This is a genomic window from Delftia sp. WY8 (assembly GCF_018437695.1).
GTDB lineage: Bacteria > Pseudomonadota > Gammaproteobacteria > Burkholderiales > Burkholderiaceae_C > Comamonas > Comamonas tsuruhatensis.
Map to the genome: position 1 here is coordinate 3,111,932 of NZ_CP049795.1, position 113,370 is coordinate 3,225,301.

Below are 113,370 nucleotides of genomic sequence, written 5' to 3' on the forward strand. Positions count from 1 at the left end.
CAGGCCGGGGGCCCTCGCCGCCGGCCTGATCGGGCAGCGCCAGCACGCGCACGTCGCGGCCCTGGGAGAGCACGGGGCCGATGTCGGGCACCAGGCCCACGCCCAGCCCTTGGTCCACCATCATGGCCACCGCCAGCACCGAGTTCAGCTCCATGCGCTCCAGCGGCGCAATGCCCTGGGAGCGCAGATAGCGGTCGGCCAGCCGGCCACCGGCCAGGGAGCGGTCGTAGCGCACCAGGGGCCGGGTGCGCAGCAGGGCCAGCGGGTCCTGCTGCGCGTCGCGAGCACGGCACAGCACGACCAATGGCTCCTGGCGCAGCTCGGCCCAGCACACGGTCTTGGGCAGGTCGAACGAGGGTTGCAGGCAGATCAGCACGTCCAGCTCGGACTGGACCAGGGCCGTGTACAGCTCGGGCGTGAGGCCGGCGCGCACGCTGATGCGCACCTCGGCGTGGCGCGCCACGAAGGCCCGCATCACGGCGGGCACAAAGCCGTGCAGCGCCGTGTTCACGGTGCCCAGCCGCAGCTCGCCGCCGTCCGCGTCCGAGGCCACCCATTCGCGCAAGCCCTCGAAGTCCTGCAGCAGCTGGCGGCCGCGCTCGAACAGCCGCTCGCCCGCCTCGGTGGCGCGCACGCTGCGGCCATGGCGCACCAGCAGCGGCGCACCCAGCTCGCCTTCCAGTACGCGCATCTGCTGGGCAATGGCCGAGGGGCTCAGATCCAGTTGGCGAGCGGCTTCGGACATGGAGCCGGCGTCCACCACTCTCAAGAAATTGTGTATGTATCTCACGTCCATTTCACACATTTTCTTGAATCACAACGCAGATGCAACTGCTGTTTTCCCAGGCTGCGCTGCACCACACTGCGTGACAACGACTATTCCAGGAGACAGACGCATGGATTCCCGGCCCACCGCTCAAACCTCTCAAACCGCTCAAGCCTCTCAGACCTCTTTGCCGCGCCGGATGTGGCTGTCCACCGCCGCCGCCGCGCTGGCCGCCTATGCGCTGCCGGCCTGGGCCCAAAAGCGCGGCAGCCGCCTGGTGGTGCCGTTTGCGCCGGGCGGCGGCAACGATGTGTTCGCGCGGCAGATGGCGCATGGCCTCAACGAGTCCTTCGGCTACGGGATGATCGTGGAGAACAAGGCCGGCGCGGGCGGCAATCTGGGCACGGAAGCCGTGGTGCGTGCGGCCGGCGACGGCAGCACCTGGCTGCTGGGCCATACGGGCACGGTGTCCATCAATCCCTCGCTGTATCCGGGCCTCAAGTTCAATGCGGCCACCGATCTGCAGCCGGTGGCCATGTTCGCCTCGTCGGCCCTGCTGCTGGTGGTGCCGGCTTCCTCGCCCGTGCGCAGCGTGGCCGATCTGGCCGAGCAGATGCGCAAGCGCAGCGGCGAGATGAACTACGCCTCCAGCGGCTCGGGCACGGGCGGCCACCTGACGGGCGAGATGTTCGCCCACGCGCTGGGCGCCAAGGCCATCCATGTGCCGTACAAAGGCACGGCCCCGTCGCTGACCGACCTGGTGGGCGGCAATGTGGACTTCAGCTTTGGCGTGATTCCCGCGGCCATGGCCCTGGTGAAGGCCGGCAAGCTGCGCGCCCTGGCCGTGACTGGCGCCAAACGCCAGCCCCAGCTGCCCGACGTGCCCACGGTGGCCGAGTCCGGCGTGCGTGCGCTGGCCGACTTCGAGAGCTCGCTGACCTACGGCATCCTCGCGCCCAGGGGCACGCCTGCCGAGACGGTGCGCGCGCTGGGGCGCGACATCCTCAAGGTGGCGTCTGCCGAGTCCTTCCAGTCGCGCCTGGGCATCGAGGGCGCCGTGCCGCTGCTGGGCGATGGTGCGCAGTACGCGGCCCGCATCCAGGTGGAGAGCGCCAAGTGGGCCGCCGTGATCAAGGCCTCGGGCGCCACGGCCTGAGACCGGCAAGGACAGCATGTCATTGGTGAAGGACTATCTGGGCCCGGCCGACAGCGGCCAATGGTTTGCAGACGCGCGCTGGCTGGACGCGCTGCTGCGCTTCGAGAGCGCGCTGGCCCAAGCCCAGGCCGACTGCGGCCTGGTGCCGCGCCCGGCCGCCGAGGCCATAGCGCGCGCCTGCGCGCAGGCGCCGCTCACGTGCGAAGGCGTGGTGAAGCAGGCACGCGCCAGCGGCGCGCTGGGCCTGGCCGTGGTGCGGCCGCTGCAGCAGTGGCTGCAGGCCCACGCCCCCGAAGGCTTGCCCTGGCTGCACTGGGGCGCGACCACGCAGGACGCCGTGGACACGGCGCAGGCCCTGCTCACACAGCAGGCCCTGCAGGCGCTGCTGGCCGAGCTGGACGCGCTGCAGTCCGCACTGCAGGCCCTGGCCCGCACGCACGCGGCCACGCCCATGCTGGCGCGCAGCCTGCTGCAGCCCGCGCAGATCACCAGCTTCGGATTCAAGTGCGCGCAGTCGGCTGCCGCCGTGGGCCGCAGCATCGAACAGTTTGAAAGGCTTGCCACCGCTGCGCTGTGCGTGCAATTGGGCGGCGCCGTGGGCAATGGCGCGGTGCTGGGAAGCCACCGTGCCGAGGTGGAGCAGGCACTGGCCCGGCGCCTGGGCCTGTCGGCCTGCGGCCGCAGCTGGCATACGCAGCGTGACGACTGGATGCGCCTGGCCATGGAAGCGGCTGTGTGCGGCGGCAGCCTGGCCAAGCTGGCCCGGGACTGGTCGCTGATGGCGCAGTACGAGGTGGGCGAGATCGCCGAGGCGCCGCGCGGCAGCACCTCCAGCGCCATGCCGCACAAGCGCAATCCCGTGCACCTGATGCAGGCGGTGGCACAGGCCCAGGCCATCCCCCAACTCGCGGCCCTGCTGCTGGGCTGCATGGCCCAGGCCCATGAACGCGCGCTGGGCGAGTGGCAGGCCGAGGTCGCGCACTGGCCCGACCTGTGGCGCCATGTGCATGGCGCCGCCGCCGCATTGCGCCAGGCCGCGCAGTCGCTGCAGGTGCTTCCGCAGCGCATGCTGGGCCATGTGCGGGGCCTGCACGGACTGGTGTTTTCAGAGGCCTGCGTGCACGCCATGGCGCCCTGGACAGGCAAGCCCGAGGCCCTGGCCGCCGTGGAGCTGCTGGCCCCGCAGGCGCTGGAGCAGGGGCGCGAGCTGCGCCTGCTGCTGGCCGAATGGGCCGCGCCCCGGCTGGACGCAGCAGCCCTGCAAGCGCTGCAAGATGCGCTGGCCCGGGCCTGCGACCCGGCACGCGCCGTGCAGGCATCGCATGATGCGTGCCTGGCGCTGCTGGCAGCGCCGCAGACCCACGCCCACGCCAATGCCCATTCCCATGCCTGACACAGGAACCCCCGCCATGACCGAACCTTCCGCCGACGCCCTGCAGCGCGGCCTTGCCAACCGCCGCCGCGTGCTGGGTGATGAATGGGTGGACCAATCCGTGGCGCGCGCCAACGAACTGAATGTGGAGTTCCAGCGCATGATCACGGCCTATGCCTGGGACGGCATCTGGAGCCGCCCCGGCCTGGAGCGCCGCACGCGCCGCATCATGGTGCTGGCCATCACGGCCTCCATGGGCCGCTGGGAAGAGTTCGAGCTGCACATCCGCACAGGGCTGCTGGCCGACCCGGCCGATGCCGAGGCCGCGCCGCTGGACCTGGACACCATCCGCGAAGTGCTGCTGCAGACCGCCGTCTATGCCGGCGTGCCCGCAGGCAACACCGGCATGGCCATCACGCTGAAGATCCTCAAGGAGCTGGGGCGCACGCCCGCGCCGGCCAGCTTTCATCCACCCTCAGACACGGCCTGACGCGGCCTGACCGGACTCAGGCGGCCGGCGGCTGTTCCTCGGCCGCAGCGCCCGGGTAGCGCGCAAAGCGCCGGTTCTCTGCGCCATGCACCGGGTCCTGCTCGGCCCAGGGCCATCCGCCGAACTGGGTGCGCCGGTAGTCCTGCATGGCCTGCATGATTTCCTGCTGCGTGTTCATCACGAAGGGGCCGTACTGCGCCACGCTCTCGCCAATGGGGCGGCCTTGCAGCACCAGGCATTCCACGGCGTCGGCGCCGCTGTTGTGCAGCTCCCAGTCCTGCGTGGCATCCACATGCAGGGCCGCATGCTGTGCCAGCGCCGTGGGCCCGACCTGCAGTGCCTGGCCTGCAAAGAAATACAGCATGCGTTGCGTGTCCGCACCGGCTGCGCGCGGCAGCGTCCAGCGTGCGCCGGGCTCCAGGCGCAGCGTCCAGATGGCCACGTCGCCCTCGGGTTGCGAGGCCCAGGATTCGGGCGGCGGAGGCAGGGCGGCCGCCGTGCCGGGCAGGCTGCCTGCGACCACGGTGACCACGGTCCTGCGGCCTGCGGCGTCTGCGTGCTCCAGGCGCGGGATGCGCTCATTCCAGAACATGGTGAAGTGCGGCGCCACCATCTTGGAGCGCGCAGGCAGGTTCAGCCAGATCTGGAACAGCTCCAGCGGATTGGGCGCGTCGCTGTTGAGCAGCGGGAACATCTCCGAATGCTGGATTCCCTTGCCGGCCGTCAGCCACTGCACGTCGCCGCCGCCAAAGCGCGCGGCCGCGCCCAGCGAATCGGAATGGTCGATCAGGCCCTTGCGCACCAGGGTCACGGTCTCGAAGCCGCGGTGCGGGTGGCCGGGAAAGCCGGGCACGCCATCGCCGTGGTACATCGAAAACCCGTTCTTGCGGCTGAAGTCGCTGCCCATCTGGCGGCCTTCCAGGTCCACGGCCCGCACGCCCAGGCGGCCATCGCCGGGCGGATAGGCATCGTCATGGTGGGCGCAGAACAGGAAGGGGTCCATGGTGGGCCACAGCGGGCCCAGCGGCTGGCTCTGGAGGATGGGGGTGGTTGCGGTCATCGTGGCGGCTCCTGCGAGGCTTGCAGCGGCATGAGGAAAGGGGACGCTGCATTCTCGGATACATGCGGCCCGAGCGCCCGCTTTGAAAGCCACCATGGCTGGAACAGTGCGGCCCAGGAATGCAACGCCGGACCGCCTCTGCCGGCGGGCGCATGCACCCACTCAGTTCTCAGTTGCGCGGCGGCGTCACCAGGCCCTTTTGCACGGCCGGGCGCGCCACGAAGGCGGCCAGCACGCGCTGCAGCTCTGGAAAGCGCTCCCAGCCCAGCAGTTCGGCCGCGTTGTAGCCCTGCTCCACCACCATGTTGCGCACCCAGGGCCACAGGGCGATGTCGGCAATGGTGAACTGCTCGCCCATCACCCAGGCGCGGCCTGCGAGGCGGCGCTCCAGCACACCCAGCAGGCGCACGGACTCGTTCACGTAGCGGTCGCGCGGGCGCTTGTCCTCGAAGTCCTTGCCCGCGAATTTGTGGAAGAACCCCAGCTGGCCGAACATGGGGCCGACGCCACCCATCTGGAACATCAGCCACTGCAGCGTTTCATAGCGCGCGGCCGGGTCGGCGGGCAGCAGCGGGCTGCCGGACTTCTCGGCCAGGTAGACCAGGATGGCGCCCGACTCGAACAGCGCCAGCGGCTTTCCGCCCGGACCCTGCGGGTCCAGGATGGCCGGGATCTTGTTGTTGGGAAAGGTGTCCACGAACTCGGGCGAGAGCTGGTCATTGCTCTCGAAGCCCACGCGGTGCGCCTCATACGGCAGGCCCATCTCCTCCAGAGCGATCGACACCTTGACGCCGTTGGGCGTGGGCAGGGAATACAGCTGGATGCGGTCCGGCTGCGTGGCCGGCCACTTGCGCGTGACGGAAAAGGCGGAAAGCGGATTCTGTGGAGTCATGGGGCACCTTGAAGGCTGGACGGGTTCGCCAAGAAATCGATGGCCGCTGCATCGTAGCGTTCGGCGCCCAGCCATGCTTGGCACGCCAAATAATGGCGGCCCGACCCTGCCGCCGGGTCATGACCACCCACGCAGATTGCATGGCCAGTCTCCGCGCTCGCCGCCATGCACCGGCTACCGAGGCGCTCGGATGGAGGCGCACGGCTGAACCGAGCACCGCCCGCACGGCGCAGCTCTCAGCGCGGCGCGACGGGCTTCTGGACCAGGGCCACGCTCAGGCCGTCCGGCGTCACCGTGATGGCGCCGGGCTCCATGTTCAGAGAGTCCATCAGGGCCAGGTCCTTGTCCTGCAGCTGGTAGAGCACGAGCTGGCCCAGCGCCTGCTCGGCCAGGGCGCTGGCGTAGGTGGTGATCATGTCGCTCATGGCGGGGGCCAGGTCGTTGATGACCAGGCTGTTGACCTTGATCTGGTGGGCGCGCAGCGTGCGGTCCGTGGGCTCGTAGCGCAGCGCGAAGTCCAGGTTCAGATGGCCGCCATAGGCTTGCTTGAGCACGGGTCCCGACAGATCGGCCTGCAACACCGCATTGAGCGCGTTGCGCTCGGGCAGCAATCCCAGCACCGGCGAATGCAGCTTGAGCTGCAGCATGCCGGCCACGGGGAATTGCCGTGGAAAGCGCTGGGCCACCACCTCCTGCAGCCTTTGCCGCGAAATCGAGACATTTCCAGGCCCGGACTTTCCCGAACATCCGGTCGCAGCCAAGCTGCAGCCCGCGGCCAGGACCATCAACAAAAAGCGGCGATTCATCACGACAGCACAAGCCCCAGAAAGCCCGACACGAAACCCTGAAGCGCCATGCATGCCATACGCATGGCGCTATGTTTTTTGAGATCGGCATTGTCCCGCCAGGGGCTATTCCCTGTCCCTGCAGTGGGTGTTGCCCGGCACCTGCGCGAAGGCGCTTCACAGCGAGCGCCCATCAGACATAGGCAGTACCGCCACCCGTACGGAAACATCACCCAATCCTTCTGGCCGGCCCTCCCGCCCGCCCAGCTTTGCCGCGGCCTTGGGCACGGCCCTCCACCGGCGCATGAATCTATTCATATATTCATTCATTGATTTGCATAAATCATTGATTTTCAATAAATTATCCCCTATTTTTATTCATTCATGAAATGATTCCCATGGCCTTGGAAGACCTCTCCACCCAGGTACTGGCGGCACTGCGCCGCCAGGGCGGTGCGCTGGCGGCGCGCGAGCTGCAGCAGATGCTGGGCGTGAGCCAGCCCACCGTGTCGCGCGCGCTGGCGCCGCTGATCCGGTCGGGCCAGGTGCGCAAGGTGGGTGCGGCGCGCACGCAGCGCTATGTGCTGCCGCGCCAGGTGACGGGCGTGGGCGCCGAGGTGGCCATCATGCGCGTGGATACCGAAGGCCACGCATCGCCCTTCGGCCGCATGATCGCGCTGCACGGCGGCGGCTTCTGGGTGGACGAGGCCGATGGCCTCAGCGAGCAGCACGACGGCCTGCCCTGGTTCCTGGACGACATGCGGCCCCAGGGCTTCATCGGCCGCACGTTTGCGCACAGCCATCCCGAACTGCAGTTGGGCGGCGACCCGCGCCAATGGGGCGAGGACGACGTGCTGCGCGCCCTGGCCCGCTTCGGCGAGGACCTGCCGGGCAACCTCATCGTGGGCGAAGCCGCGTTCGAGCGCTTCCACACCCTGCCCGCCCGCGCGCTGCGCGCCGAGTCGCCGGCCGAGTATCCGCGCCTGGCCATGCAGGCCATGCAGGGCACGCATCCGGGCTCGTCGGCGGGCGGCGAGCAGCCCAAGTTCTGCTGCACCACGGCCGGGCGCAGCGTCATCGTCAAGTTCTCCCCGGCAGGCGACGCCCCGGCCGAGCAGCGCATACGCGACCTGCTGGTCTGCGAGCATCTGGCGCTGCAGACCCTGGCCGAAGACGGCCTGCCCGCCGCGCGCACGCGGCTGTTCATTGATGGCGGCCGGGCCTTTCTCGAATCGGAGCGCTTCGATCGCAGCCAGCCCGAGCCGGGCTGCGCACCGCCGCCGGACCGCAACCCCGGACGCATAGGCATGGTCTCCCTGCAGGTGCTCAATGCCCAGTACGTGGGCGAGGTGGACAACTGGGCCGCCACGGCCAGCCGCCTGGCGGCGCGTGGCCTCATCACCGAGACCGATGCGCGCAGCCTGCGCCTGCTCGAGGCCTACGGCCAACTCATCGCCAACACCGACCGGCACTACGGCAACATCTCCTTCGTGCTGCCGCAGCCGCAGGGCGACTGGGCGCTGTCGCCCACCTACGACATGCTGCCCATGCTCTACATGCCCATCAATGGCGAGATCGTGGAGCGCGACTTCAGCGCCCAGCCCCCGCGCCCCACGGCCGCCACGCTGGCCGAATGGCCGCGCGCCCAGGCACTGGCGCGGCGCTTCTGGCGGGCCGTGGCGCAGGATGCGCGCATCTCCGGGGAATTCCGTAGTATTGCCGAAAGCAATCTTGATGCCCTTGCCGCTTGATTTTCAAGCACCTCCAATGGAATCAATGACACCACCTGTTGATAACCAATAGAAATCCTCTTGAAAAATCTGTGCATATTGGCTGGAAAAACCTCTGCGCAAACTGTTATCCATCTGCGGAGAACCGGCCATCCACAGCCTCGGCCCGCCACCGCCTGCACAATCGAAGCTTTCCTCATCCGACCAGACACGGGCCCCCGATGACCAGCATTGCACCCTCCTCCGCCGCAGACCCCCGCATTGCCGACGTGCTCGGCTACTGGCTGGGCTCCACCCGCCCCGACAATGCAAGCGCCCTGGCCTGCAAGAACCTGTGGTTCATCAAGTCCGAGGCCACCGACAACCAGATCCGCGAGCGCTTCGGTGCCCTGGTCGAAGACGCGCTGGCCGGCCGACTCGACGCCTGGGCCGGCACGGCGCTGGGCAGGCTGGCGCTGATCGTGCTGCTGGACCAGTTCACGCGCAACCTGTTCCGGGGCACGGCGCGCAGCTTTGCGGGCGACCCGCAGGCGCTGCAGCTGGCGCTGGACGGCATCGCCCAGGGCCATGACCGGCATGCCGACCTGCCCGCCGTGGCCCGCATCTTCTGCTACCTGCCGCTGGAGCATGCCGAGGACCTGGCCCTGCAGGACCGCAGCGTGGCCGCCTTCCAGGCACTGGCCGACCAGGCCGGTGACACTGGCGGCGAGGGCGTGCGCGAGTTCCTGGCCGGCACGCTGGACTACGCCCACCGGCACCGCGACGTCATCGTGCGCTATGGCCGCTTTCCGCACCGCAATGCCATCCTGGGCCGCACCAGCACGCCCGAGGAACTGCAGTACCTGTCCCAGCCCGGCGCAGGGTTCTGAGAGCGCAGCGGATCTCCTTCACCCACAAAAAAAGGGAACGTGCCAACGTTCCCTTTTTTGCTTTCGGCGCCCTGCCGGCATTCAGGCCGGCTGCGCCTGCGGCTGGCGCTCGCCGCCCTTGCGCTCGCCATCACGCATGCGCAGCGCCCAGCGCTCGATGGTGTAGAAGGACAGCGCCGACAGCACCACCGAGATCGCCAGGCCCAGCACCACGACCACGGGCCACGAGAAGTCGGCGCGCAGATAGCGCACCACCGGGTAGTGCCAGAGATAGACGCCATAGGACAGGCGTCCCAGCTTCACCAGCATGGGCGACGACAGCATGTCGTAGACCAGGCCCGAGCCCTGGCTCACCGCCACCAGCAGCACAACGGCCGCGCACTCCACCACGGTGATGCCCCAGACCATGGCGTCCTGGTTGTCCCATTGCAGCGCCATCAACAGCGGCACGGCCAGCGGCACCCACATGGCGTGGTGCATGCGCGCCTTCAGCGCAGCGATGAAGTCCGGGCGCTCGATCATCAGCGCCGCCAGCAGCGCACCGGCGAACAGGCCCGAGGCGCGGGTGTCGAAGCGGAAGAAGATCTCATAGAAGTGCTGACCCTGGTCCACCCAGTACACGCGCCACAGCCAGCTCAGCGCCCACAGCAGGGCAATGGGGCGCCACAGGCGGCCCGGCTTGGAAAAGCGCAGCAGCAGCACCAGCAGCGGCGGCCAGATCAGGTAGAAGTGCTCCTCCACCGACAGCGACCACATGTGCAGCAGCGTGTCCGGGCTGTCGAAGAAGGCGATGCCGTAGTCGGCCAGATAGAGGATGGAGACCAGCGCATCGGAGTAGATGTCGTTCAGGTCCGGCCACAGCATGGGCGCGAAGATGCAGTACGCGGCCAGAAACAGGGCCAGCGCCGGCATCAGGCGGAAGAAGCGGCGGCGGTAAAAGCGCCAGAAGCCGATGCGGCCCTCGGAATCGTTCTCCATCAGCAGCAGCGAAGTGATCAGATAGCCGCTGAGCACGAAAAACAGGTCGACCCCGAAGAACGCGCCATCAAACAGAGGCGCATGGGAGTGCGACAAGATCACCAACAGGATCGCCACGCCCCGCAGCCCGTCAAGGGCGGGGTTGTAGCGCAGTTTGAAATCCTTGACCACCAAAACCGGACACCTTTCCAACGCCGGAGCAATGGGCCCCGAGCCATGAACAAACCCCAAGAAAATGGAGCACGCGGCCATGGCGCAGCCGGCCCCGAAGGGTGCAACGCATGGTCCAGCGCGATAAGAGAGACGGCACGTCCCAAGGTTCCCGGCGGATGCGGTGAACAGCAATCCGCGTGCCGCGGTGCGCCCTGAGGATGCGGGCCACCTCGACGGGCAGCCCTGCGTGCACGAACAAGCCCCGCTTGAGCGGGGCCAGGCCGATGAATTTCAGCGAAATCCAATTCTAGCCATCACCGCCCGGGGACGAGGTTCGATGGACATTCAGCCCGGGATCCTATGCCCCCGCCCTGCCGTCCACTCGCCTTTCTTCGCACGCCGCGAGTATGGGAGGCGCCCTGCAGCCAGAACGTAACAGGAGGTTTGTGCTGGCGCCGCTGCACCCTGGCCCATTCCACCCCGTGAAGCCGCCGGCGCACACCGGGCAGGGGCGATGGATGTGCCGTCAACAATTTGGAACAAAACGACGCCAATCCCAATGAACACAAGCATTCACCGCTATCGTTTTTATTCTTCAGGCGTACAGCGGGATGAGACGGCGTCCTGCAGACCCCGGTGCGCGGCACTGTCTGCCTGAACCGGCTGCTGGCTCTTGGCGCGCAGATAGTGCTCGGTGAACAGCGCCAGGTAGCTCTCCAGCGCGCGGCCCGCGCGCCGGTCGCCCGCATCGCCCGTCAGCTCCAGGCACAGGGCGGCCACCTCGCTGGTGCAGAAGTGGTCTTCGCGCTGGGAGCGGCGCAGGCGGTACTGCGAGACCTGATCCGGGTGCAGGCTCAGCACCGGAAAGCGGTCCAGGTAAGGGCTCTTGCGGAACATCTTGCGCGCCTCGGGCCAGGTCGCATCCAGCAGGATGAACAGCGGGCGCCGCTCCTGGCCCGGCACGACCGCGGCCTGGGGCACCGGCAGCGTGTGCACCACGCGCTGCGGCGGCTGTACGAACTCACCGGGAAACACCACATAGGGCTGCCACTGCGGATCGGCAAGCAGCGCCAGCAGGCCCGCATCGGCCTCGGTGCGCGCCCAGCCGAAGGCGTGCGTCTGCTCCACCACATCGGCGATCAGCCAGCCCGTGTTGCTGGGCTTGAGCGGCTCTGCATCGTGCATCAGCAGGCAAAAGCCTGCCCGCGTCGGCAGCATGGGCCGCAGCGCGCAGATGCAGTGCGAAGGCCGCAGCCGGCAACCCTCGCAGCGCTCGCCGCGCGGCCCGCCGCGCGACAGGAACGGCCGCGTGCTGCGCGCCAGCCGCTGCGTGCGCAGGCGCGACACCGCATGCGGCGCCACGCCCGAATCCACGCCACGCAAATAGGACAGGGGCACCGGAGACGCCGGAGCCTGGTCAGGCAGCTCCATGCTCATCCCACGCTTTCCAGCTCGAACAGCGGCAGCTCGGCGCGGCGGCTCAGCCACACGCCGCCGCCCAGTTCCTTGAAATGCTCGGCCAGCCCGCGCCGGTACAGATCGGCCCGGTGGCGGAACAGGCGCGGATCGGTCAGATCCTCATCGATCACGCCGCGTTCGTAATCCTCGCGCGCCACTGCCTCCACATACAGACCGCCTCGGCTCAACCGCCCCAGATTGGCCAGCGCGCGCTTGAGATCCGGCGGGCTCAGATAGGGCAGCACGCCCTGGCAGATCACCAGATCGAAGGGCTCTGCAGGATCATGCGCCGCATAGTCCACCACCGAGCCGCGCTCCCAACCGAAGCGTCCGCACAGGTACTCGCTGAACTCCACGCCGTGGTAGCTGGCACCGGGGAAGTGGCGCTGCACCGCCTCGCGCCACAGACCGATACCACAGCCCACATCCAGCACGCGGCGCACCGGCACCCGCACATAGTTCAGATAGGAACACACGAAAGCGCCCAGCCGGTTCACATGCTCGGTGTCGACCACGCTGGTCTTCTTGTCGAAGTAGTAGCGCTGGTAGTACGCCTCGTCGAACCACTGGTCACTTGCTGATTGCACGCATTCTCCTTGGGGGGTGAGCGCCCGGTGGGCGCGTTCGGGCGGGAGTATGGCGCAGAGGGGTTTGTATATGCCGGGATGCGGTATTCGCTCAGGCCTTCGGCGGCCGATGCAACAGACACAGCTTGTTGCCATCCAGATCCCGCACATAGGCCAAGTACAGCCGGCCACCGGGCGAAGCCTCGCGCCAGCCGGGCGGGTCCTCGCAGGTCACGCCGCCGGCTGCCACGGCGGCAGCATGGGCCGCGTCGGCCTGCTCGGGCGACTGCGTCGCAAAGCCGATGGTCGCGCCATTGCCGTGGCAGGCAGCCTCGCCGTTGATCGGTGTGGAAATGGCAAACGTGCCGCCCGCGCTGCGGTAGAAATAGCGGTTCTTGTTGGCCATGCCCGGCGCAACGCCGAGCGCGCCCAGGAATGCGTCGTAGAACTGCTTGGATTTTTCGAGGTCGTTGACCCCGACCATGACGTGGCTGAACATGCCTGTGTCTCCTTGGTTGATGCGAACCGGGATGTTAGCTGCGGCACGCCGTCCTGCTGTCACCCATGCGCGCCAGCGACCATACTGTCGCCCCCGCCACAGCCGGCGGACATTGCACCGATATCGCGATACCGAAACCATGCGCCTTCTTCACACTTCCGACTGGCACCTGGGCCAGCACTTCATGGGCAAGAGCCGCCAGGCCGAGCACGCTGCGCTCATCGACTGGCTGCTGGAGCAGGTCGATGCCCAGGCGGTGGATGCCGTGCTGATCGCAGGCGATATCTTCGACACCGGCGCGCCGCCCAGCTATGCGCGCGAGCTGTACAGCCAGCTGGTGGTGCGCCTGCATGCGGCGGGCGTGGCCCTGTTGCTGCTGGGCGGCAACCACGACTCCGTGGCCACGCTGGCAGAGAACCGCGAGCTGCTGGCCTGCCTGGACACCACCGTGGTTGCCGCCGTGGGCGAGACGGCCAGCCACGTGGTCGAGCTGCCGCTGCGGCGCCGGCCGGGGCAGCCGGCCGCGCCCGGCTGCATCGTCTGCGCCTTGCCCTTCATGCGCCCGCGCGACCTGGTGCTGAGCCAGCCCGGCCAAAGCGCCGAGCAAAAGCAGCAGGCGCTGCAGGCCGCCATCGAGTCCTGCTACCGCAGCGTGCACGACGCCGCCATGGCGCGCCGTGACGCGCTGGCCGCCGCATCCGGTCAGCGCCTGCCCATCATCGCCACGGGCCATCTCACCACCGTGGGCGCCAGCAGCAGCGAGTCCGTGCGAGAGATCTACGTGGGATCGCTGGATGCCTTCCCCACCTCGGCCTTTCCGCCCGCCGACTACGTGGCCCTGGGCCACATCCACCAGCCGCAGAAAGTGGGCGGCCTGGAGCACATCCGCTACAGCGGCTCACCCATTGCGCTGAGCTTTGACGAGGCCCGCCAGTCCAAGCAGATGCTGCTGGTGGACCTGGGCCCCGAAGGGCTGCAGGCCGTCACGCCGCTGCCCGTTCCCTGCTTTCAGCCCATGGCCTCGGTGGCAGGCAGCCTGGCCGCCTTGCCGGATCTGATGCGCGCCACCGCCCAGGCCGGCAGCCCTGCACGGCCCGTGTGGCTGGAAGTGGTGGTGGAGCAGGACGACTACCTGCCCCAGCTCAGCGACCGCGTGCAGGCCCTGGCCGATGAGCTGCCGGTGGAGCTGCTGCGCGTGCGGCGCCAGCGCGGCCGGGCGGTGGCCGGCATGGCCGCCGCCGCCGGCGAGTCGCTGCACGAGATCAGCCCCGCCGACGTCTTCGAGCGCCGCCTGGCGCTGGAAACACTGGAGCCCGGCCTGGCCCAGGCACTCACCCGGCGCTACCAGGAAGTGGTGGCCGGGCTTGATGCGCCCCAGCCAGGCGCCGGCGAACACGGCGAGGAGGCCCGCGCATGAAGATCCTTACGCTGCGGCTCAAGAACCTCAACTCGCTCAAGGGCGAATGGCGCATCGACTTCACGCAGGCGCCGTTCGCGGGCAACGGCCTGTTCGCCATCACCGGGGCCACGGGCGCGGGCAAGTCCACCCTGCTCGATGCCATCTGCCTGGCGCTGTACCACCAGACACCCAGGCTGAACAACATCTCGGCATCGGCCAACGACCTCATGACGCGCCACACGGCCGACTGTCTGGCCGAGGTCGAATTCGAGGTCAAGGGGCAGGTCTACCGCGCCTTCTGGAGCCAGCGCCGCGCACGCGACAGGCTCGATGGCGCACTGCAGGCGCCCAAGGTGGAACTGGCCCGGGGCGACGGCAGCATCCTCAGCAGCCAGACGCGCGACAAGCTGGAGCAGACCGCCGCCATCACGGGCCTGGACTTCGATCGCTTCACCAAGTCCATGCTGCTGGCCCAGGGCGGCTTTGCGGCTTTTCTGCAAGCCAATGCCAATGAGCGCGCCGGCCTGCTGGAAGAGCTGACAGGCACCGAGATCTACGGCCTCATCTCGCAGAAAGTCTTCGAACGCGCCCGCGATGCGCGCCAGCGCCTGGACCAGCTCAAGGCCCAGGCCGATGGCGTGGAGTTGCTGACGCCCGAGGCGCGCGATGCCCTGCAGGCCCAGGCCGACAGCCTGGTGACGGAGCAGGCCACGCTGCAGGCCGACTACCTGCGCACCCAGGCCCAGCACCAATGGCAGCAGCAACTGGCCCAGGCCACCCAGACACTGCAGGCCGCCCGCACCGGCTGCGCAGACGCCGCCCAGGCACTGGAGCAGGCCGCGCCCGAACTGGAAAGACTGGCCAACGACGAGCCTGCTCAAGCACTGCAGCCGCTGCACCAGGCCTGGCAGCGCAGCGCCGCCGCCTGCGATGAAAGCCGCCAGCAACTGCAGCAACTGCGGGAGCACGAACAGCAAACCCAGGCCCGGCTGCTGCTGCAGCACCGCCATGCCCAGGCCCTGTCCGCCCGCCTGGCCCAGGCCGCGCAAGACACCCTGGCCCGCCAGCAGGCCGAGCACCAAACGCTGGAACAGTTCTGCACCCACCATGCCGCCCATGCCCTGCTGGGCGAGCGACTGGGCAGCTGGCGCCAGCAGTTCAAGCTGCGCGCCAGCCAGCAACAGCAGGCTGCCCACCAGCAGCAGGCCCTGCGCAAGCTGGATGCCGAACAGGCCCGCATGGCGCAAAGCGCCGAAGCCGGCGCGGCCCAGGTCCAGGCCTCCACCGACGCCCAGGCCCGCGCCAGCGCCGCACTCCAGCACGCGCAGGACGAACAGGCGCAGCGCCTTCAAGGCAGCGGCGGCATGGCCGAGCTGCGCGCGCGCGAGCAGGCAGAGCAGGACCGCCTGCACCTGTGGCGCCAGGCAGAAACCCAGGCCGCGCAGCGCCGCGAACTTGCGCGCCAGCAAGCTGCGCTGGAGCAGGAATTGCGCGATGGAGAGGCACAGGCGCGGGCGCAGGACACATCGCTGCAAGCCCTGCGGCAGCAGTACAAGAGCGTCAAGGAACAGGTCGCGGACAAGCAGACCCTGCTCCTGCAGGAGCAGCGCATCCAAAGCCTGTCCGAGCACCGCCACGCCCTGCAGCCCGGCCAGCCCTGCCCGCTGTGCGGCGCGCACGAGCACCCGGCCGTGGCCGCCTACGAAGCGCTGGACGCCTCGGCCACCGAAGCCGCGCTGCGCCGCAAGCAGGATGAACTCGACGCCCTGCAAACCCAGGGCGAAACCGCCCGCGCCACGCTGGCCGCCACCACGGCCGCGCAGGCTGCGCGCCAGCGCCAGGCCGACGAACTGGAACAGGACATCGCACGCTGGCACGACACATGGAACGACACATGGCAGGGCCTCGCGCAACCCCTGCAACTCGCGCCAGACAGTTGGCAACAGGCCGACACCCTCGCCGCATCGGCCCAGGCCTGCGCCCGCCAGCTGGACACGCTCAAGCGCGCCGTGCAGGCCGCCGAGCAAGGCGAGCAGGCCGTGCAACAGGCCAAGGACGCCGCCCAGCACAGCCGCCAGTCACTGCAGACCGCGCAAGGCCAGCTTGCGCTGCAGCAGCAGGCCCTGGCCGACCACAGCGCACGCCGCGAAGAACTGCAGCAATCCATCGCCGGCCTGCAGGCCGAAGCCCAGGCGCTGAACGCGCAGTTGCAGGCTTCACTCGGCGAGGCCGGCCACACGGTGCCCGACGACGCCCAGCCCTGGCTTGAAGCGCGCGAAGCCGAATGGCAGCACTGGCAACAGGCGCGGCACGACCTGCAGCAACTGGCCCAATCCATGGCCTTGCAGCGCAAGGAATGCGAGGCTGCCGAGGCCGATGCGCAGCGCTGGAAAAAACAGTGGGAAACACAGTGGAAAACACAGTGGCAGGCGCAGAGAACGGCGCAGCACCATCCCGCCGATACGGCTGTGGCAGAGCCGCCTTCCCTGCCCTTGCCGCCCGTGGAACAGCTGCCGCAGGCCCTGGCCGAATGCGCCAGCGACATCGCCGCTCTCACGCGGCAGCAGGATGCCCTGCAAGGCCAGCAGCAACAGGCCCAGGCCACGCTGGCCCGCCAGCGCGAGGAAGCGGCCCAGGCCGAATCCGCATGGCAGGCCGCCCTGGCCGCCAGCCCCTTTGCCGACGAACCCACCTACCTGCAGGCCCTGCTGCCCGCACCCGAACGCCAGCGCTTGGTCGCGCTGCGCCAGCAACTGCAGGCGGCACAACAGCGCGCTGCCACCCTGCTCGAAGCCGCACAGCGCGAGCACGCGCAACTGCAGGCCCAGGCCCTGACCGAGGCGGCGCCCGAAGAAATCCAGGCCCGCCTGCAAACGCTGGAGGAACGCCGCAACGCACTCAGCGAACAACTGGGCGGCGTCCGCACCCAGCTGGCCGACGACCAGCGCCGCCGCCAGGGCCAGCAGGCCCTGTTCGAGCGCATTGCGGCCCAGGCCAGCGACAGCGAGCTGTGGCAGCACCTGGACGGCCTCATCGGCTCGGCCAAGGGGGACAAATACCGGCGCTTTGCCCAAGGCCTCACGCTGGACCACCTGCTGCACCTGGCCAACCTCCACCTGTCGCGCCTGCACGGCCGCTACCTGCTGCGCCGCAAGCCCGAGGGCGAGCTGGAACTGGACATCGTCGACAGCTGGCAGGGCGACACCCCGCGCGACACGCGCACGCTATCGGGCGGCGAGGCCTTCCTCGTCAGCCTGGCCCTGGCACTGGCCCTATCGGACCTGGTCAGCCACAAGACCTCCATCGACTCCCTGTTCCTCGACGAAGGCTTTGGCACGCTCGATGCCGACACGCTGGAGATCGCGCTTGACGCACTCGACCGGCTCAACGACAGCGGCAAGATGATCGGCATCATCAGCCACGTAGAGGCGCTCAAGGAGCGCATCGCCGTGCAGGTGCGGGTGGAGAAAGGCGGTGGCGTGGGGCATTCGAGGCTGGTGGTTTCTTCGTGATGCGGAACTGTCACCAAACTGCCGCCCAACGCCTGCACCATCCTGCGGGCGCGGCCTGCCTGGCCGCCGTTCACTCCTTTTCAAGGACCTCTCCATGCAAGTGCGCTTTCCCAATCCCTTCGGCCTGGCCCTGCCCGACGCCCAGGCGGTGCGCGAATACCAGGCCGAGCAAGGCTTCTCCGACGCCTACGCGCAGTTCCTGATCACGCAGAACGGCCTGGACTTCGACCGGCTCGAAGCGGCGCCCGACCGCGAGGACTACCTGCAGGCCGACGACGAGACCGGCGACAACCACGCCTGGCTGCGCACCCTGCACCACTTCCGCGCAGGCTCGGAGCACTGCGACGTGGAGGACCACCAGCGCGAGAACCTGTTTGCCGCGCACTTCATGGTCATTGGCCATGACCCCGGCGGCAACCCCTTCGTGGAAGTGCTGCACGGCGCCTTCAAGGGCCGCATCGGCAGCCTGGACCATGAGCTGTTTGCGGGCTGCGAGGACCTGGAGCAGTTCCTCGAAGAAATGGAACTGAGCGGCTTTTCCGCCGCCAGCGTGGACGAGCAGACCGACATGCTTTGCGACGAAGACCAGGGCCTGATCTGGTTCCACGCCAGCAGCATGGACAGCTTCTTGCAGCAATGCGTGTTCTGCGACGAGGACGGCTCGGGCTTCGTGGTGGACGAGCCGGGGCTGGACGAGGATTGAGCCACGGGGCGGGCCTTGCCCGCAACCTGGCAGACAGCCAGAAGGCGTTGAAGCAGGCCGAGGCACAAACGGCCAGCGCGCTGGAGCAGTGCGATATGGATATCAGTGGAACTTCACCGGCTGCACCCCCCGGTGCTTGGTCCTGACCACCACGGTGCCCGCAATCTTGTCGTGCCAGCCCTGCTTGCGCGGGTCAAAGGCCACCCAGATCAGCCCCAGACACAGCGGGATGATGGACACGAAATAGGCCAGGTAGCGAATGATGGCCTGCCGTGTGCTCATGTCCGCGCCGGTCTGCGCGTCCACGATCCTGGCGGCGATGAGCATCTTGCCCGGCGTGGCCTGTTTCTTGATCCAGAAGATGACGACGGCAATGGCAGGCAGCACCCAGGAGATGACGAAATCGGCCGGGCCGTGCAACAGTTTTTCGGACTCCAGGTATTCCCATCCGTAGATGGAGATCAGGGCCGGCAGCATGAGCACGAGCAGGATCACGGTGTCGATCAGCGCGGCGCCGGTGCGGGCCCAGAAGCCTACGTATTCGAGATCGTCATCCTGCATGGTGCGCCCTGGTTGGCATATGGGGCTGCCAGTGTGCCACCTCGGTGCCCCGCCAGAAATGCCGCGCAAGGCCAGGGCCCGCGCGGCAGGGTTGCGGCGGCCTGTCGGTCGAACTATCGATCAAATACCGCCTGCAGGTCCTTCTGCCCCGTCACGCCGGACTGCAGCGCCAGCATCAGCAGGATCCGCGCCTTGGGCGCGCGCAGGTCGTCGGCCATGACGGCGCCGGCCTCGAACGAGGTCTTGCCGCCGCCCTCGAAGCCGTAGCTGGGCATGACGCGGCCGTTGTGCACGCGCGTGCTGACGACCACGGGCACGTTCTCGCCGATGGCGTACTTGGCGGCATCGAGCATGGCGACGTTCATGTTGCCCATGCCCAGGGCGTCGATGACGATGCCCTTGACGCCCCGGTCCACCGCCTGGCGCACGGCCTGGCCGTTGGCGCCGCCGTACATGGGGAAGATTTCCACCTCGGGCATGGTCTGCGCCTGGATGGGCAGGTGCTGGCGGCGCGCGGGGGCGGAGGCGAAGCTGACGCGGTCCGGGTAGACCTCGCCCAGAAAGCCGAATTCACCCGAGCGGAAGGTCTCCACGTTGGCCGTGTGTGTCTTGGTAACGTAGCGCGCGGCGTTGATCTGGTTGTTCATGGCCAGCATGGCGCCCTTGTCGCGCGCCTTGGGGTCCACGGCGATGCGCACGGCGTTGAGCAGGTTGCGCGGGCCGTCGAAGTCGGACACCGAGGCATTGCGCTGCGCGCCGATGAGCACGACGGGCTTGGACGACTGCACGGTCAGGTCCAGCCAGAAGGCGGTTTCCTCCAGCGTGTCCGTGCCGTGCGAGACGATGGCGCCAGCCACCTCAGGGCGGGCCAGCGCGGCCTGTACGGCCTGGGTAAGCTGCACCCAGCGGGCCGGGTCCATGTAGTCGGAGGGCACGTTGGACAGGTTGTTGACCTGGATGCGCGCGTACTTGCCCACGTCGGGCACGGTGGCCAGCAGGTCGTCGCCCGAGATCGCGGGCACGGGCGCGTTCTTGACCGGGTCGATCTTCATGGCAATGGTGCCGCCCGTGGCAATGAACTGGACCACGGGCTTGTCCTGGGCGGCGGCGCTGGTAGCAATCATGGGCAGGGTGCAGGCAGTGAGCAGGGCGAGGGCGGTGCGGCGGAAGGCTTTCACGGGTGTTGTCTCCTTGTTGTGATGTCAAGGAGCATGCTAACCATGGCGTGCGGCCGGCCCGCGCTGCCGGCCCTGCGTGAAACCCCGATGGACAGGCGCGATCAGCGCGCATCAACGCGCATCAACGCATCAAAGCGCCAGCGCGGCCTCGATGTCCGTGGACAGCTTGGCCGGCGCATCCTGCGGCGCATAGCGGCGGATGACCTGGCCGTCGCGGCCGACGAGGAATTTGGTGAAGTTCCACTTGATGGCCTTGGTGCCCAGCACGCCCGGCGCCTCGGCCGTGAGCCAGCGGTACAGCGGGTGGGCATTGGCGCCGTTGACGTCGATCTTGCCCATGAGCGGGAAGCGCACGCCAAAGTTCAGGTCGCAGAAATTGGCGATTTCCGATTCGCTGCCCTTTTCCTGGGAACCGAACTGGTTGCACGGAAAGCCCAGCACCACCAGGCCGCGCTCGCCGTACTGCTCATGCAGCGCCTGCAGTCCCGCGTACTGCGGCGTGAAGCCGCAGGCGCTGGCGGTGTTGACGATGAGCAGCACCTTGCCACGGTAGTCCGACAGGGGAACGGCCTGGCCCGTGATAGAGGTGGCCTCGAAGTCGTAGGCCGAGCGGGGCGCGGCGGCGGTGTCATTCATGCGGGTGCTCCTGAAGTGGAGCATCCATGGTAGCGCCGGGACACCCGGGGGCGCGCTGGCCGGGCATGGGGATGCGGACTTGTCTCACAGACAGCAGGCGGCCAAAAACTTACCTTGGAAGGCAACAGGCGGGCACAGCGGCCCGCCTGGTCCCGTTTCGCTGGCAGGTGTTTACAAGCCGCATAGGCGCATGCCTGCCGTAGTTTCCGTCCCACGATGAAGAGACCACCTGTATGAACGCCAACAGCACCCCCACGAAGCAAGCCAAATCCAACCCCGGCAACGGCCACCTGGCGCTGGACCCCAAGGCCCTGGAGGCTGCCAAGCGCAGCCTGGACGATGGCGCCGTGACCCCGCATTTCGGGCCCTGGCGCGAGGACATCATCAAGCTGCTCAATGACTCGCTGGCCACCGAGCTGGTGTGCGTGATGCGCTACAAGCGCCATCACTTCACCGCCGTGGGTCTGGCCTCGCCGGCCATCGCCGACGAGTTCCTGGTCCATGCCAACGAGGAAATGGCCCACGCCGACAAGCTGGCCCAGCGCATCGTGCAGTTGGGCGGCGAGCCCGACTTCAACCCCCAGACGCTGACCCAGCGCAGCCATGCCGACTACAACGGCGAGACGGACCTGAATGCCATGATCCGCACCAACCTGATCGCCGAGCGCGTGGCCATCGAGGCCTACAGCCAGATGATCGACCTGATCGGCGACAAGGACCCCACCACGCGCCGGCTGATCGAATCCATCCTGGAGCAGGAGCAGGAGCATGCGGACGAGCTGTCCGACTGGCTGGAGAAATAAGCACTTCCCGCCAGTACACGCCAGCCCGACAATACCGGGGCTTGGCCCATAGGCAAGGCACCCCGCGCGAGCGGGGTGCCGTTTTTTTGGGCATTCTCTAGCCTTCGCGGAATGGTCCCGCCCTATCGGCCCTGATGTCCTGTCATCAGGGCCGTCTTGCAATATGCGCTTTTCTTTCAATGACTTGAAGCTGCCCGACGCTGTGCTCGCAGCCTGGCAAAGGCTGCTGGCCAGCCGCATCGGCCAGCGCGTGGCGGCCCTGCCCTGGTGGCACCGCTGGCCCACCCGGCGCGAATGGCTGCTGTTCGCCGCTGCGCTGCCGCTGCTGTTCGCGCTGTATGTGCTGGCCCTGATCCCGTTCACGCCCGGCATCCGCGACATACGCAAGGCCAAGCTGGAGCAGCCAGCCCAGATCATGAGCGCGGATGGCAAGCAGCTCGCGCAGTTCAAGCGCAGCAACCGGCAGTGGGTGAAGCTCGACGAGATGTCGCCCTCGGTGATCAAGGCGCTGATCGCCACCGAGGACCACCGCTTCTACGAGCACCACGGCATGGACTGGCGCCGCACGCTGGGCTCGGTGGTGCACACGCTGCGCGGCGATCCGCAGGGCGGCTCCACCCTCACCCAGCAGCTCGCACGCAACCTGTACCCGACCGAAATCGGCCGCGCGCCCACGCTCAACCGCAAGCTCAAGGAGGCGATCACGGCCTTCAAGATCGAGGCGCTCTACACCAAGGACGAGATCCTCGAGACCTATCTGAACACCGTGCCCTTCCTCTACAACGCCTTCGGCATAGAGATGGCGGCGCGCACCTATTTCGACAAACCGGCCGCGCGGCTGACGGTGCTGGAAAGCGCCACGCTGGTGGGCATGCTCAAGGGCACGAGCTACTACAACCCCGTGCTCAACCCCGACCGCGCGCTGTACCGCCGCAACACGGTGCTGTCGCAAATGGTCAAGCGCGGCGTGCTGCAGGAGGCCGAGTTCGCCCAGCTCAAGAAGCGTCCCATGCGCATCAACTTCGAGCGCCAGGAAGAGCCCCTGGGCATGGCGCCGCACTTCGCGCAGCATCTGCGCAAGTGGCTGATCGACTGGGCCGACCGCAACGACTACAACATCTACACCGATGGCCTGGTGGTGTACACCACCATCGACTCGCGCCTGCAGAACTGGGCCAACCAGGCCGTGGCGCGCCAGACGCGCACGCTGCAGGGCGTGGCCAATGGCGCCTGGAGCCAGCGCGACGGCTGGAATGCCGCCAACCCGCTGGTGCAGCAACTCGTGCGAGAGACCCCCGCCTGGCGTGCCGCGCGCAAACGCGCGGACAGCCAAGGCAAGGACAAGGCAACGGACAAGGCAACGGACAAGGACAGCGAGGAAGATACCCTCAAGGCCCTGCTGGCCGACAAGGCCTTCATGAAGCAGCTGCGCGAGGACAAGACCCGCGTGCAGGCAGGCTTCGTGGCGCTGAACCCGGCCACCTCCGAAGTGCTGGCATGGGTAGGCAGCCGCGACTTCACGCAGGACGCCTACGACCACGTGCAGCAGGCACGGCGCCAGCCCGGCTCCACCTTCAAGCCCTTTGTCTATGGCGCCGCGCTGCAGCAGGGCGCCACCCCCGACGACAAGCGCGTGGACAGCCCCGTGGAAATCCAGCTGGCCGGCGGCGAAGTCTGGCGCCCCACCGACGCCACGCCCCCCACGGGCCGCGAGATGACGCTGCGCGACGCCCTGGCCTACTCCAAGAACACCATCACCGCCGAAGTCATGCAGTCCGTGGGCCCCGCCCGCGTGGCACGCCTGGCCCGCGCCCTGGGCGTGCGCCAGAGCCCGCTGGACGAGGTTCCCGCCCTGGCCCTGGGCAGCAGCCCGGTGTCACTGCTGGAGATGGTCAACGCCTATGCCAGCCTGGCACACGGTGGCCGCTGGCTGCCACCCATGATGGTCACGCGCATCGAGGACGCCGACGGCAAGGTCATCGCCGAATTCAGCCCGCCCAAGCCCGAGCGCGCGCTGGACGAAGACCACGCCTACGCCCTGGTGGACATGCTGCGCGCCGTGGTGGACAAAGGCACGGCCGTGGCCGTGCGCCAGCGCTACGGCATCCACGCCGACGTGGCCGGCAAGACCGGCACCACCCAGGGCAATGCCGATGGCTGGTTCATCCTCATGCACCCGGAAATCGTCACCGGCGCCTGGGCCGGCTTCAACGACGCGCGCATCACCCTGCGCAGCGACCGCTGGGGCCAGGGCTCGCGCAGCGCCCTGCCCATGGTGGGAGACTTCATGTCCCGCGCCCTGCGCAGCCCCGTCATCGACGCCAAGGCCCGCTTCGAGCCACCCGAACAAAGCCACTGGTGGTCCGACATGGTCGGCCGCCTGCGCGAACGCATGCAGGGCTGGTGGCCCGACCAGCAGCCGCCCGCACAGCCCGGCCAACCCGCCACCCCGGAGCCGGCTCCGGCCCCTGAACCCGCACCCGAGCCCACGGAGCCACCCGGCCCGGGCCTGTCGCCCGGCGAGGAAATCATAGAAAGCACCCCCGCCCTGCCCGCCCCCAGCATCCCCCTCACCCAGGGCACGCTGGGCCCCACGGACCAGCGCGCAGTGCAGGAAGCCACCCCCACCACACCCGCCCTGCCCGGCGGCGAAGACGCCCCCGCAGGCACCGGCGTGGTGATCACGCCGATCCAGCCCTGACCCGGTTGGCTGTTGGCTGTTGGCTGTTGGCTGTTGGCTGTTGGCTGTTGGCTGTTGGCTGTCGCCAGCCTCCCCCTTCTGCCCACGCCTGCGTTGGGCGGGATGCGGGGCGGCAAGCCTGCCGAAGGACAGGCTTGCTTCGTTGTCTAGCTCGCCGTGATGTTTGAGTGAAGCGCGCAGCGCGCAACGAGTTTCACGGCGCACCCCGCATCCCGCACAACGCAGGTCGCCCGCAGCGAAGCGAAGGGTCGTGGGCAGTGGGGCGCGCTTCTTTGCCTACTTTCTTATCGCGCGATAAGAAAGTAGGTCGGCCGCCGGGCCGAAACCCGGCCTCGAAAAACAACCACTCGGCAGGGACAAATCCGGCGAAAGAATCAAAGCACAAACCAAGTCACCGCGAAGTCCGCGTATGACTCACATTGGCATCCACAGTCCCAAACACCGTCACCCCACTGGCACTGGACGCCTGGCTCCCCGCAACATCCCCAGGCACCCCGCCCGCACAACCAGCCAGCCCCACACTCAGGGCCACCAGCACCATCGCGGCCAGCTCACGCATGCCGTATTTCATCGCAATCTCCTTGAACTCCGGCGCAACCGACCGGCACAGCCCATGTTAGCCGCGCCACCCTGCCGCCCCGTGAGCGAAGGTAATCACCCTTCGAGGTAAAGCGCGGCCAGCCGCTCGCGTGCCGCACTGTCGATGCCCAGCGCATCCCGCAGATACCCTTCCATCCCCCCGAAGTCGGCCCGCACCATGTCGGTGGCGGCCGCAAGGTAGGAGGCCTGCACGCGCCACAGCACATCCATCACTTCGGCTGGCATGGGGGCGAAGGTGGTGGCGGGCCGCTGGTAGAGCTGGTTGGTCAGCAGGTAGTCCTGCATCACGGTGTCCTCGTCCACGCCCAGCGCGGTGAGCAGCAAGGCGGCAGCCCAGCCCGTGCGGTCCTTGCCGGCCGTGCAGTGGAAGACCAGCGGATCCTGGCTGTCCAGCAGCAGCTGGAACAACTGTGCAAAGCGCGGTGCGTAGGCGTGCACGAAGCTGCGGTAGGTGTCCTGCATCAGCTCCTCGGCATGGGCGGCCGTGAGGTCGTTGCCTGCGGCGATCAGGGCACTGGCGCGCTGCACCACGGTGGGCTCGACGATGAGCGCATGGCGGGCAATGCCCGGCCATTCGTAGGCCAGGTGGGCGCTTTCCATCTTGCCCCGGAAGTCCGCGCTGCGCGCGAGCTTCAGGCCCTGCAGCACGTCCAGGTCCGCTGCGCTGAGGCCGGCCAGGTGGTCGGCACGGAACAGCGTGCGCCAGCGCACGCGCCGGCCATCCAGGCCCGCGTAGCCACCGAGGTCTCGGAAGTTGGAGGCGCCGTCCAGGCGGATGGAGCGCGAGGGCGCCGGGGAGGAAACAGCGGCGGCAGCCGCTGCCGGGGTGAGCATTTCGGTATCCATGCCCGCTAGATTAGCCCAAGCATGTGTTGCCCCCATGTCAGGCCGGCGACCCGCTGGTGTAGAGTTCAAACACTGCCCTCAAAACTGGCGCGCCCCAAAGCCAGGGACACCGAAGAAGGGCCTAAGCCGGCCGCGCCGCCCCGCACCGAGGGTGTCGTCCCCCTCCCTCGCGGAGCGAGTAGAGAGGGGGAAGGCGCGTAAGCGCCTCAGGGGGTGAGATGTTTCCCCACGATGCCGGCCAGCTCGAACATGTTCACGCTGTCCTTGCCGAAGACGGGCCGCAGCTTGTCATCGGCGCGGATGACGCGCTTGTCCTTGGGGTCCTGCAGGTTCTGGGCCTTGACGTATTCCCACAGCTTCTTGACCACTTCGGTACGCGCCACCGTGCCTTCGCCGATGACGGCGGCCAGGGCCGCGCTGGGCTGCAGCGTGCCGGCCGCCGGCTTGCGCGCGGTCTTGGTGGCCGTCTTAGCCGTGGTCTTGGCCGCGGCCTTCTTGGCAGGCGCCTTCTTGGCCGGCGCGCTCTTGGCGGCCGCCGTCTTGCGCGGCGGGTATTTGCTGTCGCGCTGCTCGAACTCGAAGTTGACCTTGCCGGCCGCGCCATCCCAGACCAGGAAGGCCTTGAAGCTGCGGCGCGTGCGGTTGGAGACGAACTTGTCCAGCAGGTCGGTCTTGCCGGTCTGCAGCAGCTTTTGCATCTGCTCGCGCTCTATGGGCTGCTGCAGGATGATCTGGCCGCTCTTGAAGTCGCAGCTGGGCGTGGCCTGGGCCAGCGTGGGCACGGCCTTGGCGCAGACGTAGTTGCTGCCGTGCTCGAAGACGGGCGCGCCGCACTTGGGGCAGGGGCCCAGCGATTGCTGGCTGGCAAAGTCCACCAGCTCGCCCGTGTCTTCGGAGGCGGCGTCGTCGCCAAAGTCGAACTCGAGCTTGTAGTTGCCGCCTTCCTCATCGCGCACGATGGTGACTTCGGCCACGAAGGGCCAGCCTGCCTTGGAGCGAAAGCCGTCCAGCGGGCCCAGGCGGCGGTCGCGCAGCAGTTGCTCGGCCTCGGCCGTCTCGAAGGTGCGGCCTGCAGGCGACTTGGTGAACGAGAAGCCGCAGCCCGCGCCCTGGCCGTCGCTGCCCGTGCAGCCGTAGCGGCGGTAGTTCTCCTTGACCACGCCGCCGCAGTTGGGGCAAGGCGTGGACAGGGTGGCGTAGTCGCCGGGCACGGTGTCTCGGTCGTATTCCTTGGCCTTCTTGACCAGCTTTTCCGTCATGGCCTGGATCTGCTGCATGAAGGCATCGCGCGAGAGCTGGCCCTTTTCCATCTGCGCCAGCTTGTACTCCCATTCGCCGGTGAGGTCGGCGCGCGAGAGTTCTTCCACGCCCAGGCCGCGCAGCAGGGTCATGAGCTGGAAGGCCTTGGCCGTGGGAATCAGCTCGCGGCCTTCGCGCAGCATGTACTTTTCGGTCAGCAGGCCTTCGATGATGGCCGCGCGCGTGGCAGGCGTGCCCAGGCCCTTTTCCTGCATGGCCTCGCGCAGCTCGTCGTCCTCCACCTGCTTGCCCGCGCTTTCCATGGCGCCCAGCAGCGTGGCTTCGGAGTAGCGCGCGGGCGGCTTGGTCTTGAGGCCCTTGGGATCGACCTGGCCGGCGCGCGGCTGCTCGCCGGGCTGCACCGCGACCAGGGGCTGGCCCTTGTCGCCGTCCTTGCCGCCTTCGACCTCGTTGGCGGCCTCCTTGCCGTAGATGGCCAGCCAACCGGGCTTGACCAGGATCTTGCCTTCGGTCTTGAAGCTGTGCTGCTCGACCTTGCTGATGCGCGTGGTCACCTGGTGCTCGGCACTCGGGAAGAACACGGCCATGAAGCGGCGCACGACGAGGTCATAGAGCTTTTGCTCGGCCTCGGACAGGCCGCTGGGCGCCTGCGTGGTCGGGATGATGGCAAAGTGATCCGACACCTTGCTGTTGTCGAAGATGCGCTTGGTCGGGCGCACATAGTTCTCGTCCAGCGCCTGCTGGGCAAAGGGCGCCAGGTGGCGCATGCCGCTGCCGGCCAGCATGGCGAAGGTCTGGTGCGCCACGGGCACGTAGTCCTCGGGCAGGGCGCGCGAGTCGGTACGCGGGTAGGTCAGGGCCTTGTGGCGCTCGTACAGGCTTTGCGCCAGCGCCAGCGTGGTCTTGGCCGAGAAGCCGAACTTGCCGTTGGCCTCGCGCTGCAGGCTGGTCAGGTCGAACAGCAGCGGGCTGGCCTGGGACGTGGGCTTGGACTCCTCGGTGACCTGGGCCGGCTTGCCGCGCACGGCGTCGGCGATGGCCTGGGCGTCGCGCTGGTTCCAGATGCGGTCGGCGCGGGCTTCCGCATCCTCGCTCTTCTTCCATTGGGGATCGAACCACTTGCCCAGGTACTGGCCGGCCTGCGCGTCGAAGGCGGCATGCACTTCCCAGTAGTCGCGGCTGACGAACTTGCGGATCTTTTCCTCGCGCTCCACCACCAGGGACAGCGTGGGCGTCTGCACGCGGCCCACGGTGGTCAGGAAGAAGCCGCCGTCGCGCGAATTGAAGGCCGTCATGGCGCGCGTGCCGTTGATGCCCACCAGCCAGTCGGCCTCGGAGCGGCTGCGCGCCGCGCTGGCAAGGCCCTGCATCTGGCTGTCGCTGCGCAGGTTCTGGAAGCCGTCGCGGATGGCCTGCGGCGTCATGGACTGCAGCCACAGGCGCTTGACCGGCTTGCCCAGACCCTTGCCGTCCGGCTTGGCACCTGCAGCGTACTGCTCGATCAGGCGGAAGATCAGCTCACCCTCGCGGCCCGCGTCGCAGGCGTTGATGAGTTCGGTGACGTCCTTGCGCTTGGCCAGCTTGACCACGGCATTGAGCCGGCTCTTGGTCTTGTCCACGGGCTTGAGGTCGAAATACGGCGGGATCACCGGCAGGTTGGCAAAACTCCATTTGCCGCGCTTGACGTCGAATTCCTCGGGCGCCTGGATTTCCACCAGGTGGCCCACGGCGCTGGTCACGACGTAGTGTTCGCTCTCGAAGTATTCATCGTGCTTGTCGAATTTGCCCGCCACCGGAGTCAACGCGCGGACGATGTCCTGCGCGACCGAAGGCTTCTCAGCAATCACCAGGGTCTTTGTCATTGTGTGTACTCGTCATTCCCCGCAGGAGCTGCATGTCGCATGCCTGCGCTTCTACAATCCATGGCTCACGCGTGTACGTACGTGTACGCGCACGCGCATGTGTGCCTATTCAAGTTATCAGAGAAAACATGCCCCGCACAGCTTTGGCCCCTTCCGGCGGCCGCCGTATCCAGACCCGCCGCTCGGGTGTCCATGGCAAGGGCGTCTTCGCCGTGCAGGATCTTGCCGAAGGCGAGGTCCTTGTCGAGTACGTAGGGGAAATCGTCAGCTGGCAGGAAGCCCAGGACAGGCACCCGCACGACCCCAGCCAGCCCAACCATACCTTCTACTTCCACATCGACGAAGACCGCGTGATCGATGCCAACTACGGCGGCAATTCCTCGCGCTGGATCAACCACAGCTGCGCGCCCAACTGCTACACCGACGAGCGCGATGGCCGCATCTTCATCGTCGCACTGCGCAACATCGCCGCCGGCGAGGAGCTGAGCTACGACTACGGCCTGATCATCGACGAACCCTACACCAGGAAGCTGAAGGCCGAGTATCCCTGCTGGTGCGGTGCGGCCACCTGCCGCGGCACGCTGCTGGCGCCCAAGCGCGGCTGGCGCCCGCCCATGCCCGGCGATGCGTTGCCGGCCGGCGCAAAGCCGAAATCGGAAAAGTCTGAAAAGGCAAAGCGGCCCCAAAAACAGCAGGCCCAAGCGCCAAAGCCTTTGGGCAAACCCACCCAAAAGCCGAAGAAGAAATCCGGCACATCCTCGACAAAGGCGGGCGCATGATGGCTTCGTCCCCCATCCACTGGCCTGCGGAGTCGCTGTGGCAGGCCATCGAGCCGCAACTGCCGGGCTTTTCCGTGGAGATCGTGCCCAGCATCGGCTCGACCAATACCGAGCTGATGGCACGCGCCCGCGATGGCCGCAACGAACCCGTGCTGCTGGTGACCGAAGTGCAGACCGCCGGCCGGGGCCGGCTGGGCCGCCAGTGGACCAGCGGCGTGGGCGATTCGCTGACCTTCTCGCTGGGCATGCCGCTGGCGCCTGCCGACTGGTCCGGCCTGTCGCTGGCCGTGGGCCTGAGCGTGGCGCAAAGCCTGCAGCCGCAATTGCCCGCCCCGGGCTCGCAGCGCCCGTGCATCGGCCTCAAATGGCCCAACGACCTGTGGATCGACGGCGACCGCAAGCTCGGCGGCATCCTGATCGAGACCGCCAGCTTTGTCGGCAGCGCCGCGCATGAGCCCGGCACGCCGCGCTACGTGGTCGTGGGCATCGGCCTGAATGTGCGCCCCCGCCCCGGCGACGGCATGCGCACGCCGCCGGCCAGCCTGCTGGAACTGGACGAGCGCCTGGACGCGCCCACCGCCCTGGCCTGCGTGCTGCCGGGACTGGTGTCCGACATCCAGGCCTTTGCCGCCCAGGGCTTTGCGCCGCTGGTGGACCGCTTTGCACAGCGCGACCTGCTGCGCGGGCGCGCCGTCAATCTCAGCGACGGCGAAAGCGGCATGGCCGAAGGCGTGGGCCGCGATGGCGCGCTGCTGGTGCGCACGGCGCGCGGCCTGCAGGCCATCACCAGCTCGGAAATCAGCGTGCGGCCGGCTGCTGTAGGCTAGAGCGATTGATGCACTAGGCCCGCCGAGAAACGACATGCTGCGAATTGCCTTTCTGCTGCTGGTGCTGGCCAATGCCGGCTACTACCTCTGGAGCCACGGCCAGCTCCAGGCCCTGGGCCTGGCCCCCCCGTCCACGACCGAGCCCGAACGCCTGGCCCAGCAGGTGCGCCCCGAGGCGCTGAGCCTGCTGAGCGTGGACAACGCATCCACCACGCCCTCGCCGGCCGCCGCCGCCCCGTCCACGCCAGCGCCGGCCGCCACCCCGGCAGGCGGCGAGGAGCCCGCCCCTGCACCCAGGCCCGCCCAGGCCGCAGGCCAGCCCACCAGCTGCCTGGTGGCCACGGGCATCGAAGACCGCCATGCCGAGGCGCTGCGCCGCGGCCTCATCGCCCAGGTCGCCAGCGACCAATGGGACCTGAGCAGCACGCACCAGCCGGGCCGCTGGATGGTTTACATGGGCAAGTTCCCCGACGCCGAATTCCTGGAACGCAAGCGCGCCGAACTGCGCGCCCGCAAGATCGATTTCGACCGTGCGGGCGGCGCGCTGGAGCCGGGCCTGTCGCTGGGCCGCTTTTCCACCGAGGAAGCGGCCACGCGCGAGCTGACCAACTTCGCGCGCCAGGGCGTGCGCACGGCCCGCGTGGTGCAGGAGCGCCCCGACATCACGCTCTACACCCTGCGCCTGCCCCAGGCCACGGCCGCACTGCGCAGCCAGGTCGAGGCCATGGGCGGCAAGGCCTTCGAGGGCAAGCCGTTCAAACCCTGCTGAACCCGTTGGGCACGCCATGCGAAAAGGCCCGCGATCACAGGATCGCGGGCCTTTTTCATTTCAGCCGCCGCGGGTCAGAGCGCGCGCGGGTCGGTGGCCATGAGCTGCTCGACCAATACCTTCAGATCGGTGGTCAGGCGCAGGTAGCCGGCCTGGTCCAGTTCCAGGGTCTGCTCGTTCATGTAGAGCTTGCGGTTGATCTCGATCTGGATGCTGTGGCGGTGCTCGGCAGGCTTGCCGTAGCGGCGCACCAGCTCCACGCCCTTGTAGGGATGGTTGTAGTCCACGCTGTAGCCGCGCTCGCGCAGGAAGGCGCAGATGCGCTCGGACAGCGCGGGGCTGGCCGTGCTGCCGTCGCGGTCGCCGATGACGAAGTCGGCATGCACCAGGCCCGGGTGCAGCGTGGCATGGCTGGCGGCGACGGAAGGCATGGAATGGCAGTTGATGTGGATGCTGTAGCCATGGCGCGCATGGGCGGCGTCAATGGCGCGCTCCACGGCGGCGTGGTAGGGCTTCCAGCAGCGCTCGATGCGCTGCAGCAGCTCGGAGGCCGGCAACTGGCGGTCGTAGATGGGCACGCCCTCGTCGGTGAACTTCCAGATCAGGCCCTTGCCCAGGCGAACCTTCTGCAGCACGACCTGGTCGGTGGTGACGGGCAGCGGCCAGTCGCCTTCGATCATGGTGGTGTCGATCTCGGTGGTGTCGCGGTTGGCATCCAGGTAGATGCGCGGGAAATGCGCCTCCACCCAGCCCACGCCCATGCCTGGCGCAAAGGCATAGATCTTCTCCACATGCGTGTCCTCGGCCTGGCGCAGCGTGGCCAGCGGCAGGCAGGAGCCGAAGTCCTGCGGGTAGACCGTGCCGCTGTGCGGCGAGTCCAGCACCACGGCGCTGGTGCCGGCCACGCTGGTCACAATGGGCTGCGCGGCATCGGCCGCGCCGGAGCCTGCCGCGCCGGGCAGGGATTGCAGGAAGTTCTGACTGATCAGTCGCAGGACGGGATGCATGAGGAAGTGGTCTATCTCGGTTACGCATTGCACCGCTGCGCTGCGGCCAGCCCGCCATGAAACTGGCGCGTCCCAGGCCAGGGACGCCGAGCAAGGGCCGCCCCGCAGCGAGGGCGTCGTCCCCCTCCCGCGAAGCGAGAGAGGGGAAGGCGCGAAGCGCCTCAGGGGGAGCCTTTAATCCAGCTGGATCTGGGCCGTGGCGGCAATCTTCTTCATCTTGGCCACTTCGCTGGCGATCTGCTTGGTGAAAGCATCGCTGCTGGTGCCGGAGATGTACAGGCCCTGGGCAGCCATGCGCTTTTGCACGGCCGGGTCCTTGAGCGCGGCCGCGATGGCCTTTTGCACGCGGGCGATCTGCTCGGGCGGCGTGCTCTTGGGGGCCACGAGGCCGAACCAGGAAGGATCGTTCAGGTCGGCGTGGCCGGCTTCGGCATAGGTCTGCACATCGGGCAGCACGTCCAGGCGCTCATGCCAGGACACGGCCAGGGCCTTGACCTTGCCGCCCTTGATGTGGGGCAGCGAGGACGCGACCTGGTCGAAATACACGGGCACCTGGCCGCCGAGCACGTCGTTGATGGCCGGGCCTGCACCACGGTAGGGAATGTGCTGCATCTCGGTGCCCGTGCTCTTCATGAACTGGGCGCCCCACATGTGGCCGATGGTGCCGTTGCCGGGCGTGGCGAAGCTGACCTTGCCGGGGTTGGCCTTCAGGTACTTCACGAACTCGGCAAAGTTGTTGGCAGGCACCAGCTTGGGGTTGATCACGATCACGCCGGGCGCCTTGACGATCTCGGTCACGCCGACAAAGTCGTTGATGGCGTCGTAGGGCAGCTTCTTGAACACGGCGGGGTTCACGCCATGGGTGGACAGCGTGGCAATCCCGAAGGTCACGCCGTCGGTGGCACGTGCCACTTCGGCCATGCCGATGGAGCCGCCGGCGCCGGCCTTGTTCTCGATCACCACCGCCTGGCCGCCCAGCAGCTTGGGCAGCACGTCCTGCATGTTGCGCGGGACCATGTCGGTGGAGCCACCGGCAGGGAACGGAACGACGATGCGCAGGGGACGGGTGGTTTCCTGGGCGAAGGACATTCCAGGAACGACAGAAGAAGCGGCGATGGAAGCAAGGAAATGGCGTCGTTGCATAGGATCTTTCTTACAAACAAGGTCAGATTAAAAGAAATCTGCTCACAAAAAAAGCAAATACTGTGCCTGTTAATATTCCGAACAGGAATAGTTTCATCATATCCCTGTCATGAGTTTGCGCCGCCTCAACCCGCCCATACATCTGCTGCGCGCCTTCTCCACCGTGGTGCGCTTCGGAGGTGTCTCGCGCGCGGCCGAAGCCTTGCACTTGACGCAAAGCGCAGTCAGCAAGCAGATCCAGGAGCTGGAGAAGTGGGTGGGCGTGCCGCTGTTCGAACGCGAGCGCAAGCGCTTGAGCCTGACGCCTGCGGGCGAACGCTACGAGCGCGCCGTGCGCGCCCTGCTGGGCCAGCTGGAGGCGGCCACCCTCGAACTCATCACCAGCGATGACAGCCGAGGCGCGCTGCACCTGTCATCGCTGCCGACTTTCGCGGCCAAGTGGCTGATCCCCAGGCTGCCCCAGTTTCAGCAGCGCTATCCACAGATCACGCTGCACTTTGTACCCTACGTACACAGCTACCAATTTGACAGTCCGGGTCTGGACTGCGCGATTTTGTTCGGGGACGGGCATTGGAGCGGCGCGCACGCCCACTATCTGGTGGGCCGCCAGGTGGCGCTGATCGCACCGCCACATGGCACGGGCCCCGAGGCGCGCATCACCACGCCCCAGGACGTGGCGCGCTGCACGCGGCTGCGCCACGTGACCATTGCCGACGCCTGGGCGCGCTGGAGCGAGGCCCACGGCATCCACGGCATCAGCCCGCTGGCGGGCCCGCAGTTCGACCAGTTCCAGACCATCATTCGCGCCGTGATGGCGGGCATGGGCATCGCACTGGTGCCACGCTGCCTGGTGCTCGACGAGCTTGCCGCCGGCCTGGTGAACGAGCCCCTGCCCCAGCACGGCTACCAGAGCGCCCTGGGCTACTGGCTGTGTTATCCGGCCGACCGTGCCAACCATGGCACGCTGGGCATCTTCCGCAACTGGTTGGTGGACCATGCGGCGCAGACACCGGGACGGGTGGCGATGGCCCCTGTAGCCCCCGATGCCCCTGCGGCAGCCGGTCAGGCGCCACCTATGCCGCAGGCTTAGGCGGCGGCGGCGAGCGCAGTGCCGTGAAGCGCACGCTGAAGCGTGCGCCCGGTGGCTGCTGGCCCGGATGCGCATCCTCCAGCACCACCTGCCCGCCATGCTGGCGCGCAATCTCCAGCACGATGGGCAGGCCCAGGCCCGAGCCATCGGCCTCCGAGCCCAGCACGCGGTAGAACGGCTGGAACACCAGCTCGCGCTCGGCCTCGGGCACGCCCGGCCCCGAATCCTCCACCTGCAGCAGCAGGACCTGACCAAAAGGATCGGCCAGCACACGCACGGTGACCATGCCCGGCCGGCTGCTGGTGGAAGGCGTGTAGTTGATGGCGTTGTCCACGAGGTTGCGCACCAGCTCGGTCAGCAGCGTGGCATTGCCCTGCAGCCAGACGCCGGCAGCCGAGGACTCGGCGCCGTCATAGCCCAGGTCCACATGCTTGTCCATGGCGCGCGGCAGGCAGTCGCGCACCACGTCGGTGACGATGCGCACCAGGCTGCACGGCTGCATGGCCAGGCCCCGCCCCAGGCCCGCGCTCTCGGCACGCGCCAGCGCCAGCAACTGGTTGACGGTGTGCGTGGCACGGATGCTGGAGCGCGCGATCTGGGCCAGGGACTGCCGCAGCTCGCCCGTACTCACGCCTTCGCGCTGGGCCAGTTCGGCCTGCATGCGCAGCCCGGCCAGCGGCGTCTTGAGCTGGTGGGCCGCGTCGGCCAGGAAGCGCTTTTGCGTGGCCAGCGAGTCGCCCAGGCGGCCCAGCAGGTCATTGACCGAATCCACCAGCGGCACGACTTCCAGCGGCACGTCCTTGTGGTTGATGGGCGAAAGGTCCTCGGGCCGGCGCGCGCGGATGCGCTCCTCCAGCCGGTGCAGCGGCTTGATGCCGCGCGCCAGCGCCAGCCACACCAGCAGCGCGGCCAGCGGCAGGATGACGAACTGCGGCAGCATCACGCCCTTGATGATTTCCGTGGCCAGCACGCTGCGCTTTTCGCGCGTCTCGGCCACCTGAACCAGGGCCTGCGGTTCGCCCGGCAGGGGCATGCGCACCCAGACATGGGCCACGCGCAGATCGATGCCGCGAAATTCCGCATCGCGCAGCTGCACGGTGCCGCCGGACGGCAAGCCTGGAGGCGCCGCGCCAGTCAGAGCCTCGTCGGGCTCGGGCGGCGGCGGCAGGTCGCGCTCGCCGGCTAGGTATTCGCCCTTCACGCCCAGCACCTGGAAATACACGGTGTCCGACTCGTCGGCACGCAGGATCTCGCTGGCCGACTGCGGCAGGTTGAACAGCACCTTGCCGTGCTGCACCATCACCAGCTGGGCCAGCGCCTGGGCGTTGTATTCCAGCGCGCGGTCGAAGGGTTTGTTGGCCAGGCCCTGGGCCACCAGCCAGGTCAGCGCCAGGCTCACGGGCCACAGCAGCAGCAGCGGCGTGAGCATCCAGTCAAGGATCTCGCCGAACAGGGAGCGCTGTTCACGCTGGAAGATTTTCATCGGCGGGCAGCCCCTTACGACGGGTTCACGGCCCCGCGGCAACCACCACTATGCGCAGGCAAGCCAACCCGGGCCTGACAGCCACGGCAGCGGCCTCAGGACGCGATCTTCTCAAGGCAGTAGCCCAGGCCGCGCACGGTGGCGATGCGGATGGGGCCGCGCTCTATCTTCTTGCGCAGCCGGTGGATGTAGACCTCGATGGCGTTGTTGCTGACTTCGTCGCCCCACTCGCACAGGCGCTCGACCAACTGGTCCTTGCTGACCAGCCGGCCGGCCCGCTGCAGCAGCACTTCCAGCAGGCCCAGCTCGCGCGCCGACAGCTCGACCATCTTGCCGTCGATGGTGGCCACGCGGCCGGCCTGGTCGTAGACCAGCGGGCCGTGCTTGATGGTGCTGCTGGCGCCGCCCATACCGCGCCGCGTGAGGGCGCGCACGCGCGCCTCCAGCTCGGACAGCGCAAACGGCTTGGCCATGTAGTCGTCGGCACCGTAGTCCAGCCCCTGCACGCGCTCTTCCACGCTGTCGGCCGCCGTGAGGATGAGCACCGGCAGCGCATCGCCGCGGCCGCGCAGCTTCTTGAGCACTTCGAGCCCGTGCATCTTGGGCAGGCCCAGGTCCAGGATGAGCAGGTCGAATTCGCTGCTGGTCATCAGCGCGGTGTCGGCCTCGCTGCCATTGGCCACATGGCTGACCACGGCGCCCGAGCCGCGCAGGCTGCGCAGCAGGCCATCGGCCAGGACCTGGTCGTCTTCGGCAATCAGAATGCGCATGGGGGATGTCTCCTGTAATGCAGGCGCGCTCTGGGAGTTGGAAATGCGCGCCTTTAATTCCCAGGATTCTAGGATGCGCCCCGCAGCGCGGGCAGGGACCTTACCCGAGTGAGCCGCCGCCCGCGTAGGCCTCCAGCCCCAGCGCCACCACAGTGGCGATGTCGTCGCCGACTTCCTCGCGGAATTCGGCCTCGGCCTGGGAGACGGCGTCATGGAAAGCCTGCAGCCAGGCCAGGCCCGCTGGCGTGAAGCGGATGCGGCGCGCGCGCGCATCGCGCTCGTCGCTCTCGCGCGTGACCAGGCCCCAGGCCTCGCACTGGGTCACCAGGTCGCCCATGGACTGCTTGGTCATGCCTGCGCGCTCTGCCAGGTCCGTCAGCCGGTCGCCAGCCAGCGACAGATGCCGCGTGATGTGGATATGGGCCGCCCCCACCTTGTCGCGCGCAGCGAGGTTGGACAGTGCCAGCGGCACCTCCACATCGCGCGCCATGAGCTGCAGCACACGCGCGTCGAACCGCCGCATGGCATGGCCGAGCAGGCGGCCCAGGTGGGTCTGGCGCCAGGCGTCGGCGGGCGGCGTGACGGGGGAAAGCTCACTCATGGATGCATTGTGGAGGCAAATCCAACAAGTCAGGAAAACTGACTAAAAACACCAACAAATCAAGACAGCAAGCCCATAAACTACTGTTCAAGCATCCAGCTTGAATGCAAATACAGAGCTGAATCCATACCCAACCCAGGAGTCCGCATGAACACCGCCGTCACCACCGCCAACAGTGAAAAAGCCAAGGCCCTGCAGGCCGCACTCGCCCAGATCGAAAAGCAGTTCGGCAAGGGCACGATCATGCGCCTGGGTGAAGGCGAAGCCATCCAGGACATCCAGGTCGTCTCCACCGGCTCGCTGGGCCTGGACATCGCCCTGGGTGTGGGCGGCCTGCCCCGTGGCCGCGTGATCGAGATCTACGGCCCTGAATCCTCGGGCAAGACCACGCTGACGCTGCAGGTCATCGCCGAAATGCAAAAGCAGGGTGGCACCTGCGCCTTCATCGACGCAGAACACGCGCTGGACACCAGCTATGCCCAGAAGCTGGGCGTGAACCTCAACGAAGTGCTGATCAGCCAGCCCGACACCGGCGAGCAGGCCCTGGAAATCGTGGACAGCCTGGTGCGCTCGGGCGCCGTGGACATGATCGTCGTGGACTCGGTGGCCGCACTGACCCCCCGCGCCGAAATCGAAGGCGAGATGGGCGACCAGCTGCCCGGCCTGCAGGCCCGCCTGATGAGCCAGGCGCTGCGCAAGCTGACCTCCACCATCAAGAAGACCAATTGCATGGTCATCTTCATCAACCAGATCCGCATGAAGATCGGCGTGATGTTCGGCAGCCCCGAAACCACCACGGGCGGCAATGCGCTGAAGTTCTACGCCTCGGTCCGCCTGGACATCCGCCGCACCGGCACCATCAAGAAGGGCGACGAAGCCATCGGCAACGAAACCAAGGTCAAGGTCGTCAAGAACAAGGTCTCGCCCCCGTTCAAGACCGCCGAGTTCGACATCCTCTTCGGCGAAGGCATCTCGCGCGAAGGTGAAATCCTGGACATGGGCGTCAACGCCAAGATCCTCGACAAGTCGGGGGCCTGGTACGCCTACAACGGCGAAAAGATCGGCCAGGGTCGCGACAACGCCCGCGAATTCCTGCGCGAGAACAGCGACCTGGCCGTGGAGATCGAGAACAAGGTGCGCGACAGCCTGGGCATTGCCCTGCTGCCCACGGCCGGCGGCGATGCGCCCGAAGCCAAGGCCGCCAAGGGCGCCAAGGCCAAGGCCGACAAGGACGGCGTGATCGAAGCCTGAGCGCCCAGACCCCTCACAGCAGGCGCCGCGGCGCCTGCGCACACTGTGTTTGCCATCTTGGCGCAGGCTCACGTCTGCGCCTTTTTTATCGCCGGGACGCCCCAAGGCAAAAAAGCGGCCCCCTTGGGGGGCAGCGGACCTTGCGCAGCAAGGGGAGCGTGGGGGCCTTTTTTATTCGGGATGATTCAGGAGACATTGCCGCATGGGATTCGCCAAGCTGTCGCTCAAGGGCCGGGCGCTCAAGCTGCTGGGCCAGCGCGAACATTCACGGCTGGAGCTGGAACGCAAGCTCGCCCCCCATGTGGAGGAAGGCGAGGACCTGGGCGCCATGCTCGACGCGCTGGAGCAGCGCGGCTTCATCAGCGCCGAGCGCGTGGCCGAGTCCGTGCTGCATCGCAAGGCCGCGCGCTTTGGCACATCGCGCGTGGTGCAGGAGCTGCGCAGCAAGGGGCTGGACGATGGCCTGGTGCGCGCCGCCGCAGAACAATTGCGCGCCACCGAACTGCAGCGCGCCCATGCCGTATGGCGCCAGCGCTTCGGCACACCGCCGGCCACCCCGCAGGAACGCCTCAAGCAGATGCGCTTTCTGGCCGCGCGCGGCTTTGGCGGAGAAATAGCGAGCAAGGTGCTGCGCGGGCGCAGCGAAGACTGGGATGACGGAGCTGCAGACGAAGGCAACTAATCCACGCGCCGGGTTGCGCCCCAGCACACCAGCGACCCCACGGTCACCAGCGCCACGCCCTGCCAGAAGCCCCAGCCCGGCTGCACCTGCAGCCAGGCACTGGCCAGCAAGGCAGAGAACACGGGAGTGAAGTACGAGGCCGCCGCCATCACGGCCAGATGCCCGTGCTGTATGCCGTGCTCCCAGCAGCTGTAGCCCATGGCCGTGAGCCCGCCCACGGCCAGCAGCTGCAGCACCACGGTGCCTGACCAGTGCATGCCGCCTTCGCCACCCAGCCACAACCACTTGATCCACAGCGCCAGCGCAGTCCAGATCAGGAACAACCCCACGGCATTGTGCCCCCCACCCCAGCGCCGAGCAGCCAGCGAATAGCAGGGCCACAGCAGGGCCGCGCCAAAGGCGAGTCCATAGGCCAGCGGATTGGCCAGCATGTGGTCTGCCATGTCATGCATCTGCAGGGACTCGCCGCCCAGCACGCGCGTCAGCCCCCACAGGCACAGCAGCACGCCGGGCCACAGCCACCAGCGCGCATGCTGCTGGCGCAGCAGCACCGCCAAGACGATGGTCAGGCTGGGCCACAGGTAGTTGATCAGCCCCAGCTCCAGTGCCTGAGCGCGGTCCTGCGCCAGACCGATCGCCAGCGACAGACAGATTTCATAGACCGCAAACAGCAGCCCGCAGCCCCAGAAATAGGCCGGGTGCATGGTTCGCCATTGCGAAGGCCTGGGCAGGCCGCGCACGGCGGCCACGCAGATGGCGCTGACCGTATAGAGCATGGCAGCGCCGCCCACGGCGCCCAGCGGCTCGGCCACCGAGCGCATCAGGCCCACGGTGCAGCTCCAGCACACCACGGCCAGCAGGCCGATGGCGGTGGCCCGGCCTGCGGCTGCAGGGGAACTGCTGTGCGCTGAAGACATGGAAAAGGCTGCGCGCGGCAGGTCAGTGCGGCTGCAGCACCTGGCGCAGCGAGCGGTAAAGCGCGTCCGAGCCGTGCGCGCGGTTATCCGCATCGAAGGAGAACTCGTTGCTGGACTGCGTGCCGGTCGCGTCCTCGGGCCGCGCCTCCATGAAGAAGGACAGGAAGCGCGCGCCCTGGCGGCGGTGCATGGTCAGCACTTTCTCCAGCCGCTGCGGCGACAGTGCCACCAGCGGATGGAACTCCGTCACGCCATAGGCCGTGTGGCCATAGCGGCGCAGCATCTGGCCGACCAGCGGCCCATAGGTGTCTTCGCCATACAGGCTGACACCCAGGGACAGCCCCGGCATACGTTGCAGGCTGCGCTCCACGGCGTAGCGGCTGGCGTCCCAGCTCGGATTCGCATGGGGGTTGAGCTGGTGGGCAAAGCGAGGCACCCGGCCCAGGCAGCCGTGCCCGATGTGCTCGGAAAAGCCCTGGATGTAATCGGCCACCTGCTGCTCGCGAAAATCGTTCCAGTCCGTCACCAGCGGGTTGTAGAACAGCGCCAGCCGGTCCTGCGGGCTGTCCACCCAGAACTCCACACCATCGGGCAGCTTGCCGAAGTCAGGCAAGGCCTCGGCGGCATGGGGCCTGGGCTCGCCCTGGTGGCGGTCCATCACGGCGATCTGGCGCGTGGCCAGCAGGCCCAGGCTGCGCCCGCCGGCCTGCAGCACCACGTCGATGCGGTGCAGGCCCTCGCCCAGCGCCGGATAGCGGATGTCGGCACGCCAGCCCACATCGGGCGTGAGGAAATCAGGCTTGGCCTGGGCCACATCCTGGCGGTGCATGTGCACGGGGGCGTGCGAGTAAGGGCGCCCGTCCACGAAGACGGCCACGGCCAGTTGCTTTTGCAGCTTCGCGTCGGGCGAGTGGACCCAGCCGGACACCGGGACCGTGCCAGCCGCATAGCTGTCGATGTGCTGGAAGAAGTTCTGCAGCGGCTCGCTGCGGATGTTGCGCGACGGAGGCTCCACCGCATCGAAGCTGGCGAACTCCGACTTCAGATGGGCATTGAGCCGCGCAATGTCGCCATAGCGCTGGCGCAGGAATGCATGGAAGCCCGCCACGGATGCAGGGCTGTAGTCGGTGACCGCATAGCCTTCGGCCGCGAACCCCATGCCGGCCTCGAAACCCGGGAACAGCTGGTGCGTCTCGCCCAGCACGGTGAGCGCACGCAGCGGATGCATGGCGGCATCGCCCGCAGCGCACATGCGCTCGGCCAGGGCATCGACCACCAGCTTGCGCACGCGCGTGATTTCATTGTCCTGCCGCGCAACCGACCACGGGAAGATGCGCGCGCCCAGATAGGTGTCCAGCGGCAGCGGTCCCTTGGGCGTCCAGGCCAGATTGGCGGGATCGGCGGCCAGGCGCTCCTCGGCCTGGGAGTGGACCTCGAAATGCGTGGCGAACAGGTAGAGCACCACGGGCCGCTGCGCCTGCGCCACCGTGCGCACCACACGGTCCAGCGCCTCGCCCCGGACTTCCCAGGCCCGGCCGTTCCACTGCACATAGCGCAGCAGAGGCACGCTGAGCGTATAGCCCAGCTCCAGCCCCTCGCCCTGCGGCCGGCCCAAGCGCTGCAGCGTGGCTTTCACCATTTCCGCGGCCGAGCCCTGAGGGCCCAGGCAACTGGCAGGCACCTGCTGGAATTCCTTGGGAAAATCCTCGCGCAGCCCGTCCTGCACCAGGCAGGCTTCCATATTGCCCAGCAGCGGACTCAGCAGCAGGCGCGATGAGGAAGGCAATGCCGGCCGCAGCTTCCAGGCGAACACAACGATCAGCAGACACAGCACGGCCAGGGCCAGGACATGGCCCCAGACCGGACCGCGCCGGCCCGGCAAGGACGGGGGCGCGGGGGGCCTCACAGGCCCAGCATGATCTGCAGGTTCTGCACGGCGGCGCCGCTGGCGCCCTTGCCCAGGTTGTCCAGACGGGCGATCAGCACGGCCTGGCGGTACTGCTCATTGGCGAATACACGCAACTCCAGCTTGTTCGTGTCGGTCAGCGTATCGGCAGCCAGCTTCATGTCTTCGGTGGGCGGCAGCACCGACACCCATTGCTCGGGCGTGTTGGTCGCCGCGTAGTGGGCGGCCAGCGCATCGTGCAGATCGGCGGCCTTGGGCGCGCCCGGCAGCAGGTCCAGATGCAGGGGCAGTTGCACCAGCATCCCCTGGCGGAAATTGCCCACGGCAGGAATGAAGACCGGGCGGCGCGTCATGCCCGTGTAGTGCAGGATTTCGGGAATGTGCTTGTGCGACAGGCCCAGCGCATAGGCCTCGTAAGGCGCGGCCGTGCCGGCCTCGTAGGCTTCGATCATGCTGCGGCCGCCGCCCGAGTAGCCGGACACCGAGGGCAGGCTCAGCGGGTAGTCGGCTGGAATGAGGCCTGCCGCCACCAGCGGGTGCAGCAGTGCGATGGCGCCCGTGGCATAGCAGCCGGGGTTGGCCACGCGCGTGGCAGCCTTGACGGCGTCCAGCTGGCCCTTGCGCAGCTCGGGAAAGCCGTAGACCCAGCCCGGCGCCACGCGGTGGGCGGTGGAGGCATCGATGATCTTGATGGCGCGGCTGGTCTCGGCCTCGATGGCGTCGACCATGGCCACGGTTTCGCGCGCAGCGTCGTCATGCAGGCACAGGATGACCAGGTCCACGCCGGCGATCAGCGCACGCTTGGCAGCAGGATCCTTTCGCAGCTCGGGCGCAATGCTGACCAGCTCCACGCCGGACAGATCGACCAGACGCTCACGGATCTGCAGCCCTGTCGTGCCTGCTTCGCCATCGATAAAGACTTTTGCCATCGCTGTATTTCTCCTGCTGCGCGGCCCTCCTGGAGCCGCTGCGGCACCATTGCCGCGTTCCAGCTGCGGATTCTCACCGAAACCGGGTCCCCCTGCGCCCGTTGTCGCAAAACGGTTGGCAGCGGCGATCCAGGGCCGCTGACATGCGCCTGTTACAAACGGCGGGCAGGGCCGTCTGCAGATCCTCTATAAGACAAAAGAGCTGTGGCGTCTGGAGGAAATGTCGGGAAACCGTCTTTTCCCTGACATATCAATGCATTGCACAGTTCCTGACATGCTGCTTGGCCCGCAGGAAATTGTGGATTCTGCGCATGGGGGCGTGTCGGATGGCGCAGTGCAGCATGGTACATTCGGCGATTGCCAGGTCACTCCGCCTTGAGGCAGCACCCCAGGGCTACCGGGTCAATCCCCCCCTATTTGTTTGAGAGAGACATCATGAAGATTCATGAATACCAAGGCAAGGACATCTTGCGTCAGTTTGGTGTGCCTGTACCTCGCGGTATCCCTGCGTTCACAGTGCAAGAGGCCGTCGAGGCCGCCCAAAAGCTCGGCGGCCCTGTGTGGGTCGTGAAGGCCCAGATCCACGCTGGTGGTCGCGGCAAGGGCGGCGGCGTGAAGGTTGCCAAGAGCATCGACGACGTCAAGGCACTGGCTGGCCAGATCCTGGGCATGCAGCTGGTAACGCACCAGACCGGCCCCGAAGGCCAGAAGGTCCGCCGCCTGTACATCGAAGACGGCGCCGACATCCAGAAGGAATACTACCTGTCGTGCGTGACCGACCGCGCCACGCAGAAGGTGGCCTTCATCGCTTCCAGCGAAGGCGGCATGGACATCGAGGAAGTGGCCCACTCCACGCCCGAGAAGATCATCACCATCTTCGTCGATCCCCTGGTCGGTCTGACCCAGGCCCAGGGCGAAGAGCTGGCCAAGGGCATCGGCATGCCTGCCGACTCCACTGCCCAGTTCATCGACATCTGCCAGAAGCTCTACAAGTGCTACATGGACACGGATGCCTCGCTGGTCGAAATCAACCCCCTGAACCGTGACAGCAAGGGCAATGTCATTGCCCTGGACGCCAAGTTCAACTTCGACGCCAACGCCCTGTTCCGCCTGCCCGAAATCGTGGCACTGCGCGACCTGGACGAAGAAGATCCCGCCGAAGTCGAAGCCTCCAAGTTCGATCTGGCCTACATCTCGCTGGACGGCAACATCGGCTGCCTGGTCAACGGTGCCGGCCTGGCCATGGCCACCATGGACACCATCAAGCTGTTCGGCGGCGAGCCGGCCAACTTCCTGGACGTGGGCGGCGGCGCCACCCCCGAGAAGGTCACCGAAGCCTTCAAGATCATGCTGAAGAACCCCAAGGTCGAAGGCATTCTGGTCAACATCTTCGGCGGCATCATGAAGTGCGACACCATCGCCACCGGCGTGATCACTGCCTGCAAGGCCGTGAACCTGCAAGTGCCCCTGGTCGTGCGTATGAAGGGCACGAACGAAGAACTGGGCAAGAAGATGCTGGCCGAGTCCGGCCTGCCCATCATCAGCGCCGACACCATGGCCGAAGCGGCCACGAAGATCGTCGAAGCCGTCAAGTAAGCAGGCCCGGAGAACACACCATGTCTATCTACATCAATAAAGACACCAAGGTCATCACCCAAGGCATCACGGGCAAGACGGGCCAGTTCCACACGGAAAAATGCATCGAGTACGCGAACGGCAAGAACTGCTTCGTGGCCGGTGTGAACCCCAAGAAGGCCGGCGAAAAGATCTTCGACGTGCCAATTTACGCCTCCGTCAAGGAAGCCGCACAAGGCACGGGCGCCACGGTCTCGGTGATCTACGTTCCCCCCGCAGGCGCTGCCGCCGCGATCTGGGAAGCCGTGGAAGCCGACCTGGACCTGGCCATCTGCATCACCGAAGGCATTCCCGTCCGTGACATGCTGGAAGTCCGCAACAAGATGCGCGCCAAGGAAGCTGCAGGCGGCAAGCGCACCCTGCTGCTGGGCCCCAACTGCCCCGGCCTGATCACGCCCGACGAGATCAAGATCGGCATCATGCCCGGCCACATCCACAAGAAGGGCCGCGTCGGCGTGGTCAGCCGCTCCGGCACGCTGACCTACGAAGCCGTGGCTCAGCTGACCGAACTGGGCATTGGCCAGTCGTCGGCCGTGGGCATCGGCGGTGACCCGATCAACGGCCTCAAGCACATCGACGTGATGAAGGCCTTCAACGACGATCCCGACACCGACGCCGTCATCATGATCGGCGAAATCGGCGGTCCCGACGAAGCCGAAGCTGCCCGCTGGTGCAAGGACAACATGAAGAAGCCGATCGTCGGCTTCATCGCTGGTGTCACCGCCCCTCCCGGCAAGCGCATGGGCCACGCCGGCGCGCTGATCTCCGGCGGCGCCGACACGGCCGACGCCAAGCTGGCCATCATGGAAGAGTGCGGTTTCGTCATCACCCGCAATCCCTCCGAAATGGGCCGCCTGCTCAAGGGCCTGATCTAAGCGGCACCGGTTCTGCGTGACATCCAGGGTTCGCCCCAGGAAGAAATTACGCAGAATTACGAATCGGTAAGGCGGCAAGTCCGCCCTACACTGACGACTCCAAAAAAGAAAAAGCGCCAGAGGCTACCGCCCTGGCGCTTTTCAACTCATAACAGCGGAGAAACCATGGAATACCTGCAAAGCGCCGATTTCTGGATCGGCCTGTTGAAGATCGTCTGGATCAACATCATCCTGTCTGGCGACAACGCCGTCGTCATCGCCCTCGCAGCACGCTCGCTGCCTCCCGCACAGCAAAAGAAAGCCGTCATGTTCGGCTCCGGCGCCGCCGTGGTGCTGCGGATCATCCTGACCGTGGTCGCGGCAAAGCTGCTGGAGCTGTCGTTCCTGCAGATCGTGGGCGGCTGCCTGCTGCTGTGGATCGGCCTGCAGCTGCTGACCGGCGAAGAAGATGATGAAGGCGAATCCAAGGGCCATGGCAGCATGATGGTCGCCATCCGCACCATCCTGATCGCCGACCTGGTGATGAGCCTGGACAACGTGATCGCCGTGGCCGCCACTGCGCAGGGCAACATGGTCCTGCTGATCCTGGGCCTGGCCATCAGCATCCCGCTGGTGATCTTCGGCTCCACGCTGATGATCAAGCTCATGGAGCGCTTCCCCGTCATCATCACGCTGGGCGCCGCCCTGATCGGCTGGGTCGGCGGAGAAACCATCGTCAACGACCGCCTGCTGCACGGCTACGCCATCAGCCACCCCTGGCTGCACTATGTGGCGGCCGCAGCCGGCGCCGTGCTGGTCGTGGGCATTGGCAAGTTCCTGCAGGCGCGCTCAGGCGCAAAGCACGCAGCCCAGGCCTGACGCTGCCGCAGGCAGCACCTTCGCCGCATCACGAACGCACTGCCCCGGCAGTGCGTTTTTGCTTTGTGAGGACCCATCTTGATGTGGCGTCAAGCTGACGAGCCGTTGCGCCCGCGCATTCCGGGCACTTGCGCGCACTGTTTTCATTTACGCTGTGCACCGGTCTTCACCATTGCATCTGCACACCAGGGACTGATGGCACCACCGCCGAATCCGTCCTTTGCCACCATGCCCAGCGCCCCCAAAATCCCGGACCAACCCACCCGGCAGCAAGCTCCTGCCCAGTACTGCGCCATGGTTGCACGCACCGATGTGGGCCGGCGCCGTGACAACAACGAGGACGCCGTCACCATCCACCCCAGCGCCCAGCCCTGGCCCATTGCCGTGCTGGCCGATGGCATGGGCGGCTACAACGCCGGCGAAGTCGCCAGCGCCATGGCCATCAGCCTGGTATCCGTGGCGCTGCAAAGCACCACCACCGAGGCGCCCGTGGCCAACACGCCGCAGGCCCGCCAGGAATTGCAGCAGTCACTTGCCAATGCCCTGAACCTGGCCAACGCCGCCATCCTCACCGCCGCCCAGGAAACACCCGGCTGCCGCGGCATGGGCACCACCGTCATCGCAGCCGCTTTGCTGCCCGGCCTGCTGATGCTGGCCCACCTCGGCGACTCGCGGGCCTATGGATGGCGCGATGGCCAACTGCTGCGCCTGACCCGGGACCACACCTGGCTCCAGGAAGAAATCGATGCAGGCCGCATCCAGGACCACGAAGCCCGGCAGTCCGGCCTGGGCCACCTGCTCACCCAGGCCCTGGGCGTGACCCAGGACGTCACACCCGACTTCAATGAATGGCCGCTGCAGCCTGGCGACCGCATCCTGCTGTGCTCCGACGGCCTTACCGACATGCTCGATGACGACGCCATTGCCGCCCTGTTCAAGCAGTCCAGCCCGCTGCCCGTGCTGCTGACCTCGCTGCTCACGGCCGCCAATGAAGCAGGCGGAAACGACAACATCAGCGCAGCGCTCATCGAACTCCAGGCCAACCCGCCCTCTGCCGCCTGCGCTGCCATCGATTGAGCCCAGACAGAGCGCAGGGATCGACGGCAGAACCCATCCGATGGACGCGCTTGCGTGCACAAAAACCCCAGGTTCCAATTGTCAAAAATGATTGCGCACCCAACAATCGGTCAAAGACAAGCCATAGCCTGTATCAAATACGATGACGGACTCCGGCGTGCCCGGGCCGCAGACATAATAGTTGGATAGACCCCAGCTCCGGATCACCCAGTGCAGTGCAAGCCGGGCATAACAAAGGAATTTTGAGCATGCCGACCCTGGTCATCTCCATCGACGGCGCCGTCATCAAGGAAGTGCAGCTGACCAAGGAGCGCACCACGCTGGGACGCCGCCCCTACAACGACATCGTCATCGACAACCTCGCGGTCAGCGGGGAGCATGCCGTGCTCAGCATCGTCGACGGTGCCGTCATCATCGAAGACCTGCGCAGCACCAATGGCACCTATGTCAACGGCCAGCCCATACTGCGCCAGACCCTGAACCACGGCGACCTGCTGGACATCGGCAAGTACAAGATCCGCTTCGTGCAGCAGCAGGTCAGCGCCTCCTCGCGCTCGGCACTGGCGGCCATTGCCGCAGCAGTGGAGGCAACCCGCCCAGCCCCCTTGGCGGAAGACCTGCCATCGCAGTTCAGCACCCAGACCCCCTCAGGCTTCGACCACACCCTGCCGCCTTCGATGGCCGGCCTGGCCACACGCCAGGCTGCCATCCGCATGCTCAACGGCAACGCCGCTGGCCGCGAAGTCCCGCTGGTCAAAGTCGTCACCACCCTGGGCAAGCCCGGCGTGGCCGTCGCCTCCATCACCCAGAAGCACCACGGCTTCGTGCTCGCCCAGCTGGAAGGTGACGCCCTCAGCCTCAAGCTCAACGGCCAGGAAATTGGCCGCCGCCCCATGCCACTGCAGCACGGAGACACGGTGGAGCTGGCAGGCACGCAGATGCAGTTCCTGGTGGCGTGAGGGACCGGCTCGACCCCGCCGACAAACTTCGCGTGACGTCTGTAGCAAGCGCACGATCTCTGACAAAAACGTCACAACAAGTGGATCAATTTGTCAGAGAATGGCGTCCAACCGTGTCAGTTGCAACCAAACCATACATAGACTTGGACCTTGGCCCCCTGGAGCGACTGGCACGGCTCTTGCTCAGTAGAGCATGCAATCAACCCCTATGAGGAGAAGTTCATGAAGCGTTCCATCCAGCAAGGTTTTACCTTGATCGAATTGATGATCGTTGTGGCGATCATCGGCATTTTGGCAGCCGTTGCGCTGCCGGCTTATCAGGATTACACGGTGCGAGCGCGTGTGTCTGAAGGCCTCAGCTTGGCTACCGCAGCAAAAACAGCTGTATCTGAAACCTTCGCAAATGCTGCAACCGGCGCAGTAGTTGCTTACGCTGGAAAAGGCGCACAGGCTGCTCCTGCCGCAGGAAAAATAACCTATGGATACGAATACACGGAAGGCACAATTGTTGAGAGCATTGCAATTGGCGAAATTAAAGATGTTACCGCACCGGCGGCCAATGAAGGCCAAGTAACTGTTACTTTCCAGTCAACTGGTGCTGCAGGCGCAGCTATGCTTAAGGCCAAGGCTGCCGCAAATAAGCTGATCCTCACACCTGGCTCTGGCAAGGTTGACAATACAGCTACTCCTGCGGGCCTCTTGGTTCAAGGCGCACCAGTAGTCTGGGGTTGCGGTGTACCTGATCTTGCAGTCTTTAAATTTGTTCCTGCTAGCTGCCGCTTTGTCAAGGCCGCTGCTGCACCATAAACCTGCATAGCCGCCAATTTAAAAGAGCACCTAGGTGCTCTTTTTTAATTATCAATATAAACAATGAACACATTCAGGGCAAAGGCTGCATTTAAGGCATTTGCAATTCATTTTTTGGTAAGTGCTACAATTCTATTAATACTCTATTGTTACATTTTACAACAATGGTACCCCTATCCTTTTGGAACTCTTTCCAGCGGGTGGAACCTTCTTTTAATTCTGGCGGTTGTCGATTTAACGTCCGGCCCACTTCTTACAGCACTAATCTACAACCCACATAAACCCTCAAGAGAATTGGCACTAGATTTATTCCTAATTGCTCTACTTCAAACAGGCGCCCTAATCTATGGACTATTTATCATTAGCCAAGCACGCCCAGTAGTTCTCGCGTTCGAGGTGGATCGTTTCACAGCGGTTTCCCTAAATCAAATTGAATTAGAAGATCTGAGAAAAGCGCCCGCCGAGCTGCGATCACCATCGTGGTCTGGTCCACAGCTAATTGGTACACGCATGCCACGCACGGGCAACGAAACCCTGCATAGCATAGAAATGTCTCTGCAAGGCACAGAACCCAGTCTCCGGCCTGATTGGTGGCAAGATTATGAAGAGAGTCGATCGCTTGTAAAAAGACAAATGAAGCCTCTAGAGAAACTTCATTCGCGAGTTGACCAAAAACAAAAAAATATTATAAATAAATCTGTACACAGTGCAGCTCTTCCGTTGAAAGAGATATTTTACCTCCCGTTAACCAGCCACAAATTCGCAGATCAATGGATTATCCTTTTAAATGACAAAGCCAGTATTATTGGCTATGCAAATATAGATGGATTTCAATAGTTTACTAATTTTCCTTTCTCATACTCCTCGGATTTCCCCCCCTTCTTCTTCATGACCTTCACCCCCTCCATCACCATGGACTTGTCCACCGCCTTGCACATGTCATAGACCGTGAGCAGTGCCACCTGCACAGCGGTGAGAGCCTCCATCTCGACCCCGGTAGGCCCCACTGTCTCCACGGTAGCCACACAACGAACGGAAGATACATCTGACAACAGATCAAACTCCACCGCCACACGCGTCAGCGCCAGTGGATGGCACAGCGGAATCAGGTCACTGGTCTTCTTGGCCGCCATGATGCCGGCGATGCGCGCGATGCCCAGCACGTCGCCCTTCTTGGCCGTGCCGCTCTGGATGATGGCCAGGGTTTCGGGCTGCATGGTGATGCGGCCCTCGGCGACCGCGATGCGGTGGGTTGCGGGCTTGGCGCCGACATCGACCATGTGGGCCTGGCCCTGGGCATCGAAGTGGGTGAGGGAAGACATGGAAACTCCTGAAAATGCACGGGCCGGTCTACGCCAGTCCCGACACGCTGGTCAGTCCTGCCATGAACGTTCGGCGAACCGAGGCATCATAGTGGGGTGTTCCACCGCCCCGTGACTATGCACGGGCCCGGCCCCTTGGTTCTTACCTGCCCATGCGCCCATCACGCCTGAAGACACGTATCGCCGTCGGCCTGCAGCTGCTGGCGGCCTCTCTCACCATCGCAACGCATGCACCCGCACAGGCCCAGTTGCGCCTGCCCACTCTGGGCGATGGCGCAGCCACGACGACCAGTGACGAGCGGCGCCTGGGTGACCGCATCATCCGCTCGCTGTACCGCGATCCGGACTACATCGACGATGCGGTACTGCAGGAGTATGTGGAAGGCATCTGGCAGCACCTGGTCGATGCGGCGCGCACGCGGGGCGAGCTGTCGGACGAGCTGGAAGAGCGCTTTGCCTGGGAGATCCTGCTGGGGCGGGACCGCTCGGTCAACGCCTTTGCGCTGCCCGGCGGCTATCTGGGAGTGCACCTGGGACTGATCGGAGTGGTCAGCACGCGCGACGAGCTGGCGTCGGTGCTGGCGCATGAGCTGAGCCACGTCACGCAGCGCCACATTGCGCGGCTCATTGCCCAGCAGGGCAAGCAGACGCCGCTGATGATCGGATCGATGATCCTGGGCGCCCTGGCCGCCAGCCGCAGCCCCGATGCCGCCATGGCGATGATGATGGGCGGCCAGGCGCTGGCCGTGCAGAACCAGCTGAACTTCTCTCGCGACATGGAGCGCGAGGCCGATCGCATGGGTTATGGCTTGATGGCGCCTGCGGGCTTTGCGCCGCAGGGCTTTGTCACCATGTTCGACAAGCTGCAGCAGGCCAATCGGCTCAATGACAACGGCAGCTGGCCCTATCTGCGCAGCCATCCGCTGACCACGGAGCGCATGGCCGACATGCATTCACGCCTGCCGCGCGGCGTTGCGCCCGCGCCCGCCCCTTCCCTGGAACACGTGATGATGGCCGCACGGGCCCGCGTGCTGTCGCGCCCGGGCGTGGACGTGCTGCGCCAGTGGGCCGAGCTGCCGCGCTCCACCAGCTTTGGCAGCCAAACCCCGACCCAGCAGGTGGCACAGTTGTATGCCGCCACGCTGAGCGCCGTGCAATTGCGCGATTGGGCCGAGGCGCGGGAAATGTCCGAGCGCCTTCAAGCGGCCACGGCCGCCGATCCCGGCGCCCTGCGGCAGGCCAAGCTGCTGCAGGCCGAACTGGAGCTGACAGCCGGCAAGCCCGGCGCCGCGTTGCAGGCGTTGCCACCGCTCTACCTGCCTGCAGCCGCACCTGCCCAGGCTAGTCCCACGGTATCCGTCCCCGCCAAGACAACGGAAAGCGGCCCCAGCCTGGCCACCGTCAATGTGGTCGAAAACCGCGCCGTGCGCAGGCCGGAATTGCTGATGCGCACGCAGATCCTGCTGCGCGAGCAGGGCGCCGCCAGCATGGCAGGCCCGCTGCAGACCTGGGTGACGGACCACCCGCGCGATGCCAGCGCCTGGCAACTGCTGGCCCAGGTTCAGCGCTCTCAGGGCCAGGAGCTGCGCGCGCTGCGCGCCGAGGCCGAGGCCCAGGTCGCGCACTACGACTATGCGGCCGCGGTGGATCGCTTCAAGGCAGCGCAGGAACTGGCCCGCAAGGGCGGGCCCAAGGTGGATTTCATCGAAGCCTCCATCGTGGACACGCGGCTGCGTGCCGTGGAGGAGCTGCTAAGGGAACAGGCGCGCGAGAAGTGACTCGATGGCCAGGCCCAGCAGCGAGTAGATGAGCGCGCCCAGCATGGCCGCCCAAAAGCCCGCGACATGAAAGCCGCTGAGCAGGCCCGAGGCTGCCCAGAACATCAGTCCGTTGACCACGAAGAGAAACAGCCCGACCGTCACGATGGTCACGGGCAGCGTCAGCACCACGAGGATGGGCCGCAGCACCGCGTTGAGCAGGCCGATGACCAGCGCCGCGATCATGGCCGAGCTGAAGCTGTTGACCTGCACGCCACCATAGAGATAGGCCACGACCAGCAGGGCACCGGCGCTGAGCAGCCATTTGATCAGGATTTTCATGCGGGCAGCATAGCAGCAGCCAGCAGATCCGGGTTGAGGCGGCGCACTGGGAACCGTGGACCGGAGAACTCCATGAAAAACGGCATCCCGTTTTCCGGGATGCCGTCCTGACAGTGATCGCCTGACCAGAGCAGCCAGGCAGATGCCAGCCTTTAGACCATCGCTTCCTCGAACACCAGGCCCATCAGCGCGCCGATGGCCGCCAGCGTTCCCGGAAGATTCCAGCGCCGGCCCAGCGGGGCTGCAGGCGCCACGGCTGGGGCCGTGGCTTCCTGCTTGGGGCGGCGCGCATCGACGATCTGGGCCGCGCCATGCTCCTGCTGGAGCTGGGCCACCAGTTCGGCCAGCGGCCCCTTGGCCAGCACCGGCGTGATTCGGCCTGCACTGTCACCGAACACCGGCAGCAACTGGGCAAACAGCTTGTCGGCCCACTTGCCGCGCCAGCTTTCGCGTGCGCTGTGGCTCACCCATTTGCTGACACGGTGGGTTATGCGCGGTGCGCAGGCCACCAGCAACCAGTGCGAGGACTGGGCCTGCGGCGAGGCGGCCAGGGCCTGGACCAGAGGCAGAGCGTAGGAAGCGTCATCCACGTAGACGATGATGGGGTTCAAAGCAAGTCCTTGTCGAACTGGGTTTGCGGGGTGGGACAGGCGGGCGGTCAAAGCCGCCCTTGCACTGGATTGTCGCGAATCGGCGCGGGAGGCCAGACAGGCCAACCCGGCGCCAACCTCAACTTTTCAGGAAATCAAGCTCCGTGGGCATCCGCCTTGGGAGCAGGACGGCGCGAAGCGATGTACTTGCCCAGTGCCAGCACCAGCAGGGCTCCGAACACGCTGGCACCGTACTTGAGCATGTCGGTCTGGGGCAGCTTGACCATCCAGTCCCACTTCTCCGTATTGGCGAAGACGGGGTCGGTGACCAGCATGCCGCCGGCAATCCAGCCCAGCAGCATGCCGCCGGCCACTATGATGATGGGGAAGCGCTCCATCAGCTTGATCACGAGCTGCGAGCCCCAGACGATGATGGGGATGGAGATCAACAGACCCAGCACGACCAGCAGCAGTTGGTGTTCGCCCGAGCTCTGTGCGGCGCCGGCGATGGCGATCACGTTGTCCACGCTCATCACCAGGTCGGCGACGATGATGGTCTTGATGGCCGCCAGCAGCTTGTCGCTGCCCTGGATGTTGTCATGGCCATCTTCATCAGGCGCAATCAGCTTGATACCGATCCACACCAGCAGCAGTGCTCCGACAAACTTCAGGAAGGGCAGCGCCAGCAGCGTCATCGCGAAGGCGATCAGGATGACGCGCAGGATGATGGCGCCAGCCGTGCCCCAGATGATGCCCTTCTTGCGCTGCGCGGGCGGCAGCTTGCGGCAGGCCAGCGCGATCACGACCGCGTTGTCCCCGCCCAGCAGGATGTCGATGATGATGATTTGGCCCAGGGCCACCCAGAACGGGGCGTGAGTCAGAAAGTCCAAGTCCATAAGGTCCTCGCTGTTGAGTACGGCCGGCGGGAACTCCTCCCTCCTGGAGAAACACCCACCAGCACAGAAAGACCGATGCGACGACACAGCGCCTACCCGGGCAAGGACATGCCTGGCTCAGGGGAGAACACCTTGATCGACCGTCATCAGGTCCATCAAAGGTCTTGCTCGGCTGCGGTATGCACCGCAGCCCGGAAGGCCGGAAGCTTGCGCTTCGTATTGACGACCATTCCGATGCCGGTGCGGTGGCTTTGCAGCCACCCCTGCCGGCAGAGAGCTACTCCCCTTCGAACCTGCGGATTGCAACACAAAGCCGCTGCGGCACGCAAGTGAAAAAACCCTTCAATTCCACGGAAAGCACAAGCAACACATCCCGTACTCCTTTTATACATCTGCCCCCAACGCTTCACTATTCATAGCAACCCTGAAGCTGATGGAGTGTTGCAGCAGTGCCCGACCGAGGACTGGCATGCGCCTTATCATCGCTGCCCCTTCCCCTTGCCCGTCCATGACTGCACTGCACATCACCGATATCGAAGCCGCCATCAACTACTGGCGAGAGCGCCACCCGTCCCCGGATGGTGTGCTGCTGCAGCCCGAAGTACGGGCTCTGGCCGAGGTGTACGCGCTGATGATCTTCTGGCATGAGACCGAAGTGCAGGTTGAGGGCTTTCCCTCGCACGCCATGGCAGCCTGGCTGGCCTGGTACGACACGACCCCCGATACGCCCTGCATCGCCATCTGCTCCACCAGCCAGGGCGACGAGAAATGCAAGGGTTGTGGCCGCAGCTTCGACGAAGTGCAGATGTGGACCGCCATGGAGCCACCACAGAAGCGCGCCGTATGGCGCAGGATCACGACAGAAGGCGACTCCTGGCGCTTTACCCGCTATGCAGAGCGTGCGGCCGAGCGCGCGGACATATCGCGCAAACCCGGCTGATTGCCGTATATCGCACCGAACCAGTGCGATGTTGCAGGCGGCCTAACATCAGTCCCCATGCTGCAGACCGCCGCTTCCAGCCACCGCCGCCCCCGCCCCTGCATGCGCCTCACGGCAAGTGATGCGGGGAGCACGCGCGTGCCGGCCGGCAAGGCCTGGCCTGCCACGGCCGCTCGCCTGCGCGAGCGCGATGCAGCGCGGCTGAACATCGGCCCCAGACAGGCCGCACGGTCTTGATGCGCTGCCCTGCGCGGAACCGGGCAGCGTCGCTTCACTGAATCCGCTCTTCTTGCGCCGCCTTCACCTTGAAACTGAAGGCGGTTGGGTTTTCACGCGTCTGCCGGGCCACAAGGCCTGCCGACAAAGCGAGCTTTGCCGTGACCTGTCTAGCCTTTGCCCCAGCCGGGCCCTCGTTTTCCTCCCTCTGGCGCCATCTGCGTGATGCCGTGGCGCATCGCGCCTCGGCCCGCTTGCGGCCGCACCACGTCACCGAACTGCGCATCGACGTGATGCAGCCGCTGGTGGAGGGCGAGCTCGAAGCCATTCATGAGCGCCTGTACCAGCCCGGCAACAAGCTGCACGGCCTGGAGCGACGTCCGCTTCACGATCCGCAGTTCCAGCTGCACTGGCGGGAGGCCGACGGCGAATGGTTTGCCTACGTGGAGGATATGGAGCGGCGCTGCCTGGCCGGCTACACGGTGTTCAATCGCCTGGTCGAAGTGGACAAGCGCACCGACCGCCGCGTGCGCTCGCCCCATTCGCGCTTTGCGCCGGACTACCAGCGGCGCGGCATCGCCAGCGCCGTCTACCGCAGCGTGCTCGATACGGGCACCTGCCTCGTCAGCGGCGCACGCCAGTCGCCGGGTGCCCACGGCCTGTGGAACCATCTGGCGCGCAGCTATGACGGCCGCTATGTGGGCATCACGGAGAGCAAGTCGCTGATCCATCTGGGCTGCAATGTGCCCGACGATGTCATGGACCGGCTGTCCACTCGCCGCATGCTGCTGGGCGCGGGCTGGACGGTGGAGTCCTTCGCCCAGGCCGTCCGGATGCAGTTGCCTGACTGAGACAGTGGCTTGCTTGGGCCAGTGCCCGGCTACTTCCAGCGCAGCGGCTCGATGAAGACCGTGCCCAGATTGCTGCTGAGCGTCAATGCGCCTTCCTGGATGGTGGCCTGCAGTTGCATGCTGCGCTCGGCCAGCTCCGCCAGCGACTGGGAGGTTTCGGAGGGAATCCGCCAGACCTGCAGCTTGTTCAGTCGTGCCAGCTTGCCTTCCAGGCCTTTCCACCAGACTTCCGCCGCATGGTGGAAGGCGTAGAGCACTACGGCATCGGACTTGTTGCATGCCTTGGCGATGGGCTTTTCCTCGGGCTGGCCGACCTCGATCCACAGGCGCTTGGCTCCCGTGAAGTCGGTCAGCGAGACATCGGGATCCTCGGGATCGGACAGGCCCGCGCCAAAGGCCAGCGTGCCGTCGCCGTTGCACATGTCGCTGAGCTGGTGGGCATTGAGGGCCAGGGCCACAAGGCGCACCATCATGCGCTCGTCCGTTTCGCTGGGATGGCGAGCCAGGGTCAGCGCATGGTCGGCGTAGTAGCCGTGGTCAATGTCGGCGATGGACAGGTTCGCCTTGAAGATGGTGGATTTGAGGGCCATGAGACAGGTAGTTCGGCAGGTGAGGGTCAGCCCGTCACATGCGACGAAGGGATTTTGGGAGCACCCGAAGCGGGCCGGGCAGGCTTGAAGGTCAGTGCCTGCTTTTCCAGCAAATGCCAGGACAGCACGGCCAGCAGGCCCGTGCCGGCCACGGTGCAGGCCAGAGCTGCGCCATAGCCGAGCCGGTCCGCGAAATGCCAGACCACCAGCTGCTGCACGGGAAAAGCGTAAATGTACAGGCCGTAAGAGAAATCGCCGAAATGCCCTGCATGCTTGAGAAGGGGCGTGGATGCCGATCCTGCCACCACGGAAAAAACTGCAAGCGCCAGCAAAGGTGCCTGGCCCGCAATGATCGCCGGGCCTTTGAAGTAGAGGACGGCAAGCAGCAGCAGCATTGCAGTCATCGCCAACGGGCGGCGCTCTATCCACAGATGGCGCCAGCAGGCCAGCGTCGCGCCCAGCGCGAACACCATGCCGTATTGCAGTCCGAACGACCAGGCAGGCATGGCAGCACCCGGCGCTGGGCTGTAGTGCCACTGCATGCCCAAAAGCAGCGCAAGAAATGCCAGGGGAGCAACCCAGGGCCAGCGCATCACACCCAGGGCTCCGGCTGCAGCAAGGAAGGCATAGCAGCCCACTTCCAGCGGGATGGTCCACAAGGGGCCATTGACCGATGAAGCCAGCACGTTGCCATCAAATACGCCCGGCAGCGCAAACTGTGTGTCCAGCCACAGGTTGCGCAGATAGTCCCACGTCAATGGATGCGCGAGATAGGCCTTCAAGGGCAAGGTGGTGACCAAGGGCCCGAGCACGAAAGCGCAGAGCAGGACGGCTGCGATGAGGCCGGGCCAGATACGCAGTGCCCGGCGCGCCGCAAAGCGCCCCAGATGCGGGTCAGCCAGCCAGGACAAGGTGACGAGATAGCCACTGATGGCAAAGAAGATGACCACGCCCAGCGCCCCGGGCTCGTTGTGCAGGAGCTGGGGAACCGGCAAGCCCATGACCGCGAACTGATGGCTCCAGATGACCAGCAGTGCGGCCAGCAGTCTCAGCGCGTCGAAATTGTTGGATCGCGCCGAAGTGCCGGCACCATGGGCCTGCATCAACTCAGACGCGGCGCGCCAGCTCGGCCGCCTTGCCCACATAGGAGGCAGGCGTCATGGCCAGCAGGCGGTCCTTGTCGGCCTGGGGGATTTCCAGGCCGTTGATCAGGCGGTGCAGGTCTTCGGCCTGCACGGTCTTGCCGCGCGTGACTTCCTTGAGCTTTTCGTAGGCGCCCTGCACGCCGTAGCGGCGCATCACGGTCTGGATGGGCTCGGCCAGGACTTCCCAGGCGTTGTCCAGGTCTTCCTGCAGGCGCTCTTCGTTGAGTTCGAGCTTGTTCAGGCCGGTCATCAGCGAGCTGTAGGCCAACGTGGCATAGCCCATGGCCACGCCGATGTTGCGCAGCACGGTCGAATCGGTCAGGTCACGCTGCCAGCGCGAGATGGGCAGCTTTTCGGCCAGGTGCTTGAGCAGGGCGTTGGCCAGGCCCAGGTTGCCTTCGGCATTCTCGAAGTCGATGGGGTTGACCTTGTGCGGCATGGTCGAGGAGCCGATCTCGCCGGCCTTCAGGCGCTGCTTGAAGTAGCCCAGGGACACATAGCCCCAGACATCGCGCGAGAAGTCGATGAGGATGGTGTTGGCGCGCGCGATGGCGTCGAACAGCTCGGCCATGTAGTCATGCGGTTCGATCTGGATCGAGTAGGGCTGGAAGCTCAGGCCCAGACCCTGGGGCTCGGGCGACTCGATCACGTTCTTGCTGAAGGCTTCCCAGTCGAACTCGGGCCAGGCGGAAAGGTGGGCGTTGTAGTTGCCGACGGCGCCGTTCATCTTGGCCAGGAGCTTGACCTCGGCGATGCGGGCAGAGGCCTTTTCCAGGCGCACCAGCACGTTGGCGATTTCCTTGCCCACGGTGGTGGGGCTGGCGGTCTGGCCGTGCGTGCGGCTGAGCATGGGCACGGCAGCATAGGCATGGGCCATCTCGCGCAGCTTGGCCGTGATGCCGGAGATTGCGGGCAGCAGCACGCTGTCGCGGCCGGCACGCAGTTGCAGCGCGTGGCTGGTGTTGTTGATGTCTTCGCTGGTGCATGCAAAGTGCACGAATTCGGCGGCCTTGAGCAGCTCGGGACGGCCGTCGAACTTGCCCTTGATCCAGTACTCCACGGCCTTGACGTCGTGGTTGGTGGTCTTTTCGATGTCCTTGATGGCCACGGCATCGGCCTCGGAGAAGTTCTTCACCAGGTCCTGCAGATAGACGCGCGCGCCTTCGGACAGGGGCTTGAACTCGGCAAAGCCGGCATCCGACAGGGCGATGAACCAGGTCACCTCCACCTGCACGCGGCGGTGCATGTATCCCATCTCGCTCATGATCGGGCGCAGAGGAGACAGTTTGGCGGCGTAGCGGCCGTCGAGCGGGGACAGGGCGGAGATGTGCGGCAGATTCATGGGCCGTGATTGTAGGTGCGCGCGGCAAAAACGGGGGCCGAGGGGGAGATCGTCGGGCAGCGCATAGAATCTGCTGCCCGCCCATGGGCCGCCTCTTCGCCACGGAAAATTGCCATGAAACTGATAGGTTCCTCCACCAGCGCCTACGTACGCAAGGTACGCGTCGTACTGGCAGAGAAAAGGCTCGACTATCAGTTCGTCGAGGAAAACCCCTGGAGCCGCGAGCTGTCGCCCGGCACCGGCAACCCGCTGGGCAAGGTGCCGCGCCTGGTCATGGACGGCAGCGATGCCATGTTCGACTCGCGCGTGATCGTCGAATATCTGGACACACTTTCCCCGGTAGGCAAGCTGATCCCCGGCACGGGGCGCGAGCGCGCCGAGATCAAGACCTGGGAAGCACTGGCCGATGGCCTGCTGGATGCCGGGGCGCTGGCCCGCCTCGAAGCCACCTGGGATGGCCGCAGCGAAGAACAGCGCTGCCAGGCCTGGATAGACCGCCAGCTTGCCAAGGTGCGGGCTGCACTGAACGTGATGTCCCAGGGGCTGGGCGACAAGCCGTATTGCTGCGGCATCCACTTCACCCTGGCCGACGTGTGCGTGGGCTGCGCCCTGGGCTGGCTGGACTTTCGCTTTCCCGAGCTGGACTGGCGCGCCGACCACCCCAATCTGGCCGCACTGCAGGCCAAGCTGGCCGAGCGTGCCAGTTTTGCAGCCACGCGCCCTCCCCAGCCCTGACGCCGCACCAGCCCGGGAATGCAAAAAGGCCACCCGATGGGTGGCCTTTTTGCTGGCATAAAAAAGTTGCGAAGCATCCCGAAACGAATAAAGAGAGGGAGGGAGGAGAAGCGCTTCGGGCGGAACAGTTCAGGACTGTGGCCCCAGAGGCTTCGCAACGTGAAATTCGGTCTGGATACTCTCTCTCAACAAGCTGTTCAATAGATGAGCTACTTTTGCAGAAGTTCCAGGGGTCGTGGGCAGGAAAAATGTAACATTTTGAGGATGCCCGCGATCCTGCTGTAGGCCAATTTCCACGGATGCTGAAGTGAAGGCGTTCGCAGCCGCAAGCCGCCTTCTTTGCGTTCACATCGTCAAGCCGCAACGGCGTTGGCGAAAACCGCATCCCACAAGGCCTTGACGGGCGCACTCAGCGGCTCGGCCTGCCCTGGCACCAGCTGTGCCGAGCGCTCATCCAGCCGTGCCACGTGCTGCAGGCGGCGCAGCTCGCGGTAGGCCCGGGCCGCCTGCTGGCCTACGCCGGCCGGGATCAATCCTGCCTGTTCGGCGCGCTGCAGCAACGCGATATTGCCGAGGTTGGCCATCAGTTCCGGGTGCGAGGCCGATTGCGAGAGCACGAGGTACTGGACCGCGAATTCCACATCGACCATGCCGCCCGGGCTGTGCTTGACATCGAACAGGCCGCCGCGCACCGGATGGGCGCCGCGCACGCGTTCGCGCATGGCGACGATTTCGTCGCGCAGCGCCGAGGCGTCGCGAGGCGCGGTGATCACAGCCTCGCGCACGGCATCGAAGCGGGCCTGCAGATCGTCGCTGCCCAGCACGAAGCGCGCCCGCGTCATGGCCTGGTGCTCCCAGGTCCACGCCGTGTTGCTGCCGCGCTGCTGCTGGTAGTTGGCATAGGAGGCGAAGCTGGTCACCAGCAGGCCCGAGTTGCCGTTGGGGCGCAGCGCGGTGTCGATCTCGAACAGGTCGCCCTCGCCCGTCTTGACGGCCAGCCAGTTGATGAGCTTGCGCACAAAGGCGGCATAGATCTCGGAGGCGTGTTCGTCTTCGTCATCGAAGACGAAGACGATGTCCAAGTCGCTGCCGTAGCCCAGCTCCTTTCCGCCCAGCTTGCCGTAGCCGATGATGGCGAACTGCGGCGACTCGCGGTGGCGGTTCTTGAGCCGGCTCCAGCACCAGCTGGCCGTCACCCGCAGCACGCAGTCGGCCAGTGCGCTGAGATCGTCCGCCACCTGCTCGACCGTGATGCGGCCTTCGATATCGCGCGCCAGCGTGCGAAAGACCTCGGCATGGTGGGCGCGGCGCAGCAGGTTCAGCAGGGTTTCGTCATCGTCCTCGCCCGTGGCCTGCAGCGCGGCCAGGCGCAGGGCCAGCTCATGCTCGAAGTCCATGGGCGAGAAACGCTCGCCCAGCATGGCTTCGTTGGCCAGCTCGTCGATCACGCCCGGGTGCTGCTGCAGGTAGCGCGCGGGCCAGCGTGCCGCGCCCAGCAGGTCCAGCAGCCGCTCGTGCACGGCGGGGCGCTCCAGCAGCAGGGCCAGATAGCTTTCACGGCGCAGCAGCGGCTCCAGCCAGTTCAGAAAGCGCAGCGCGGCGTCTTCGGGCACGCTGCGCTCGGCCACCCATTGCGCCGTGCGCTGCACGAGTCGAAACAGCCGGCCGCGCGCCTCGTCGCGCAGGTTGGCGATGCGGGCATTGCCGCGCCAGTCGGCCACATGGGCGGCCAGGGCTGGCGGCAACTGCTCCATGAGGCCGTCTATCTCGCGCGGCGTGCCCTGGGCGGGGCTGCGCGCGCCGTTGCAACGGCCCGAGCCACACTGGGGCTGGGCCGAGCCGCCCAGCAGGGTGTCGAATTCCTCGGCCACCTTTTCGCGATGGGCATCGAGCTGGTGCAAAAAGGCGCAGGCATCGGCAAAGCCCATGGTGCGCGCAATCCATTCCAGGTCATCGTCGCGGGTGGGCAGCACATGGGTCTGCTGGTCGTCCAGGTACTGGATACGGTGCTCGACACGGCGCAAAAAGGTGTAGGCCGAGCCCAGGGCGTCGGCCACTTCCTGGCTCATGAGGCCGGCGCGCGCCAGGCGGCCCAGCGCCTCCAGCGTGGGGCGGCAGCGCAGTTCGGGGAACTGGCCGCCACGCACCACCTGCAGCAGCTGCACGGTGAATTCGATCTCGCGGATGCCGCCGCGCGAGAGCTTGACGTCATTGGAGCGGCCCGGATGGCCCGCGCTGCGCCGCGCCGCATGCTCGCGGATCTGGCGGTGCAGCGAGCGCAGCGCATCAAAGACCGCGTAGTCCAGGTAGCGGCGAAAGACAAAGGGCAGGACCACGGCGCGCAGCGCCTGCACCTGCTGGGAGCGCACGCAGTCCATGGGCGCCACGACGCGGCTCTTGAGCCAGGCAAAGCGCTCCCACTCGCGTCCATGGGTCTGCAGATACTCCTCCAGCGAGGCCAGCGAGACGGCCGAAGGCCCCGAGTTCCCGTTGGGACGCAGCGCCAGGTCCACGCGGAAGACAAAGCCGTGCTCGGTGGTGTCGCCGATCAGGCCGTAGATGCCCTTGACCACGCGCGCGAAGTACTCGTGGTTGGAGATCACCCCGCGCCCATCGGGCAGGCCGGCGGTGTCGCCGTCCTGCTCGTAGACGTAGATCAGGTCGATGTCGCTGGAGACGTTGAGCTCGCGTGCGCCCAGCTTGCCCATGCCGATGATCCACAGCTGCACTGGCCGGCCGTCGGGGCCTTGGGGCGCGCCATGGCGCGCGTCGAGCTCAGCGCGCGCCTGGATGCAGGCGCGCTCCAGCGCCAGCTCGGCCAGCTCGGTCACGGCGCGCGTGACCACGGCCAGCGGCGCCTGCTGCTCGCAGTCGAGCACCATGGTGCGCTCCATGACCAGCTGGCGCAGCACACGCAGCGCAGCCGACAGATCCAGGCCACGCTCCAGCAGTGCCGCCAGGGCCTGCTCCATGGACGCGCGCTCGGGCGGACCCGGCGGCAAAAGGCTCAGCTCGTCGCCATAGCGACGGTGCAGCCGTTGGTGAAAACGGGAATAGGCGGCCTGTGCGGGGACATTCAAGGCCGTACCTGCCATTGCGTGAACTGAGGATTGCATACGGAACGCGAAAGAAGCGGCCACTCACGCGCAGAGGGATTGCAGCAACCCTTGGTTACCGCCCAGGCCCTGAGGGCGCCGGTCATAATTCCCGTCATAGCTGATGCCGCCGATGATCGAACCGAAACCGCACCCCACACGCCTGACCCGTTGGATGGCCGGCCTTGCGCGGTGGTCACTGGGGCTGGTCCTGGCCTTCTGGCTGGTCCTCGCCTTCGTGTGGGGGGTGCTCCATGGCTGGATTGTGCCGCGAATCGGCGAATGGCGTCCTCAGCTGGAATCCCTGGCCTCACGCACGCTGGGCCTACCGGTTCGCATAGGCAGCATCACGGCCCGCAGCGAGGGATTGGTCCCCCGCTTCGAGCTGGGCGACGTGGTGGTGCAAGACCCCGAACATTCGGCAGACGCCCTGCGCCTGCCCAGCGTGGTGGTCGCCGTTTCGGCACGCTCGCTGATGCGCCTGGGCGTGGAACAGATCTACATAGACCGTCCTGAACTCGTGGTGCGCCGCGCGGCCGATGGCCGAGTCTTCGTGGCCGGCATCGAGATCAGCCCTTCGGCCGGCGGGGACAATGCCGCCGCCGACTGGCTGTTTTCGCAAACCGAACTGGCGCTGCGCGGCGGCAGCCTGCTGTGGTTGGACGAACTGCGCCAGGCTCCGCCGCTGGCCTTGCGCGATGTGGACCTGGTGCTGCGCAACAAGGGCTGGGGCCACGGACTGCGCCTGGATGCCACGCCGCCCGAAGGCTGGGGCGAGCGCTTCATGCTGACCGGCCTGTTCCGCGAGCCGCTGCTGTCCACGCACGAGGGCAACTGGCGCCGCTGGAGCGGCCAGGCCCATGCGATGTTCACGCGGATCGACCTGTCCCAGCTCGGCCAGTACATAGACACCTCTGGCTTGCGCCTGCAGCAGGGCCGGGGCGCGCTGCGCGCCTGGATAGACCTGCGCCAGGGCCAGCCCGTGGGCGCCATGGCCGACGTGGCCGTGAACGCGCTGCAGCTGCAGTGGCGCGAAGACCTGCAGCCGCTGAAGCTGCAGGCCCTGACGGGCAGGCTGAGCGTGCAACACCAGGACGGCTGGCGCTTCGCTGCGCAGAACCTGGAATTTTCCACGGGCGACGGCCTGCACTGGCCGGCTGGCAATCTGCGCGCGCGCTACAACCCCGCCGGCGCCAGCACGCAGGGGGCGCTGGGTGAGCACGGCGAGTTCCAGGCCGATGGCATTGACCTGGCCATCCTCGCCCAGCTGGGCCAGCGCCTGCCGCTTCCAGAGCAGGTGCAGCAGCACCTGGCCGATCTGGCACCGGCCGGCCGCCTGCACCAGTTCCAGGGAAGCTGGCGCGGCCCGCTGGAGTCCTTGCAGCAGTACAAGGCCAGTGGCGAACTGCAGCAACTGTCGATCAACGGCGTGGCATCGTCCGAAGGCCCCGCGGCGCCGGGCATGCCCGGCCTCAAGGGCCTGAACGCGCGCTTCTCGCTGGACCAGGACGGCGGCCAGACCCAGCTGGAGATGGAGGGCACACAGCAGCGGCCGGCGTCGCTGTCGTTCCCCGGCGTGTTCGAGGAGCCCGAGATCCCGCTGCACCGCCTGCAGGCCAGCCTGCGCTGGCAACTGCGCGGCCAGGCCATCAGCGTGCAGGTGCCCAGCCTGCGCTTTGCCAATGACGACACCGAAGGCGAGGCCCGCGCGCAATGGCATACCGGCGACGGCAGCGACAGGCAGCCGCGCTTTCCCGGCGTGCTGGACCTGCAGGGCCAGCTGCGCAACGCCGACGGCACGCGCGTGCACCGCTACCTGCCGCTGGAGATTCCCGCCGACGCGCGCCACTATGTGCGCGAGGCCATACACGCCGGGCGCGCGAGCACGGTGAACTTCAAGGTGCGCGGCAACCTGGACCACGTACCGGCCGACAAGCCCAGCCAGGGCGAGTTCCACATCGCGGCCAAGCTGCATGACGTGCACTATGAATATGTGCCGCCCCATCTGCTCACGCATGGCGAGGCGCCCTGGCCGGCCCTGGTCGATCTGTCCGGCGAGCTGGTGTTTGACCGCTCCTCCATGGCCGTGCGCAATGCGCGCGGCCAGTTCGCCGGCTATCCGCAGCTGCAGATGCGCGACATCCAGGCCAGCATTCCCAACCTGGCCCACACCGAGGTGGCCGTCACCGCCAAGGGCCAGGGCCCGCTGGCCGACATGCTGGGGGTGGTGAAGACCTCGGCCCTGTCGGCGCTGACCGGGCACGTGCTGGACGGCAGCGAGGCCACGGGCGCCGCGCAACTGGCCCTGCAACTGCAATTGCCCATCGACCATCTGGACCGCAGCAAGGTGTCCGGGCAGGTCACGCTGGCGGGCAACTCGCTGCAGCTCGATGACGAGACACCGCACCTGAGCCAGCTGCGTGGCGCAGTCAAATTCTCCGACACCGGCTTCTCGCTGGTGGGCTTGCAGGCGCGGGCCCTGGGCGGTGAACTGCGTGCCGATGGCGGCATGCAGGCGCTGGCGCGCAATGCGCCAGCCACCGAATCGTCCGTCAAGGTGCGGGTGCAGGGCACGGCCACGGCACAGGGGCTGCGCGATGCCAGGGAACTGGGCTGGGTGGCCGACCTGGCCCGCCATGCCGAGGGCCAGTCGCCCTATTCCCTGCTGCTGAAGGTGCGCCGTGGCACGCCCGAAATCCAGGTCCAGTCCAGCCTGCAGGGCATGCGCATCAACCTGCCGGCTCCGCTGGGCAAGGCCGCCGAGTCCATCCAGCCGTTGGCCGTGAGCCACCAGCTCGCGCCCGCCAGCTTCGCCGCGCCCGATGCCCCGCTGCGCGACCAGATCAGCGTGCAACTGGGCGACACGGGCTCGGTCTTCTATGAGCGCGACATCAGTGGCAAGCACAGCCGCGTGCTGCACGGCAGCATCCTCATCGGCCAGGAAGCGGGCACCGCCCCCACTTCGGGCCAGGGCGTGCAGGCCCACGTGCAGTTGCCGCTCTTCAATATCGACGACTGGCTGGCGCTGGCGCCGCAGTCCAACGGCACCAGGCCAGAGCCCGCCGACGCCGCCACGGACCCTGCGCGCGAATACCTTCCCGATCGGCTGAGCCTGCGCGTCAAGCAACTGCAGGCCAAGGGGCGGCAGCTGCACGATGTGGTGGCGGGCATTTCGCGCGATGGTGGCTCGTGGCACAGCAACCTCACCTCCCAGGAGCTGGATGGCTATGTGGGCTTTCGCGAAGGCACGGACGCCCAGCCCGAAGGGCAACTGGTCGCCCGGCTGTCCCGCCTGACGGTGCCGGAGGCCAAGTCCGAACGCGTGGACGCCCTGTTCAACGAAGGGCCGCGCCAGCTGCCGGCGCTGCAGATCGTGGTGGACGACATGCACCTGTCGGGCCATGCGCTGGGCCGCCTGGAGGTCGAGGCCCGCAACCGCCCCGTGCCCGGCAACGCGGCGGCACGCGAATGGCAGCTGTCGCGCTTCAACATTTCCACGCCCGAGGCCACGCTGACGGCCAACGGCCAGTGGCGCCTGCCCCAGGGGCAGTCCGAGCATCCGGGGCGCAGCCAGCTGCAGTTCCAGCTGGACCTGCGCGACGTGGGCAAGCTGCTCACGCGCTTTGACATGCCTGGCGTGGTGGGCAATGGCAAGGGGAGCCTGCAGGGCTCGGCGGGATGGACGGGCTCGCCCATCACGCCCGATTTCCGCAGCCTCTCGGGCTCCATGCACCTGGATGTGCAGACCGGCCAGTTCCTCAAGGCCGAACCGGGCCTGGCCAAGCTGCTGAGCGTGCTCAGCCTGCAGGCGCTGCCACGCCGGCTGACGCTGGATTTCCGCGATGTCTTCAGCAACGGCTTTGCCTTCGACTTCATGCGCGGTGATGTGCAGATCACCGATGGCGTGGCGCGCACCAACAACATGCAGATGAAGGGCGTCAACGCCGCCGTGCTGATGGAAGGCACGGCAGACCTGGTCCAGGAGACGCAGAATCTGCACGTGGTGGTGGTGCCCGAGATCAACGCGATGACTGCCTCCCTGGTGGCCACGGCCATCAACCCCGTGATCGGCCTGGGCAGCTTTCTGGCGCAGGTGCTGCTGCGGGGCCCGCTGATTGCGGCAGCCACCAAGGAATTCCGCATCGACGGCAGCTGGGATGATCCCCAGGTCACTGCCTTGCCGCGCCGCCGGGCCGCAACGCCCTCTGACACACCGTCGCGCACGCCCTCCACCGCCACCGAGTCAGCCCCTTCAGGAGAGAACCCATGAAAATCGCAGCCCTGCAAATGGTGTCGGAACCCGATGTGCGCGCCAACCTCGACCAGGCCATGGCCCTGCTGCGCCAGGCGCGCGAGCAGGGCGCCGAACTCGCGGCCCTGCCCGAATACTTCTGTGCCATGGGCCTGCGCGATACCGACAAGCTGGCCTACCGCGAGAGCTTCGGCCAAGGCCCCATCCAGGACTTCCTGGGCCGCGCCGCGCGCGAGCTGCAGCTGTGGATCGTCGGCGGCACCCTGCCCCTGGTGGCCGATGACGATGCCCACGTGCTCAACAGCTCGCTGGTGTTCTCGCCCCAGGGCGAATGCGTGGCGCGCTACGACAAGATCCACCTGTTCCACTACGACAACGGCCGCGAGCGCTACACAGAGGCCGCCGTGGTCCAGGCCGGCCACACGCCCGTGACCTGCGACATCACCTCGCGCGAGGGCGAGTCCTGGCGCCTGGGCCTGAGCGTGTGCTACGACCTGCGCTTTCCCGAGCTGTACCGCCGGCTGGCCGAGCAGGGTGCCGACCTGCTGCTGGTGCCCGCCGCCTTCACCCACATCACGGGCCTGGCCCACTGGGAGGTGCTGCTGCGCGCCCGTGCCATCGAAAACCAGGCCTACCTGCTGGCGCCCGCCCAGGGCGGCCACCATGAGAACGGCCGCCGCACCTGGGGCCACAGCCTGCTGGCCGACCCCTGGGGCATGGTGCTGGCGCAGCAGGCCGAGGGTGCCGGTGTGGTGCTGGGCGAGATCAAGCGCGAGCGCCTGGCGCATGTGCGCCGCCAGTTGCCGGCCCTGGAGCACCGCGTCCTGTGAATCCGCTGCACCTGTCCACGCCCGCCCCTGCCGAAGGCCGCTGGCCCTGGCGCCGCTGGCGCACTGCCTGGCGGCGCTGGTCGCTGTGGAGCCTGCTGGTCGCTTTGGTGGCCAGCATGCTCATCACCATGGTCTGGCTGGCCGGACGCTATGAGGCCTCCCAGGTCCAGGACAAGCTGGAGCGCGACACCGCCAATGCCGTGGCCGACATACGCGCCGCCCTCAACCGCAACCTGCAGGACCTGCAGGCGCTGAACGCGCCCGACAACGACCCTGCCGAGTGGAAGACCCGCGCCGCCGAGCTGCTGCAGGTGCGCCGCGAGCTGATGCGCATCGAATGGCGCGATGCGGGCCTGCAGATCCGCTCCCATGCCGAGACGCCCTACCGCAACGTGCAGTGGGAAGACCAGCTGCGCACGCAAAACACCCATCCGGAGGCCGTGCTGACCTGCACCCACGCGCGCCGCCTCAACGGCCCGGCCTACTCGCCCAGCTACTTCCAGCTGCTGGCCGAAGGCCTGGGCACGGAGATGATGGAGGTCTGCCTGCCATTGACGCAAAGCGGCCACATCATCGGCTTTGTCATCGGCACCTACAGCCTGCAAAGCCTGCTGATCACCCAGGTCAGCAAGAACCTGCCGCGCACCCAGGAAGTGTCCTTCACCGAGCCGGACGGCACGCGCCTGGCCCTGCTGGGCGCCTCCTGGCGCGGCACGCGCATGTTCACGGCGCAGCAGCTGCTGGACCTGCCGGGCAGCACCCTGGTGCTGCGCATGGACAGCTGGCACCGCGCGCCCAGCGTATTCCCCAACGTGCTCACGGCCCTGGTGACGCTGATGTCCATCGCCCTGGTGTCCGTGGTCGCCGTGCTGGTGCGCGACAACCGCCGACGCCTGCGCGCCGAGCGCGATCTGGGCGATGCGCTGGCCTTTCGCAAGGCCATGGAGGACTCGCTGGTCACGGGCCTGCGCGCGCGCGATCTGCAGGGCCGCATCAGCTATGTGAACCCGGCCTTCTGCAGCATGGTGGGCTTCACGGCCGAGGAACTGCTGGGACTGAGCATTGCGCCCTACTGGCCGCCCGAGCGCGCCGAGATCTACGCGCGCCGGCGCGACAGCCGCCTGTCCGGCAACGCCCCGCCGCCGCGCGAAGGCCATGAAAGCATCTTCATGCGCAAGGACGGAACGCGCTTTCCGGTGTTGATCTTCGAGGCGCCGCTGATCAATGCCCAGGGCCAGCACACCGGCTGGATGAGTGCCTTCATCGACATCAGCGAGCAAAAGCGCATGGAAGAGATCTCACGCGCCTCGCAGGAGCGCCTGCAGGCCACGGCCCGCCTGGCCACGGTGGGCGAGATGGCCTCGCTGCTGAGCCATGAACTCACCCAGCCGCTGGTGGCCATCTCCAGCTACGCCACGGGATCGCTGAACATGCTGGGGAGCGACGATGGCACGGGCACGGGCACGGGCACGGACACGGGCACAGGTGCAGGTGCGGGCAGCGCCATCTCGGACCATGAAGCCCGGCTGCGCCAGCAACTGCAGGACCTGCGCATGGCCATGGAGCGCATCAGCTTCCAGGCCGACCGCGCAGGCCGCGTGATCAAGAGCGTGCGCGATTTCGTGCGGCGGCGCGACCAGTCCCGCGAAGTCATAGGCGCCGCCGAACTCATAGACGCCGTGCTGCCGCTGATCAGCCTGCAGGCACGCAACCTGGGCGTGCGCGTGACCACCGACATCGAGCCCGGCCTCCCGCCCGTGCTGTGCGATCCGACCATGATCGAGCAGGTGCTGCTCAACCTGGCGCGCAACGGCATGCAGGCCATGGACTCGCCCGAGACCATGGAGCGCGAGCTGCAGCTGCGCGTGCGCCGTGCGGCCGCCAGCACGCGCCGCAGCTGGGTGGAGTTCGCCGTCATCGACTGCGGCACCGGCATTCCCCAGCATGTGGCGGAGCAACTGTTCACGCCCTTTTTCACCACGCGCAACGAGGGCATGGGCCTGGGCCTGAGCCTGTGCCGTACCGTGGTCGAGCAGCATGGCGGCCACCTGCAGCACAGCCCCCACAGCCCGCGCGGGACCGTCTTCGCCTTCACGCTGCCGGCGCACAGCCCTGCGCAGGTGCAGGCATAGATGGCACCAATGGAACAAATGGAACAATAGGCCCATGGAACCTGTACCCGACGCCACCGTCTACATCGTCGACGACGACACCGATGTCCGCGAAGCGCTCGCCTGGCTGCTGCGCTCGCGCCGCCTGCTCAGCGAATGCTATGACAGCGCAGAGGCCTTCGACGCCATGCTGCAGTCGCGCCCACCGCCACGCAATCCCTGCTGCCTGCTGCTGGACATGCGCATGGGCGGCATGAGCGGGCTGGCGCTGTTCAACCTCATGCTGGAACGCAACCAGATCGCAGGCATGCCCGTGATCTTCCTGACCGGCCATGCCGACGTGCCCACGGCCGTGGACACCGTCAAGCGCGGCGCCTTCGACTTCTGCGAGAAGCCTTTCTCGGACAATGCCCTCGTGGACCGCATCGAACAGGCGCTGGAACTGTCGGCCCAGCACCAGGCCGAAACCCGTGCGCGCGAAGCCGTGCGTGCACGCTTCAACGAGCTGACGGAGCGCGAGCGTGACGTGATGCGCCTGGTGGTCGAGGGCATTCCCAACAAGCTCATCGCCGACCAGCTGGACATCAGCGTGCGCACCGTCGAGGTCCACCGCGCGCGCGTCTTCGACAAGATGCAGGTCAAGTCGGCCGTTGAACTGGCCAACCTGCTGCGCACGCACGGCTGACTCCTTCAGAAATACGTGGCGATCACGTCCACCACGTCATAGCGGTCATTGACGACGGCCAACTGCCGCCATTTGTCAAAGGTCAGGCAGGGGTGGGAGATGTCGAAGGCCAGCATGTCGCCTATGCGCAGGCCATCGTCCTCGGCCACCTTCAGGAAAGCATGCTGGTCCATCATGGCCGTGACCTCCCAATGCGGTGGCGCCGCCACGGGCGCGGCATCGCCGGGGCGGTAGCGCAGCGCGGGCCGGGGAGGCACAGCCTCGAAGGCGGTATCGCGCTTGCCCAGCGCCACGATGGCGCGGCCGGGCTCGGGCAGCGACTGCACATAGGCCCAGACCTGCAGCGCAGGCTGCAGGCTGGCACGCATCTGCTGCGCCACGGGATTGGTCTGGTCGATGCGCCGCTGCGCTGCCTGGTAGATGCCCGCGTCATGCGTGAGATAGCAGCCCGGGCGCAGCACCAGATCCAGCGGACCGCCGATGTCGGCCTTGCCGAACTCCTGGGCCACCACGTCATACCAGGCCGAGCCGGCGCCAGTGAGCACGGCCGGGCTGCGCTGCAGCCGGCCCTCGCCCGCCAGCCGCTGGAGCCAGTCCACGGCGCGCCGCAGCAGGGTGCGGATGGGTTCTTCTTCCTTGAGCACGCCCTCGTAGACCTCGATCCCGGCCAGTCGCACGCCGGCACCGGCCCGGGCCAGCGCGTCCAGCAGCGGCTGCATCTGCGCATCGGAGCGAACGCCCGTGCGCCCGCCGGGCGGGCCCAGTTCGATCAGCACCTGCACGGACCGGCCCGCTGCGCCAAAAAAGGCGGCCAGCTGCTCGACCTGCTCGGCACAATCGACCAGGCAGAAGAACTCGAAGCCGGGATCGGCCAGCAGCTCGGCCACGGCCGCCATGTTGCGCCGGCCGATCAACTGGTTGGCCATGAGCACGCGGTGCACGCCATGGGCATGGGCCACGCACGTCTGCTGAGCGGTGGCCAGCGTGATGCCCCAGGCGCCCGCGTCGATCTGCTGGCGGAACAGGCGGGGCGCCATGGTCGTCTTTCCGTGGGGCGCGAGCTGGGCGCCGTAGGCATCCACAAAGCGCTGCATCCAGGCCAGGTTGTGCGACAGGCGCGACTGCGACAGCACGGCCACAGGCAAACTCAAGTCTTCCCGCAGCAGATTCCAGCCCTGCGCGGCAGCGTCCCGCGGCGCGCAGGGGGCGGACAGCGCGCCCAGGCCCTTGTCGAGCGGGCTGACCACGTCGGCCGCGCCCGCTGTGCTTGCTTCACTCATACGACTCCCCATTGATGGATGGGAGCCAGCATAGGGCAATGCCGGTGCCCGCCCACGCAAAAACGCCCCGCGTTGCGGGGCGTTGCATCTGGCACAGAGCCCGGGTCAGCGGGGCTGCTGGTACTGGGGCTGGTATTGAGGCTGCTGGTACTGCGGCTGCTGTTGATACTGAGGCTGCTGGTGCTGCTGCGGGATCTCGCCCACGAAGATCTCCACGCGGCGGTTCATGGCACGGCCGCTGGCCGAGTCGTTGGAAGCCACGGGCTGGTGCGAGCCACGGCCTTCGGTGGCGATGCGGGCGCCCGAGACGCCTCGCATGGTCAGGTAGTTGCGCGTGCTGTTGGCGCGGTCGAGCGAAAGCGGATTGTTGATGGCGTCAGAGCCAGTGCTGTCCGTGTGGCCGATGATGCGCACCTCGGCATTGGGGTTGTTGCGCAGGCCCTCGGCGAAGCGGTCCAGGATGGGAGCGAAGTTGCCCTTGATGTCGGAACGGTTGGTATCGAACGAGATGTCGCTGGGAATGTCGAGCTTGAGCTGGTTGTCGGCCGTCTGGCTCACGTTCACGCCCGTACCCTGGGTGGCCTGCTCCATCTCGCGCTTTTGCTTTTCCATGTTCTGCGACCAGATGTAGGTGCCCAGTGCGCCCACGCCAGCGCCGATCACGGCACCCGTGCCGGCCCTGCCGCCGGTGACGGCGCCCAGCACGGCGCCAGCTGCAGCGCCCACGCCAGCGCCCGTGGCCGTGCGGCGCTGGGTGTCGCTCATGTTCGCGCAGCCGGAGATGAACAGTGCGGCCGCCGTTGCGGCGGCCAGAACGATGTGCTTGCGCATTGGAAACTCCTTTTGAATCTTGGGAACGCACCGTGCGGTAGCGCCAGGGTCCCCATTATGGAAAGCAGGCTGCGCACAGCCTATCAGTGCGGGCAGGGCATACCCGTAGGACGGCGCCCGCTCCGCGAGGCCGCCTCCACGGCCGTCACGGGCCGCTGCGATCCTGCCCGGGAGAGGGTTTGTCTGGAGACGGATGCGAATCCCGTGGCGTGTCCACGGGCAACTCGCCCTTGCGGCGTCCGGAGAACATGGTCCACCACACAATAGCGACCAGAATCACCAAGGCCAGCAGTGCTTCGAGCAAAATCAACCCCATGAATTTCCACCTCCTGCGCCATGCCGCGATGGCGCTGATTGTAGGGACGCTGGTCGCCTGCACGACCACCACCAAGCCGGTCTACGACCCCTCGCCCGTACCCGATCTGCAGCCGGGCGGCTCTCCCGCCGTCACGCCCAGGCCCCCGCTGGTCACCAACACGCCCACCAAGAGCCGCTGGATCGCGGCCGACTGGAGCGAATTGCCCGGCCTGCAGGAGGACGCGCTGCACGAAGCCTGGAATGCGTGGCTCAAGAACTGCGAACGACCCAGTTCGGTCTTCGCAGGCCTGTGCCGCGATGTGCGCCAGCTGAGCATCGCCACGGGCGACGAGCAGCGCGCCTGGCTCATGGCCAATCTGCAACCCTACCGCATCGAGGCGCTGGGCGGCGGCCCGGACGGCATGCTGACCGCCTACTACGAGCCGCTTTTCGAGGCGCGGCGCCTGCCCGGCGACGGATTCAACGTGCCCCTGTACAAGACGCCGGCCGGCGCCGGCTTCGGCAGCCGCAAGCCCTGGTTCTCGCGCCAGCAGATCGAGACCCTGCCAGAGGCCCAGGCGGCCCTGGCAGGCCGCGCCATCGCCTGGCTGCGCGACCCGGTCGATGCGATGGTGCTGCACATCCAGGGATCGGGGCGCCTGAACATCACCGAGCCCACGGGCGCGCAACGCACGATCCGCGTCGCCTTTGCGGGCACCAATGACCAGCCCTACAAGAGCGTGGGCCGCTGGCTGCTGGACCAGGGACTGGTGCGCGACGCCACCTGGCCCGGCATCAGCGCCTGGGTGGCCGCCAACCCCGGCCGCGTCAATGAAATGCTGTGGAGCAACCCGCGCTACGTCTTCTTCCGTGAGGAGCCGCTGGAAGGCCTGGACCTGCAGTTCGGCCCCAAGGGCGCCCAGGGCGTGGCCCTGACGCCAGGCCGCTCCATCGCCGTGGACAAGCAGAGCATCCCCTACGGCACACCGGTCTGGCTGTCCACATCCGGGCCCACCGTGGCGCTGAACCGCCTGGTCTTCGCCCAGGACACGGGCAGCGCCATCGTCGGCGCCGTGCGCGCCGACTACTTCATGGGCTGGGGCCCCGAAGCCGGCGACCTGGCAGGCCGCATCAAGCAGAACCTGCGCCTGTGGGCCTTCTGGCCGCGCGCCCTGGCGAGCCAGGCACCGCACTTGAGGTGACCCCCTGAGCGGCTACGCCGCTTCCTCCCGCTTTGGGGTGCGCCGGTTTTATCCTTTGCGCCAAGGCTCGCCCCGCATGGCACAAGACCAGCGCAGACACACCTCTATCCACTGTCCCTCGCTCTGGCGCGGCCCAACGCCAGGGGCGCCGAGCAAGAGCCGCCTCGCTGCGAGGGCGCCGTCCCCCTCTGGGGGAAGGCGCGCAGCGCCTCAGGGGGTATCGAAGTACCTCGTGACGCGCGGCGGTTCCTTGCCCTTGTGATACGCCAGCTTGCGGTCGCGCAGCGCCACGTCGGCGGCGGTGACGCGGTCGAAGCGGCGAAGGTGCTCGGTCCATGACTCGTCGATGATCTGCTCCACGTAGCGCTCCGGGTGGCTCATGCTGTGCAGCAGGCTCCAGCCCAGCGCGCCCTGGCGCATGCGGCTGCGGCGGCTTTCCTGCATGAGGGCGCGGAAGGCCTCGGCCTGGGTGGGGTCGATCTGGTACTCGATGGTGACGACCACGCGGCCGGCTTCGGGGATGTTGACCTCGGGGCGCTGGAAGGCCTTGGAGGGGCTCAGGTCCTCCTCGATCTGGCGGTCGCGCACCAGGCGCTGCACCAGCAGCATGCAGGCCACGCCGCTGGCGGCGGCCACCATGAGGCTGCCGCGCACGCCCACCATGCTGGCCACCTGTCCCCAGAGCGCGGCGCCTGCCGCCGTGCCGCCCATGATGGACATCTGGTAGATGGACATGCCGCGCGCCCGCACCCAGTTGGGCAGGGCCATCTGGGCCGAAACGCCCAGCACGTTGGCCGTGGAGATCAGCGCCATGCCGGCCAGCATCATGGCCGGCACCGCCATGTAGACATTGGGCGACAGGGCCACGGCCAGCGTGGCCAGCGCATGCACGGCAGAGCCCGACCGGATCAGCCTTTCCTTGGACATGGCCTGGCGCAGGCGCGGCAGGAACATGGCGCCCACGATGGCGCCCGCCCCCATGGAGGCCAGCAGCAGCGTGAAGGTCTCAGCGCCGCCCCCGCCTTCGGTCGGGCCGTGCAGGCGCTGGGCCACCAGGGGCAGCAGGGCCATCACCGCCGTGCACTGCAGGAAGAAACACACCGTGCGCGCCAGCACCGCATGCATGCGCGGCGACTCGCGCACGAACTGCAGGCCCACGCGCATGGCCGAGGGCAGGCGCTCGCGGCCCAGCGGGTTGGCCACGTGGCGGCGCTTCCAGCGGATCAGCACGATGCCCGAGATGACGGACAGCACGGCGTTCAGCACGAACACCCAGGCACTGCCCAGGCTGGCGATGATGGCGCCCGCCACCAGGGGTCCGATGATGCGCGAGGCGTTCATGGCCACCGCGTTCAGCGCCATGGCCGAGGGCAGGTGGTGCTTGGGCACGAGTTCGGGAATCAATGCCGAGAACACGGGCCAGCGCATGGCCAGGCCGATGCCGTTGGCAAAGGTCAGCACCAGCAGCCAGTGCGCCGTCATCCGGCCCGAGAGCACGAACAGGCACAGCACCAGAGCCACGGCCGCCACCCAGAACTGGGTGACGATGAAGTAGCGGCGCCGGTCCAGGATGTCGGCCAGCGCACCGCTGGGCAGGCCCAGCAGGAAGACGGGCAGCGTGGAGGCCGATTGCACCAGGGCCACGAGCACGGGCGAGGTGGTCAGCGAGGTCATGAGCCAGGCCGCCGCCACATCGTTCATCCACATGCAGGTGTTGGCCGCCATCCAGATCAGCCACAGCATGCGGAAGGTGGGGCCGGACAGCGGCGCCCAGACGCCCTGCTGGGCCTGGGCCGTCTTCTGGCCTTCGGCCTCGGCGGCCGCCCTGTCGGCAGCGGCCATGCCGGACGGGTCCTCGAGCAGGGTGCCCGGCGCCCCCGCGCCCGAGGGCTCGGCCGGGGGCTGGGTGGAAGGCTCGGTTTCTGAGGCGGGTGGCTGGGCGGGGTCTGGTGTTGATTGTTCTGCGGCCATGTGTCCCGATTCTCGGGCCAAACGCAGGGTGGCGCCAGAAATGGTTGCCTTACTAATAACCACGACCACCGCCTTGTACGACAACCGTTTTTCGCTCCTGTTACAGGAGCACACTGTCGCTTCGGCGCGACCTTCATAGGCCAGTCCGCCGGCCTGCGGCTACTGGCCCGGCAGTCCCTGGCCCGCCATGGGTCCCAGCTGGGACAGCGGCAGCGCATGGCTGGACTTGATCTCGCCCAGCGAGAAACTGGTCTGCATGTCCTTCACGTTGGGCAGGTTCAGCAGCGTGTTGCGCGCGAACTGCGCAAAGCTGTCCAGGTCGCGCGCCACCACCTGCAGCTCGAAGGTGCCGGTGCCGCTGATGTAGTGGCAGGTGACCACCTCGGGCAGCTTGCGGATGGCGTCCTCCATCTCCAGCGTCAGCGTGCCGGCCGTGCGCACGGCGTCCAGCCGCACGAAGGCCAGCACGCCCAGGCCGATCTTGTGGCGGTCGATGTCGGCGTGGTAGCCGCGGATGAAGCCCGCTTCTTCCAGCGCCCGCACACGGCGCCAGCAGGGCGCGGCCGACAGGCCCACGCGCTGGGCCAGCTCGGCATTGGTCAAGCGTGCGTCGGCCTGCAGGTGGCCGAGGATGGCAATGTCGAATTTGTCCAAAGTTTGCACAAAACACCGTTTTCAAGAAAGATCCTTGCTCAGGATACTTGAAACAGCGCAAAGAAAGCAAAGACCTATCAGACGAGCACGAATACACTGAAAAAAGGCGATTTGGTTCAGACAACGAGTGCCGTGCATGCCTCTTTCCCGTTCCGGGCAGGACATGACAGGGCACCGACCATCGATGGAGACAAGCCATGAATGCCCCACTGCCCGAAGACGTGCGCCGCGCCCTGGAGACGGTCACCCTCGACGACAAATACGCTCTGCAGCACGGCCGTGCATTCATGAGCGGAGTCCAGGCCCTTGTGCGCCTGCCCATGCTGCAGCGCCAGCGCGACGCTGCAGCGGGCCTGAACACCGCAGGCTTCATCAGCGGCTACCGGGGCTCCCCGCTGGGCGGCTATGACCAGGCGCTATGGGCCGCGAAAAAGCACCTCGAATCCAACAACATCGTCTTCCAGCCCGGCGTCAATGAAGAGCTGGGCGCCACGGCCGTCTGGGGCACGCAGCAGCTGGATCTCTATCCCGAGACCAAGAAGTTCGACGGCGTCTTCGGCCTGTGGTACGGCAAGGGCCCGGGCGTGGACCGCTGCTCCGACGTGTTCAAGCACGCCAACATGGCGGGCACCGCCCGGCACGGCGGCGTGATCGCGCTGGCCGGCGACGACCACATCAGCAAGAGCAGCACGGCCGCCCACCAGAGCGACCACATCTTCAAGGCCTGCGGCACGCCGGTGTTCTTTCCCAGCAATGTGCAGGACATCCTGGACATGGGCCTGCATGCCTTTGCCATGAGCCGCTTCTCGGGCCTGTGGTCGGGCATGAAGACCATCCAGGAGGTGGTCGAGTCCTCGGCCAGCGTGTCGGTGGAGCCAGACCGCGTGAACATCATCCTGCCCGAGGACTTCCAGATGCCGCCCGGCGGCCTGCACATCCGCTGGCCCGATGCGCCGCTGGAGCAGGAGCAGCGGCTGATGAACTACAAGTGGTATGCGGCCCTGGCCTATGTGCGCGCCAACCGGCTCAACCACAACGTGATCGAGGGCCCCAACGACCGCTTCGGCCTGATCGCCAGCGGAAAGGCCTACAACGACATGCGCCAGGCCCTGGCCGACCTGGGCCTGGACGACGACACCTGCCGCCAGCTGGGCATACGCGTGCACAAGGTCAACGTGGTCTGGCCGCTGGAGGCCACCATCACGCGCGACTTCGCGCGCGGCCTGCAGGAAATCCTGGTGGTGGAGGAAAAGCGCCAGGTCATCGAATACCAGATCAAGGAAGAGCTGTACAACTGGCGCTCCGACGTGCGGCCCAACGTGGTCGGCAAGTTCAGCGATGAGCACGGCGGCGAATGGTCGGTGCCCAATCCCAGCCAGGACTGGCTGCTGCGCCCCAATGCGGACCTGACGCCGGCCCTCATCGCGCGCGCCATCGTCCAGCGCCTGACCAAGATCGGCGTGCCCGAACACATCGCCCAGCGCATGCACGAGCGCATTGCCGTGCTGGACGCCCGCGAGGCCGCGCTCAAGGTCGCCCAGAGCCAGCCCACGGGCGACCGCGTGCCATGGTTTTGCAGCGGCTGTCCGCACAACACCAGCACCCGCGTGCCCGAGGGCAGCCGCGCCGTGGCCGGCATCGGCTGCCACTACATGACGGTGTGGATGGACCGCTCCACCAGCACCTTCACGCAGATGGGTGGCGAGGGCGTGACCTGGGTGGGCCAGGCGCCCTTCACCAAGGACGCCCATGTCTTCGCCAACCTGGGCGACGGCACCTACTTCCACAGCGGCCTGCTGGCGATACGCCAGAGCATCGCGGCCGGCGTGAACATCACCTACAAGCTGCTGTACAACGACGCCGTGGCCATGACGGGCGGCCAGCGCGTGGGCGAGCGGCCCGAGGGCCACTCGGTGCTGCAGATCATGAACAGCCTCAAGTCCGAGGGCGTGGCCAAACTGGTCATCGTCACCGACGAACCCGCCAAGTACGACGGCGTGCCGCTGGCCGAGGGCGTGACCGTGCACCACCGCGACGAACTGGACCGCATCCAGCGCGAGTTCCGCACCCTCAAGGGCTGCACGGCCATCATCTACGACCAGACCTGCGCCACCGAAAAGCGCCGCCGCCGTAAACGCGGCACGCTGGCCACGCCCGACAAGACCGTGGTGATCAACGAATTGGTCTGCGAAGGCTGCGGCGACTGCTCGGTGCAGTCCAACTGCCTGTCGGTCGAGCCGGTGGAGACCGAGTTCGGCCGCAAGCGCCGCATCAACCAGAACACCTGCAACAAGGACTACTCCTGCGTGAAGGGCTTTTGCCCCAGCTTCGTCACCATCGAAGGCGGCCAGCTCAAGAAGCCCAAGAAGGAGAAAAAGGGCGACCTGTCCGTGCTGCCCGCCATCCCGGAGCCCGTGCTGCCGGTGGCCGAGCAGGCCTGGGGCATCGTCGTGGCCGGCGTCGGCGGCACGGGCGTGATCACCATCGGCTCGCTGCTGGGCATGGCGGCCCACCTGGAGGGCAAGGGCGTGATCACCCAGGACGCGGCCGGCCTGGCGCAAAAGGGCGGCTCCACCTGGAGCCACATCCAGATCGCCAACCGTCCCGAGGCCATCTACACCACCAAGGTGGACATGGCCAAGGCCGACCTGGTGATCGGCTGCGACCCCATCGTCACGGCCACGCCGACCACCATGTCCGTGATGCAGCCGGGCCGCACCTTCGTGGCGCTCAACAGCCACGGCTCGCCCACGGCAGCCTTCGTCACCAACCCTGACTGGCAGGCACCGGACGACCGCTGCGCCAGCGCACTGGCCCAGGCCGTGGGCCCCGAGCTGCTGGGCAGCTTCGACGCCGAGCAGGTGGCCGTGCAGCTGCTGGGCGACAGCATCTACACCAACCCGCTGATCCTGGGCTACGCCTGGCAAACGGGCCGCGTGCCGCTGTCGCATGCGGCGCTGATGCGCGCCATCGAACTCAACGGCGTGCAGGCCGACAACAACAAGGCCGCCTTCGAGTGGGGCCGCCGCTGCGCCCATGACCTGGCTGCCGTGCGCGCCCTGTTCCAGACGGCCCAGGTGATCCAGTTCGTCAAGAAGCCTTCGCTGACCGAGATGGTGGCCAAGCGCGTGGACTTCCTCACGGCCTACCAGAACGCCGCCTATGCGGCCGAGTACCAGGCCTTCGTGGACAAGGTCCATGCCGCCGAGCGCGCCGTGGCGGGCTCGGGCACGCGCCTGTCGCAAGCCGTGGCCCGCTATCTGTTCAAACTCATGGCCTACAAGGATGAGTACGAGGTCGCGCGCCTGCACACCGATGCGGCCTTCAGCCAGCGCATCGCCAGCATGTTCGAGGGCGACTACCGCGTGGTCCACCACCTGGCGCCGCCGTCGTCGGCCGCCAAGGATGAGCAGGGCCATCTGGTCAAGAAGTCCTACGGTCCCTGGATGCGCAAGGCCATGCAGGTGCTGGCGAAGATGAAGGGCCTGCGCGGCACGGCGCTGGACCCCTTCGGCCGCACGCAGGAGCGCCGCACCGAGCGCGCACTGATCCAGGAATACCGCCAGTGCATAGAAGGACTGCTGTCCGAGCTCACGCCCGAGCGCCTGGCGCTGGCCGTGGAGATCGCCAGCATTCCCGAGGACATCCGCGGCTACGGCCACGTCAAGGAGCGCAACCTGGCTGCGGCCCGCACCAAGTGGAAGGCGCTGATGGCACGCTGGAACGCCCCGTCACGGGGCGCAGGCAGCACGGGACAGCCCGCAGTCGGCGTGGCCTGAAACCACACGGACAGCCCCGCCACAGGGGCGTCCTGTAAGATCGCGGCCGCCGCCCGTACCGTGAGGTGCGGGCGGCGCGGTTGCCTCCGGGGCCGCTTCAAGTGCCGTCACGCCGGGCGCAAAAACCACGAAAAACCGCGCTCCGCCCCTTTAAAAACGGCAGATGGCCGCCAGTTGCAGCCATCGTCGCCGAAAAACCCGCAGCAGCCAGATCCTGGCAGCCCATGTGGGTCAGGGCTGACGCATACAATGCTCCGTTCTCCTGCGCGGGCCCGTGCATATCGGCGTGCGCAGCGACCCTTTTTCGACCTTCCAATCCTGGAGTCTTGCCCGTGTTTATTTCTTCCGCTTTTGCCCAGACCGCACCCGCAGCAGCAGCCTCCGGTGGCGACTTCATGTCGCAGTTGATGGGCATGGCGCCTCTGGCGCTGATGTTCGTGGTGCTGTACTTCGTGATGATCCGTCCGCAGATGAAGCGCCAGAAGGAGCATCGCTCCATGATCGAGGCACTGGCCAAGGGTGACGAAGTGGCAACGGCCGGCGGCATCATCGGCCGCGTGACGCGCATGTCCGAGCAATTCCTGCACATCGAGATCGCCTCGGGTGTGGAAGTCCAGATCCAGCGCAGCGCCGTCGTCCAGGTGCTGCCCAAGGACACGCTGAAGTAAGCGCTGTCCCTGTCTTGCGGGTGTGCGGACCGCGCAGGCGGCAGCACACCCTTTTGTGCGTTGCTGTCTACAAAGAGCGAAGAGCGCGATCATGAACCGATATCCGGTCTGGAAGTACGCGATCATCGTGATCGCGCTGCTGGTAGGGGTGCTCTACACCCTGCCCAATTTTTTCGGTGAGGCGCCTGCGGTGCAGGTCTCCTCGGCCAAGGCCACCATCAAGGTGGACAACGCCGTGCTGCAGAAAGTCGAAGAGGCCTTGAAGGCTGCCGATGTCAAGCCCGACGTCCTGTCCATCGAAGGCACCTCGGTGCGCGCGCGCTTCAACACGCCCGACGAGCAGCTCAAGGCCAAGGACGTGATCCAGAAGGCCCTGATCCCCGATGCCAACGACCCGGCCTACATCGTGGCCCTGAACCTGGTGTCGCGCTCGCCGCAATGGCTCACGGCCGTCGGCGCCAAGCCCATGTACCTGGGGCTGGATCTGCGCGGTGGCGTGCACTTCATGCTGCAGGTGGACATGGCTGCCGCCCTGACCAAGAAGGCCGACTCCTTTGCCGGCGACCTGCGCAGCTCGCTGCGCGACAAGAACATCCGCCACGGCGGCGTCTCGCGCAACGGCAACACCGTCGAGATCCGCGTGCGCGACGAAGCCATGCTCACGGCCGCGCGCAACCTGGTCTCCGACCAGTTCCCCGATCTGGCGGCCACCTCCGAGCCGGATGGCGCAGGCTTCAAGCTGCTGGCCTCCATCAAGCCCGAAGCCCTGCGCAAGGTGCAGGAGCAGGCGCTCAAGCAGAACATCGTCACCCTGCACAACCGTATCAACGAGCTGGGCGTGGCCGAGCCCGTGATCCAGCAGCAGGGCCTGGACCGCATCATCGTGCAACTGCCCGGCGTGCAGGACACGGCCAAGGCCAAGGACATCCTGGGTCGCACGGCCACGCTGGAAGTGCGCCTGGTCGACGAATCCTCCGAGGCGCGCGGCGCCGAACTGGGTTCGGGCCCCGTGCCCTTCGGCTCCGAGCGATACCTGGACCGCAACGCTCAGGCCGTGATCGTGCAAAAGCAGGTCGTGCTGACCGGCGAGAACCTCACCGACGCACAGCCCGGCTTCGACAGCCAGACCCAGGAGCCCACGGTCAACCTGGTGCTGGATGCCAAGGGCGCACGCATCTTCAAGGACATCACGCGCGAGAACGTGGGCAAGCGCATGGCCATCATCCTGTTCGAAAAGGGCAAGGGCGAGGTCGTGACGGCTCCCGTGATCCGCACCGAGATCGGCGGCGGACGCGTGCAGATCTCGGGCCGCATGACCACGGCGGAAGCCAACGACACGGCCCTGCTGCTGCGCGCCGGCTCGCTGGCCGCGCCCATGGAGATCATCGAGGAATACACCATCGGCCCCAGCCTGGGCGCCGACAACATCAACCGCGGCATCCACTCCGTGGTCTGGGGCCTGGTGGCCATCGCGGCCTTCATGTGCGTGTACTACCTGCTGTTCGGCGTGATCTCCACGGTGGCCCTGTCGGTCAACGTGCTGCTGCTGCTGGCCATCCTGTCCATGCTGCAGGCCACGCTGACCCTGCCCGGCATCGCCGCCATGGCGCTGGCGCTGGGCGTGGCCATCGACTCCAACGTGCTGATCAACGAGCGCATCCGCGAGGAACTGCGCGGCGGCGCCTCGCCGCAGGCGGCCATCCATGCGGGCTACGAGAACGCCTGGCACACCATCCTGGACTCGAACGTGACCACGCTGATCGCGGGCCTGGCGCTGCTGGCCTTCGGCTCCGGCCCGGTGCGCGGTTTCGCCGTGGTGCACTGCATCGGCATCCTGACCAGCATGTTCTCGGCCGTGTTCTTCTCGCGCGGCCTGGTCAACCTCTGGTACGGCCGCCGCAAGAAGCTCAAGAGCATTTCCATCGGCCAGGTCTGGAAGCCTGAAGACACCAGCCAGCTGCGCTCGGTGACGGCCAAGGGATCCAGCGTCGCCGATTCCGGCGCCAACAACTGAAAGGGGGAAGACCATGGAGTTCTTCCGCATCCGCAAAGACATCCCCTTCATGAAGTACGCGTTGATCCTCAACGCGGTGTCCTTCATCACCTTCGCGCTGGCCGTGTTCTTCCTGCTCACCCGCGGCCTGCACCTGTCCGTGGAATTCACGGGCGGCACCGTGATGGAGGTGGCCTATACCCAGCCCGCCAACATCGCCAAGGTGCGCGACACGGTCGCCGGCCTCGGCTACGCCGATGTCACGGTGCAGAACTTCGGCACATCGCGCGACGTGATGATCCGCCTGCCCGTGCAAAAGGACGTGACCTCGGCCCAGCAAAGCGAGCAAGTACTCACGGCACTCAAGAAGGAAGACGCCGAAGTCACGCTGCGCCGCACCGAGTTCGTGGGCCCGCAGGTGGGTGACGAGCTCATGCACAACGGTCTGATGGCCCTGGGCTTCGTGGTGCTGGGCATCGTGATCTACCTGGCCATGCGCTTCGAGTGGAAGTTCGGCGTGGCCGCCGTGATCGCCAACCTGCACGACGTGATCATCATCCTGGGCTTCTTCGCGTTCTTCCAATGGGAGTTCTCGCTGTCGGTGCTGGCCGGCGTGCTGGCCGTGCTGGGCTACTCGGTCAACGAGTCGGTCGTGATCTTCGACCGTATCCGCGAAGCCTTCCGCAAGTTCCGCAAGCTCAGCACCACCGAGGTGATCGACCACGCCATCACCAGCACCATGAGCCGCACCATCATCACCCACGCCTCCACCGAGGCCATGGTGCTGTCCATGTTCTTCTTCGGCGGTCCCAGCCTGCACTACTTCGCGCTGGCGCTGACCATCGGCATCCTGTTCGGCATCTATTCCTCGGTCTTCGTGGCCGCCGCCATCGCCATGTGGCTGGGCGTCAAGCGCGAGGATCTGATCAAGGCGCCCAAGGCTTCCACGGACCCCAACGATCCCAACGCCGGCGCCACTGTGTAAGCGAATGTTCTAGCTCCAGACCGGCTTACACTCGCGGGCATGCCCTCCCTGCCCACCCCTTCCAACGCGCCTGCTGGCCCCCAGTCCTCCCTGGGCCAGCAGGCGCGTTTGCATTGGGTGCGAGGACTGTGCAAGGGCCTGCCCGGCGTGGCCCAGCAGCTGCTGGCGCAGATGGAGCAACAGGCCCAGGCCGTGGGCACGCAGCGCGAAATGCAGGAGCGGCGTGAAGCCTGGGGCAACTACCGCCAGCACCAGAGCGCCTGGCTGAACGCCAGCATGCAGGCCCTGCAAGGCGCGCTGCAGCCGGCCAAAGCCGCGCCTGCCGCCGTGCCGCAGCGCGGCGCGCTGCAGTTCGAGTTGCTCAGCGACGATGTGGTGGAGAACAAGATCCTGGCCTCCCGCATGGCCCTGGCCATGGGAGAGACCGCAGCGCCGGCCTTCGACACGCTGCGTCTGCGCATGCAGTTCATCGAGGGCCGCGAGCTGCCCTCGGACGACATCCTGCGTACCGAAACCGTGTGCCGGCACCTGGTCGAGCAATGGCTGGCCACGGGCCTGCAGCGCCGTGATCTGCAGCGCGTGCTGGACCTGCTGCAGACGGCCCTGGCGCCCGTGCTGGTGACCGAGTACCAGGCCGCCCATGTGCTGCTGGACGGCCAGGGCGTCACCCGCTCGCAGGACGTGGCCATGCGCGTGCGGCGCACCGAGGCAGGCAACTCCACGCGCGCCATGGGCCTGGGCCAGACCGCCGCGCCACCTGCTGCGGCCTCGCAGCATGCCACTGCATCACAGCATTCCTCGGCCTATGCGCCCACGCAGATGGGCGGCGTGCCCGGCGCTGCCGCCTACCCGCCCGACACTGCGGCGCCCCCCCATGGCCAGATGCCGGCGATGCCCGCCATGCCCGTAGGCCTGACAACCCTTTCGCGCGCACGCCACCGCGCCCAGGAAGTCGTGGGCCAGTTGCGCCGCCTGCTCATGCAGCCGGGCGTGGGCGTGCAGGGCCTGGTGCCCGGTGTGGGCGCAGGCATGCCCCAGGCGCCCGCATCGGCCGCGCTGACCCAGGCCTTGCTGGAGCAGCGCGTGGTGGCCCAGACGCAGTACCAGCAGATGCTGGCCCAGGGCCTGACCACGCTGCACATCGATGTCAGCCCGGCTGCCATCGGCCAGCTGGTCGGGCAGGTGCGCGAACGTTCGGCCGACCTCAAGCGCAAGGCCACCACCTCGGGCGAAAAGGCCACCATCGAGATCGTGGCCCTGATGTTCCAGGCCATCCTGACCGAGGACCGCATTCCGCCCTCGGTGCGGGTCTGGTTTGCCCGGCTGCAGGTGCCGGTGCTGCGCGTGGCACTGGCCGAGCCGGAATTCTTCAGCAACCTGCGCCATCCGGCCCGGCTGCTGATCGACCGCCTGGGCTCCTGCGTGATGGGATTCGACGCCTCCAGCATCAGCGGCAGCGCGCTGGAGTCCGAGATCCGGCGCATCGTCCAGGTCATCGAGCAATACCCCGAAACGGGCCAGAAAGTGTTCGTGCTGGTGCTGCGCGAGTTCGAGGATTTCCTGGCGCGCTACCTGACCCAGTCGCAGGACAAGGCCAAGATCGTCACCGTGGCCCAGCAGGTGGAGCAAAAGGAAACCCTGGCCATCCAATACACGATCGAGCTGCGCCACCTGCTCACCGACATGCCGGTGCGCAAGGAGATCCGCGAGTTCCTGTTCAAGACCTGGACCGAGGTGCTGGCCCTGGCCGCCGTGCGCCACGGTGCCAAGGACGCGCGCACCATGCGCTTCAAGCAGGCCGCCAGCGAACTGGTCTGGGCCGCCAGCGCCAAGCCCACGCGCCAGGAACGCTCGCGCGTGATCCAGACGCTGCCGACGCTTTTGCAGACCCTGCGCGAAGGACTGGCCCTGATCGGTGTCACGGGCGACGCCCAGTCCACGCGCATCAAGCTGGTCACCGACACGCTGGCCGAGGCCTTTGTCTCCAAGACCGCGACCATCGCCCCGGCCCGCATCGAGGCCATGGCGCAGCGGCTGGCCCATCTGGAGCAGTACATCAATGAAGACGGCATGCTCGACGAGGACATGCCGCTGTCGCCCGAGAACATCGAGATGATCCTGGGCGTGGACACGGCCGGCCTCAACGTCATCCCGAGCACGAACACGGCCGTGGAGCCGGTGATGCTGGAATGGGCGGCCTCTCTGGAGACGGGCCGCTGGTTCACCCTGGACCACAACGGCGCGCGCATCCAGGTGCAATACACCTGGCGCAGCCGCCGCAAGCAACTGCACCTGTTCGCCGCGCTCGATGGCACCTGCCACCTGCTGCAGCTGCGGCGCATGGCCTCCTACCTGCAGTCCGGCCTGCTGGCCGTGCATGATGAGGAGGCGCTCACCGTGCGCGCGACGCGGGATGCGCTGCAGAAGATTCAGGCGAACCCTGAAAGGCTAAGCTCCCACTGAGGCGCTACGCGCCTTCCCCCGGGGCACGGCGCCTCTCTACCCGCTTCGCGGGGGAGGGGGACGATGCCCTCGGCTAGGCGCCCCACCGCGAGGCGGCTCTTGCTCGGCATCTCCCGCTTGGGGACGCGCCAGTTTTTGAGATCAGGCCTGGGCCAGGCGCTGGAACAGGCCGCCGGGCAGGCGTTCCACGCGGCCGTCCAGTTCCAGCTCCAGCAGGCGGGCCTGCAGGGCTGCGGCGTCCATGCCTGTGCGGTCCATGAGTTCGTCCAGCGACAGCGGGTCGTGGGCCAGGGCGCACAGGGTGGCGTCGCTCTCAGGGTCCTGGGCGGACTGGACAGCTGCCGCTGCCGGTACAGGCTTGGGAAGCGGCAGGCGCGCGGCCGTGCCCTGCAGCTCATCGAGCACGTCCTGCGCCGTTTCCACGAGCTTGGCGCCCTGGCGCAGCAGCGCATGGCAGCCGCGCGACTGGGGCGCGTGGATGGAGCCAGGAATGGCAAAGACTTCGCGGCCCTGTTCGCTGGCCAGCCTGGCCGTGATCAGCGAGCCCGACTGCAGGGCCGCCTCGACCACCAGCGTGCCCTGGGACAGGCCCGCGATGATGCGGTTGCGCTGCGGAAAGTGCGCGGCCATGGGGCCGGTGCCCAGCGGATATTCGCTGACGATCAGCCCGTGGCTGGCCACTTCGCGGGCCAGGGCGGCATGGCGCCGCGGGTAGACCTGGTCCAGGCCCGTGCCGACGACGGCAATGGTGACGGGAGCAGCCAGTCCGCCCAGGCGTGGCGCCGCGCGCAGCGCGCCTTCATGGGCCGCGCCATCCACGCCTTGGGCCAGTCCGGAGACGATGCACAGGCCGGCCTCGGCCAGCGCCTGCGCCATGGCACGCGCGTTGGCCGCGCCCTGGACCGTCGGCCCGCGGCTACCGACCATGGCCAGGGACTGTGGATAGGGGAACCAGGGGCCAGAACCTGTCATGCAGCGCTCGCTGCCCTGCACATGCAGCAGCAGCGGCGGATCTTCGGTCTGCAGCAGCGCCTGCGGATACTGGGGATGGCCCAGCGCAAGCACGGCATGCAACTGCCCGGAAGCGGGCTGGTCCAGCCATTGCGCCGTGGCCGCCACAAGCTGGTCCAGGCGCTGGGGCACGGTCTGCAGGGCATGGGCCTGTGCGGCGGTCACCAGTCCGTGCCAGGCGGACGGCGGGCCGCTCCAGATGTCCTGCGCACCACCGCAGGCCGCCAACAGACGCCGGGCCGTGGTGCGGCCCACTCCGGGCGTCAGCAGCAGCCGGAGCCAGGCAGAGAGTTCGTCAGGAGCCAACCGGTCCGTGGACTGCAGGGCGGCCGCCATGGCGCTGCCGGCAGGCCGTGGTGGCTCAAGGAGCCGGCGAGGTCAGGCTGTCGCCGACCTCGACACCGCGCCGCGCCTCCAGGATCAGCGCGTAGGAGACGCGATCGAAGGTCCGGAACACCATGGCATGGCCGTTGTGTTCGTCGGGCAGTTGCACCTCTTCCTTTTTCTCGCCCGTCTTGTCCACGATGCGTGCGCCGCGGCGGATCAGCTCCAGCACCGTGCCCACGTCCATGCCGTCCTGCGTGCCCTTGTTGATGGCAATGACCTGGTTGTTGGCCGCCCAGCGCACGGCCTGATCACCGTACAGGGAAACCACATGGGCCTTCACTGCCTGTTGCGGCGCGTGGGGCGCGTAGTTCATGTAGGTGCGCTCGGGCGCGGGCAGCAGGCGGTCGCCGGCGCGCATTTCGGTCTTGGAACGCGACAGGTCCACCGTGGCGGGAGAGTTCTGCTGGTGCTTTTCGCCCTTGCTGTCGACGATCTCCAGCGTGGTCTCGCCCTCGATGAGATCGGCCAGGCCCAGGTACTTGGCCTCATAGCCCAGCACCTCGCCGGAGATGGGGTCCTTGAGCGCCACGGCATCGCGGAAGACGCGGTACTGGCGCGGCAGGCCGTCGCCCTTGCGCAGCGGCGCCTCGGCCATGCCGCGTGCATAGGCGCGGTCGCCGCTGGCCATGAGCACGCGCTCGTCCGTGGTGGCGATCAGGCGTGGCGCGCGCAGCAGCGTTTCGGCATCGACGACCAGGGGCTCGGCCAGGAAGGGCTCGATCAGATGGGGCTGCAGCGTGGGCAGGGCCGCCTGGGCCAGGGATTCGCTGCGCGTGCTCGGAGTGATGCGGACCACGCCGGGCTCGCCGCCATCGCCCATGGGGCGGGCCGTGCTCAGGCGGGCGTAGCCGTCACGCTTGTCCAGGTGCAGCACCTGGCCCGGATAGATGAGATGGGGGTTGGCGATGGCCTGCATGTTCATGCCCCACAGCTCGGGCCAGCGCCAGGGACGGCGCAGGAACATGCCGGAGATGCCCCACAGCGTGTCGCCGCGCTTGACGGTGTAGCTGTCGGGCGCATCGGGCGCCAGCTCACCCACGGGAACGCCCTGCTGCGCCACCTGCTGGGCTGCCGAGCGCTGCGATGGCGTCACCGGATACTGCTGCGCGTGGGCCGCCGCACACGCGGCGATCAGGGCCGAGGCAACAGTCCAGGTACGAGCTGTGGCGAATGCAGTCATGGAATTCCTCTTCTTGTGTCTGACACAGCGTCCCTCCTAGGCACTGCGGCACGGCCGATCTTGTCATGAACGGCCATACAGGTCTTACAAATCAGCAAAGATTCTGCGTGCAAGGCCATGAGAGGGCAACGCTTATTGCGTCGTCCCGCTGCGCCCAGGCAGAAAAGTGGCGAAAATAACGACATTCACCGACCACGCCATGTCCATTCTGCCCATTCTTTGCTATCCCGACCCCCGCCTGCACACCGTCGCCAAGCCGGTCGCCAAGGTCGATGACCGCATTCGCCAACTGGTCCAGGACATGTACGCCACCATGTATGACGCCCAGGGCGTGGGACTGGCCGCCACCCAGGTGAATGTGCATGAACGCGTGGTCGTGGTCGATGTCTCCGAAGGCCGCGACGAGCCCTTTGCGCTGATCAACCCCGAGCTGCTCTGGGCCAGCGACGAGAAGCAATTGGGCGAGGAAGGCTGTCTGTCCGTGCCCGGCATCTACGACGGTGTCGAACGCTCCACGGCCATCAAGGTCAAGGCGCTGGACGAGAACGGCAACGAACGCATCATCGAGGCCGAAGGCTTCAAGGCCATCTGCATCCAGCACGAGATGGACCACCTGATGGGCAAGGTCTTCGTCGAATACCTGTCGCCGCTCAAGCGCAACCGCATCAAGACCAAGCTGCTCAAGCAGCAGAAACAGGCAGAACGCGCATGACCCGCCTGCCAGCGCCTCGCTTCATGCCGCGCTGGAAGATGGACGGCGCGGGCCTCGTTGCCTGGGCGCTGCTGGCCCTGTCCCTGCTGCTGGTCGGCTGCACCGTACCCGAGTGGCAAAAGCCCGGCACGCCACGGGCCGACATCGAGCGCTCCATGGGCCGCCCGACCCTGAGCCTGCCGCTGGACGGCGGCGGCACGCGCCTGGTCTACAGCTGGCAGCCTGCAGGCCAGCAGGTCTACCACATGGATTTCGACGCCAGCCAGCGCCTGGTGCGCGTGGAGCAGGCGCTCACCATCGAACGCTTCCACGCCCTGCGCAATGGCGAGGACACCCGGGAAAGCGTACGCCAGCTCTTCGGCCCGCCTGCGCTGATCGAGAGGGTCTACAGTTTCAACGGCGACATCTGGACCTACCGTATCCTGGAAAATGGCATTCGCCGCCAGGCCCATGTGCATATCGACCCCGCCGGCGTGGTGCGCCGCGTGATGTTCACCGACGAAGTGTTCAATGACGACGATCGGCGTTGAGCCTGCACACCGTCCCCACCGTCCCTACTGGATTGCATGAGAGTCATTTTTGCCGGCACGCCCGAGTTCGCGCGCGTTGCCCTTGAACGCCTGCTCGCCGCGGGCTTCACCGTCCCCCTGGTGCTGACCCAGCCCGACCGTCCTGCCGGGCGCGGCATGAAGCTGCAGGCCTCGCCCGTCAAGCAGTGCGCGCTGGAGCATGGCATTGCCGTGGCCCAGCCGCGCAGCCTGCGCCTGGACGGCAAATACCCCGAAGAGGCCGCCGCCGCCCGCGCCGCCATCGAAGCGGCCCAGGCCGATGTCATGGTCGTGGCCGCCTACGGGCTGATCCTGCCGCAGTGGGTGCTCGATACGCCTCCGCGCGGCTGCCTGAACATCCACGCCAGCCTGCTGCCGCGCTGGCGCGGCGCCGCCCCCATCCACCGCGCCATCGAGGCCGGTGATGCCGAGACCGGCGTCACCATCATGCAGATGGATGCGGGCCTGGACACGGGCGACATGTGCCTGATCGAGCGCCTGCCCATCACCGCCGACGACACCACGGCCAGCCTGCACGACAAGCTGGCCGACCTGGGCGGGCGCCTCATCGTCGAGGCGCTGGAGATGAGCGCCTGCGGCGGCCTGCCGCGCACGCCCCAGCCTGCCGAAGGCGTGAACTACGCGCACAAGATCGAAAAGGCCGAAAGCCAGATCGACTGGCGCCAGGATGCCGAGGCCATTGCCCGGCGCCTGCGCGCCTTCAACCCCTTCCCAGGTGGCGCCACGCAGTACGGCGATGAAGCCATCAAGGTCTGGGAGGCTCACGCCGACCCCGCCGCCGCCGTGGCGGCGGCAGTGCCTGGCACCGTGCTGTCCGCAGGCGCCGACGGCGTGCGCGTGGCCTGCGGCCAGGGCGTGCTGTGCATGACGCTGCTGCAGCGCGCGGGCGGCAAGCGGCTGGCGGCGGGCGATTTCCTGCGCGGCTTCGATCTGCCTGAAGGAGCCATCCTGGACGGTGCTGCCAGCGGCGGCACGCCATGAACCTGCAGCCCCTGGTGGAGCGCGCACGCGGCATTGCGCGCGATCCCGCCTTCATGACCGGCGTGCGCGACATGTCGGGCACGGCGCTGGGCATCGGCGCCTGGGGCCTGGTCACGGGCGTGGCCATGATCAAGAGCGGCATGTCCCTGCCCCTGGCGCTGTTCATGGGCCTGCTGGTCTATGCCGGCAGTGCCCAGCTGGCCGTGCTGCCGCTGATGGCCGTGGGCGCGCCCATGTGGGTGGTCTGGTTCACGGCCATCTGCGTGAACCTGCGCTTCGTCATCCTCAGCAGCATGTGGCGCAGCTACTTTGCCCACCTGCGCCTGCGCCACCGCCTGGCCATCGCCTATTTCAGCGGCGACGTGATCTTCGTGGGCTTCATGAAGCGCTACCCCGATGCCCGGCCCCAGCCCGAGCAGCTGCCCTATTTCTGGGGTGCCGCATCGACCAACTGGCTGGCCTGGCAGATCCCGTCCACGCTGGGCATCCTGCTGGCCGAACAGGTGCCCCTGTCCTGGGGACTGGGCTTTGCGGGCGTGCTGGCCCTGATGGGCGTGCTGCTGTCCATGCTCAACGACCGTGCCACCTGGGTGGCAGGCGTGGTTGCGGCCAGCGCGGCCGTGGCGGCCTTTGCGCTGCCGCTCAAGCTCAATATCCTCGTGGCCATCGCTGCAGCCGTGGCCGCAGGCCTGCTGGCGGAAACGCTGCAGCAGCGCCTGCGCGCACTGCAGGCGCCTGAAAAAGGGGAGCCAGGCCCGGTGATTCTCCCGCCCGATACAGCCCATGGCGAGCGCCATGCCCGGCTGCCGCTGGACGAAGACGCCCGGCCCGTGCAAACCAAGGAAAAGGAAACGCTCTGATGGATCTGTCCTGGCTGTGGCCCTGGCTGGCCTGCGTGGGCCTGGCGGCCATCACGCTGTTCACACGCGCCTTCTTCCTGATTCCCGAGCGCGAGGTGCCCTTGCCGCAATGGCTCAAGCGCGGCCTCAAGTACGCGCCGCTGGCGGCCCTGGCGGCCGTGATTGCGCCCGAGATCGTGATGACCAACGGCCGGCTGATCTCCACCGTGGTCGATGCGCGCCTGCCGGCCCTGGCTTGCGCGGTCATGTATTTTTTTTACAAGCGCAGCATCATGGGAACGATCGCGCTTGGCATGGCGGTCTATCTGCCACTGCATATCGGCCTGGGCTGGTAGGCGCAGCGCGGCCGAGAGCGGCCGAGAGCGCCCGGCTCCCCGGCTGAAACCGGATTACAGGCGGCTCCCGATGCCCCGGATCGCCGGTGCGCCCGCCCGCTGCCGGGGCGGGCACGCCGCCTACAATGGCCGCGCTTTACCTCTTTTTCGTTTCAAATCCATGGCGATCGCCACCGATCGCAACGCCGCCGTCATGAACATTCTCCGTTTCTCCGATCTGTGCGCCCAGGGCAAGGCCCAGGGCCAGCGCGTCTTCATCCGCGCCGACCTCAACGTGCCCCTGAACGATGCTGGCGAGATCACCGAGGACACGCGCGTGCGCGCCTCCGTGCCCGCCATCGAGATGGCACTGAAGGCCGGCGCCGCCGTGATGGTGACCAGCCACCTGGGCCGTCCCACCGAAGGCGAGTTCAAGCCCGCCGATTCGCTGGCGCCCGTGGCCCGCCGCCTGGGCGAGCTGCTGGGCCGCGAAGTGCCCCTGGTCGCCGACTGGGTGGACGGCGTGCAGGTGGCGCCCGGCCAGGTCGTGCTGCTGGAGAACTGCCGCGTGAACGTGGGCGAGAAGAAGAACAAGGAAGAACTGGCCCGCAAGCTGGCCGCGCTGTGCGACATCTTCGTGCACGACGCCTTCGGCACTGCCCACCGTGCCGAGGGAACCACCTACGGTATCGCCCAGTTCGCGCCCATTGCCTGCGCGGGACCGCTGCTGTCGGCCGAGATCGACGCCATCACCAAGGCCCTGGCCAACCCGCGCCGCCCGCTGGCCGCCATCGTGGCCGGCTCCAAGGTGTCAACCAAGCTGACCATCCTGCAGTCGCTGGCCAAGAACGTGGACCAGCTCATCGTGGGCGGCGGCATTGCCAACACCTTCATGCTGGCTGCGGGCCTGAAGATCGGCAAGAGCCTGGCCGAGGCCGACCTGGTCGGCGAGGCCCGCGCCGTGATCGACGCCATGGCCGCACGCGGCGCCGAGGTGCCGATTCCCACCGACGTGGTGGTCTCCAAGACCTTTGCGGCCGACGCGCCCGCCACCGTCAAGAAGGCCACCGAAGTGGCTGACGACGACATGATCCTGGACATCGGCCCCGAGACCGCCGCCCGCCTGGCCGAGCAACTGCGCAAGGCCGGCACCATCGTCTGGAACGGCCCCATGGGCGTGTTCGAGTTCGACCAGTTCGCCAACGGCACCAAGGTCGTGGCACAGGCGATTGCCGAGTCCGACGCCTTCAGCATCGCCGGTGGCGGCGATACCCTGGCCGCCATCGCCAAGTACGGCATCGAGGACCAGGTCGGCTACATCTCCACGGGCGGCGGCGCCTTCCTGGAGGTGCTGGAAGGCAAGACCCTGCCTGCCTTCGAGATCCTGCAAAAGCGCGCCAACGGCTGAGCACGGCAACATCCGGATACGGGGCACTTTCTTGTCAGTGCCTCGCGGCGAAGCCACAATTGACACTTTGCGCAGCTGCAGCAATCCGCCGCAGCGCGCCCCCGCACCGAGGAGAAATCCATGCGATCGTTCAAATCCGCCGGCGGCCTGGCCCTGGCGGGCCTCTGCCTGGCCCTGGCGGGCTGCGTCAATGCACCGATGACCAGCTACTTCGAAGCCACGGCCCAGCCCAAGATCGGCGCTGCCGGCCACTGGGACTCCGTGGCCAACGATGTCGTCGCCAAGACGCTGGAGACACTGCAAAAGACCGGCATCGAGCGCACCACGCCGGTCCACGTGGCCCTGCCGGCCGAGCCCAGCCCGTTCGACAAGGGTTTTCGTGAGCTGATCATCACCAAGCTCGTGCAAAGCGGCGTGACCGTCATGCTGCAGCCGGCCCAGGCCCAGCTGCAGGTGAGCTACGGCGCCCAGGTCGTGCGCCATGGCAAGCGCCTGCCCAACCCCGAACTCGTGCTGACGACGACGGTGGTGCGCAACAACCAGTACCTGGCGCGCAAGACCGACGTCTACTACCTCGAAAAGAGCGACGCCGTGCTGTTCACGGCCGAGGACGAGCGCCCCGAATTCCCCACCAAGAACCTGAAGGTGGTGGGCCAATGACGCTGCGCACGCCCCTCCTGCCGGCCGCGCTGGCTGCGGCAGCCCTGCTGTCCGCCTGCGCCGTGCCCGCCCCCGCGCCTTCGCCCGAGTTCTCGGCCGCACGCCGTGGCGAGCCCACCTACCAGTCGGCCGCAGCCAACCCCTTCATCGCCAGCAGCCGCGCTGCCGTGGACGAGCTGGTCAAGGGCCTGAACACCGAGGAACTGGGCGAGGCACCCGTGCTCGTGGCCACCGTGGTCAACGTCAACGACCTGACGCGCTCGGCCCCGCTGGGCCGCACGCTCAGCGAGCTGTACGCCTCCCAGCTGTCCGCCAAGGGCTACAACGTCAAGGAGCTGAAGCTGCGCGGCGATGTGTACGTCAAGGAAGGCACGGGCGAGCTGCTGCTGTCGCGCGAGATCAAGGACATCGCCCGCAACCACAATGCGGCCCTGGTCCTGGTGGGCACGTACTCGGCGGCTGCCAAGTACACCTATGTGAGCCTGAAGCTGGTTCGCACCGACGACAGCCGCATCGTGCGCAGCCACGACTACGCGCTGCCCAACAACATCGACATCCAGCGCCTGCTGGGCGCCCCGGCCACGGCGCAACGCTGAGGCCCTGCAGCCTGACTGCGCCCGCGTGCGCAGTCAGGCTGCGTCTTCTTCTCCCGACCTTCCCCTGCTTGCCCTCAGCGGCCACGCGCCGGCCACAGCACCGAGGCGATGGCCACCACCATCAGCGCCACGGCCGTCCAGTCCTGCCAGTGCAGCTCCTCGCCCAGCCACCAGGCGCCGCTGAACACGCCCAGCACGGGGATCATCATCACGCTCAGCGTGGACGCCACGGGCGGCAGGCTGCGCGCCAGGAAGAACCAGACCGTCTGGCCAAAGCCCAGCACCAGCACGCCGTTGAAGACGATGGCGCCCGTGGCCTGGGCATCGGGCCAGTGCCACAGGTGGCGCTCGAAGACGAAGGCCAGCACCGTGAGCGTCAGCGCGGTCAGCGCCACCATCCACAGCGTCATCGTCAGCAGGGGCACGGGCACCTCGGCGCGGCGCAGCTTCTGCGTGCCGAAGGCCCAGCTCAGCGCGGCGGCCAGCATCAGGCCCACGCCGATGGGGCGGCTGCCCAGGGCGCCGACCTCGTGCCACAGCAGCAGGAGCACGCCCGCCAAGGCCGCCGCCACACCCGCCCAGGCACGCGGCGCCAGCCGGTCATGGAAGAACAGGCTGCCCAGCACGGCCGAGAAGATGGGCATGGTGTAGCCCAGGATGGCCGCCCGCCCGCTGGACAGCATGGGGATGGCAATGATGATCAGGCTGTTCCACAGCACCATGTTGAACAGCGTCAGCTGCGCCAGCCGGGGCCAACAGGCGCGCGGCACGGCCAGCGGCAGGCGGCGCCAGACCACGAAGGCTGCCAGGATGGGCAGCCCCACCCACATCGAGGCCATGCGGAAACTCAGCGGCGGGAAATGCTGCACGCCCAGCTTCATCACCGGCCAGTTGATGCCCCAGATCAGGGTCAGCGCGATCAGCAAAAGGATTTGTCGGGCGGTGAAGGCAGGCATAGGCCGCCGATTGTGCCCATGGGCCGCCAAACCCGCTGGATGCCCGGCGACAGGCCCCGGGAAGGGCCGATCGCTAAAATCGCGCCCCATGACCTTTCTCGACATGCTGCGCAATGCCACTGCCCAGAACCAATCCATGCTGTGCGTGGGCCTGGACCCCGAACCCAGCCGCTTTCCTGCGGCCATGCGCGGCGATGCAAGCAAAATCTACGAATTCTGCGCCGCCATCGTCGAGGCCACGGCCGATCTGGTGAACTCCTTCAAGCCCCAGATCGCCTACTTCGCGGCCCACCGCGCCGAAGAGCAGCTGGAAAAGCTCATGGCCCACATGCGCGCCGTCGCGCCCCATGTGCCCATCATCCTGGACGCCAAGCGCGGCGACATCGGCTCCACCGCCGAGCAATACGCCAAGGAAGCCTTCGAGCGCTACGGCGCCGACGCCGTCACCCTGTCGCCCTTCATGGGCTTCGACTCCATCACGCCCTACCTGCAGTACGAGGGCAAGGGCGCCTTCCTGCTGTGCCGCACCTCCAACCCCGGCGGCGACGACCTGCAGGCGCAGCGCCTGGCCGACCTGCCGGGCCAGCCCCACCTGTTCGAGCATGTGGCGCGCCTGGCGCAAGGCCCCTGGAACACCAACGGCCAGCTCGGCCTGGTGGTGGGCGCCACGCGCCCGCAGGAGATCGAGCGCGTGCGTGAATTCGCGCCCTCGCTGCCGCTGCTGATTCCCGGCGTGGGTGCCCAGGGGGGCGATGCCGTGGCCACGGTCAAGGCGGCGCGCATCGGCGGCGGCCCCATCATCATCAATTCCTCGCGTGCGGTGCTCTATGCATCGCAGGGCGACGACTTCGCTGCCGCCGCGCGCACCGCCGCCCAGGCCACGCGCCAGACGCTGCAAGACGCAGCCGCTGCCTGAGACGGCAGGGAAGCCCGGCCATGCAAGGCAAATGGCTGGAAGACTTCCTGCTGCTGGCCCAGGAGCGCAGCTTCACGCGCGCGGCCGAGCTGCGCCATGTCACCCATCCGGCCTTCGGGCGGCGCATCCGCGCGCTGGAGGCCTGGGCCGGCACGCCCCTGGTCGAGCCCGGCGGCGGCCCCGTGCGGCTGACGCCGGCCGGCGAAGCCTTCCGCGATACGGCCGAGCAACTGGTGCGCACGCTGGCCCAGTCGCATGACGAACTGCAGGCCGTGGCCGGGCGCCAGGCCCGCGTGATCACCCTGGCCACGGGGCGCACGCTGGCGCGCACCATCGTGGCCGACTGGCTGACGCGCCACGGCAGCGTGCTGCAGACGGCCGAGCTGCGCGTGGTCACACGCACGCTGGACGAGACCGTGGCCATGCTGCAGCGCGGCGAAGTCAGCTTCACGCTGGTCTACCACCACGCCGCCATTGGCGTGCGCCTGGACGGTCGCCAGTTCAGCTACCTGACGGTGATGCAGGACAGGCTGGTGCCCGTGGCCCGCGCCGATGCCCGGGGCCGCCCGCTGTACGAGCTGTCGGCCAGCCACCAGCCCGTCGCTCCCGTGCCCTACCTGGCCTTCTCGCACAGCATGGCCCTGGGCCGGCTGGTGGAAGACCACCTGGCCCGGCATCCGCTGGCGCCGCGCCTGCGCCGCTGCGTGGACTGCGACTCGGCCGACGCCCACTACGAATACGTGCTGCGCGGCCTGGGCCTGGCCTGGATGCCGTGGTCCATGGTGCGCGGCGACTGCCAGGCCGGCCGCCTGGCCGTGGCCGGCGACCCGGGCCTGGAAGTGCACTTCGACGTGCGCCTGTACCGTCCCAAGCGCCACCTGGGCCCCGCGGCCGAGCAGTTCTGGAGCGACATCACGGGCGCCTGACGGGTGCATGCATGCGCCCTCCTGGTGCAAACCCGCACCGCGCTGTGGAACAAGCGGGTTTTGGTGCTGCAATGGCTCCGCCTCGTGCCGAATCAGCACCAAATGCCTGGGTAGTCCTTCGCACAATCAATCCCATACATTTCAGGAATAACCCCATGCCCAGCAACTCCCTCCTGCGCCGCACCGCCCTGGCCTGCGGCCTGCTGATCGCCGCCACCGGCAGCGCCTTCGCCGACGACGCCGCCAGCTACCCCAACCGCGCCATCACCATGATCGTGGGCTACCCCGCCGGCGGCAGCACCGACCTGGTGGGCCGCTTCGTGGCCGATGGCCTGGCCTCGCGCCTGGGCCAGCCCGTGGTGGTGGAAAACCTGGGCGGCGCAGGCGGCGCCATCGGCGCGCAAAAGGCCGTCAAGGCCACGCCCGACGGCTACACGCTGTTCGTGGGTGCCAACAACGAGCTGGCCATCGCCCGGCTGATCAACAAGAGCATCAAGTACTCCATCGGCGACTTCACGCCCATCGGCATGATCGGCTCCCAGCCCATGGTGCTGGTGGCCTCGCAGAAGGCCGGCGTGAAGACCGCCGCAGAGTTCAGCGCCCTGGTGGCCAAGAACCCGGGCAAGTTCAGCTACGGCAGCTCGGGCGTGGGCACGGCACTGCACCTGGCCGGCGAGATGGTCAAGGAGCAGGGCAAGCTGCACATGACCCACATCCCCTACCGGGGCGTGGCGCCCCTGACCACGGACCTGGTGGGCAACAACATCGAGTTCGGCATGTTCGTGCTGTCCTCGGGCCTGCCCCAGATCCGCGCGGGCAAGGTCATCGCCCTGGGCACGACGGAGGCCAAGCGCTCGGCCATCACGCCCGACATCCCGGCCCTGTCCGAGCTGCCCCAGTACAAGAACGTGGACATCAACGTCTGGTTCGCGCTGATGGCGCCCAAGGGCCTGCCCGCACCCGTGGCCGCCAAGGTCAAGAAGGCGCTGGACGAGACCATGGCCTCGCCCGAGTTCCGCAAGAAGATGGAAGAGTCGGGCTCGGTCGTGGCCGATCCCAAGACCGATGCCGGCAAGTACATCAACGCCGAGATCGCCAAGTACACAAAAATCGTCCAATTTGCCCACATCGAGAACTGAGCCAGCCATGGACGCTTTGCGATTTGACCTTCCCCTGCCCGACCTGAGCGCCTGGCGCGCGGGCAATACCGGTACCGAGGGCGTGTGGCAATTCGACTCGGGACGCCCGGGCCGCCACGTGATGATTTCCGCGCTGGTGCACGGCAACGAGATCTGCGGCGCCTGGGCCGTGTCCGGGCTGCTTCAGGCCCTGCACAACGGCCTGGCGCTGGACAACGGCCGCCTGACCCTGGTGCTGGCCAACCTCGATGCCTTCGACCGCTTCGACGCGGCCAGCCACGATGCCTCGCGCTTCGTGGACGAGGACATGAACCGCCAGTGGATAGACGCACGCATCGACGAGGGCAGCACCCGCGAACGCCGCCGAGCCGCCGCGCTGCGCCCCTTCGTGCAGCAGGCCGACTGGCTGCTGGACCTGCATTCCATGCACGAACCCTCGGCCCCGCTGCTGCTGACCGGCATGCAGCCGCGCAACCGCGATCTGGCACGCCAGATGGGCGCGCCGGCGAACATCGTCGTGGATGCCGGCCACAAGGACGGCACGCGGCTGCGCGACTACGGGCGCTTCGGCCTGCCCGACGCCGAGGCCGGCGACTCGCGCTCGCTCCTGATCGAATGCGGCTTCCACGGCGATCTGGCCAGCCGCGACGTGGCGCACGACCAGTGCCTGCGTTTCCTCGAAGTGGCCGCCATCTTCGACAACGGCGCGCTGCACGCCGCCCTGCCCGGCTGGAAGCAGGCCGACGCACCGGCCCAGTGGGCGCTGGAAGTCACGGCGCCCGTGGTGGCCAAGAGCAGCGGCTTTCGCTTCACGGCGCCGTTCACGGGACTGGAGCGCTTCGAGAAGGCCGGCACGGTGATCGGCGACAACGATGGCGAGCCGGTGATCACGCCCTATGGCGACTGCGTGCTGGTCATGCCCTCGGTGCGCCAGGCGCGCGCGGGCGTGACCGTGGTGCGCTTTGCGCGGCGCTCGCCGCTCTGAGCGGCACGCTTCAACCGAACCTCAGCCGCGCTGGCAGCGCGCAGGCGACAGCCGTTCAGGCTGCACGCCCTGCGCGGCCAGGCGCGCATCCAGCGGCTCGCCGCGCAGCAGGTTGCGCGCCAGCAGGCTGTAGCCGAAGGCGCTCTGTATGCCGTAGCCGCCCTGGGCGGCCACCCAGAAAAAGCCCGGCAGCGGCACGGGCGAGGCATCCCAGCCAATGGCCATCTCGCCGTCGGCCACGAAGCTGCGCAGACCGGCCCAGGTGTGGGAGGGGCGGCGGATCTGCAGCGTGGTCACTTCCTCGATGCGCCAGATGCCCGTGGCCACGTCCAGTTCCTCGGGCGCCACGTCCTGCGGCGCCACGGGGTCGGCGTTGGCGGGCGAGCCCAGCAGCTGGCCTGCATCGGGCTTGAAGTAAAAGCCCTCGTCGGCGCTGATCACGGCGGGCCAGTGCGCGGCGTCCATGCCTTCGGGCACGGCAAAGGTGAAGGCACTGCGCCGCTTGGGCACCAGGCCGATGGGCGCTGCGCCCGCCAGTGCGCCCAGCGCATCGGCCCAGGCGCCGGCCGCGTTGACCACGCAGCGCGCGCGCACCTGGCTGCCGTCGGTCAGGTCCACGGTCCAGACACCGCCGTCCTGCGCCAGCGCGCGGACCTCGGCGCTGCAGCGCAGCTCGCCGCCGCACTGGCGCAGGCCGCGCAGGAAGCCCTGGTGCAGGCCATGCACGTCGATGTCGCGCGCGCCGTCGTCCGCAAAGCCATCGACCAGCAGCGCGGTATTCAGGCAGGGCACCAGGGCCTTGAGTTCATCGGGGCCCAGGCGCCGCGCCTGGGGCGAGTGCAGGAGCGCCTCGGCATGGGCGGCATCGAGCAGGTCCTTCTGCGCGGCCGTGCCCACATAGAGCACGCCGCGCGGCGCCAGGATGGGCGCCTGCACAAAGCCCTGCGGCGGCTGCTCGTAGAAGGCGCGGCTGGCGCGCGTCAGCGCCTGGACCTGCAGCGGGCCATAGTGCTCCTCATACAGCGCGGCCGAGCGGCCCGTGCTGTGGTAGCCGGGCTGGGATTCGCGCTCCAGCACCAGCACCGAGGCGCCGCCATCGCGCGCCAGCTGCCAGGCCACCGAGGCACCGGCCATGCCCGCGCCCACCACCACGAAATCAAGGATGCTGCTGTCCATGACCGGCCTCACTGTGCTTTCCGGCGACCAGCCTTGGCCGCTGCAGGAGCCGACACCGACGCTGCCTCCAGATAGGGCCGCAGGTAGCGCCCCGTATGGCTGGCCGGGTTGGCCGCCACGTCCTCGGGCGTGCCCGTGGCCACCACCTGGCCGCCGCCCGAGCCGCCTTCGGGGCCCATGTCGATGATCCAGTCGGCCGTCTTGATCACGTCCAGGTTGTGTTCGATGACCACGATGGTGTTGCCCGCATCGCGCAGCTGCTGCAGCACCTTGAGCAGCAGGGCGATGTCGGCGAAGTGCAGGCCCGTCGTGGGCTCGTCCAGGATGTAGAGCGTACGACCCGTGTCGCGCTTGGACAGCTCCTGGGCCAGCTTGACGCGCTGCGCCTCGCCGCCCGACAGCGTGGTCGCGCTCTGGCCCAGCCGGATATAGGACAGGCCCACGTCCAGCAGGGTCTGCAGCTTGCGGGCGATGGTGGGCACGTCCTTGAAGAAGGCATGGGCGTCCTCCACCGTCATCTCCAGGATCTGGGAGATGTTGCGGCCCTTCCACTGCACCTCCAGCGTCTCGCGGTTGTAGCGCTGGCCGTTGCAGATGTCGCAGGGCACGTAGACATCGGGCAGGAAGTGCATCTCCACCTTGACCACGCCGTCGCCCTGGCAGGCCTCGCAGCGGCCGCCGGCCACGTTGAAGGAGAAGCGCCCGGGGCCGTAGCCGCGCTCCTTGGCGGTGTTGGTCTCGGCCATCAGGTCGCGGATGGGCGTGAACAGGCCCGTGTAGGTGGCCGGGTTGCTGCGCGGCGTGCGGCCTATGGGCGACTGGTCCACATTGATGACCTTGTCGAAATAGCCCATGCCGATGATGTCGTCGTGCGGCGCGGCCTCGCCGCCGGCACGGTGGATCTGGCGCGCGGCCTCGGTATAGAGCGTGTCGTTGACCAGGGTGCTCTTGCCCGAGCCCGAGACGCCGGTCACGCAGGTCAGCAGGCCCACGGGAAAGTCCGCCGTCACGCCCTTGAGGTTGTGGCCGCGTGCGCCCACCACGCGCAGGGCCTGCAGTTGCGGCGCAGCCGCACCGGCCTCGGCCGGATGCTGGCCCGCGCGTGCGGGGAAGCCCTTGGCAGGAGACCGGACCTCGCCCTCGGCCGGCGCCTCGACCACGGGCTGCCAGGGCGTGCGCCGCGCAGGCACTTCGATGCGCTGGGTGCCCGCCAGGTAGCGGCCCGTGGGCGAATCGGGGTTGGCGCGCACCTCTTCGTAGCTGCCCTGGGCCATGACGCGGCCGCCATGCACGCCCGCGCCCGGCCCCAGGTCGATGATCTGGTCGGCCGCGCGCATCATGTCCTCGTCGTGCTCGACCACGATGACGCTGTTGCCGATGTCGCGCAGGTGCTGCAGCGTGCCGATGAGCTTGTCGTTGTCGCGCTGGTGCAGTCCGATGCTGGGCTCGTCCAGCACATACATCACGCCCGTCAGGCCGCTGCCGATCTGGCTGGCCAGGCGGATGCGCTGGGCCTCGCCGCCGGACAGCGTGTCGGCCCCGCGCTCCAGGCTCAGGTAGCTCAGGCCCACGTCGTTGAGGAACAGCAGGCGCGAGGCGATCTCGCGCACCACCTTGCCCGCGATCTCCGCCTTGGCGCCCGACAGCTGCAGGGACGCGCACCAGGCATGGGCCTCGGCCAGCGTGGCGTGGCCCACCTCGTAGATGGCGCGGGCCTGCTTGCCCTCGCCGATGCGCACGAAGCGCGCCTCGCGGCGCAGCCGCGTGCCGCCGCAGTCGGGGCAGACGGCGACGCTGCGCAGCCGCGCCAGGTCGTCGCGCACCACGCTGGACTCGGTCTCGCGCCAGCGCCGCGTGATGTTGGGGATGATGCCCTCGAAGGGATGGCTCTTGACCAGGGTCTCGCCCTTGCGCGCGCCGCTGTCGAAGACATAGGTGAAGGGCATTTCCTCCTCGCCCGAGCCCCACAGCATCACGTTGCGCACCTTCTCGGGCAGCTCCTCGAAGGGCAGCTCCACATCGGCGCCATAGTGGCGCGCCACGCTCTCCAGCATGGAGAAGTAGTAGCCGTTGCGCCGGTCCCAGCCCTTGACGGCGCCGCTGGCCAGGCTCAGCGTGGGAAAGGCCACCACGCGCTCGGGATCGAAGGACTCCGTGCAGCCCAGGCCGTCGCAGCCCGGGCAGGCGCCCATGGGCGAGTTGAACGAGAACAGGCGCGGCTCCAGCTCGGGCAGCGAATAGCTGCACAGCGGGCAGGCGAACTTGGCGCTGAAGAGGTGCTCCTTGCCGCTGTCCATCTCCAGGGCGATCACGCGGCCGCCGGCGTCGGCGCCGCCCGCGCGCAGAGCGGCCTCGAAGCTCTCGGCCAGGCGCTGCTGGGCGTCGGCACGCACCTTGAGGCGGTCGATCACCACGTCGATGTCGTGGCGCTCGTTCTTCTCCAGCGCGGGCAGGGAATGGGACTCGTGGATCTTGCCGTCGATGCGAAAGCGCACATAGCCCTGGGCCTGCATCTGCGCGAACAGCTCGGCGAACTCGCCCTTCTTGTTGCGCGCCAGCGGCCCCAGCACCATGAGGCGCGTGTCCTCGGGCAGGGCCAGGGCCGCATCCACCATCTGGCTGATGGTCTGGGACTGCAGCGGCAGGTTGTGGTCGGGGCAGTAGGGCGTGCCGGCGCGTGCGAACAGCAGGCGCAGGTAGTCGTTGATCTCGGTCACCGTGCCCACGGTGGAGCGCGGGTTGTGGCTGGTGGCCTTCTGCTCGATGCTGATGGCGGGCGACAGGCCCTCGATCAGGTCCACATCGGGCTTGTCCAGCCGCCCCAGGAACTGGCGCGCATAGGCCGACAGGCTCTCCACATAGCGGCGCTGGCCCTCGGCGTACAGGGTGTCGAAGGCCAGGCTGGACTTGCCCGAGCCCGACAGCCCGGTGATCACCACCAGCCGGTTGCGCGGAATGTCCAGGTCGATGTTCTTGAGGTTGTGCGTGCGCGCACCGCGGATGGCGATGCGTGACTGCGCCAGCGCCTGGCCGAGGTAGCGGCCGTCGGGCTGGGAGCGGGAGTCGGCGGCCCGGTCCAGGCCGCCGTCTTCGGAAATCGTGTGGGAACCAGGCATCGGGAAAACCCCTGCGAAGGCGAACCCGCCATGATAGGTCAGAACCCGTGCCACCGCATGGCGGCTCGGTCTGCGGGGCGGCTGGGCCTTCTGCGGCGCCCCTTCACAAAACTGTCTTGCACTGCCTTGCATAACCCAGCCACCCCGCAGCGCCGGCCTATGGGCGAGAATGGCGGATTGCTTGCCCCCACAACAGTGCACCCCGTGCTCGATTCCCCCACACCCGTCCACGGCGCCCAGGCGCCAGCCCCCTCCTCGGCCGCATCGGGCCGCATGACCTCGCAGGAACGCCGTTCCAGCGCCAGCCTGGCGCTGATCTTTGCGCTGCGCATGCTGGGCCTGTTCCTGGTGCTGCCGGTGTTCGCGCTGGAGGCGCGCAAATACCCGGGCGGGGATGATCCGGCCATGATCGGCCTGGCCATGGGCCTGTACGGGCTCACCCAGGCCGTGTTCCAGCTGCCCCTGGGCCTGGCTTCGGACCGCTTCGGGCGCAAGCGCGTCATCGTCGCCGGGCTGCTGGTCTTTGCGGCGGGCAGCCTGCTGGCGGCCACGGCCGACTCGCTGCTGGGCCTGATGTGGGGCCGCGGCCTGCAGGGCGCGGGCGCCGTCTCGGCCGCCGTGACCGCGCTGCTGGCCGACCTCACGCGCGACAGCGTGCGCACCAAGGCCATGGCCATGGTGGGCGGCAGCATCGGCCTCATGTTCGCGCTGGCCCTGGTGCTCAGTCCCCTGCTGGCGGCCTGGGGCGGGCTGCCCGGCATCTTCGGCCTGACCTGCGCCCTGGCGCTGGCGGGCATTGCCGTCGTGCTCTGGGTCGTCCCGCCCGAGCCCGCGCGCCACGCCGACCAGCCGCGCGGCCGCATGGCCGAGCTGTGGCGCCATGGCGACCTGGTGCGCCTGAACCTGGGCGTCTTCGTGCTGCACACCGTGCAGATGTCCATGTGGGTGGCCGTGCCCGCCATGCTGGTGCAGGCAGGCCTGGACAAGCAGGCGCACTGGCATGTCTACCTGCCGGCCGTGGTGCTGTCCTTCGCCGCCATGGGCGGCCTGTTCGCCATGGAGCGGCGCGGGCGCCTGCGCGCGGCCCTGCTGGGCGCCATCGCCCTGATCACCCTCGTGCAGATCGGCCTGGGCCTGCTGGCGGCCGGCGGCACGCAGCCGCCGCTGTGGGCCATGGCCGTGCTGATGTTTGTGTTCTTCTGCGGCTTCAACGCGCTGGAGGCCACCCAGCCCAGCCTGGTCTCGCGCATGGCGCCGGCTCCGCTGCGCGGCGCGGCGCTGGGCGCCTACAACACGCTGCAATCGCTGGGCCTGTTCGCAGGCGGCGCGCTGGGCGGCGCCGTCGCCAAATGGGCCGGCATGCCGGGCCTGTTCACCCTGACGAGCGTCCTGGCCGTGCTGTGGCTGGTCGTCACCTGGCCGCTGCGCCCCGTGGGCCGCCACAGCTGAACGGCAGTTTTCCGACGGTTACAAACTGCTGCAGCCAGCCGCTGCACCGGCATATCCGCCCCCTGCCAACGGCGGACGGCTTGCGGCACAATGGCGCGTCTGGCCCGGGATCCATCCTTCTATGCCCGGGCCACTTCTCTCTGTAAAGGTATTTCACTCATGGCATCCGTCAACAAGGTCATCATCGTCGGCAACCTCGGGCGCGACCCCGAAATGCGCACCTTCCCGAGTGGCGACCAGGTGGCCAACGTGACCATCGCCACCACCGACCGCTGGCGCGACAAGAACACGGGCGAGAACAAGGAAGCCACCGAGTGGCACCGCGTGGTCTTCAACGGCCGCCTGGCCGAAATCGTGGGCCAGTACCTGCGCAAGGGCAGCCAGGTCTATGTCGAAGGCAGCCTGCGCACGCGCAAGTGGACCGACCAGGCCTCCGGCCAGGAACGCTACGCCACCGAAATCCGCGCCGACACCATGCAGATGCTGGGCAGCCGCCAAGGCGGCGGCGGTGGCCAGCAAGGCGGCGGCTATGGCGATGAAGGCTATGGCGACAGCGGCTACGACGCCCCTCCCCAGCAGCAACAGCGCCGCCCGGCCCCTGCCCCCATGGCAGCGCCCGCACCGCGCCAGGCCCCTGCCCAGCGCCCCGCTCCCGCACCCATGGCACCCCCGCCGCAGCGCGCGGCCTCGGGCTTTGACGACATGGATGACGACATTCCGTTCTGATTCGGACCATCAAGGTTCTTGAGCATCCAGACCCGCTTTCCCCGGAAAGCGGGTTTTGTTTTTCCAGGCGCCCGACGACAAATCCCATGCTCCTGCCGCGTGCCAGAACCCTGTTGTGGAGTCTTGTCCTGTGCCTGCCGCTGGCCGTGTTCGGCTGGCTGGCTGCAACCCTATGCCTGATCTCGCAGGAGGACTACACGCCCGAGCCCGGCAGCTTCACCTACTACATCGGCATCTCGTCCCTGGTGCGCCATGCGCCGCTGGTGGGCGCGCTGGGCAAGGCGGAGTACTTCGGCACCGTGGGCGACGGCAACAAGCCGCCACACGGCCTGGTGTCCTATGACGTGGAGTTCGCAAGCATTGGCCCCGCCACGCACGCCTTCGATGCCTACCTGCTCGGCAAAGGCTATTCCCGGAGTGCGGACGACGAAACGCCCGGCCCCTCCTACGGCATGGGGCGGCGCGTTCGCCATGCCAGGTACACGGCGTCTTCGGGCCAAGTCGTCTACGTGGAAGTGGTGCAGGCCTCATCGGCCGAGCAAGGCCCTGTGCGCTACCGCGCCACCATGGCGCACTACGACTGATTGCGGCCAGGGGTCCATCCCGCGGCAGGCAGCACCCCCTCGTACAATCGCGCCCGTGATTTCAATCCACCGGCACCGTCAACCCGAGGCTCGCCAAGCGCGCAGCCGCGATGCCGCACGCCTTCACAGCTTCACGCTGGCCCGCATCGCGCGCGGCTCGCAGAGCCGGCGCTCGGGCTGCACCCGCCTGGCGCCGCCGTAGCACGGCCGAACCGTACAAGCCGCCAGGTTGTTTCGGGCATCGCCCGACGCCCGGCATGTTCATTCCCGTCTACAAAATCCTGCCCCGCCCTGTCACATCCAGCGCGGCGGGGCTGGCCATTTCCATGTCGAAACACCCCCATCCCTTTCGCGCCGAGTGGGCGCCCAGCATTCCGCGCGAGCTCATGGCCGGCGCCGTGGCCACCTTTGCGCTGATCCCCGAGGTCATCGCCTTTTCCTTCGTGGCTGGCGTCGATCCCGCCGTCGGGCTGTTCGCCTCCTTCATCATCAGCATCGTCATCGCCTTCACGGGCGCGCGCCCGGCCATGGTGTCGGCGGCTGCGGGCTCGGTCGCCCTGGTGGCCGCTCCGCTGGTGCATGCCCATGGCGTGCAGTATCTTTTTGCGGCCGGCATTCTTGCGGGGGCCGTGCAGATCCTGTTCGGCCTGCTGCGCCTGGGCGTGCTGATGCGCTATGTGTCGGGCTCGGTGCGCACGGGCTTCGTCAATGCGCTGGCCATCCTGATCTTCTCGGCCCAGATGCCGCACCTGATCGGCGCCAATGCCGCCACCTGGGCCATGGTGGGCGCCGGCCTGCTGATCATCTACGGCCTGCCCCGGCTGACCACGGCCGTGCCCTCGCCCCTGGTCTGCATCGTGGTGCTGACGGTGGCGGCGAATTGGCTGGACCTGCCCTTGAAGACGGTCGCCGACCTGGGCCTGCTGCCGGACGGCCTGCCCAGCTTCGGGCTGCCGCAGGTGCCTTGGTCGCTGGAGACGCTGCGCCTGATCGCCCTGCCCGCGCTGGCGATCGCCATGGTGGGATTGCTGGAGTCCATGATGACGGCCAGCGTGGTCGATGAACTCACGGACACGCCCAGCTCCAAGAACCGCGAGTGCAGCGGCATCGGCGTGGCCAACATCGCGGCCAGCCTGTTCGGCGGCATTGCCGGCTGCGCCATGATCGGCCAGACCGTGGGCAATGTGCGCTACGGCGGCCGGGGCCGGCTGTCCACGCTGTTCGCGGGCGCCTTCCTGCTCATCCTGATGGTGCTGCTCAAGCCCTGGGTGTCGCAGGTGCCGGTGGCGGCGCTGGTGGCCATCATGGTGATGGTGTCGGCCTCCACGCTGGACTGGGGATCGGCCCGCGCCCTGCTCAGGCACCCCAAGCTGTCCAGCGCCGTGATGCTGGCCACCGTGGTGGTCACCGTGGCCACGGACAACCTGGCCGCCGGCGTGGGCGTCGGCGTGCTGCTCAGCGGGGTGTTCTTCACCTTCAAGGTCTCAAGGCTGCTGTCCGTCGAGAAGACGCAGGACGGCGCAGGCCTGACCTACCGCGTCTCGGGCCAGGTCTTCTTTGCCTCGGCCGATCAGTTGGTCGATGCCTTCGACGTGCGGGACATCGAAGGCCGGCCCGTGCGCATCGAACTGACCAACGCCCATTTCTGGGACATCACGGCCGTCAATGCGCTGGATAAGGTCTGCCAGCGCCTGCGCAAGCACGGCAGCACGGTCGAGGTGACGGGCCTGAACGAACACGGCCGGGCACTGGTGTCGCGGCTGGATATCGGCATCGAGTAGGAAACCTGCCCCGGGCATGGTTTCCCTGCGCTGGCAGACCGCTTGCTTTCCTGGGGCAGACGCGGTCTGCTCTTTCGCAAAGAGAAATCCGTCAAATATCGAATGGGTCATTCAGAAAATTCTCTATTTCAAAGAGTTACTCTTTTGAAATAAAGATTTCAGCCCGCTCATTTAGGATCTGGACCGCTGTCACCTCCCCGAACCCGTTCCATCTCTTCCATGCGACTCAGATCCGTTATCTTGGGCCTTGTCCTCCTGGTCTTTGCCGCATCCGCATCCTGGTTGGCCGTGTATGGGTTTCTCATCTCCCAGGAGGACTACTCGCCTGAGCGGGGATCGCTCAGATATTACGTAGGCATCTCTTCCCTGATACGCAATGCGCCAGCGACAGGGACGATGGCGCAGCCCACCTACTTCGGCTCCGTCGGTGATGGCAACAAGCCCCCGCAGTCCGAGATGACCTTCGAGACCAGCGCCAAGGACATCACCGAGGCCACTGCGGCCCTCACCAGCTACCTGCGCCAGAAGGATTTCCACCAGAGATCCATCGAAGCCGAAAATGCCGCCGCATCGTTTGTCCCCGAGGGAGAGCGCCTTGTCCAATACGCGCAATACGCGTCATCGGCCGGCGAAGTTGCCGTACTGGCGGTCACCCAGGCAATCGCAACAGGCCTGTGCAAGGTCACGCTCACCCATTACGACTGAACATGTCCAGCAGATCCCACATACCCCGAAGACTCATCTATACCTGCAACTGCGGATGGATTGACCTGGGCCACCTCCAATCGGTCGAGAGCCACCGCAATCGCTACGCCAGCGCGGCCTATCTCTGGAAAGACATACTGCATGAGCGCGGCATCGGGATTCCCGGTCACTCCGACAGCCATCTGATTCAATACAAGCAATCCATGGGGCGCTTTGGCCTGACCCAGGAATTTGCCAAGTTCTATCTCGTCAAGAAAGGCCTGTCTCTTTCAGCGAAGCGCTCCGTGGCCCTGGCCATATTCATGGAGGTTTCCATGGGCTTCGAGAGCCTGCAGGCATCCATGTCGCTCCTCACAGACAGTGGATTCAGCCAGGAAGACCTGGTTTCCAACCTGATTGGCTTCTACATGGTCGTGCACGGGGCACTGGACTGGAAGAATCTGTGCAAGCCGGTTTCCACCGAGGCATCGCTGGCCGTCTGGGATGCCAACGGTCCCGTGGGAAGCCATAAAAACAAAGTCTTCCAGCCGCAGTTCCACGCCTGCGAGGAATGCAAGAGCAAGCACCATGTGCAGCTGCCGCGCTTTCCTTCCGCGTTTCAGTCCATACAGCCCGCATCCAAGGGTCTGCATTTCATCGAAGCATCTGATGGGCTGCCAGTGCCAAAGCACATGCTTTCGACACTGTTTCCCTGAGTCTTCCTGCCCTGCTCCAGAACGCAGGCGCCCTCACCGCTCATCGAACGACAGCACCACGCGCTCGGTCAGCGGATGCGCCTGGCAGGTCAGGACAAAGCCGCAGGCGACCTCATTCTTGTCGAGGGCGAAGTTGCGCTCCATGCGCACCTCGCCCTCGACCACCTTGGCGCGGCAGGTGCCGCAGACGCCCGAGGTGCAGGAATAGGGCACTTCCAGCCCGGCCGAGGAGGCCGCATCCAGGATGCTGGCCTGGCCGCGCGTAAAGGGGATCTCGCGCGAGAGGCCGTCGCGCACCAGGGTGATGCGGGCGGTGGCGGCGTCGCCGGGCTGGGCCTCGTGCACCACGGCGCCCACCGTGCCCTGGCCTGCGGCCGGCAGGGCCACGCCGAAGCGCTCGATGTGGATGCGCTCCTCGGGCACGCCGGCGGCCAGCAGGGCGGCCTCGGCCTCGTCGTTCATCTGGAAGGGTCCGCAGATGTAGACATGGTCGATGTGCGCGGCCGGCACCACGCCCTGCAGGAATTCGGCGATCTTGGTTCGGTCCATCACGCCCATGTTCAGCGGCAGGTCGGTGTGTTCGTCCGAGAACACATGCTGCAGCGACAGCCGCGACATGTAGCGGTTCTTGAGGTCCTCGATCTCCTCCTTGAACATGGTGGACTGCAGCTGGCGGTTGCCGTAGATCAGCGTGAAGCGGCTGGCGGGCTCGCGCGCCAGCACGGTCTTCATGATGGACAGGATGGGCGTGATGCCGCTGCCGCCGGCGATGCCCACATGGTGGCGCGCGGCCCCGGGCTCGATGGGCACGAAGAAGCGGCCCTGGGGCGCCATGACCTGCAGCGTGTCGCCGGGGCGCAGATGCTCGTTGATCCAGTTGGAGAACTGGCCACCGCGCACCTTGCGCACGCCCACGCGCAGCTCGCCGTCATCCATGCCTGCGCAGATGGAGTAGCTGCGGCGCAGGTCCTGGCCGTCGATCTGGTGGCGCAGCGTCAGGTACTGGCCCTGGGTGAAGCCGAAGACCTCGCGCAGCGCGGGCGGCACGTCGAAGGAGACGACCACGGCCTCGGCCGTGTCGGGCGCAATGCTGCGCACGCGCAGCGGGTGGAACATCGTGGTCGTGGTCATATCGGCTTGAAGTGTTCGAAGGGTTCGCGGCAGTCCAGGCAGCGGTGCAGGGCCTTGCAGGCCGTGGCGCCGAAGGCCGACAGCCGCTCGGTGTGCACGCTGCCGCAGTGCGGGCAGGCAATGGGCTCGGGCGCGGCAATGCCCTGGCGGCGGCGCACCAGGCGGATGGGCGAGGTGCCTTCCGGCAGGCCGGAGTCGCCGCAGCGCCCTGGGGGCGCGATGCCGTACTCGCGCAGCTTGCGCCGGCCGTCGTCGCTGATCCAGTCCGTGGTCCAGGCCGGGGCGCGGCGCAGCACGGCACGCGCAGGGCCCAGGCCGGCGGCCTCGATGGCCTCGAGCACGCTGCGCTCTATGACCTCGGTGGCCGGGCAGCCCGAGTAGGTGGGCGTGAGCACGATCTCCATGCCCTGGCCTTCGGGCAGGGCATGGACCTCGCGCACGATGCCCAGCTCGCAGACCGAGATCACGGGCACCTCGGGATCGGGCACGTCCTGCAGCGCGGCCCAGGCCAGGCGCTCGCGCTCGGCCGAGGCGGATGTGACGGCCACCAGCCGTGCGGCAGCCATCACCACACCCCGCCCGGATAGGCGCGCTGCAGGTGCTGCATCTCGGCCAGGATGAAGCCCATGTGCTCGCTGTGCACGCCGTTGCGGCCCGTGCTGCGGAAGGCGGATTCGGCCGGCATGTCCAGCGTGGCCTCCTGCAGCAGGGCGGCCATTTCGGCCTGCCAGGGTTCGCGCAGCTCGGACCAGGCCGGGCCCAGGCCGCTGGCGCGTGCGGCGGTGTCCGTGGCGTCGTCGGTGAACAGCTCGGCCGCATAGCGCCACAGCTGGGCCAGGGCCGCCTCCATGCGCTGGCGCGATTCCTCGGTGCCGTCGCCCAGGCGCACCACCCAGTCGCCCGCGTGCTGCTCGTGGTAGCGCGCCTCCTTGAGCGCCTTGGCGGCAATGGCGGCCAGCTCGGCGTCGCTGGAGTGCACCAGACGCTCCCACATCAGGCGCAGCCAGGTGGCAGCCATGGCGTTGCGCAGCACGGTGAAGGCGAAGTCGCCGCGCGGCAGCTCGGCCAGCGTGGCGTTGAAGTAGTCGCGCTCGTCGCGCAGAAAGGCCAACTGGTCCTCGTCGTGCGCGCGGCCTTCAAGCTGGCCGGCGCGGGTCAACAGGGCTCGTGCCTGGCCGACCAGGTCCAGCGCCATGTTGGTCATGGCGATGTCCTCTTCGAGGATGGGCGCGTGGCCGCACCACTGGCCCAGGCGCTGGGCCAGGATCAGGCAGGTATCGCCCAGGCGCAGCAGGTACTGCACCTCGGGGCGGGCGTCGATGGCGATGGAGGAGGCGGAGGCGGTCATGGCTGCACCCCGCTCACATGTGGTCCACCGAGGGCGG

At 67.3% G+C, this 113,370-nt stretch carries 99 protein-coding genes (2 of these 99 only partly in view); 56 read left to right on the forward strand and 43 right to left on the reverse strand.

The window, feature by feature from the left end; translation table 11 throughout:
• Positions 1 to 796 carry the 5' portion of a LysR family transcriptional regulator gene (locus tag G4D77_RS14390; RefSeq protein ID WP_154836105.1) on the reverse strand. 98 nt of this gene lie to the left of the window's left edge, so the window shows 796 of its 894 coding nt (coding positions 1–796); the start codon lies at positions 794 to 796; the stop codon falls past the left edge of the window.
• A gap of 100 nt (positions 797 to 896) precedes the next feature.
• Here G4D77_RS14390 and G4D77_RS14395 point away from each other — a divergent pair, with 100 nt between their 5' ends.
• The 3 genes from G4D77_RS14395 to G4D77_RS14405 are packed head-to-tail and all read left to right on the forward strand — an operon-like array spanning position 897 to position 3,784.
• The gene (locus G4D77_RS14395; RefSeq protein ID WP_213757972.1) at positions 897 to 1,922 is read left to right on the forward strand and encodes a Bug family tripartite tricarboxylate transporter substrate binding protein; all 1,026 of its coding nucleotides are present in this window, start codon (positions 897 to 899) and stop codon (positions 1,920 to 1,922) included.
• Between the two features lie 16 nt (positions 1,923 to 1,938).
• The gene (locus G4D77_RS14400; protein WP_154836110.1) at positions 1,939 to 3,315 is read left to right on the forward strand and encodes a lyase family protein; all 1,377 of its coding nucleotides are present in this window, start codon (positions 1,939 to 1,941) and stop codon (positions 3,313 to 3,315) included.
• A gap of 16 nt (positions 3,316 to 3,331) precedes the next feature.
• Positions 3,332 to 3,784: a carboxymuconolactone decarboxylase family protein gene (locus tag G4D77_RS14405; protein ID WP_016452075.1), complete on the forward strand. Its 453-nt coding sequence runs from the start codon at positions 3,332 to 3,334 to the stop codon at positions 3,782 to 3,784.
• 16 nt (positions 3,785 to 3,800) lie between these two features.
• Here G4D77_RS14405 and G4D77_RS14410 read toward each other — a convergent pair whose 3' ends face one another.
• The 3 genes from G4D77_RS14410 to G4D77_RS14420 form a co-directional block, all read right to left on the reverse strand.
• Entirely contained in the window at positions 3,801 to 4,844 is a 1,044-nt protein-coding gene (locus G4D77_RS14410; protein ID WP_154836112.1) for a pirin family protein, read from the reverse strand.
• Between the two features lie 169 nt (positions 4,845 to 5,013).
• Positions 5,014 to 5,736 (reverse strand): glutathione S-transferase C-terminal domain-containing protein, encoded by a 723-nt coding sequence (locus G4D77_RS14415; protein WP_013804547.1) that lies wholly within the window; start codon positions 5,734 to 5,736, stop codon positions 5,014 to 5,016.
• 236 nt (positions 5,737 to 5,972) lie between these two features.
• The gene (locus G4D77_RS14420; protein WP_223275342.1) at positions 5,973 to 6,422 is read right to left on the reverse strand and encodes a DUF1439 domain-containing protein; all 450 of its coding nucleotides are present in this window, start codon (positions 6,420 to 6,422) and stop codon (positions 5,973 to 5,975) included.
• A 497-nt stretch (positions 6,423 to 6,919) separates the two neighbouring features.
• On the opposite strand from G4D77_RS14420, the gene yjjJ reads away from it, so the two are divergent.
• Both yjjJ and G4D77_RS14430 read left to right on the forward strand, forming a co-directional pair.
• The gene (gene yjjJ, locus G4D77_RS14425) at positions 6,920 to 8,272 is read left to right on the forward strand and encodes a type II toxin-antitoxin system HipA family toxin YjjJ (RefSeq protein ID WP_126311126.1); all 1,353 of its coding nucleotides are present in this window, start codon (positions 6,920 to 6,922) and stop codon (positions 8,270 to 8,272) included.
• 200 nt (positions 8,273 to 8,472) lie between these two features.
• Entirely contained in the window at positions 8,473 to 9,120 is a 648-nt protein-coding gene (locus G4D77_RS14430; RefSeq protein ID WP_034366891.1) for a DUF924 family protein, read from the forward strand.
• An 81-nt stretch (positions 9,121 to 9,201) separates the two neighbouring features.
• Here the strand turns inward: G4D77_RS14430 and G4D77_RS14435 are convergent, their stop codons facing one another.
• From G4D77_RS14435 to G4D77_RS14450, 4 genes are all read right to left on the reverse strand, one after another.
• Entirely contained in the window at positions 9,202 to 10,350 is a 1,149-nt protein-coding gene (locus tag G4D77_RS14435; RefSeq protein WP_016449864.1) for an acyltransferase family protein, read from the reverse strand.
• A 489-nt stretch (positions 10,351 to 10,839) separates the two neighbouring features.
• A complete protein-coding gene (locus tag G4D77_RS14440; RefSeq protein ID WP_154836114.1) occupies positions 10,840 to 11,688 on the reverse strand; it encodes a tRNA-uridine aminocarboxypropyltransferase in 849 nt (282 codons plus the stop codon).
• Positions 11,685 to 12,296 (reverse strand): class I SAM-dependent DNA methyltransferase, encoded by a 612-nt coding sequence (locus G4D77_RS14445; protein WP_016449866.1) that lies wholly within the window; start codon positions 12,294 to 12,296, stop codon positions 11,685 to 11,687. The genes G4D77_RS14440 and G4D77_RS14445 overlap by 4 nt, the downstream gene beginning before the upstream one ends.
• 91 nt (positions 12,297 to 12,387) lie before the next feature.
• On the reverse strand, positions 12,388 to 12,774 hold the full coding sequence (locus G4D77_RS14450) for a VOC family protein (protein ID WP_154836116.1): 387 nt from the start codon (positions 12,772 to 12,774) through the stop codon (positions 12,388 to 12,390).
• A gap of 139 nt (positions 12,775 to 12,913) precedes the next feature.
• On the opposite strand from G4D77_RS14450, the gene sbcD reads away from it, so the two are divergent.
• From sbcD to G4D77_RS14465, 3 genes are all read left to right on the forward strand, one after another.
• Positions 12,914 to 14,191, forward strand: coding sequence for an exonuclease subunit SbcD (gene sbcD / locus G4D77_RS14455; protein ID WP_154836118.1), 1,278 nt, complete (start codon positions 12,914 to 12,916; stop codon positions 14,189 to 14,191).
• Positions 14,188 to 17,685, forward strand: a complete 3,498-nt coding sequence (locus tag G4D77_RS14460) for an SbcC/MukB-like Walker B domain-containing protein (protein ID WP_154836120.1) — start codon at positions 14,188 to 14,190, stop codon at positions 17,683 to 17,685. Before sbcD ends, G4D77_RS14460 begins: the two co-directional genes overlap by 4 nt.
• A gap of 94 nt (positions 17,686 to 17,779) precedes the next feature.
• A complete protein-coding gene (locus G4D77_RS14465) occupies positions 17,780 to 18,388 on the forward strand; it encodes a hypothetical protein (protein ID WP_154836122.1) in 609 nt (202 codons plus the stop codon).
• 102 nt (positions 18,389 to 18,490) lie between these two features.
• Here the strand turns inward: G4D77_RS14465 and G4D77_RS14470 are convergent, their stop codons facing one another.
• The 3 genes from G4D77_RS14470 to G4D77_RS14480 all read right to left on the reverse strand — a co-directional run bounded on the left by G4D77_RS14470 (position 18,491) and on the right by G4D77_RS14480 (position 20,763).
• A complete protein-coding gene (locus G4D77_RS14470) occupies positions 18,491 to 18,949 on the reverse strand; it encodes an RDD family protein (protein ID WP_154836124.1) in 459 nt (152 codons plus the stop codon).
• 113 nt (positions 18,950 to 19,062) lie between these two features.
• A complete protein-coding gene (locus tag G4D77_RS14475; protein WP_154836126.1) occupies positions 19,063 to 20,127 on the reverse strand; it encodes an asparaginase in 1,065 nt (354 codons plus the stop codon).
• Positions 20,128 to 20,256: 129 nt separating this feature from the next.
• Positions 20,257 to 20,763 carry a glutathione peroxidase gene (locus tag G4D77_RS14480; RefSeq protein ID WP_074920877.1) on the reverse strand — a complete coding sequence of 169 codons (507 nt, stop codon included), beginning with the start codon at positions 20,761 to 20,763 and terminating at the stop codon, positions 20,257 to 20,259.
• 233 nt (positions 20,764 to 20,996) lie between these two features.
• Between G4D77_RS14480 and G4D77_RS14485 the strand changes: the two genes are divergently transcribed.
• Positions 20,997 to 21,566, forward strand: coding sequence for a ferritin-like domain-containing protein (locus G4D77_RS14485; RefSeq protein WP_213757973.1), 570 nt, complete (start codon positions 20,997 to 20,999; stop codon positions 21,564 to 21,566).
• Between the two features lie 163 nt (positions 21,567 to 21,729).
• Complete coding sequence (locus G4D77_RS14490; protein ID WP_154836128.1) at positions 21,730 to 24,267, forward strand: penicillin-binding protein 1A; 2,538 nt, start codon at positions 21,730 to 21,732, stop codon at positions 24,265 to 24,267.
• Positions 24,268 to 24,921: 654 nt separating this feature from the next.
• Here the strand turns inward: G4D77_RS14490 and G4D77_RS14495 are convergent.
• Together G4D77_RS14495 and G4D77_RS14500 are read right to left on the reverse strand one after the other, a co-directional pair.
• Complete coding sequence (locus tag G4D77_RS14495) at positions 24,922 to 25,701, reverse strand: tyrosine-protein phosphatase (protein ID WP_154836130.1); 780 nt, start codon at positions 25,699 to 25,701, stop codon at positions 24,922 to 24,924.
• A gap of 218 nt (positions 25,702 to 25,919) precedes the next feature.
• Positions 25,920 to 28,835, reverse strand: coding sequence for a DNA topoisomerase III (locus G4D77_RS14500; RefSeq protein ID WP_154836132.1), 2,916 nt, complete (start codon positions 28,833 to 28,835; stop codon positions 25,920 to 25,922).
• A gap of 128 nt (positions 28,836 to 28,963) precedes the next feature.
• On the opposite strand from G4D77_RS14500, the gene G4D77_RS14505 reads away from it, so the two are divergent.
• From G4D77_RS14505 to G4D77_RS14515, 3 genes are read left to right on the forward strand one after another with little or no spacing between them, the layout of a single operon-like run.
• Complete coding sequence (locus G4D77_RS14505; RefSeq protein WP_026062805.1) at positions 28,964 to 29,614, forward strand: SET domain-containing protein; 651 nt, start codon at positions 28,964 to 28,966, stop codon at positions 29,612 to 29,614.
• Complete coding sequence (locus G4D77_RS14510) at positions 29,611 to 30,441, forward strand: biotin--[acetyl-CoA-carboxylase] ligase (RefSeq protein ID WP_154836134.1); 831 nt, start codon at positions 29,611 to 29,613, stop codon at positions 30,439 to 30,441. The genes G4D77_RS14505 and G4D77_RS14510 overlap by 4 nt, the downstream gene beginning before the upstream one ends.
• 34 nt (positions 30,442 to 30,475) lie before the next feature.
• Entirely contained in the window at positions 30,476 to 31,210 is a 735-nt protein-coding gene (locus G4D77_RS14515) for a hypothetical protein (RefSeq protein WP_034368854.1), read from the forward strand.
• 74 nt (positions 31,211 to 31,284) lie between these two features.
• On the opposite strand, the gene G4D77_RS14520 is transcribed toward G4D77_RS14515, so the two are convergent.
• Together G4D77_RS14520 and G4D77_RS14525 are read right to left on the reverse strand one after the other, a co-directional pair.
• Positions 31,285 to 32,217, reverse strand: a complete 933-nt coding sequence (locus G4D77_RS14520) for an N-formylglutamate amidohydrolase (protein ID WP_154836136.1) — start codon at positions 32,215 to 32,217, stop codon at positions 31,285 to 31,287.
• 174 nt (positions 32,218 to 32,391) lie between these two features.
• Entirely contained in the window at positions 32,392 to 33,360 is a 969-nt protein-coding gene (locus G4D77_RS14525; protein WP_026062916.1) for a Bug family tripartite tricarboxylate transporter substrate binding protein, read from the reverse strand.
• A gap of 109 nt (positions 33,361 to 33,469) precedes the next feature.
• Between G4D77_RS14525 and G4D77_RS14530 the strand changes: the two genes are divergently transcribed.
• Positions 33,470 to 34,450, forward strand: coding sequence for a LysR substrate-binding domain-containing protein (locus G4D77_RS14530; RefSeq protein WP_016454232.1), 981 nt, complete (start codon positions 33,470 to 33,472; stop codon positions 34,448 to 34,450).
• Here G4D77_RS14530 and G4D77_RS14535 read toward each other — a convergent pair.
• The 3 genes from G4D77_RS14535 to G4D77_RS14545 form a co-directional block, all read right to left on the reverse strand.
• Positions 34,434 to 35,933 (reverse strand): sensor histidine kinase, encoded by a 1,500-nt coding sequence (locus G4D77_RS14535; protein ID WP_154836138.1) that lies wholly within the window; start codon positions 35,931 to 35,933, stop codon positions 34,434 to 34,436. The genes G4D77_RS14530 and G4D77_RS14535 overlap by 17 nt on opposite strands.
• A 95-nt stretch (positions 35,934 to 36,028) precedes the next feature.
• Positions 36,029 to 36,703, reverse strand: a complete 675-nt coding sequence (locus G4D77_RS14540) for a response regulator (RefSeq protein ID WP_012202808.1) — start codon at positions 36,701 to 36,703, stop codon at positions 36,029 to 36,031.
• 100 nt (positions 36,704 to 36,803) lie between these two features.
• A complete protein-coding gene (locus tag G4D77_RS14545) occupies positions 36,804 to 37,304 on the reverse strand; it encodes a MarR family winged helix-turn-helix transcriptional regulator (RefSeq protein WP_017407164.1) in 501 nt (166 codons plus the stop codon).
• Positions 37,305 to 37,451: 147 nt separating this feature from the next.
• On the opposite strand from G4D77_RS14545, the gene recA reads away from it, so the two are divergent.
• Positions 37,452 to 38,555 (forward strand): recombinase RecA, encoded by a 1,104-nt coding sequence (gene recA, locus G4D77_RS14550; protein ID WP_154836140.1) that lies wholly within the window; start codon positions 37,452 to 37,454, stop codon positions 38,553 to 38,555.
• 202 nt (positions 38,556 to 38,757) lie between these two features.
• Positions 38,758 to 39,237, forward strand: coding sequence for a recombination regulator RecX (gene recX / locus G4D77_RS14555; RefSeq protein ID WP_016449399.1), 480 nt, complete (start codon positions 38,758 to 38,760; stop codon positions 39,235 to 39,237).
• On the opposite strand, the gene yddG is transcribed toward recX, so the two are convergent.
• The 3 genes from yddG to argC are packed head-to-tail and all read right to left on the reverse strand — an operon-like array spanning position 39,234 to position 42,989.
• Positions 39,234 to 40,154, reverse strand: coding sequence for an aromatic amino acid DMT transporter YddG (yddG, locus tag G4D77_RS14560; RefSeq protein WP_074920882.1), 921 nt, complete (start codon positions 40,152 to 40,154; stop codon positions 39,234 to 39,236). The two genes, recX and yddG, sit on opposite strands and share 4 nt — an antisense overlap.
• A gap of 22 nt (positions 40,155 to 40,176) precedes the next feature.
• Positions 40,177 to 42,060, reverse strand: a complete 1,884-nt coding sequence (locus tag G4D77_RS14565; RefSeq protein WP_016449397.1) for a hypothetical protein — start codon at positions 42,058 to 42,060, stop codon at positions 40,177 to 40,179.
• Positions 42,057 to 42,989 (reverse strand): N-acetyl-gamma-glutamyl-phosphate reductase, encoded by a 933-nt coding sequence (gene argC, locus G4D77_RS14570; protein WP_047326385.1) that lies wholly within the window; start codon positions 42,987 to 42,989, stop codon positions 42,057 to 42,059. Before argC ends, G4D77_RS14565 begins: the two co-directional genes overlap by 4 nt.
• 435 nt (positions 42,990 to 43,424) lie before the next feature.
• Between argC and sucC the strand changes: the two genes are divergently transcribed.
• The 7 genes from sucC (at position 43,425) to G4D77_RS14605 (ending at position 50,037) form a co-directional block, all read left to right on the forward strand.
• Entirely contained in the window at positions 43,425 to 44,585 is a 1,161-nt protein-coding gene (sucC, locus tag G4D77_RS14575; protein ID WP_016449395.1) for an ADP-forming succinate--CoA ligase subunit beta, read from the forward strand.
• A 20-nt stretch (positions 44,586 to 44,605) separates the two neighbouring features.
• The gene (gene sucD / locus G4D77_RS14580; RefSeq protein WP_016449394.1) at positions 44,606 to 45,499 is read left to right on the forward strand and encodes a succinate--CoA ligase subunit alpha; all 894 of its coding nucleotides are present in this window, start codon (positions 44,606 to 44,608) and stop codon (positions 45,497 to 45,499) included.
• A gap of 165 nt (positions 45,500 to 45,664) precedes the next feature.
• Positions 45,665 to 46,357 (forward strand): TerC family protein, encoded by a 693-nt coding sequence (locus G4D77_RS14585; protein ID WP_016449393.1) that lies wholly within the window; start codon positions 45,665 to 45,667, stop codon positions 46,355 to 46,357.
• 294 nt (positions 46,358 to 46,651) lie between these two features.
• Complete coding sequence (locus G4D77_RS14590) at positions 46,652 to 47,434, forward strand: PP2C family protein-serine/threonine phosphatase (RefSeq protein ID WP_047474588.1); 783 nt, start codon at positions 46,652 to 46,654, stop codon at positions 47,432 to 47,434.
• Positions 47,435 to 47,682: 248 nt separating this feature from the next.
• Positions 47,683 to 48,393, forward strand: a complete 711-nt coding sequence (locus G4D77_RS14595; RefSeq protein WP_017405118.1) for an FHA domain-containing protein — start codon at positions 47,683 to 47,685, stop codon at positions 48,391 to 48,393.
• 222 nt (positions 48,394 to 48,615) lie between these two features.
• Positions 48,616 to 49,200 (forward strand): pilin, encoded by a 585-nt coding sequence (locus G4D77_RS14600; protein WP_154836142.1) that lies wholly within the window; start codon positions 48,616 to 48,618, stop codon positions 49,198 to 49,200.
• Positions 49,201 to 49,263: 63 nt separating this feature from the next.
• Complete coding sequence (locus tag G4D77_RS14605) at positions 49,264 to 50,037, forward strand: hypothetical protein (RefSeq protein ID WP_154836144.1); 774 nt, start codon at positions 49,264 to 49,266, stop codon at positions 50,035 to 50,037.
• On the opposite strand, the gene moaC is transcribed toward G4D77_RS14605, so the two are convergent.
• Complete coding sequence (gene moaC, locus G4D77_RS14610; RefSeq protein ID WP_154836146.1) at positions 50,031 to 50,522, reverse strand: cyclic pyranopterin monophosphate synthase MoaC; 492 nt, start codon at positions 50,520 to 50,522, stop codon at positions 50,031 to 50,033. The two genes, G4D77_RS14605 and moaC, sit on opposite strands and share 7 nt — an antisense overlap.
• A gap of 152 nt (positions 50,523 to 50,674) precedes the next feature.
• Here moaC and G4D77_RS14615 point away from each other — a divergent pair, with 152 nt between their 5' ends.
• The gene (locus G4D77_RS14615) at positions 50,675 to 52,300 is read left to right on the forward strand and encodes a M48 family metalloprotease (protein ID WP_047328056.1); all 1,626 of its coding nucleotides are present in this window, start codon (positions 50,675 to 50,677) and stop codon (positions 52,298 to 52,300) included.
• Here the strand turns inward: G4D77_RS14615 and G4D77_RS14620 are convergent.
• The 3 genes from G4D77_RS14620 to G4D77_RS14630 form a co-directional block, all read right to left on the reverse strand.
• The gene (locus G4D77_RS14620; RefSeq protein WP_012202791.1) at positions 52,274 to 52,621 is read right to left on the reverse strand and encodes a phage holin family protein; all 348 of its coding nucleotides are present in this window, start codon (positions 52,619 to 52,621) and stop codon (positions 52,274 to 52,276) included. The two genes, G4D77_RS14615 and G4D77_RS14620, sit on opposite strands and share 27 nt — an antisense overlap.
• 152 nt (positions 52,622 to 52,773) lie before the next feature.
• Positions 52,774 to 53,232, reverse strand: coding sequence for a hypothetical protein (locus G4D77_RS14625; RefSeq protein WP_016449386.1), 459 nt, complete (start codon positions 53,230 to 53,232; stop codon positions 52,774 to 52,776).
• A 134-nt stretch (positions 53,233 to 53,366) separates the two neighbouring features.
• Entirely contained in the window at positions 53,367 to 54,107 is a 741-nt protein-coding gene (locus G4D77_RS14630) for a TerC family protein (RefSeq protein WP_016449385.1), read from the reverse strand.
• 508 nt (positions 54,108 to 54,615) lie between these two features.
• On the opposite strand from G4D77_RS14630, the gene G4D77_RS14635 reads away from it, so the two are divergent.
• The 3 genes from G4D77_RS14635 (at position 54,616) to G4D77_RS14645 (ending at position 56,114) form a co-directional block, all read left to right on the forward strand.
• Positions 54,616 to 55,047 carry a DUF3717 domain-containing protein gene (locus G4D77_RS14635; protein ID WP_017404072.1) on the forward strand — a complete coding sequence of 144 codons (432 nt, stop codon included), beginning with the start codon at positions 54,616 to 54,618 and terminating at the stop codon, positions 55,045 to 55,047.
• Between the two features lie 57 nt (positions 55,048 to 55,104).
• Entirely contained in the window at positions 55,105 to 55,284 is a 180-nt protein-coding gene (locus G4D77_RS14640) for a hypothetical protein (protein ID WP_016449383.1), read from the forward strand.
• 140 nt (positions 55,285 to 55,424) lie between these two features.
• The gene (locus G4D77_RS14645; protein ID WP_047328054.1) at positions 55,425 to 56,114 is read left to right on the forward strand and encodes a hypothetical protein; all 690 of its coding nucleotides are present in this window, start codon (positions 55,425 to 55,427) and stop codon (positions 56,112 to 56,114) included.
• A 29-nt stretch (positions 56,115 to 56,143) separates the two neighbouring features.
• Here the strand turns inward: G4D77_RS14645 and G4D77_RS14650 are convergent, their stop codons facing one another.
• From G4D77_RS14650 to purB, 3 genes are read right to left on the reverse strand one after another with little or no spacing between them, the layout of a single operon-like run.
• A complete protein-coding gene (locus G4D77_RS14650) occupies positions 56,144 to 56,704 on the reverse strand; it encodes a YaeQ family protein (RefSeq protein ID WP_017404069.1) in 561 nt (186 codons plus the stop codon).
• A 26-nt stretch (positions 56,705 to 56,730) separates the two neighbouring features.
• The gene (locus G4D77_RS14655; protein WP_016449380.1) at positions 56,731 to 57,807 is read right to left on the reverse strand and encodes an acyltransferase family protein; all 1,077 of its coding nucleotides are present in this window, start codon (positions 57,805 to 57,807) and stop codon (positions 56,731 to 56,733) included.
• 4 nt (positions 57,808 to 57,811) lie between these two features.
• Positions 57,812 to 59,191 carry an adenylosuccinate lyase gene (gene purB / locus G4D77_RS14660; protein ID WP_016449379.1) on the reverse strand — a complete coding sequence of 460 codons (1,380 nt, stop codon included), beginning with the start codon at positions 59,189 to 59,191 and terminating at the stop codon, positions 57,812 to 57,814.
• A 114-nt stretch (positions 59,192 to 59,305) separates the two neighbouring features.
• Here purB and G4D77_RS14665 point away from each other — a divergent pair, with 114 nt between their 5' ends.
• A complete protein-coding gene (locus G4D77_RS14665; RefSeq protein WP_016449378.1) occupies positions 59,306 to 59,926 on the forward strand; it encodes a glutathione S-transferase family protein in 621 nt (206 codons plus the stop codon).
• Between the two features lie 353 nt (positions 59,927 to 60,279).
• Here G4D77_RS14665 and glnE read toward each other — a convergent pair whose 3' ends face one another.
• On the reverse strand, positions 60,280 to 63,021 hold the full coding sequence (gene glnE / locus G4D77_RS14670) for a bifunctional [glutamate--ammonia ligase]-adenylyl-L-tyrosine phosphorylase/[glutamate--ammonia-ligase] adenylyltransferase (RefSeq protein WP_070080730.1): 2,742 nt from the start codon (positions 63,019 to 63,021) through the stop codon (positions 60,280 to 60,282).
• Between the two features lie 133 nt (positions 63,022 to 63,154).
• Here glnE and G4D77_RS14675 point away from each other — a divergent pair, with 133 nt between their 5' ends.
• From G4D77_RS14675 to G4D77_RS14690, 4 genes are read left to right on the forward strand one after another with little or no spacing between them, the layout of a single operon-like run.
• Positions 63,155 to 67,291: a YhdP family protein gene (locus G4D77_RS14675; RefSeq protein ID WP_154836150.1), complete on the forward strand. Its 4,137-nt coding sequence runs from the start codon at positions 63,155 to 63,157 to the stop codon at positions 67,289 to 67,291.
• The gene (locus tag G4D77_RS14680) at positions 67,288 to 68,103 is read left to right on the forward strand and encodes a carbon-nitrogen hydrolase family protein (protein ID WP_016454246.1); all 816 of its coding nucleotides are present in this window, start codon (positions 67,288 to 67,290) and stop codon (positions 68,101 to 68,103) included. Before G4D77_RS14675 ends, G4D77_RS14680 begins: the two co-directional genes overlap by 4 nt.
• A complete protein-coding gene (locus G4D77_RS14685; protein WP_154836152.1) occupies positions 68,100 to 70,235 on the forward strand; it encodes a PAS domain S-box protein in 2,136 nt (711 codons plus the stop codon). The genes G4D77_RS14680 and G4D77_RS14685 overlap by 4 nt, the downstream gene beginning before the upstream one ends.
• A 34-nt stretch (positions 70,236 to 70,269) precedes the next feature.
• Positions 70,270 to 70,899, forward strand: coding sequence for a response regulator transcription factor (locus tag G4D77_RS14690; RefSeq protein WP_012202778.1), 630 nt, complete (start codon positions 70,270 to 70,272; stop codon positions 70,897 to 70,899).
• A gap of 5 nt (positions 70,900 to 70,904) precedes the next feature.
• Here the strand turns inward: G4D77_RS14690 and G4D77_RS14695 are convergent, their stop codons facing one another.
• From G4D77_RS14695 to G4D77_RS14705, 3 genes are all read right to left on the reverse strand, one after another.
• Positions 70,905 to 72,179 carry an amino acid deaminase gene (locus G4D77_RS14695; RefSeq protein WP_154836154.1) on the reverse strand — a complete coding sequence of 425 codons (1,275 nt, stop codon included), beginning with the start codon at positions 72,177 to 72,179 and terminating at the stop codon, positions 70,905 to 70,907.
• Between the two features lie 105 nt (positions 72,180 to 72,284).
• Positions 72,285 to 73,010 (reverse strand): YiaD family glycine zipper/OmpA-like lipoprotein, encoded by a 726-nt coding sequence (locus tag G4D77_RS14700; RefSeq protein WP_047328050.1) that lies wholly within the window; start codon positions 73,008 to 73,010, stop codon positions 72,285 to 72,287.
• 145 nt (positions 73,011 to 73,155) lie between these two features.
• Entirely contained in the window at positions 73,156 to 73,326 is a 171-nt protein-coding gene (locus G4D77_RS14705) for a hypothetical protein (RefSeq protein ID WP_016449371.1), read from the reverse strand.
• On the opposite strand from G4D77_RS14705, the gene mltA reads away from it, so the two are divergent.
• Positions 73,325 to 74,509, forward strand: a complete 1,185-nt coding sequence (gene mltA, locus G4D77_RS14710) for a murein transglycosylase A (RefSeq protein WP_017404060.1) — start codon at positions 73,325 to 73,327, stop codon at positions 74,507 to 74,509. The two genes, G4D77_RS14705 and mltA, sit on opposite strands and share 2 nt — an antisense overlap.
• 210 nt (positions 74,510 to 74,719) lie before the next feature.
• On the opposite strand, the gene G4D77_RS14715 is transcribed toward mltA, so the two are convergent.
• Together G4D77_RS14715 and G4D77_RS14720 are read right to left on the reverse strand one after the other, a co-directional pair.
• Positions 74,720 to 76,480, reverse strand: a complete 1,761-nt coding sequence (locus G4D77_RS14715) for an MFS transporter (RefSeq protein WP_374006324.1) — start codon at positions 76,478 to 76,480, stop codon at positions 74,720 to 74,722.
• Positions 76,481 to 76,639: 159 nt separating this feature from the next.
• Positions 76,640 to 77,143, reverse strand: a complete 504-nt coding sequence (locus tag G4D77_RS14720; protein WP_016449368.1) for an Lrp/AsnC family transcriptional regulator — start codon at positions 77,141 to 77,143, stop codon at positions 76,640 to 76,642.
• 188 nt (positions 77,144 to 77,331) lie between these two features.
• Here G4D77_RS14720 and G4D77_RS14725 point away from each other — a divergent pair, with 188 nt between their 5' ends.
• From G4D77_RS14725 to G4D77_RS14745, 5 genes are all read left to right on the forward strand, one after another.
• Positions 77,332 to 80,913, forward strand: coding sequence for an indolepyruvate ferredoxin oxidoreductase family protein (locus G4D77_RS14725; protein WP_154836156.1), 3,582 nt, complete (start codon positions 77,332 to 77,334; stop codon positions 80,911 to 80,913).
• Positions 80,914 to 81,245: 332 nt separating this feature from the next.
• Entirely contained in the window at positions 81,246 to 81,581 is a 336-nt protein-coding gene (gene yajC / locus G4D77_RS14730; RefSeq protein WP_016449366.1) for a preprotein translocase subunit YajC, read from the forward strand.
• A gap of 91 nt (positions 81,582 to 81,672) precedes the next feature.
• Positions 81,673 to 83,595 (forward strand): protein translocase subunit SecD, encoded by a 1,923-nt coding sequence (gene secD / locus G4D77_RS14735; RefSeq protein WP_016454252.1) that lies wholly within the window; start codon positions 81,673 to 81,675, stop codon positions 83,593 to 83,595.
• Positions 83,596 to 83,608: 13 nt separating this feature from the next.
• Entirely contained in the window at positions 83,609 to 84,559 is a 951-nt protein-coding gene (gene secF, locus G4D77_RS14740) for a protein translocase subunit SecF (RefSeq protein WP_016449364.1), read from the forward strand.
• A 39-nt stretch (positions 84,560 to 84,598) separates the two neighbouring features.
• On the forward strand, positions 84,599 to 87,022 hold the full coding sequence (locus G4D77_RS14745; RefSeq protein WP_154836158.1) for a DUF1631 family protein: 2,424 nt from the start codon (positions 84,599 to 84,601) through the stop codon (positions 87,020 to 87,022).
• Between the two features lie 141 nt (positions 87,023 to 87,163).
• Here the strand turns inward: G4D77_RS14745 and dprA are convergent, their stop codons facing one another.
• Together dprA and G4D77_RS14755 are read right to left on the reverse strand one after the other, a co-directional pair.
• Complete coding sequence (gene dprA / locus G4D77_RS14750) at positions 87,164 to 88,369, reverse strand: DNA-processing protein DprA (RefSeq protein WP_154836160.1); 1,206 nt, start codon at positions 88,367 to 88,369, stop codon at positions 87,164 to 87,166.
• A gap of 25 nt (positions 88,370 to 88,394) precedes the next feature.
• Complete coding sequence (locus tag G4D77_RS14755) at positions 88,395 to 89,600, reverse strand: LysM peptidoglycan-binding domain-containing protein (RefSeq protein WP_154836162.1); 1,206 nt, start codon at positions 89,598 to 89,600, stop codon at positions 88,395 to 88,397.
• Between the two features lie 199 nt (positions 89,601 to 89,799).
• On the opposite strand from G4D77_RS14755, the gene def reads away from it, so the two are divergent.
• The 8 genes from def (at position 89,800) to G4D77_RS14795 (ending at position 95,700) form a co-directional block, all read left to right on the forward strand.
• Positions 89,800 to 90,312 (forward strand): peptide deformylase, encoded by a 513-nt coding sequence (gene def, locus G4D77_RS14760; protein ID WP_016449360.1) that lies wholly within the window; start codon positions 89,800 to 89,802, stop codon positions 90,310 to 90,312.
• The gene (locus tag G4D77_RS14765; protein ID WP_034366210.1) at positions 90,309 to 90,842 is read left to right on the forward strand and encodes a membrane protein; all 534 of its coding nucleotides are present in this window, start codon (positions 90,309 to 90,311) and stop codon (positions 90,840 to 90,842) included. Before def ends, G4D77_RS14765 begins: the two co-directional genes overlap by 4 nt.
• A 36-nt stretch (positions 90,843 to 90,878) precedes the next feature.
• Positions 90,879 to 91,862 carry a methionyl-tRNA formyltransferase gene (gene fmt / locus G4D77_RS14770; protein WP_126311108.1) on the forward strand — a complete coding sequence of 328 codons (984 nt, stop codon included), beginning with the start codon at positions 90,879 to 90,881 and terminating at the stop codon, positions 91,860 to 91,862.
• Positions 91,859 to 92,722, forward strand: a complete 864-nt coding sequence (locus G4D77_RS14775; RefSeq protein WP_154836164.1) for an AzlC family ABC transporter permease — start codon at positions 91,859 to 91,861, stop codon at positions 92,720 to 92,722. The genes fmt and G4D77_RS14775 overlap by 4 nt, the downstream gene beginning before the upstream one ends.
• Complete coding sequence (locus G4D77_RS14780; protein ID WP_012202761.1) at positions 92,722 to 93,057, forward strand: AzlD domain-containing protein; 336 nt, start codon at positions 92,722 to 92,724, stop codon at positions 93,055 to 93,057. Before G4D77_RS14775 ends, G4D77_RS14780 begins: the two co-directional genes overlap by 1 nt.
• Positions 93,058 to 93,250: 193 nt before the next feature.
• Positions 93,251 to 94,444 carry a phosphoglycerate kinase gene (locus G4D77_RS14785; RefSeq protein ID WP_034348266.1) on the forward strand — a complete coding sequence of 398 codons (1,194 nt, stop codon included), beginning with the start codon at positions 93,251 to 93,253 and terminating at the stop codon, positions 94,442 to 94,444.
• A 120-nt stretch (positions 94,445 to 94,564) separates the two neighbouring features.
• On the forward strand, positions 94,565 to 95,104 hold the full coding sequence (locus tag G4D77_RS14790) for a hypothetical protein (protein ID WP_016449355.1): 540 nt from the start codon (positions 94,565 to 94,567) through the stop codon (positions 95,102 to 95,104).
• A complete protein-coding gene (locus tag G4D77_RS14795) occupies positions 95,101 to 95,700 on the forward strand; it encodes a FlgO family outer membrane protein (protein WP_017407706.1) in 600 nt (199 codons plus the stop codon). The genes G4D77_RS14790 and G4D77_RS14795 overlap by 4 nt, the downstream gene beginning before the upstream one ends.
• Before the next feature lie 74 nt (positions 95,701 to 95,774).
• Here the strand turns inward: G4D77_RS14795 and G4D77_RS14800 are convergent, their stop codons facing one another.
• Positions 95,775 to 96,656 (reverse strand): DMT family transporter, encoded by an 882-nt coding sequence (locus G4D77_RS14800; RefSeq protein ID WP_154836166.1) that lies wholly within the window; start codon positions 96,654 to 96,656, stop codon positions 95,775 to 95,777.
• Between the two features lie 88 nt (positions 96,657 to 96,744).
• Between G4D77_RS14800 and pyrF the strand changes: the two genes are divergently transcribed.
• The 4 genes from pyrF to G4D77_RS14820 all read left to right on the forward strand — a co-directional run bounded on the left by pyrF (position 96,745) and on the right by G4D77_RS14820 (position 100,622).
• A complete protein-coding gene (pyrF, locus tag G4D77_RS14805; RefSeq protein WP_154836168.1) occupies positions 96,745 to 97,572 on the forward strand; it encodes an orotidine-5'-phosphate decarboxylase in 828 nt (275 codons plus the stop codon).
• Positions 97,573 to 97,592: 20 nt separating this feature from the next.
• Positions 97,593 to 98,498: a LysR family transcriptional regulator gene (locus tag G4D77_RS14810; RefSeq protein WP_017407708.1), complete on the forward strand. Its 906-nt coding sequence runs from the start codon at positions 97,593 to 97,595 to the stop codon at positions 98,496 to 98,498.
• A gap of 155 nt (positions 98,499 to 98,653) precedes the next feature.
• The gene (locus tag G4D77_RS14815; RefSeq protein ID WP_016449351.1) at positions 98,654 to 99,637 is read left to right on the forward strand and encodes a Bug family tripartite tricarboxylate transporter substrate binding protein; all 984 of its coding nucleotides are present in this window, start codon (positions 98,654 to 98,656) and stop codon (positions 99,635 to 99,637) included.
• Positions 99,638 to 99,644: 7 nt separating this feature from the next.
• Complete coding sequence (locus G4D77_RS14820; protein ID WP_016454260.1) at positions 99,645 to 100,622, forward strand: M14 family metallopeptidase; 978 nt, start codon at positions 99,645 to 99,647, stop codon at positions 100,620 to 100,622.
• 21 nt (positions 100,623 to 100,643) lie between these two features.
• On the opposite strand, the gene G4D77_RS14825 is transcribed toward G4D77_RS14820, so the two are convergent.
• On the reverse strand, positions 100,644 to 101,798 hold the full coding sequence (locus G4D77_RS14825; RefSeq protein ID WP_154836170.1) for an NAD(P)/FAD-dependent oxidoreductase: 1,155 nt from the start codon (positions 101,796 to 101,798) through the stop codon (positions 100,644 to 100,646).
• Positions 101,799 to 101,806: 8 nt separating this feature from the next.
• Positions 101,807 to 104,914, reverse strand: a complete 3,108-nt coding sequence (uvrA, locus tag G4D77_RS14830; protein ID WP_154836172.1) for an excinuclease ABC subunit UvrA — start codon at positions 104,912 to 104,914, stop codon at positions 101,807 to 101,809.
• A 273-nt stretch (positions 104,915 to 105,187) separates the two neighbouring features.
• On the opposite strand from uvrA, the gene G4D77_RS14835 reads away from it, so the two are divergent.
• The 6 genes from G4D77_RS14835 to G4D77_RS14860 all read left to right on the forward strand — a co-directional run bounded on the left by G4D77_RS14835 (position 105,188) and on the right by G4D77_RS14860 (position 110,854).
• Positions 105,188 to 106,363: an MFS transporter gene (locus G4D77_RS14835; RefSeq protein WP_154836437.1), complete on the forward strand. Its 1,176-nt coding sequence runs from the start codon at positions 105,188 to 105,190 to the stop codon at positions 106,361 to 106,363.
• 159 nt (positions 106,364 to 106,522) lie between these two features.
• Positions 106,523 to 107,089: a single-stranded DNA-binding protein gene (ssb, locus tag G4D77_RS14840; RefSeq protein ID WP_016449346.1), complete on the forward strand. Its 567-nt coding sequence runs from the start codon at positions 106,523 to 106,525 to the stop codon at positions 107,087 to 107,089.
• Positions 107,090 to 107,175: 86 nt separating this feature from the next.
• A complete protein-coding gene (locus G4D77_RS14845; protein ID WP_154836174.1) occupies positions 107,176 to 107,673 on the forward strand; it encodes a hypothetical protein in 498 nt (165 codons plus the stop codon).
• Positions 107,674 to 107,999: 326 nt separating this feature from the next.
• On the forward strand, positions 108,000 to 109,454 hold the full coding sequence (locus G4D77_RS14850) for a SulP family inorganic anion transporter (protein ID WP_227472475.1): 1,455 nt from the start codon (positions 108,000 to 108,002) through the stop codon (positions 109,452 to 109,454).
• Between the two features lie 396 nt (positions 109,455 to 109,850).
• Complete coding sequence (locus tag G4D77_RS30865; protein WP_227468506.1) at positions 109,851 to 110,159, forward strand: hypothetical protein; 309 nt, start codon at positions 109,851 to 109,853, stop codon at positions 110,157 to 110,159.
• 2 nt (positions 110,160 to 110,161) lie between these two features.
• Positions 110,162 to 110,854, forward strand: a complete 693-nt coding sequence (locus G4D77_RS14860; protein WP_016449342.1) for a hypothetical protein — start codon at positions 110,162 to 110,164, stop codon at positions 110,852 to 110,854.
• Positions 110,855 to 110,887: 33 nt separating this feature from the next.
• Here G4D77_RS14860 and paaE read toward each other — a convergent pair whose 3' ends face one another.
• The 4 genes in view from paaE to paaB are tightly spaced (at most 13 nt apart) and all read right to left on the reverse strand, a layout consistent with a single transcriptional unit that may run on beyond the window.
• Positions 110,888 to 111,985 (reverse strand): 1,2-phenylacetyl-CoA epoxidase subunit PaaE, encoded by a 1,098-nt coding sequence (paaE, locus tag G4D77_RS14865; protein WP_154836176.1) that lies wholly within the window; start codon positions 111,983 to 111,985, stop codon positions 110,888 to 110,890.
• Positions 111,982 to 112,551, reverse strand: coding sequence for a 1,2-phenylacetyl-CoA epoxidase subunit PaaD (gene paaD / locus G4D77_RS14870; protein ID WP_046240026.1), 570 nt, complete (start codon positions 112,549 to 112,551; stop codon positions 111,982 to 111,984). The genes paaE and paaD overlap by 4 nt, the downstream gene beginning before the upstream one ends.
• Positions 112,551 to 113,333: a 1,2-phenylacetyl-CoA epoxidase subunit PaaC gene (gene paaC, locus G4D77_RS14875; RefSeq protein ID WP_154836178.1), complete on the reverse strand. Its 783-nt coding sequence runs from the start codon at positions 113,331 to 113,333 to the stop codon at positions 112,551 to 112,553. Before paaC ends, paaD begins: the two co-directional genes overlap by 1 nt.
• Positions 113,334 to 113,346: 13 nt before the next feature.
• A protein-coding gene (gene paaB, locus G4D77_RS14880) for a 1,2-phenylacetyl-CoA epoxidase subunit PaaB (protein WP_016454266.1) crosses the window boundary here: on the reverse strand, positions 113,347 to 113,370 show its 3' portion. Its footprint extends 282 nt past the window's final position; the window shows 24 of its 306 coding nt (coding positions 283–306); its start codon lies off the right edge, out of view; its stop codon occupies positions 113,347 to 113,349.

Bases quoted from the DNA above. Each gene is read 5' to 3' on its own strand.
- G4D77_RS14395 (WP_213757972.1), top strand. From the start codon at position 897: ATGGATTCCCGGCCCACCGCTCAAACCTCTCAAACCGCTCAAGCCTCT.
- G4D77_RS14400 (WP_154836110.1), top strand. From the start codon at position 1,939: ATGTCATTGGTGAAGGACTATCTGGGCCCGGCCGACAGCGGCCAATGG.
- G4D77_RS14405 (WP_016452075.1), top strand. From the start codon at position 3,332: ATGACCGAACCTTCCGCCGACGCCCTGCAGCGCGGCCTTGCCAACCGC.
- G4D77_RS14410 (WP_154836112.1), bottom strand. From the start codon at position 4,844: ATGACCGCAACCACCCCCATCCTCCAGAGCCAGCCGCTGGGCCCGCTG.
- G4D77_RS14415 (WP_013804547.1), bottom strand. From the start codon at position 5,736: ATGACTCCACAGAATCCGCTTTCCGCCTTTTCCGTCACGCGCAAGTGG.
- yjjJ (WP_126311126.1), top strand. From the start codon at position 6,920: ATGGCCTTGGAAGACCTCTCCACCCAGGTACTGGCGGCACTGCGCCGC.
- G4D77_RS14430 (WP_034366891.1), top strand. From the start codon at position 8,473: ATGACCAGCATTGCACCCTCCTCCGCCGCAGACCCCCGCATTGCCGAC.
- G4D77_RS14435 (WP_016449864.1), bottom strand. From the start codon at position 10,350: ATGGCCGCGTGCTCCATTTTCTTGGGGTTTGTTCATGGCTCGGGGCCC.
- G4D77_RS14440 (WP_154836114.1), bottom strand. From the start codon at position 11,688: ATGAGCATGGAGCTGCCTGACCAGGCTCCGGCGTCTCCGGTGCCCCTG.
- G4D77_RS14450 (WP_154836116.1), bottom strand. From the start codon at position 12,774: ATGTTCAGCCACGTCATGGTCGGGGTCAACGACCTCGAAAAATCCAAG.
- sbcD (WP_154836118.1), top strand. From the start codon at position 12,914: ATGCGCCTTCTTCACACTTCCGACTGGCACCTGGGCCAGCACTTCATG.
- G4D77_RS14460 (WP_154836120.1), top strand. From the start codon at position 14,188: ATGAAGATCCTTACGCTGCGGCTCAAGAACCTCAACTCGCTCAAGGGC.
- G4D77_RS14465 (WP_154836122.1), top strand. From the start codon at position 17,780: ATGCAAGTGCGCTTTCCCAATCCCTTCGGCCTGGCCCTGCCCGACGCC.
- G4D77_RS14470 (WP_154836124.1), bottom strand. From the start codon at position 18,949: ATGCAGGATGACGATCTCGAATACGTAGGCTTCTGGGCCCGCACCGGC.
- G4D77_RS14480 (WP_074920877.1), bottom strand. From the start codon at position 20,763: ATGAATGACACCGCCGCCGCGCCCCGCTCGGCCTACGACTTCGAGGCC.
- G4D77_RS14485 (WP_213757973.1), top strand. From the start codon at position 20,997: ATGAACGCCAACAGCACCCCCACGAAGCAAGCCAAATCCAACCCCGGC.
- G4D77_RS14490 (WP_154836128.1), top strand. From the start codon at position 21,730: ATGCGCTTTTCTTTCAATGACTTGAAGCTGCCCGACGCTGTGCTCGCA.
- G4D77_RS14495 (WP_154836130.1), bottom strand. From the start codon at position 25,701: ATGCTCACCCCGGCAGCGGCTGCCGCCGCTGTTTCCTCCCCGGCGCCC.
- G4D77_RS14500 (WP_154836132.1), bottom strand. From the start codon at position 28,835: ATGACAAAGACCCTGGTGATTGCTGAGAAGCCTTCGGTCGCGCAGGAC.
- G4D77_RS14505 (WP_026062805.1), top strand. From the start codon at position 28,964: ATGCCCCGCACAGCTTTGGCCCCTTCCGGCGGCCGCCGTATCCAGACC.
- G4D77_RS14510 (WP_154836134.1), top strand. From the start codon at position 29,611: ATGATGGCTTCGTCCCCCATCCACTGGCCTGCGGAGTCGCTGTGGCAG.
- G4D77_RS14515 (WP_034368854.1), top strand. From the start codon at position 30,476: ATGCTGCGAATTGCCTTTCTGCTGCTGGTGCTGGCCAATGCCGGCTAC.
- G4D77_RS14520 (WP_154836136.1), bottom strand. From the start codon at position 32,217: ATGCATCCCGTCCTGCGACTGATCAGTCAGAACTTCCTGCAATCCCTG.
- G4D77_RS14525 (WP_026062916.1), bottom strand. From the start codon at position 33,360: ATGCAACGACGCCATTTCCTTGCTTCCATCGCCGCTTCTTCTGTCGTT.
- G4D77_RS14530 (WP_016454232.1), top strand. From the start codon at position 33,470: ATGAGTTTGCGCCGCCTCAACCCGCCCATACATCTGCTGCGCGCCTTC.
- G4D77_RS14535 (WP_154836138.1), bottom strand. From the start codon at position 35,933: ATGAAAATCTTCCAGCGTGAACAGCGCTCCCTGTTCGGCGAGATCCTT.
- G4D77_RS14540 (WP_012202808.1), bottom strand. From the start codon at position 36,703: ATGCGCATTCTGATTGCCGAAGACGACCAGGTCCTGGCCGATGGCCTG.
- G4D77_RS14545 (WP_017407164.1), bottom strand. From the start codon at position 37,304: ATGAGTGAGCTTTCCCCCGTCACGCCGCCCGCCGACGCCTGGCGCCAG.
- recA (WP_154836140.1), top strand. From the start codon at position 37,452: ATGAACACCGCCGTCACCACCGCCAACAGTGAAAAAGCCAAGGCCCTG.
- recX (WP_016449399.1), top strand. From the start codon at position 38,758: ATGGGATTCGCCAAGCTGTCGCTCAAGGGCCGGGCGCTCAAGCTGCTG.
- yddG (WP_074920882.1), bottom strand. From the start codon at position 40,154: ATGTCTTCAGCGCACAGCAGTTCCCCTGCAGCCGCAGGCCGGGCCACC.
- argC (WP_047326385.1), bottom strand. From the start codon at position 42,989: ATGGCAAAAGTCTTTATCGATGGCGAAGCAGGCACGACAGGGCTGCAG.
- sucC (WP_016449395.1), top strand. From the start codon at position 43,425: ATGAAGATTCATGAATACCAAGGCAAGGACATCTTGCGTCAGTTTGGT.
- sucD (WP_016449394.1), top strand. From the start codon at position 44,606: ATGTCTATCTACATCAATAAAGACACCAAGGTCATCACCCAAGGCATC.
- G4D77_RS14585 (WP_016449393.1), top strand. From the start codon at position 45,665: ATGGAATACCTGCAAAGCGCCGATTTCTGGATCGGCCTGTTGAAGATC.
- G4D77_RS14590 (WP_047474588.1), top strand. From the start codon at position 46,652: ATGGTTGCACGCACCGATGTGGGCCGGCGCCGTGACAACAACGAGGAC.
- G4D77_RS14595 (WP_017405118.1), top strand. From the start codon at position 47,683: ATGCCGACCCTGGTCATCTCCATCGACGGCGCCGTCATCAAGGAAGTG.
- G4D77_RS14600 (WP_154836142.1), top strand. From the start codon at position 48,616: ATGAAGCGTTCCATCCAGCAAGGTTTTACCTTGATCGAATTGATGATC.
- G4D77_RS14605 (WP_154836144.1), top strand. From the start codon at position 49,264: ATGAACACATTCAGGGCAAAGGCTGCATTTAAGGCATTTGCAATTCAT.
- moaC (WP_154836146.1), bottom strand. From the start codon at position 50,522: ATGTCTTCCCTCACCCACTTCGATGCCCAGGGCCAGGCCCACATGGTC.
- G4D77_RS14615 (WP_047328056.1), top strand. From the start codon at position 50,675: ATGCGCCCATCACGCCTGAAGACACGTATCGCCGTCGGCCTGCAGCTG.
- G4D77_RS14620 (WP_012202791.1), bottom strand. From the start codon at position 52,621: ATGAAAATCCTGATCAAATGGCTGCTCAGCGCCGGTGCCCTGCTGGTC.
- G4D77_RS14630 (WP_016449385.1), bottom strand. From the start codon at position 54,107: ATGGACTTGGACTTTCTGACTCACGCCCCGTTCTGGGTGGCCCTGGGC.
- G4D77_RS14635 (WP_017404072.1), top strand. From the start codon at position 54,616: ATGACTGCACTGCACATCACCGATATCGAAGCCGCCATCAACTACTGG.
- G4D77_RS14640 (WP_016449383.1), top strand. From the start codon at position 55,105: ATGCTGCAGACCGCCGCTTCCAGCCACCGCCGCCCCCGCCCCTGCATG.
- G4D77_RS14650 (WP_017404069.1), bottom strand. From the start codon at position 56,704: ATGGCCCTCAAATCCACCATCTTCAAGGCGAACCTGTCCATCGCCGAC.
- G4D77_RS14655 (WP_016449380.1), bottom strand. From the start codon at position 57,807: ATGCAGGCCCATGGTGCCGGCACTTCGGCGCGATCCAACAATTTCGAC.
- purB (WP_016449379.1), bottom strand. From the start codon at position 59,191: ATGAATCTGCCGCACATCTCCGCCCTGTCCCCGCTCGACGGCCGCTAC.
- G4D77_RS14665 (WP_016449378.1), top strand. From the start codon at position 59,306: ATGAAACTGATAGGTTCCTCCACCAGCGCCTACGTACGCAAGGTACGC.
- glnE (WP_070080730.1), bottom strand. From the start codon at position 63,021: ATGGCAGGTACGGCCTTGAATGTCCCCGCACAGGCCGCCTATTCCCGT.
- G4D77_RS14675 (WP_154836150.1), top strand. From the start codon at position 63,155: ATGATCGAACCGAAACCGCACCCCACACGCCTGACCCGTTGGATGGCC.
- G4D77_RS14680 (WP_016454246.1), top strand. From the start codon at position 67,288: ATGAAAATCGCAGCCCTGCAAATGGTGTCGGAACCCGATGTGCGCGCC.
- G4D77_RS14690 (WP_012202778.1), top strand. From the start codon at position 70,270: ATGGAACCTGTACCCGACGCCACCGTCTACATCGTCGACGACGACACC.
- G4D77_RS14695 (WP_154836154.1), bottom strand. From the start codon at position 72,179: ATGAGTGAAGCAAGCACAGCGGGCGCGGCCGACGTGGTCAGCCCGCTC.
- G4D77_RS14700 (WP_047328050.1), bottom strand. From the start codon at position 73,010: ATGCGCAAGCACATCGTTCTGGCCGCCGCAACGGCGGCCGCACTGTTC.
- mltA (WP_017404060.1), top strand. From the start codon at position 73,325: ATGAATTTCCACCTCCTGCGCCATGCCGCGATGGCGCTGATTGTAGGG.
- G4D77_RS14705 (WP_016449371.1), bottom strand. From the start codon at position 73,326: ATGGGGTTGATTTTGCTCGAAGCACTGCTGGCCTTGGTGATTCTGGTC.
- G4D77_RS14715 (WP_374006324.1), bottom strand. From the start codon at position 76,480: ATGGCCGCAGAACAATCAACACCAGACCCCGCCCAGCCACCCGCCTCA.
- G4D77_RS14725 (WP_154836156.1), top strand. From the start codon at position 77,332: ATGAATGCCCCACTGCCCGAAGACGTGCGCCGCGCCCTGGAGACGGTC.
- secD (WP_016454252.1), top strand. From the start codon at position 81,673: ATGAACCGATATCCGGTCTGGAAGTACGCGATCATCGTGATCGCGCTG.
- secF (WP_016449364.1), top strand. From the start codon at position 83,609: ATGGAGTTCTTCCGCATCCGCAAAGACATCCCCTTCATGAAGTACGCG.
- G4D77_RS14745 (WP_154836158.1), top strand. From the start codon at position 84,599: ATGCCCTCCCTGCCCACCCCTTCCAACGCGCCTGCTGGCCCCCAGTCC.
- dprA (WP_154836160.1), bottom strand. From the start codon at position 88,369: ATGGCGGCCGCCCTGCAGTCCACGGACCGGTTGGCTCCTGACGAACTC.
- G4D77_RS14755 (WP_154836162.1), bottom strand. From the start codon at position 89,600: ATGACTGCATTCGCCACAGCTCGTACCTGGACTGTTGCCTCGGCCCTG.
- def (WP_016449360.1), top strand. From the start codon at position 89,800: ATGTCCATTCTGCCCATTCTTTGCTATCCCGACCCCCGCCTGCACACC.
- G4D77_RS14765 (WP_034366210.1), top strand. From the start codon at position 90,309: ATGACCCGCCTGCCAGCGCCTCGCTTCATGCCGCGCTGGAAGATGGAC.
- fmt (WP_126311108.1), top strand. From the start codon at position 90,879: ATGAGAGTCATTTTTGCCGGCACGCCCGAGTTCGCGCGCGTTGCCCTT.
- G4D77_RS14775 (WP_154836164.1), top strand. From the start codon at position 91,859: ATGAACCTGCAGCCCCTGGTGGAGCGCGCACGCGGCATTGCGCGCGAT.
- G4D77_RS14780 (WP_012202761.1), top strand. From the start codon at position 92,722: ATGGATCTGTCCTGGCTGTGGCCCTGGCTGGCCTGCGTGGGCCTGGCG.
- G4D77_RS14785 (WP_034348266.1), top strand. From the start codon at position 93,251: ATGAACATTCTCCGTTTCTCCGATCTGTGCGCCCAGGGCAAGGCCCAG.
- G4D77_RS14790 (WP_016449355.1), top strand. From the start codon at position 94,565: ATGCGATCGTTCAAATCCGCCGGCGGCCTGGCCCTGGCGGGCCTCTGC.
- G4D77_RS14795 (WP_017407706.1), top strand. From the start codon at position 95,101: ATGACGCTGCGCACGCCCCTCCTGCCGGCCGCGCTGGCTGCGGCAGCC.
- G4D77_RS14800 (WP_154836166.1), bottom strand. From the start codon at position 96,656: ATGCCTGCCTTCACCGCCCGACAAATCCTTTTGCTGATCGCGCTGACC.
- pyrF (WP_154836168.1), top strand. From the start codon at position 96,745: ATGACCTTTCTCGACATGCTGCGCAATGCCACTGCCCAGAACCAATCC.
- G4D77_RS14810 (WP_017407708.1), top strand. From the start codon at position 97,593: ATGCAAGGCAAATGGCTGGAAGACTTCCTGCTGCTGGCCCAGGAGCGC.
- G4D77_RS14815 (WP_016449351.1), top strand. From the start codon at position 98,654: ATGCCCAGCAACTCCCTCCTGCGCCGCACCGCCCTGGCCTGCGGCCTG.
- G4D77_RS14820 (WP_016454260.1), top strand. From the start codon at position 99,645: ATGGACGCTTTGCGATTTGACCTTCCCCTGCCCGACCTGAGCGCCTGG.
- G4D77_RS14825 (WP_154836170.1), bottom strand. From the start codon at position 101,798: ATGGACAGCAGCATCCTTGATTTCGTGGTGGTGGGCGCGGGCATGGCC.
- uvrA (WP_154836172.1), bottom strand. From the start codon at position 104,914: ATGCCTGGTTCCCACACGATTTCCGAAGACGGCGGCCTGGACCGGGCC.
- G4D77_RS14835 (WP_154836437.1), top strand. From the start codon at position 105,188: ATGACCTCGCAGGAACGCCGTTCCAGCGCCAGCCTGGCGCTGATCTTT.
- ssb (WP_016449346.1), top strand. From the start codon at position 106,523: ATGGCATCCGTCAACAAGGTCATCATCGTCGGCAACCTCGGGCGCGAC.
- G4D77_RS14845 (WP_154836174.1), top strand. From the start codon at position 107,176: ATGCTCCTGCCGCGTGCCAGAACCCTGTTGTGGAGTCTTGTCCTGTGC.
- G4D77_RS14850 (WP_227472475.1), top strand. From the start codon at position 108,000: ATGTCGAAACACCCCCATCCCTTTCGCGCCGAGTGGGCGCCCAGCATT.
- G4D77_RS30865 (WP_227468506.1), top strand. From the start codon at position 109,851: ATGGCGCAGCCCACCTACTTCGGCTCCGTCGGTGATGGCAACAAGCCC.
- G4D77_RS14860 (WP_016449342.1), top strand. From the start codon at position 110,162: ATGTCCAGCAGATCCCACATACCCCGAAGACTCATCTATACCTGCAAC.
- paaE (WP_154836176.1), bottom strand. From the start codon at position 111,985: ATGACCACGACCACGATGTTCCACCCGCTGCGCGTGCGCAGCATTGCG.
- paaD (WP_046240026.1), bottom strand. From the start codon at position 112,551: ATGGCTGCCGCACGGCTGGTGGCCGTCACATCCGCCTCGGCCGAGCGC.
- paaC (WP_154836178.1), bottom strand. From the start codon at position 113,333: ATGACCGCCTCCGCCTCCTCCATCGCCATCGACGCCCGCCCCGAGGTG.